We start from the raw sequence: 111,399 nt of genomic DNA, 5'->3' as shown, positions 1-111,399 counted from the left end.
TCGCGGTGGACAAGGGCGCCGGGACGCCGTGCCGGAACCTGCGGGACGACCACCGGTGCGGCATCCACGCCCGCCTGAGGCAGGAGGGCTTCACCGGCTGCACGGTCTACGACTGCTTCGGCGCGGGGCAGAAGGTCTCGCAGGTCACCTTCGGAGGGCGGGACTGGCGCGCCGGTCCGCCGGAGCGGGCCCGCCGGATGTTCGAGGTGTTCCCGGTGGTGCGCCAACTGCACGAGCTGCTGTGGTACCTGACCGAGGCGCTGACCCTGCCCGCGGCCCGCCCGGTGCACGCCGCGCTGCGCCGTGCGCTGGAGGAGACCGAGCGGCTCACCCGGCAGACCCCCGGGGAACTGGCCGCACTGGATGTGGGCGCACACCGTCAGGACGTCAACGTGCTGCTGCTGAGGGCCAGCGAGCTGGCCCGGGCCGGGGTGCGCGGGCGCCGCAAGGACCGCCGGAACGCCGACCTGATGGGTGCCCGACTCAGGGGCGCAGACCTGCGCGGGATCAGTCTGCGCGGCGCCTACCTCATCGCCGCCGACCTCACCGGAGCCGATCTGCGGGGCGCCGACCTGATCGGTGCCGACCTGCGCGACGCCGATCTGACGGACGCCGACCTGACCGGGGCGTTCTTCCTCACCCAGCCCCAGGTCCACGCGGCCCGGGGGAGCGCCGGCACGAGACTGCCGGGGTCACTCGCCCGTCCCGCGCACTGGACGGCCGGAGCCTGACACGGTGCCACCGGCCGTCCGGCGGGCCCGGGGCACGGCGGGCGCCGTCCGCCGCTGCGGGCGCAGCCGCAGTCCTTCCGGCATCAGCGTGAGCCGCTCGGTCACGCGCAGCCGGTAGCCGGGGTCGGGGCTCAGCTCGTAGCGGCGCAGCAGCAGCCCGAGCACCAGCGTCGCCTCGTGCAGGGCGAACTGCCGCCCGATGCACGCCCGCGCCCCCGTCCCGAACGGCTTGAAGGTGTGCGGCGGGCGGGCCCGCACCGCCTGCGCGTCGAAGCGGTCCGGGTCGAACCGCTCGGCGTCCGCGCCCCACACCTCGGGGTCCCGGTGCAGCATCGGCGTCAGCACCAGCGTCCACGCGCCGCGCCGCATCGGATGCTCCCCGGCCAGCACGGTGTCCCGTGCGGCCTCCCGGGCGAAGGCGGGCGCCGTCGGCCACAGCCGCAGCGACTCGTCCAGCACCCGGCGGACGTGGCGGAGCCTGGCCACCTGCGCGTAGTCCGGTGCGGCCGTGCCGCCCCAGACGCGGTCCACCTCGGCACGGGCGCGGGCCGCGACGTCGGGATGCCGCGAGAGGTAGTACAGGGCGAAGGAGAGCGCGCCCGAGGTCGTCTCGTGGCCGGCGACCAGGAAGGTGATGACCTGGCGGCGGACGTTCTCGGACGAGAGCCGCTCGCCGGTCTCCGGGTGGGCGGTGTCCAGCATCCGGTCCAGGAGGTCCCCGTCCCCGCCGCCGTCGGCGCGCCGGGCACGGACCACCTCGTCGACGATGCGGTGGAGACGGGCGATGTCGGCCGCGTTGCGGCGGCCCGCGCGCCGCAGCAGCAGCGGAGCCAGCGGCGCGGGCACGTTGTTCAGCCGCTGCGCGTACGACAGGGTGCCCACCATCGCGGTCACGAAGGGGTGCGGACGGGACCGTTCGAACGATCCGAAGTCGTGCCCGAACCCGGTGCGCGCGATCGTCTCCAGGGTCAGCTTGGTCATGTCGCCGGGCACGTCCACCGTCCGGCCCGCGGCCGCCGCGCGGTCCCAGTGGTCCGTCAGCCGCTCGGCGACGGCCAGCATCATCGTGTGGTAGCCCGCCATGGCCTCGCGGTGGAAGCCGGGGGCCAGCACGTCGTGCGCCAGCTGCCAGTTGGGCTCGTGGTTGTACGCGGTGAACAGTCCGTCGCCCGCGACCGGCCGCAGATTGGCGACGCCCAGCCCGACGTGCTTGGCGAACCGGGTCTCGTCGGCGAGATCGGCCACCAGGGAGGCACCCCACGTGAACACGAACTCCTTGCCGAAGGCGTTCCGCCGGAAGATCGGCCCCAGTCGGCGGGCGTACTTCAGCGAGTCCTGGAGGGGCGTGCGCCGGCTCGCGCCGATGAGGTCGCCGAGCAGCGGAAGACGGTACGGCGGGTGCGGGATGCGGTGCAGCTCCGGCCAGCCCAGCTCGGCGCTGCGGAACCCCTTCGGCAGCCCGGCGGGTGTCGTCGTCTCCGCCATGGCGAGATCCCCTTCGATCCGGCGAGCGATCACGGCCTGTTGTATGTGAGTTCAATAACGCGGTTCAGTCTGGTCCGGCTGTCGAACCGGCGTCAAGTACAGTGCGGGAGTGGCAGCGAACCGGGACGGGCGCACGCGCCGTCGGCTCAGCACCCAGGAGCGCAGGGAGCAGCTGCTGTCGGTCGGGGCGCGACTGTTCTCGGAGAGCCCCTACGACGACGTGTGGATCGAGCAGGTCGCCGAGATCGCCGGGGTCTCGCGGGGGCTGCTCTACCACTACTTCCCGACCAAACGGGACTTCTTCGCGGCGGTCGTGGAGCGCGAGAGCGAGCGGATGCTGCGCATGACGGCGGCCGTCCCCGGCGTTCCGGTGCGCGAGCAGCTCGCGGCGGGCCTGGACGCCTACCTGTCGTACGTCGAGGCCCACGCGCACGGCTACCGCGCCTTCCACCGCGCCGACGCGGCGGGGGACCGGGCGGTGCGCCGGGTCTACCGGCGGGCGCTCGCCGCGCAGGAGCGGCAGATCCTGGCGGCGCTGGCCGCGGATCCCGAGTTCGGCCCGGTCCTCGAGGAGCGGCCGGACACCCGCCTCGCCGTGCGCGGCTGGCTGGCCTTCACCACCGCCGTCTGCCTGGAGTGGCTGCGGGGCCCGGAGCTGGGCCGGGAGCAGGTGCGCGACCTGTGCGCCCGCGCCCTGCTGGGCGTTCTCGCGGACCGGGCGGACTGAAAGGTCCCGCAAAGACCACGCCGGCTGGTTGGCGTGCACCCCGATCTTCGATAGGTTAGGCAAGGCTTACCTAAGAGGAGGTTCGGGATGGGTGACGACAGGCAGAGCTGGACGGCCGCGCCCGGTGCGGCGGAACGGGCCCGCTCGGTGCTCGCCGCCGCGTGGTCCTGCGTGGTGACCGCCGAGGGCACCCGGGAGGAGCTCGTCGGCGCGCACACCGTGACCGACGGCGGACGCGTGCTGCTGCACGTGCCCGAGGACAGCGTCCTGCCCGCCGCCGCGATCTGCGCGCCCCGCGGCGAACCCTCCGCCGTGCTGGAGTTCGCCGACGTCGCGCCCGTCCCGGTCCGCAACAGGATCCGCGCCCGGCTGTGGCTCGCCGGCTGGTTCTCCGTCCAGGACGGCCACCTCGCCTTCCAGCCCACGCGGGTGGTGCTGCGCCGGCCGTCCGGCGCGGTGGTCGTCGACCTCGACGAGTTCGCCGCGGCCGCTCCCGATCCCCTCGCCACCGCCGAGGCCCGGCTGCTGACCCATCTCGCCGACTGCCACGCCGACGCGGTCGAGCGGCTGACCCGCCTGGTCGACACCGGCAGCCTGCACGGTGCGGTCCGCGTCCAGCCGCTCGCCGTCGACCGGCACGGACTGACGCTGCGCGTCGAACGCGTCCGCGCCGACGGCGACGTACGGCTGCCGTTCCACGCGCCCGCCGACGACGTCGCCGAACTCACCGAACGCATGCACGCGCTGCTCTCCCAGGCGAGTGCCGCGTCCTGCCCCCGCGCCCTACAGCGGCAGCGCGCAGACCGCGACGGGTGAGGCGAACGGCTCGCCTGCGGAGCGCAGCCCACCGCTGTCCTCGTCCACGTGGAACACGCTGACGGTGCCCGACCTCTGGTTCGCCGCGAACAGCAGCGCACCGTCGGGGGAGAAGGCGATCTGGCGCGGGAAGTCACCGCCCACCGGCACGGTGTCCAGCAGTCTCAGCCGGGCACCGCCCGCCTCGACGGCGTAGCGGGTGATGCTGTCGTGGCCGCGGTTGGCGAGGTAGGCGTACCGGCCGTTCCCGGTCACCAGGACCTGCGCCGGGTAGCTGGTGCCGGCACCCGTGCCCGTGGACTGCGCCTCGCCGATCCTCAGGCGCCCCGTGCCGGGATCGTACGCGCACACCGCGACGGTGTTGTCGACCTCGTTGGCGAGGTAGGCGTACCGGCCCTCGGGGTGGAAGGTGAGGTGGCGCGGACCGGCTCCGGGCCGGGTGCGCGCCCGCGCCGTCTCGGTGAGCGTGCCGGCCCCGGCGTCGAGCCGGTAGCTGTAGACCGTGTCCGTGCCCAGGTCGACGGCGAGGACGTGACCGCCGTCGGGGCTGGTGACGAACTGATGGGCGTGCGGGCCCTTCTGGCCCGGTCCGGGCGGCGGGCTGGAGTGCGTGACCAGCTCGGTGCGCTCGCCGAGCGCCCCCGAGGCGTCGACGGGGTGCACCGCGACGCTGCCGGAGCCGTAGTTGGCGCTCAGCAGCCAGCGCCCCTCCGGATGCACCGACAGGTGACAGGGGCCCGCGCCGCCGGTGCTCCGGCTGCCGAGGACCTTCCGGTCGGACAGCCGGACGGCGGTCACCGCGCCGTCCTCGCGCTCGTTCACCGCGTACAGCGTCCGGCCGTCGGGGTGCGCCGCGAGATACGACGGGTCGCCGACACCGGTGAGGGTGCCGGTGCCGCTGATCCGGCCCGTCGCGCTGTCGTACGCGGCCGTTCCGATGCCCCTGCCGCCGCCGTCGACCGAGGTGTAGGTGCCGAGGTAGAGCGGTCGCGGCCCGGAGAGAGGACCGCTCCCGCGCCGCGGGCCGGTGCTCGCCCGGGGGTCCCCCGGGGACGGCGGCGCGTCCGCCGGCGCGTCGTCGTCGCACGCCGGGAGTGCCACCGCGGCGGCCGTCCCCGCCAGGGTGCCGACGAAACGGCGCCTGCTCCAGTCAGCCCTGCTCATCCACCCGCACCTCGAGGTCGCCGTACGCCCGGCCGTCACGGCCACCCTGGCGGCGATCACCCCTCGGGCGCAAGCAGGGGCGGGTGCCCGCGTGTGCTGCCGGCCGGCGTCCCCGAGCCGGTCGCCGGCCGGTCCCACCGTCCGGAGCCTGTCGGGCGGGTCCGGATCCCGTGCGTCCCGGTCGTGGGAGCCGGACCGGGGCGGACCGGTCCGGGCGCGGGTGGCCCGGTCCGCCGGCGGCCGGTCGCCGCGGTACGCCTCCTGCCGCATGGACCCTCCGGCGCCGAGCCCCACGGCCGCGGGCGGGGCGCCCGGCCCCGGGCGCCCCGGCCTCCTCGCCGACGGCCCGGTCCCCGACGTGCGCACCCGGACCCGGCGGCACGGTCGCGAGCCGGCGGACCGTGCCCGTGCCGGGGCCGATGCCGTCCAGCCGGGACCGGCGGGGGGACGCCGTCTGGTTCCGCGGGTTCCGGGCCAGCCGGTCGTTCCGGGGTCCGTCCGGGACCGCGCGCACCTCGCCGACCCCGACCGGAAGGGCGTCGGGCACGGTGTCGGCGTGGCCGGCGACCCGGCGGACCGGGGACCCGCAGGTCCGGCCGGTCGCGCCGGTCCTCCGCAGGCCCCTCGTCCCGTTCCGCTGTCCGTCACGGGGAACGGTGCCCGGCCGCGGTCCGGTCCCGGTCACGGCGCGGCCCGACCCGGCCCAGCCAGCCCAGCAAGCGGTTCTGCAGCCGGGTCAGCCGCGGCCGGCGCTCCCGCTGCTCGCTCGTGTAGCGGTCCAGCTCCTCCAGCAGCCGGCGCGAGCGGTGCTCGGTGTCCATCTCGTCGATGATGCGGTTCACCTCGGTGAGCACCGCACCGTACAGCTGCCACTGGCGGGTGTCCTGCCGGACCTCCTCCAGGAGGAGCTGGGCGAGCTTGTCGCGGGTGGCGGCGGCCTGCCGCAGCTCGGAGGTGAGCCGCTCCTCCGCCGATTCGGCGCTCGCGCTCACGCTGGTGGTCACCAGCACCGCGAAACTGACCACGGCGTCGGCGATCTCGGACAGCAGCTGCTCGACGGTGGCACCCGTCTCCCGGGAGAACAGGGACTCGGGTTCGCGTTCCTTGGCGAGGTCGGTGAGGGTCCGCGCGAGCACCCGGAGGACGACGGTGCAGATCTCCAGGGTGTCCAGGCCGGTGCGCAGCACGATCCGGTGCAGCAGTCCCTCGCGGACCCGTGGGTTGAGCCGCAGGCTGTCCTCGGCCTGCCGGAGGTCCTCGTCCACCTCGGCGATGTCGTGGTCGAGCCGCCGGGCCTCGTGCAGGCGGGCCGCCGCCTCGTGGTACGGGGTGCGGCCGGCGGCCTCCTCGCCCATGCGCAGCATCAGCTGGCGCAGCCGCCGGGCCAGCCCCTCGATCGACTCGCCGGCCTGTTCCACCCACACCGGCGGGGCGAAGAGCAGGTTGAAGGCCAGCCCCACGACCGCCCCGATCAGCGTCTCCACCACACGGGCCCAGGCCAGGGCCCCGTGCGCGGTCACCCCGAGCACCAGCATCGCGCTGATCGCCACCTCGGCCACGAACTCGTGCGCCCGCACCAGGTGCCCGACGCCCAGCGCCGCCAGGATCACCAGGGCCAGGCTCCACCAGCTCAGCCCCACCACCACGCTGAAGGCGATGGCGACCAGGACACCGGCCACCACGGAGTTCACCCGGCGGATGCTCATCTTGAGCGTGGCGTACAGGGTGACCTGGACGACCAGCAGCGCGGTGAGGGGCGCGGTGAGCGGTGGGGCGTCGTCGGGGCTCAGCCGCACCGCGATCACGTAGGCGATCGACGCCGCGGCGGCCGAGCGCACCGCCTGCACGGCCATGGGATCCCGGTACCACTTCACCAGGCGCGCGGCGGACGCCGCGGTCTCACGTACATCCAGCATCCTGGGGCTGTTCCCCTTCCCCAGGTACATCGAACGTATCCGGCCAGGACGGTAACCGGACGCAGGCGGCCGGATCCGTCCTCACGCGCCGTGCACCGCCGGACGTGTCGCGGCCGGCCGGGCACGGAGCGGAGCGGGCACTGCGGAAAACCCCAGGGGAGCCCGGTGGTTTTCCGCACCCCAGGTCGGAGACCCACCGCATGGTGCCGGGCCTCGGCCGCGCGGCAGCCTTGGATCATGAGACGACATCGGATCGCGACAGGCGTGACCCTGTTCGTCACCCTCGGCGCGGTCACGGCCGGCACCCCGGCGGTGGCGGAGCAGGCCCCGGACCCGCCCGCCCGGGTGGCCGAATCGGCCACCCCGGTCGTCGCGGCCCTGGACCGGGCCGCGCACCCCCTGCGCACCGTGGAACCGGGCGGTGACACCCGCGACCTGCGCCCTCTCGACCGCATGGTCGGCGACGCGCGCGTGGTCGGCCTGGGCGAGGCCACCCACGGCTCGCACGACTTCTTCGCCCTCAAGGGCAGGATCTTCCGCCGGCTCGTCGAGGAGAAGGGGTTCCGCACCTTCGCCCTGGAGGCGCCCTGGAGCACCGGCCTGCGCCTCGACGCGTACGTCGTGCACGGGAAGGGGGACCCCCGGCGCATCATGCGCGAGGAGTTCCAGCGGGACTACCTGTGGTGGGACAACGCGGACTACCTGCGGCTCGTCGAGTGGATGCGCGCGTACAACGTGCGCCACCCCGACGACCCCGTGCGGTTCATGGGCGACGACACCGCCTGGACCGGACCGGAACTGTACGACCGGGTCACCGCGCACGTGGCCGAGCACCATCCCGGACTCTCGGCCCGCTTCGCCGAGCCGTACCGGGGACTGCGGCCGACCGTGGCCACCGGGGAGTACATCGAGCGGTACCTGGACAAGCCGTACGCCGAGCGCCGCGCGATGGCGGAGCGCACGGGTGAGGCGCTGCGGCTGCTCCGGGAGCGGGAGCCGGGGGAGGACCCGGAAGCGCACGCCTGGGCGGTGCAGCACGCGCGGGCGATCGACCACACCGCCCGCCAGTACGCCTTCGACTTCACCTCGCCCGAACAGGTCGCCGCGTCCATGCGCTACCGCGACGAGGCGATGGCCGACAACGTCGTCCGGTGGCAGCGGCACACCGGCACCAGGATCGCCGTGTCCGCGCACAACGACCATCTCGGCTACGTGTCGGCCGACCCCGTCCACTACCCGAGGGTGCAGGGCGCGTATCTGCGCGACCGCCTGGGCCCGGGCTATGTCAGCGTCGGCCTGTCCTTCGACCGGGGCTCGTTCAACGCCACGGGCCCGGACGGCACCGTCCGGCGATGGACCCTGGGGCCCGCGGGTCCGGGGAGCAACGAGCACACCCTCGACCGGGTCCGCCATCGCGACTACGTGGTCGACCTGCGGACCGTCGGCGCCCCGGCCGACGCGTGGCTGAGCCGGGCCCGGCCGACCCGGCGCATAGGCACCGCCTGTCCGGACGGCCCCTACGAGGTCGCCCTGGCCCGCAGCCACGACGTCCTGATCCACCTCCACGAGGTGCGGGCCGCCCGGCTGTCGGCCCGGTAGCCGCGGCCCGAGGACGGGTGGGCCTACAGCTTGTCGAGGAAGGCGAACAGGTTGTCCCGCGTGCGGGCGATCTGCTCCTCCAGGGTGAGGCTCTCCTCGAAGCGGGCACCGGTCTCCGGGACCTTCTTGCCGCGCAGGTAGAGGGAGCAGGCGAGATCGGTGCACATGTAGGCGCCGACCGAGTTGCCCTCGCGGCCGGCCGGGCCCGCCTTGCGCGCGGTCATCAGCGAGACGCCGCCGCGCGGATGGGTCGTCAGGCACAGCGAGCACATGCTGCGGTGCAGGAAGCCGCGCCGGGCGGGCTGGAACCGCATGGCCACCCCGACGAGGCGGTCCCCGCGCTCGGTGACGAGATAGCTCCGGTCGGGCGCGCCCGGGTCGCGCCAGCCCAGGAAGTCCAGGTCGTCCCAGGGGAGCTCACCCAGATCCCGGGGCACGGCCAGACGCCTGGCCTCGCCCTTCGAACAGTTGACGAACGAGGCGCGGATGTTCTGCTCGGTCAGCGGTTTCACGGGTGTCTCCAGCACGGTCCTTCAAAACCTAGGGGCCCTAGGTTTCTGGTCAGGGTAAGTTTCCCGCGGAAGGGGAGGCCAGTGGTTTTTGCCCGGGGGGCGGGGACGGCCCGCTCCTTCCGTACCCTGGAGCGCGGTGACCGAGGGGGAGGGGGCATCGGTGAGGGGGGACTCCTGGGAGCGGGCCCGGAGCGTGCTGGCGGTGGCCGGACTGCCGCCCGGCGCCCTGGCCCGGGTGCGCCCGCTGAGCGGGGGCACCTACAACACCGTCGAGGAACTCGTCCTCGCCGACGGCAGCCGCTACGTGCTGAAGATCCCGCCCGCGCCCGCCACCCCCGGCCTCCGGTACGAGCGGCGCCTCCTCGTCTCCGAGGCCGCGTTCTGCGCCGGCGCCGCCGAGGCCGGTGTGCCCGCGCCGCGAGCCGTGTCCCTCGGCGACGACGGCGTGCACCTGCTGATGACCGCCTGCCCGGGCGCACCCTGGACGGAGGCGGCGCCGGCCGACGGGGAACGGACGGGGCTGCGGAGGGAGCTGGGCCGCCAGGTGGCCCGTCTGCACCGCGTGACGGGGCCCGGGTTCGGCTACCCGTCCGGTGCCCTCGGCCCGCTCGTCGCCGACTGGCGGACCGCCTTCACCGCGATGACCGACGCCGTCCTCGCCGACGCCCGCCGCTACGGCGCCCGGCTTCCCCGCCCCGTCGACGAGGTGGCCGGCGCGGTCCGTGCCGCCGGGGCGGCGCTCGACGGGGTCACCGTGCCGGCCCTCGTGCACTTCGACCTGTGGCCGGGCAACATCCTGGTGGACCGCTCGGCGACGGGGGAGGCCCGTATCGGCGGACTCGTCGACGGGGAGCGCATGTTCTGGGGCGATCCGCTCGCCGACTTCGTCTCCCTGGCGCTGCTCGACGACATCGGGAAGGACGAGGCGTTCCTGGCCGGGTACCGGGAGGCCGGGGGCCGGGCCGGGTTCGACGCGGAGGCCCGCGTACGGCTCGCCCTCTATCGGGCCTACCTCTACCTGATCATGATCGTCGAGACGGTACCGCGGGCGCCCGGGGGCGATCATGAGCGCTGGGTCCGGGACGCCGTCGGCCCGGAACTCGAGGCGGCGTTGGACGAGATGGCCGAGCTCTGTTAGTTCACATCGTGAAGTAAGGGGAGAGGGAAGTCGCGCCCGGTCGGTCCGCGGCGGTATGTTGCAGGTCGGGCAGGGTTTCGGAAGGAGCCACATGGCGGGGCGGAACGGGCGCACGGTACGCGACCTCAGACGGGCCAACCGTACGGCCGTGCTGCAACGGCTCTACTTCGACGGCCCGCTCAGCCGCTTCGAGCTCGGCCCGGCGACCGGGCTCAGCTCCGGATCCGTGAGCAACGTCGTCGCCGACCTCGTCGCCGACGGCCTGCTCGAGGAGGCCGGCAGCGTCGGCTCCGACGGCGGACGTCCGCGCACCCTGCTGCGGGTCGCGCCGGAGAGCGGCCACATGATCGGTGTCGACGTGGGCGAGACGCGGGTGCGCGTCGAACTGTTCGACCTGACCCTCACCGAGCTCGCCCGCGCCGAGCTCCCGCTGGAGCAGCAGGGCTACGAGGTCGAGGTCATCGTCGACCACATCCGCTCCGGCACCGCCGAGGTGCTCGCCGCCGCAGGTCTCGCACCCGAGCGGCTCCTCGGCGTCGGCATCGGCGTCCCCGGCATCGTCGAGCGCACCCCCGACCGGGGCGCCGTCGTGCACGGGCAGACCGTCGGCTGGGACGCGATCGAGCTGGAGTCCCTGCTGCGCGACGGGTCCCCGCTGCCCGACACGGTGCCCTACTTCATCGACAACGGCGCCAGGACCCTCGGCCAGGCCGAGATGTGGTTCGGCGCCGGACGCGGCGCCCGCAACGCCCTCGTGGTGCTCTTCGGCTCCGGCGTCGGCGCCTGTCTCGTCACCCCCGAGGTGGAACACGGCCGGGCGGTCGAATGGGGGCACCTGACCGTGCGCGTGCGCGGGCGCCGCTGCCGCTGCGGTGCGCTCGGCTGCCTGGAGGCGTACGCCGGTGCCGCGTCGCTGCTCGCCCGGTGGCGCGAGGAGGGCGGCAGCGTGCCCGAGGCCGCGGACGAGGAGACGGCGCTGACCGCGATGCTCGCCGCCGCCTACCCGCCCGACGGCACCGCCGCCGATCCGGTCGCCCTCGCCGTGCTGGAGGAGACCGCCGAGTACCTGGGCGCGGGCCTGTCCGACCTGATCAACCTCTTCCAGCCGGAGCGCATCCTCATGGGCGGCTGGGCCGGCCTCCAGCTCGGCTCCCGCTTCCTGCCCGCCGTGCGCAGGCACGCCCTGTCGTACGCGTTGCGCCACCCGGCGGAGAAGGTGACGATCGAGCTGGGCCGCCTGGGGCCCGACGCGGTGACCGTCGGCGCCGCGATCCTGCCGCTCGCCGACTTCTTCGCCCGCGGCGGACGGCGCCCCGACCCGGACCCCGAGTCCCCGCCGCCGGCCTGGCGCACGGCACTCCAGGAGCGGGTACCGCGCTGAGGTTTCGCCGGTCCCGGCGGAGGTATCCGAAAGGGTCCCGTTCGTGCGACCCGTACGGACGGCCCGTACGAACGAAGGGAGACGCCGTGACCGACCACCGCCTCGAAGGACCGGGCGAGAACGGCGCGGGCATCCCCCGCGACCTGCCCGACCAGCAGGCCGGCGCCGGCGAGGACCCCTGGGAGGTCGAGCCCGCCGCCGCGGAGCGGGAGAGCGCGGAGGCGACCGGGCCCACCGGGCCGGACGGCCCGCCGGAATCCGGCGGGACCGAACCCGACGTCCCGGACACCGACGAGGCCGGTACGGGCCGGCAGGGCGCCCCGCACTCGGCCTCCGACAACCCGGAGCAGCCCGTACCGGACGAGTCGTCGGCGTGACCCGGCCGGACGGGCCGACGGCGTGACCCGGGCAGCGGAGCAGCGCGGGCGGGAGCCGGACGAGGGCCCGGCCGGCCGGGGCGTCAGCCCACCTTGCGTCCCCGCATCGGCTCCGTGGGCGCCCCCGCGCCCTGCCGCATGCCCTGCAGGAACTCCTCCACCACCTCGGTCGCCGTACGCGTCGGCCGCCAGCCCAGTTCCGTCCGCGCACGCGTGCAGTCCATCAGCGGCAGCCTCAGCACGGCGTCGAACAGGTGCGGGGAGGCGGGCAGCAGGTGCAGTCCCCAGGCGGCGGCGACCGCCGAGCGGGCCGCGGTGCGCGGCAGCCTGACGCGGCGGGTGCCGAGCATCTCGCCGAGCAGTTCCGCGTCGACCGGCGGCTCGGCGGCGAGGTTGTAGGCGTCCCGGGCGTCGGGGGACAGCACCGCCAGCCGGTAGGCGCCGGCCGCGTCGTCGGTGTGCAGCGCCTGCATCCGCAGCCCGGGGACGTCGGGGAGGAAGGGCAGCAGGTCGGGACGCGCCAGCGGACCCGGCAGGAAACGCCCGCCGAAGATACGGCGCTGCTCGCTCGCCGACTCCCGCTTGAAGAGGAACGCGGGCCGCATCCGCACCACCCGCGTGTCCGGGTGATCGCGTTCGAAGGTGTCCAGGGCCCGCTCCAGATAGGCCTTCTCCCGGCAGTACGCGGCGTCCGGCCAGCCGTGCGTCGGCCACGACTCGGTCACCGCGTGGTCCTTCGGGCCCGGTGAGTACGCCCCGACCGACGAGGCGTGCACCAGCGTCGGCACCCGTGCCTCCGCCACCGCGTCGAACACCCGGATGCTGCCGAGCACATTGGTGCGCCAGGTGGTCGCCGGGTCGTGCGTCGGCTGGAACGCCCAGGCCAGGTGGATCACCGCGTCGGCGCCCGCGAACTCCTCCACGAGATCGAACCGCCGCGAGGCCAGGTCCACCGCCGACCACTCGGTCCTCGGTGGCGACCACTCGGGGATCCGCCGGGCCAGTCCCCGTACGGACCCGATCTCCGGATCCTCCGAGAGCACGCGCACCACGCTGGTCCCGACGTTGCCGGTGGCGCCCGTGACGACGACCCTCATGCCCGTTCCGCTGCTCACCTTCCGCTCCTCTCGGCCGCACGCTCCCGCGGAGCGGACCGGGTACCCCTCCGGTCGCGGGGGAAAGAAAAAAGGAAGCCCCGACCGCGACGGGGGAATCACGGTCGGGGCGGTCACGAGGTGGGCGCGGACGGCGGTCGCCTCTCGGCGAAAGGCTCCACAGGGCTTCAGCCGAACGATCGTCCCTGTGGGCGGAAGGTGAGGCCCGGGGACACTGTCCCATCCGCACCCACGGCTTGTTCAACGGGAGACCACCCTCGGGTGTTCCGCGGTTCGGCCCCATTTGGGGTGATCCGCGTCACCACTCCCGGGGCCGCACGGCCGGGCGGTCTCACCGGCCCCGCACATCGGGGTCGAGCTCGGCCCAGAGGTTCTCCGCCTGGAGCAGCAGGGTGCCCAGGACGGCCGTCCGTGCGGCGCCCCGTCCGGCCTGTTCCCGCAGCCCCTCCTGAAGCCTCTCGTGGAGCTCGCGCATCACCGCCTCGGTCCGCCCGTCCAGACCCGGGTCCGGCGTCCCGTCGCCGTCCAGCAGGCGGTCGGCCTCCGCGTGGCAGGCGTCGCCGAGCAGTTCCAGCAGCTCGGCGTAGCAGCGCAGGACCGCCGCGTCGGGCGGGGCGGGGGTGCGGTCCTCGTCGGCGGCCACCGCCAGTGTGCGGGTGAGCGCCGTGACGTGCCCGGTGACGCGGCCGAACCGCTCGTCCTCGTCCTCCGGCGGCAGGGCCTCGGTCGGTGCCCGGTGCAGGGCGCGCAGCGCACCCGAGGTCAGCCGCAGGCTCTCCTTGCTCCAGCCGCGCGCCGAACGCAGCGCCTCCACCCGGTACTGCAGGCGCGTCGAGGCGCCGAGCCGGGCGGCGGCGGTCTGCGCGTCCCACTCGTTCCCCCGCAGATCCCCGGCGACGTCCCGCAGCACGTCCCCCGACTCCCGGGCGAGCCCCGCCAGGTTCTCCCGCACGTCCCGCAGGTGGATCGGCGGCAGGACGAGCGCGTTGACGGCCACGCCGATGCAGGCGCCGAGCGCCGCCTGCCCCAGCCGGTGTCCCACGGCGGCCGCGCTCACCGTTCCCGAGGCGATCGTGAACACCGCCGTGGTGGCGGCGTAGATGCCCTGGTCGCCGAAGCGGGGCCAGTTCGACAGCAGCATCAGCACCGGTACGGACAGGACGAGGGCGCCCGTCGTGTCGCCGGTGACGGCCTGGGCCCCCGAGGCGACCAGGGCCCCGATGCAGATGGCGGCGAACTGCCGCGTCGCCTGCACCAGCGAGCTGTACACGGTGGCCTGCACCAGGACCAGTGCCACCCAGGGCGCCATCAGGGCCATCGGGTCGCCGAGCCAGACCCGTGCCACCAGCCAGGCGAGCAGCGCCGCCGCGGCGGCCTTCAGCGACTGGACGACCAGGTCCCGCTCCCGCCCGGGCCCCTCCCAGGCGGCGCGCGCCGCCCGGCCGACGGCCAGCGCGTCCCGCCGTACGGCGTCCGCCGCCCGCGACACCAAGGCCGCCCGCCCGGCGGTGCCCCCCGGCCGTGCCTCTTCCCTCACACACGTCATGGGCTGCGGGTATCCCGGTCGTGCGGGGGCTCATGCCCCCTGGCTCCCCGCAGCGCGTCCCACTGTCCCCGGGAACTCATGCCAGGGGGCTGTCCGACAGGGACGCCAGGAGGTGGGCCGGGTCGGCGTAGACCGCGTCCGCGCCGGCCTCCTCCAGATCGGCGCGCGGAATGCCGCCGCACAGCACGCCCACGCAGCGCACCCCGGCGCGGCTGCCCGCCCGCATGTCCCACACGGTGTCGCCGACGAACACCGCCCGCTCCGCCGGCACCCCGGCCAGCTCCAGGGCGTGCTCCACGGGCTCCGGCGCGGGCTTGCCCTCGGCGACGTCGTCGGCGCTGGCCGTGGCCGTGATCGCCTCGTCCGCCCCGAGCGCCCTGCGCAGCGCGCTCAGCTCGGCGCCGCCCGCCGAGGTGGCGAGCACGACCTTCCAGCCGTCCCCGTGCAGCCGCTTCAGCAGCCGCCCGGCGTCCGGCAGTGCGGGCAGCCGGTCGAAGTACTGTCCGTACAGCGCCTTGTGCGCGGCGCTCAGCTCCCCGTCCCGGTCCTCGCCCAGCAGATGGGCGACCAGGTCGGAGGAGGACAGGCCCACGGCCCGGTGGACGGCGTGCATCGGCACCCGGTGGCCCGCCTGCCGCAGCGCCTCCCACCACGCCGTCACGTGCAGGTGGTTGGTGTCGACCAGAGTGCCGTCGACGTCGAACACGGCAGCCCGTTCCATACGCGGTCCTTTCGTCTCCTCGGGGCCGTACGGGTACCACCCCAGCCGCCGGCCACGCCGGAGGGCGGCCTCCGCTCCCGGGCCGGGCCGGCGGCTCGTCCGGGGACCAGGTGGTGACCACCCGTCCGGGCGGCGGTGCGGAAGGCCCGGACGCGGTACGTCGGCGCCGGCGACCGCTCCAGCGGGAACGCGATCCGCTCCGACGCCTCGACGGGCTCCGTCGGCACCTCCTGGTTCCAGGGTTCCCGGATCCCCCGGGGTGCGTACGGCCGTACGGCGGAAGCGCGGTTTGTCCGGTGCGCACCCGGGTACTGCGTGCCCCGATCCGCCCCGTGCCGTTCAGGAGGCCCGCATGTCCGCTCCCCGCACCAAAGTCGCCGTGATCACCGGTGCCGACTCCGGCATCGGCCGGGCCACCGCCGTACGCCTGGCCGCCGCGGGCATGGACGTCGGCATCACCTGGCACAGCGACCAGGAGGGCGCCGAGCGGACGGCCGAGGAGGTCCGGGCGAACGGGCGGCGGGCGGAGACGGCGCCGATGGACCTCACCCGGCTGCCCGCCGCCGCGGACACCGTCGACGAGCTGTGCGAGCGCCTGGGCCGTGTCGACGTGCTGGTCAACAACGCCGGTACGGGCACGATGACGCCCTTCCTCGAACTGGAGCCGGCGACGGTCCGCGAGGTGCTCGACGTCGACCTGGTGGGCCCGTTCCTGTGCGGGCAGAAGGCGGCACGGCACATGATCCGGCAGGGCGACGGGGGCCGCATCGTCAACGTCACCTCCGTCCACGAGCACCAGCCCCGGGTGGGCGCCGCGCCGTACTGCGCGGCCAAGGGCGGTCTGGGGCTGCTCACCCAGGTGATGGCGCTGGAGCTCGCCGAGCACGGCATCACCGTCAACGCGGTCGCGCCGGGCGAGATCGCCACGCCCATGACCGGCCAGGAGGACACCGACCCGCACACCGAGAGCCGTCCCGGCGTCCCGCTCGGGCGGCCCGGTGACGCGCGCGAGGTCGCGGCCGTCATCGCCTTCCTCGCCGGACCGGACTCCTCGTACGTCACCGGCGCCTCCTGGACCGTGGACGGCGGCATGCTCAGGATGGGCCCGCAGGCCGGCTCGCACCTGACGAGCGACGACTGGCGGCGGCCCTGAGGGGGGCGGGGCCGCGGTCCGGCCGGGGCGTGGACCCCGCGTCCGCGCGGTTCCCGCTCTACCCTCGAGGCATGACCGAAAGCGCGAGCCCGTACATGTCGCACCCGCGGATCATGGTGCTCGGGGTACAGCCCGGGACGCCGCCGTTCCGGATCGTGGAGATCGACGGACAGGTGGTCGGCGAGGCCAAGGCTGTCACCGACGTGCTGCAGGCCGCCGCCGCGTTCGGGATCACGGTCCACGACCTGGACGATCCGGACGTGGTCCGCTGGGTGGGCGGGGACAAGTTCACCTGGACCGTGCACTAGGCCGCCGGACGCGGCCCCGGTGCCACGGGGCGCGGTCGGCACCGCGGAGCGCGGTCCCCGGTTCTCCAGGGCACGGTCCCCGGGCGGCCGTCCGCGGTTCCGCACCGCGTGTGCGGCGCCCGGGCGCGGCGACGTGCGCCGGCCCGCGGTCACTCACCCCTTCGGTCTCCGCGCGTGCACGGCCCGGCTCAGCCGCCGTCCCGCGAACAGGTAACCGATCAGCGCCCCGCAGGTGTTCAGGATGACGTCGTCGATGTCGAAGGCACGCCCCGTCACCAGGGTGCCCTGCGCGGACTCCACCAGCAGCATCACCGCGGCGGTCAGCGCGAGGACCCGCAGGAACCCGCGCGTCCGCGGTGCGACGACCGGCGCGAGGACGCCGAAGGGCACACCGAGCAGGATGTTGCCGCCGACCTGGCGCACGGCGTCGCGCAGCGCGGGCTGGTCGAGATAGGCCCGCAGCGAGCGGCCCGGACGCAGATTGGTGTGGGTCAGCGCCTCCGAGGCGGGGGAGGGCTGCAGCGTGAGCCGGGCCAGGACCACCGCGAAGGCGACCATGAACACGAAGGCGCACAGCATCGCCAGCAGCCTCAGGGGCAGCGGGAGCGGACGCCGGTCGCTCCCCTCCCCGGACCCGCGCCCGGGTGGGCCGGGACGCCGGCGTGCCAGGGAGCGCGGACGTGGGGCGGCACGGGCCATTCTCTCCTCCAGTCGTCGACTTCCTTGCGGCTTCCCCGTGCGATGCGCAGGTCACCCGTTCAGTCGCCGTAGGTGACCCGCACCTGCTCGAACCCCAGGGAACGCAGCAGGCCTTCGAGCATCTCCGTGGTGTTGGCCTCGGCCCGCGCGGTCAGTCCGCTCTCCTTCGCCGCGTCGCCGATGTGCCGCACCGCGAGCTTCTGCACGGCCTGTTCGCCGCCCGGGTTGTCCGAGAAGAAGTCACCGAGGCGGTCGAGCAGCCCGCGCTGCTTGGAGACGGCGTAGGAACGCTCGGGGTCCAGTGCCGGAGTGCCCAGACGGGCGTGGGGCAACCGCAGCGTGGCGGACGTACGGTCGTCGTCGACCCGTACGTCGTCCTCGTCCAGCCCGCCGAGGTCGACGTAGGCGTCCACGGTGCCCGCGCCCACGTACAGCGTGCGGCTGCCGCGGATCGCGTCGGGCAGGAACCTGGTGTCCTTCTCCAGGTCCACCACGACCTGGAAGTTCCCCGAGGCCGCGTCGTAACGGCTGATGTCCCGGACGGACTCCAGCAGTGCGGGGCCGGAACGGTCGTGGGTCCGAGTGCCGAAGAGGTCCTTCAGTCCCGGCAGCACGCTCAGCCGGATCCCGGCGAACAGCACGGCGAGCAGCAGCACCAGCGCGATCAGCGCCTTCGTCCAGCCCGGTGTGCGGGAGGGGAGGCTCTTGAGAGGGGTCGTCATGACGGCGGCTCTCCTTCCTCCTGTCCGCTTGCCCCCCGACCGCCGGACCAGACAGGGCGGTTGAGGGGTATTCGACGCCGCGGGAAGCACGAGGGGCGCACGCCCGCGCCCACCGAGCGGAGTTCCCGTCGTCACACCGGGCCGGACGTGGCCCCGGGCCGTTCCAGGGCCGCGTCCAGCGTGGGGTGCGGGGGCAGCAGGCGGGTCAGGCCGGTGATCCGCAGCATGCGCAGGGTCAGCGGGTGGGCGCAGACGAGGTGCAGCCGGCCGTGCTCGGCCGGGACCCGGTGCCGGGCCCGGAACAGCAGGCGCAGACCGGAGCAGTCGAAGAACTCGACCCGGGTCAGGTCGATCACGACCCGGGCGTCCGAAGCAGCCGTCGCCGCGTCCAGATGCGGGACGATCTCCTCGGCCGCGGCGATGTCGATCTCACCGCGGAACTCCAGCACCGTGTGTCCCCGGTCCTGGTGGACGCGCAGATGCCGGGTCAGCGGCGCAGGTCCGTACCGCACGACGCCATCGCCTCCAGCCTGCTCCGTGCACAGGGCGGGGATCGACTCCAACACCCTTGTCTGTTCTGCAAGTTACCCTTGGACGACTGAATTTGAGCACGTTCGATTGACATATGTCTTCGAATTGCGACCGAGTTCTTCCAGGGTTCTCGCGGGGCGCGTGCACGGCGCGGGCACGGGCACGGGCGGTCCGGCCCCGCCCGTGCCCGCTCTCGGGCGGCGGTCAGTCGACCACCAGGACCAGCTTCCCGGTGGTCCGGCCGGTCCCGCCCCGACGGTGCGCCTCGGCGGCGTCGGCGAGCGGGAACGTGCCGGCGATCGTGGCGCGCAGGCCGCCCGACTCCACCAGCCCGGCGATCTCCTTCATGCCGGTGTGGTCGGCGTCCACCAGCATCCGCACCGCCCGGACCCCGAGCCGTTCGGCCTCCTCGTGGAACTCCGGGGACCCCACCGGCAGGATCGACACCACGATCCCGCCCGGCCGCAGTACGCGCAGGGAACGCAGCGCGTAGTCGCCGCCGATCGTGTCCAGCACGACGTCGACGTCCTTCACCGTCTCGGCGAAGTCCGTCTCCCGGTAGTCGACCGGCTCGTCCACGCCGATGCCGCGCAGGAAGTCGTGCTTGCCCGCGCTCGCCGTGCCGATCACGTACGCGCCGCGCGCCTTGGCGATCTGCACGGCCACGTGCCCGACCCCACCGGCCGCCGCGTGGATCAGCACCCGCTGTCCCGCCCGCAGGCCGGCCCGTTCCACCAGGGCCTGCCAGGCGGTGAGCGAGACCAGCGGGAGCGCGCCCGCCTGGACGTGGTCGACCCCGGCCGGCTTGCGGGCGAAGGCGCGGGCCGGGGCGGTCACGTACTCGGCGTGCGAGCCGTGGCCGAACGGGTAGGGCAGCATGCCGAAGACCTCGTCGCCGGGCTCGAACAGGGCCACGCCGATGCCCACCTCCTCCACCACTCCGGAGACGTCCCAGCCGAGCACGAACGGCGGTTCGCCGAGGAAGCCGCCCGTCTCGCGGTGCTTCCAGTCGGTGGGGTTGACCCCGGCGGCCCGTACCCGGACCAGTACCTCGTTCGGGCGCGGCGCCGGGCGCGGGAGGCGTACTTCCTTCAGGACCTCGGGCCCGCCGAGGACGTCCTGGCCGATGGCTCGCATCGTGTCGTCGTTGCTCATGCCGTTCAGCCTGCCGGGCCGCCCGCCGATCGGGTAGTGGCAAGATTGTCACTCTTCGATAGGATCGTGCCATGCGGCAGACGAAGCGCGCGACGCGGCGCACCGAACGGGTCGTGGTCCTCGCCCTCGACGGGGTCTACCCCTTCGAGCTGGGCATCCCCGCCCGGATCCTCGGCGCCGCCGACGGCCGGTACGAGGTGCTGACTTGCACCGTCGACGGGCGGCCGGTGCGCAGCAACGCCGACTTCGGCATCACGGTCGACCACGGTCCCGAGGTGCTGGCCACGGCGGACACGGTCGTGATCGCACCGGTTTCACCCGACCGGGTGACCGGTGGACTGCCGGACGAGGTGGAGGCGGCCCTCGCGTCCATCCGCCCCGAGTCGCGCATCGTCTCCATCTGCACCGGTGCCTTCGTGCTCGCCGCGGCCGGTCTCCTCGACGGGAGGCGGGCGACCACGCACTGGCAGCTCGCCGGGCTGTTCCGGCGCATGTACCCGCACGTCGAGCTCGACCCGGACGTGCTCTTCGTCGACGACGGCCGGATCCTGACCTCCGCCGGAGCCGCGTCCGGGGTGGACGCCTGCCTCCACCTCGTCCGCGAGGACCACGGCAGCCGGCTGGCCAACACGGTCGCCCGGCGCTGCGTCGTCCCGCCGTTCCGGGACGGCGGGCAGGCCCAGTACATCGAACAGCCCGTGCCCGAGCAGGGGGCCGCGAGCACGGCGGCCACCCGCGCCTGGGCGCTGGAACGCCTCGGCGAACCGCTGGTGCTGGCCGACCTCGCCGCCCACGCCCGGATGAGCCTGCGCACCTTCGCCCGCCGCTTCCACGACGAGGTGGGCCTCAGTCCCGGCCGCTGGCTGATCCAGCAGCGCGTCGCCCGGGCCCGGCACCTGCTGGAGTCCAGCGACCTGACGGTGGATCAGGTCGCGGACCGGGTCGGCTTCGCCACCGGCGCCTCGCTGCGCCAGCACCTGCACGCCGCCATCGGGGTGTCACCGCAGGCCTACCGCCGCACGTTCCGGACGGCGCGCTGAACGAGGCGGACGCCGTTCCCGCGCAGGGCACTCGAACGGCACGCGCGCACTCCTCCCGGAAGCCACCGGGCACGGAACCCGACTGAATCCCGCGAGCGGGGACAGTCGTCACCTACCGGGCGGGGCAGGAGCGCCCCGCTCCTCGGACCCTGCGGAGGAGACATGGCACTGGTGGCTGCGGGCGTCGTGGTGCTCGACTGCGCCGAACCCGAGAAACTCGCCGGTTTCTACAAGGAGTTGCTGGAGGCGGAGGAGGTCGACGCCCATGCCAACCGGGTGGAGGTCCAGGCCGCCGACGGCTTCCGCCTCGCCCTGCGCCGTGACGTCAACGCGACCCCGCCGAGCTGGCCCCGGCCGGAGAACTCCCTCCAGGTGCACCTGGAGTTCGTGGTGGACGACCTGGACGCGGTGGAACGCCGGATCGTGGGCCTCGGCGGCCGCCCGGTGGAAACGGGCGACGCGTCCGGCCACACGGAGGAGCGCGGCTACGCCGACCCGGCCGGCCACTCCTTCACGGTCCGCCGAGGAGTGCCGACGGCACCCAAGCAGGGGTGACCCCCGTCACGCGGCGCGGTGGCGCGGCGGCACCGCGCCCGCCCGGCCCCCGGGCCGGTCCCGCGGGACCGGCCCGGGGCGGGTCAGTCGCGGCCGCCCTTGTCCGGGGCCGGCCAGGTGCCGGTGGAGCGCTCGATGAGCTTGGCGCCCGCACGGTCCACGGCGCTGCGCGCCACCGCGAAGATGGCGCCCTGGATCGCCGCCGCCAGCAGGATCTCGCCCCAGCGGCGGTCCCGGTCCAGCGCGTCGGGCGCGTTGTCCTCGTGCCGGATCACCTTCCAGGTCTTCTGGAAGGCGAGCCCCGCCACGGTACCGCTCGCCCAGCCCAGGGCGAACCCGATGGGCTTGTACGCCAGGGGGAGTTTCTTCTTCCTGCTCTTCTTCGCCACGTGGATCTCCTTGGTCCGCTTCCGTCGGTGGATGAGTGGGGGTCGGGGCGGTCAGGGACGGCCCCGGGCCGGGATCTCCTCGCCGGCCGGCACCGGCCCGGGCGGTGTCCCGTCCCCGAACGGCCGGCCGCCCAGCTCCTCGCGGTGATGGGGCGTCAGCCAGCCGGACGGGTCCGGACCGAGCGGCACGATGCCGGACGGGTTGATCCCGGTGTGCACTTGGTAGTAGTGCCGTTTGATGTGGTCGAAGTCGACGGTGTCGCCGAAGCCGGGCGTCTGGTACAGATCACGGGCGTACGCCCACAGCACCCGGTTCTCCGTCAGCTTCCACCGGTTGCACTTGAAGTGGCCGTGATACACGGCGTCGAACCGCACCAGCGTGGTGAACAGGCGGATGTCCGCCTCGGTGATCGTGTCGCCGACCAGGTACCGCTGCCCCTCCAGCCGTCGCGCCAGCAGCTCCAGCCGCCGGAACACGCCCGCGCACGCGGCTTCGTACTCCTCCTGGCCGGTCGCGAAGCCCGCACGGTACACCCCGTTGTTGACGTCCTCGAAGACGTCCGCCGCCACCGCGTCGATCTCGTCGCGCCGCGCCCGCGGATACAGGTCGGGCGCCCCCTCGCGGTGCAGGGCCGTCCACTCGGTGGCGAGGTCGAGGGTGATCTGCTGGTAGTCGTTGGTGACGAGCCTGCCGCTGGGCACGTCCACGACCGCCGGCACGCTCACCCCGCCCGGGTAGTCCGTCTCCCGCCGGTCGTACGCCTCGCTCAGGTACCGGATGCCGAGGACCGGGTCGCGGCCGTCCGGGTCCAGGGTGAAGCGCCAGCTGCGGTCGTCCTGGACGGGGTCGGCGACGGCCAGGGACAGGGCGTCCTCGAGTCCGAGCAGCCGCCGGGACACCAGCGCCCGACTCGCCCACGGGCAGGCGCGGCTGACGACGAGCCGGTAGCGCCCGGCCTCCACCGGCCACCCGTCCCTGCCGTCGGCGGTGATCCGGTCCGCGAAGTGCGCCTTCGACCGCTTGAACGCCTTCCTGCCGTAGGAGCTGTTGCCGCCGCCCCCGTCGTCGCGGGCCATGGTGCTCTCCTTCGCCGTACGGATGTTCCTGTCACCACGTTCCCCGTTTTCCGCGATCGGCACGGTGTGCCCCGGTCCGACCGGGGCAATCGGCCGACGTGAGTACACGATCGGATCGCAGAACCCGGGTCACCGTGCTGGTGGCCCTCGCAGCCAACCTGGTGATCGCGGCCGCCAAGGCCGTCGGCGGCCTGGCCGCGGCCTCCCCGGCCCTGCTGTCGGAGGCGGCGCACTCGGTGGCCGACAGCCTGAACGAGGTGTTCCTGCTGGCCGCGCTGCGGCGCAGCCGGCGCCCGGCCGACCGGCGCCACCCCTTCGGATACGGCAAGGAACGGTTCTTCTGGTCGCTGCTCGCCGCCGTCGGGATCTTCGTGATGGGCGGCTGCTTCTCCTTCTTCCAGGGCGTCGAGGCCCTCAGGGGCGGCGGCGAGGAGGATCTGAACGGCTACGTGGCCGGACTGATCGTGCTCGGCGTGGCCCTCCTCGCCGAGGGCGGCTCGCTGCTGCGAGCGCTGTACCAGGTGCGCAAGCAGGGGGACCGGGGCCGGGGACTGCGCGATCCGGCGCTGCGCACGGTGATCGCCGAGGACGGCACCGCGGTCCTGGGCGTCACCCTGGCCGCCGCGGGCATGGTGCTGCACATGACCACCGGGCAGGTGGTGTGGGAGGCGGCCGCCTCGCTCGCCATCGGCACGCTGCTGGTCTACGTGGCCTACCGGCTGGGGCGTGAGGCCCGCGACCAGCTGATCGGCCAGGCCGCGGACCCGGAGGCGAGCGGGCGGATCCGGGCGCTGCTCCGGGCGCAGCCGGAGATAGACAGCGTGGAGGCGCTGTTCACGATGAAGACGGGCCTCGACACCACGCTGGTGGCGGCCCGCGTCGACCTGGTGCCCGGCCTGGACAGCGAGCGGGTGGAGGAGGTCGCCGTGCGCATCAAACGGTCCATCACCGGTCTGGTCCCCGAGGCGGAACAGGTCTTCCTCGACGTCACCGACCGGCGTGCCTTCGACGCGCGGGAGGCGTGGGAAGACCCCGCCGCGACGGGGGAACGCGGCGGGGCCTGACTCACCGGTGCCCGGCGGGCGGCGCTTCATGCGCGCCGGATCGCGGAATATTCCCCCGCCGCGCGGGGCGCCCCGGGCGTCTTCCTCCCGGCGTCAGTCCTCGTCGGCCGGCTCCAGCACGAAGACCGGGATCTCCCGGTCCGTCTTCTCCTGGTAGTCGGCGTACGGCGGATAGGCCGCGACGGCACGCTTCCACCACTCGGCCTTCTCGTCCCCCGAGACCTCCCGGGCCGTCATGTCCCGCTTCACCGGGCCGTCCTGGAGCTCGACGCGCGGGTCGGCCTTGAGGTTGTGGTACCAGACCGGGTGCCTGGGCGCTCCGCCCAGCGACGCCACGGCCGCGTAGCGCCCCTCGTGCTCGACCCGCATCAGCGGCGTCTTGCGCAGCTTGCCGCTCCTCGCGCCCCGGCTGGTCAGCAGGACGACGGGCCTGTCCGTGCCCTGCAGGGTGGTCCCCTCCGTGCCACCGGAACTCTCGTACAACTCCACCTGCTCGCGCACCCACCGTGTCGGACTGGGTTCGTACTCGCCCTCGAGAGGCATGGCAACCGTCCTGTCGTCGTGTCCTGCGGCTGAGTCGATCACAGGTACAAGACCCCCGCAGCCGGGATTCATCCGTACCGGTCCCCGCCCGCTCCGCCGGACGGGCCTCAGGCCGGGGCGACGGCCATCCGTGCCGCGAGCGCCGTCATCACCCCGCTCGCCACCAGCGCGGTCACCAGCCGCCCCCGGCGACCGGTCAGGGCCCGGCCCAGCAGGGCGCCGCCCCCGGCCAGCAGCACCTGCCAGCTCGCGGACGCGGCGAACGCCGCCGTCACGAACACGGTCTGCTCCACGGCCCCGGCCGCCCGCCCGCCCTGGGAGCCGAGCACCAGCGCCGTGAAGTAGATCACGGTGGCGGGGTTGAGCAGGGTGATCCCGAGCAGCGCCAGGTACGCCCGCGCGGGGCTCGGGGGAGCGGGGCCGGAGCGGGTGGCGAGCCGACCGCCGCGGTACCGCCGTACGGCGTCGGCCGCGCCCCACGCCGCCAGCGCGAGCAGCACCAGCACGCAGACCCAGCGCAGCGGCCCCAGCGCGGGCCGCAGCGCCGACGCCAGGGCGGAACCACCGGCCACGGCCGCGAGGGCGTACAGGCCGTCGGCCGTGGCGACGCCGAGGGCCGCGCAGACCCCGGTGCGCAGGGAGGTGCGGGCGGTGAGGGAGACGAGGTAGGTCCCGACGGCACCGACGGGGACGGCGATGCCGTACCCGGCGAGCAGCCCCGCGACGAGGGCGGCCGTCATGAGCGCGGTGGCGTCGGCCCTCCCGGCGGGCCGGACCTCTGCTGTCGGCCCGCGGGGGTGGTGTCGGGCAGCGGCGCAGGAACGCGGGATGCAGGCATGGCTGGATCCTGGGGCCGGACGCCCGGGACGGACAACCGGTTTTCCGGAAGGGCGCGTCACCCCCGTGGAGCCGCCGCCGTGCGGTCCCACACCGCTCACTGTCCGGCTCCACGCCGTCCGCCGTCCCGTCTCACGCCGCCCGCAGCAGCACGCCCGCCGCCTCGCGGGCCCGGGCCGCGGGCTCCGTGGTACGCGTGATGCCCGCGGTGACCATCGCCCCCTCGGCCAGCAGGTACAGCTGCCCGGCCACCGCGTCGGGCAGTCCGGCGGCGGCGACGAGCCGGGCGAGGTACGCGCGGAACGCCCGCTTGTGCGCCCGGACCTGGGCGGCCACACGGGGAGAGGTGGCGCCGAGCTCTCCGTGGGCGTTGATCCAGGCGCAGCCGCGGAAGTCCGGTTCGGCGAACCACTCCTCGAGCCGGTCGAAGACGGCCAGGACGCGCCGCTCCGGGTCCTCGTACCGGTCGACGTGGGCGGCGAGCCGCTCGCGCCAGCGTGTGTCCCGCCGCTCCAGATACGCCTCCACCAGCAGGTCCTTCGAGGGGAAGAGCTGGTAGAGCCGCTTGAGGGAGACCCCGGACGTGCCGCGCACCTCGTCCATGCCGACGGACTGCACCCCGCGCCCGTAGAACAGCTCCTCCGCGGCGTCCAGGGCCCGCTCGCGGGCGGCTGCGCTGTCCATGGACCGACCACTCCTTGACGTGAGAACGAACGTTCTCCTACGGTAGCAGGGCTCGGGAGAACGGCCGTTCTCCCGAGCCCCGCCGCCCCTTCCCAGGGAGACACCGTGACCGATCGCCCGCCCCTGCCCCCGTTCACCCGTGAGACCGCCGCGCAGAAGGTCCAGGCGGCCGAGGACGCCTGGAACACCCGCGATCCGCACAAGGTCGCCCTCGCCTACGCGCCGGACTCGGTGTGGCGCAACCGCGACACCTTCGTCACCGGCCGCGCCGCGATCGTCGGACTGCTGACCGCCAAGTGGGAGCGCGAGCGGGAGTACGCCCTGCGCAAGGACCTCTGGGCCTTCGACGGCAACCGCATCGCGGTGCGCTTCCAGTACGAGTGCCGGGACGCCGAGGGCCAGTGGTGGCGTTCGTACGGCAACGAACTGTGGGAGTTCGACGAGCACGGCCTGATGACCCGGCGCGAGGCGAGCATCAACGACGTGCCGATCGCGGAGCGGGACCGCCGCATCCTCGGGCCCCGCCCCGAGTCGGAGCGGGGCCGCGGCCTCCCGGTCCGGTGATCCGGTGCGGGGAGGGGGCCTTCGCGGACACCGGGGGAGTGGTTAGGGTTCCCGGATGACCGAACCCGCCGAGCAGCACGGGAAACCCTTCCTCTGCGCCGTGGTCTGCGCCGCCGGTGTCGCCGCGGACGTCAGCAAGCTGATCACTGCCGCGCAGGAGCGGAACTGGGAGGTCGGGGTCATCGCGACACCGGTCGCCCTGAACGGCTTCTTCGACACCGCAGCCGTCGAGGCGCAGACCGGCCGCCCGATCCGGTCCGCCTGGCGTACACCGGGCGAGCCGCGCCCCTTCCCGGCGCCCGACGCCGTGGTGGTCGCGCCCGCCACCTTCAACACCCTCAACAAGTGGGCGGCCGGCATCGCGGACACCCTCGCCCTCGCCACCCTGTGCGAGACCGCCGGTCTCGGCGTGCCGATCGCCGTCCTGCCGTGCGTGGCCGACGCGCTGGCGGCCCACCCCGCCTACCGGGAGAGTCTGAGGCGGCTGCGCGGCATGGGCGTGCGCTTCGGCGATCCGTACACCGGGGAGACGGAACCGGGCGGCGCACGGCCGGAGTTCGGCTGGGAGCGGGCCCTGGACCTCGTACGGCCGGGCTGACGCGGGGCCGGGGCGCCCCGGCCGCGTCAGGGCCCGTCGCCCGGCTCCAGCACCGTGAGGAACACCGTGGACGCGTTGCCGGCGACCGGGACGGGGCCGGCCCGCCACGGCACCTTCAGGGGCTCCCGTTCGTCCGGCGGGGTCACCAGGAGCGCCGCCGGGGTGGCCGTGCGGGCGCCGCTCGCCCCGGGACTCGCGTACCGCAGTCCCGCCCAGGCGCTCTCGCCGGGCGCCAGCGCGACGGTGGCCGCGCCGCCGGGGGAGCGCTCGGGGTCCGGACCCAGCTGCGCGCCGGACGCGTCCACGAAGGCGGCGCCCGGATAGCCGTACAGCGTGCAGGTGCGGGAGGAGACGTTCGTCAGCACGACGGGGAAGTTGCGCTGTCCCGCTCCCGGGTCCATCCGGCCGACGGCGGCCCTCAGCTCGGAGGTGCGGCACCGGGTCCCCGAGCGGCCCGCGTCCCCGGTGGCCGTCGGGACCGCGTCGCTCGGGGAAGCGGCGGCCCGGCCCGGGACGGCGCCGGGGGGAGAGTCACCGCCCGTCCGGCCGGTGAGCACCGCGGGCCGCGGGGAGGCGCCCGCCGTGCCGCCCTCGGTGCCGCAGGAGGCCAGTGCGCCCAGCACGGCCAGCGCGCCCGCGAGCGAGACGACCGAGGCGGCGGACGCTGCCGAGCGCCGTGACCTGCGTGACCTGTTCACCATGCTCCACCCCGTCCGTAGAGGTTCCTCACGTACGGTCGTCGGCGCCCGGCCGGGCGGCCGGAGGGCGCCCTCACATCTCGTCCACCAGGGCCATCTCCGCCCAGATGGTCTTGCCGTCGGCCGTGTGCCTGGTGCCCCAGCGCTGGGTGAGCTGCGCGACCAGCAGCAGTCCCCGGCCGCCCTCGTCCCAGGTCTTGGCCCGGCGCAGGTGCGGGGCCGTGTGGTTGGTGTCGGACACCTCGCAGATCAGCGTCGAGGCATCGTGGATCAGCCGCAGCCGGATCGGCGGGGCCCCGTACCGGATGGCGTTGGTGACCAGCTCGCTCACCACCAGCTCGGCGGTGAACGACGCCTCGGTCAGCGCCCAGTCGGCCAGCTGGTCGAGGACCTGCTTGCGGATGGGGGCGACCAGCGCCGGGTCCGCGGGGATGTCCCAGGTGGCGACCTGCGACGACGGCAGCCCGTGCGTACGGGTCAGCAGCAGGGCCACGTCGTCGTGCGTGCCGCCCGGTGAGAGCAGGGTGTGCAGGACGCGGTCGCAGGTCTCGTCGAGCGAGCCGGAGGCGTTCGACAGCGCCTCGCGGAGCAGTGCCTGACCGACCTCCATGTCCCGCGCGGGAGGCGTGATCAGCCCGTCGGTGTAGAACGCCAGCACCGTGTTCTCGGGCAGCTCGAACTCGGCCGACTCGAAGGGCAGTCCGCCCGTGCCCAGTGGCGGACCGGAGGGCAGGTCGAGCTGCCGGGCCGGACCGCCCGGCGGGATCAGCACCGGCGGGAGGTGCCCCGCCCGCGCCAGGGTGCAGCGCCGCGACACCGGGTCGTACACCGCGTACACGCAGGTCGCGCCGACCTCGCCGGGGCCGGTGTCGCTGCCCCACTCGTGCGACAGGTGCTGGACCAGGTCGTCGAGGTGGGTGAGCAGTTCGTCGGGGGCCAGGTCGATGTCGGCGAGGGTGCGGACGGCGGTGCGCAGCCGGCCCATGGTCGCGGAGGCCTGGATGCCGTGGCCGACGACGTCCCCGACCACCATGGCCACCCGCATCCCGGACAGCGGGATCACGTCGAACCAGTCGCCGCCCACACCGGAGCGCGCGGCCGGCAGGTAGCGGGTGGCCGCCTCCACGGCGGCCGTGCGCGGCAGGGTGCGGGGGAGCAGGCTGCGCTGGAGCGCGAGGGTGGTCTCGCGTTCGCGGGAGTAGCGGCGGGCGTTGTCGATGCAGACGGCGGCGCGCGCGGTGACCTCCTCGGCCAGCAGCACGTCGTCGTGGTCGAAGGCGTCGGGGCGCCGGAAGCGGGTGAAGGCGGCGACGCCGAGGGTGGTGCCGCGTGCCTGGAGCGGGACGGACAGCATCGAGTGGACGTCGAACCGCCGCACCTGCCGGGCGCGCGTCTCGTCCACCGCGAGCCACGGGTCGAGATCACCGGACTCCACCGAGGCCACGACGCTGTGGCCCGCGATCAGCGAGTCGGCCTGGGGCGCGGCGGCCGGGTAGACGACCACCTCGCCGACGTCGGCGACCGACTCGGGGTTGCCCGGGGTGAGGGAGTGGTGGGCGACCCGGCGCAGCGAGACCGGCAGGGTCAGCGGGCCGACGGGCTCACCGCCGGGTTCCTCGGGCTCGAGCAGGTCCACGCTGACGAAGTCGGCGAGCGCCGGCACGCAGACCTCCGCCAGCTCCTGTGCCGTACGGGTGACGTCGAGGGTGGTGCCGATGCGGATGCTGGCCTCGTTGACCAGTTGCAGCCGCTCCCGCGCCCGGAACTGCTCGGTGAAGTCGTGGGCCGTCACGCACACGCCCCGCACCCGGCCGGAGCCGTCGGTGAGCGGTGCGAGCCGGGCCAGCCAGGCGTGCGGGCGCTCCTCGCCGGTGGCCTTCATGTACGTCTGCATGTCGTGCGGCCGGCCGGTGCGCAGCACCCGGTCCAGGTGCTGTTCCAGCTCGGAGTGCTGGGGCCGGCCGCCGATGTCGGTGGGCTTCAGCCCCCGCAGGTGGTCGGCCGGGAGCCCCAGGAGGTCCGCCATGGCGTCGTTGATCCCGCGCAGCCGCAGCCGCCTGTCGAAGACCATGGTGGCGCAGGGCGACTGGAACACGGCCAGCCTGACCAGCGGATCGTCGGGCAGTGCGTGCTCCTCGACCTCCAGCGGGGTGACGGCGAGCCAGTCACCGGGACCGCCGTCCGCCGGCTGTCTGTGGTGGGCGAGCACCCAGACGGTGACGGTGCCGCCGCCGCGGTGCCGCAGCACGAGCGAGCCGCTCCAGCGCGTGTTCATCGGGGGCCGGGGCATGTCGGCGCGGTCGGCCAGCAGCTCGGCGGCCGGGCGGCCGACGACCTCCTCGGCCGTGTGCCCCAGCAGCAGTCGCGCGCCCTCGCTCCACCGCGCGAGCGTGCCGTCGGCGGCGATGACGGCCCGGGCCGTCACGGCATCGTCGAACGGGTCGTCCGGCCTCATCGTCGCCACTCCATCGCGCACACTCACCGTGAACCGGTGTATCGCCTGAGTTCCAGCCTAGTGCGTCACGGCCCGACGCGGAGCGGAACCCCGTTCCGTCCGTCACGCGGGACAGTCCTGTCCCAACCGTTGACGCAGCGTCACCCCTGTCACAACATGGTCTGCGCACGGATCATGGGAGCGCTCCCATAGCGTGTGTCCCTTCCTCGCGCCACCCGCACCTCCGCAGAGGAGCCCAGACGTGAACAGACGCAGAACCGCCCTGCTGTCCCTGACCGGCCTGCTGGCGACCGCGCTCACCGCGCTGCCCACCGCACCCGCCGGGGCCGACGAGGTCGAGCAGGTCAAGAACGGCACCTTCGACAACGGCACCGACTCCTGGTGGACGACGAGCAACCTCACGGCCGGCGTCACCGACGGCCGGCTGTGCGCCGACGTCCCCGGCGGCACCGCCAACCGCTGGGACGCGACGATCGGCCAGAACGACATCGCCCTCGTCGCCGGGGAGTCGTACCGCTTCTCCTTCACCGCCACCGGCACCCCCGCCGACCACGTGGTGCGCGCGGTCGTCGGCCTGTCGGCGGCCCCCTACGACACCTACTACGAGGTCAGCCCGCAGCTCAGCGTCTCCGGCAACACCTACTCGTACACCTTCACCGCACCCGCCGACACCGCCCAGGGCCAGGTCGCCTTCCAGATCGGCGGCAGCGCCGAGCCGTGGCGGTTCTGCACGGACGACGTCTCCCTGCTGGGCGGCGTGGCGCCCGAGCCGTACGAGCCCGACACCGGCCCGCGGGTCCGCGTCAACCAGGTCGCCTACCTGCCGTCCGGCCCCAAGAACGCCACCCTGGTCACCGACGCCGCCGAGAAGCTGCGCTGGCGGCTGGAGAACCGCGACGGCCGGGTGGTCGCCCACGGCTGGACCGTGCCGCGCGGCACGGACGTCTCCTCCGGGCAGAACGTCCACTCGATCGACTTCGGCCGCTACAAGAAGCGCGGCGAGGGCTACACCCTGGTCGCCGACGGGGAGACCAGCCGCCCCTTCGACATCGGCGCCCGCGCCTACGAGACGCTGCTGACCGACGCCGCGAAGTTCTACTACCCCCAGCGCAGCGGCCTCGCGATACGCGACGACCTGCGCCCGGGCTACGCCCGCCCCGCCGGGCACCTGGGCGTGGCGCCCAACCAGGGCGACACCGACGTGCCGTGCCAGCCGGGAGTGTGCGACTACCGCCTCGACGTCTCCGGCGGCTGGTACGACGCCGGCGACCACGGCAAGTACGTCGTCAACGGCGGCATCTCCGTCTGGGAGCTGCTGAGCACCTACGAGCGCGCGCTGCACGCCCGCACCGGTGACCCGTCGGCCTTCCGGGACGGCACGCTCGACATCCCCGAGAGCGGCAACAAGGTGCCCGACCTGCTCGACGAGGTCCGCTGGGAGCTGGAGTTCCTGCTGAAGATGCAGGTGCCCCAGGGCGAGCCGCTGGCCGGCATGGCGCACCACAAGATCCACGACGAGGCGTGGACCGGCCTGCCGCTGCTGCCCAGCGACGACCCGCAGAAGCGGGAGCTGCACCCGCCGACCACCGCCGCGACCCTCAACCTGGCGGCCGCCGCCGCGCAGGCGGCCCGCCTCTACAAGCCCCATGACCGCGAGTTCGCGGCCCGGGCGCTCGAGGCCGCGCGCACGGCCTGGGCGGCGGCGCTCGCCCACCCGGACGTGTACGCCGACGAGAACGACGGCATCGGCGGCGGGGCCTACCCCGACCGGAACGTCGAGGACGAGTTCTACTGGGCGGCGGCCGAGCTGTACCTCACCACGGGCGAGAGGGACTTCCGCGACTTCGTGCTCGACTCCCCGGTGCACACCGCCGACATCTTCGGCCCGCTCGGCTTCGACTGGGCCCGCACCGCGGCGGCGGCCCGCCTCGACCTGGCGACGGTACCGAACCGGCTCCCCGGCCGGGACAAGGTGCGCCGCTCCGTCGTCGAGGGCGCCGACCGCTACCTGGCCACGCTGAAGGCCCACCCGTACGGCATCCCGTACGCCCCGGAGGACAACAAGTACGACTGGGGATCCACCCACCAGGTCCTCAACAACGCGGTCGTCCTGGCCACCGCCTACGACATCACCGGGGCCGCCAAGTACCGTGACGGGGCCGTCCAGACCATGGACTACGTCCTGGGCCGCAACGCGCTGAACATCTCGTACGTCACCGGCTACGGCGAGGCCGCCGCGCACAACCAGCACAGCCGCTGGTACGCCCGGCAGCTCGACCCGGCGCTGCCCCAGCCGCCGGACGGATCGCTCTCCGGCGGCCCGAACTCCAGCATCCAGGACCCCGTGGCCCAGGCCAAGCTCCAGGGGTGCGTCGCCCAGTTCTGCTACATCGACGACATCCAGTCCTGGTCGACCAACGAGATCACCATCAACTGGAACGCCGCGCTGACCCGTGTGGCGGCCTTCGTGGCCGACCAGGGCTAGCCGCCGTCCCGCCGGGCCGGCGGCCGTTCGGACGCCGGCCCGTGCTCCACGGGCCGTTCGCGGGCGGTCAGGGTGTGCAGACGGGCCCGGTCGAGCGGCTCGTGGACCTCCACGTACTCCCCGTGCGGACAGCCGAAGACCTCGCCCAGCACGAACACCGCGCGCTCCGGCGGCGTCAGCGTCTCCGGCACCACCGGCATCGCCAGTGACACCGGCCCGGCGCGCAGCGCCGGGTCGCCCGCGTCCTCGTCCGTCACCAGTGGCTCGGGCAGCCGGGGACCGACGCAGGTCTGCCGGCTGCGGCCGACCGCGGCGCGGCGCTCCAGCGCGTGGTTCACCGCGACCCGCACGAGGCAGGCGCGGGGGTGGGCGACGCCGTCCGGGGGCGCGCCGCCACCGCGGGCCGTCCAGCACAGCCAGGTCTCCCGCAGGACGTCGTCCGTGCCGGCGACGCTGCCCAGCATGTCGTGGACGATGCCGGACAGCAGCTCGCGACGGCCGAGGAAGACCACGGTCGCGTCGTCGGGCCGGGCGTCGGTGCCGGGAACGGTGGTTCGGGACACGGCTGGCCTCCCCGGTGCGCGCTCACCACTGCGAGGGGGGGAAGCGGGCCGGAACGTGACATCGCGGGACGCGCATGTGACGCACCTCTCTGCCCGGAACCCGTCCTCACCCCGGCGGGTACCGCTCGACGTGCCGCTTGACGTGGGGTTATTTACGTGCCAGTACCCGAGCGGTACCGTAGGGGCATGCCTGCTCTCAACGTGGAGTTCAGCGACCGCGAGCTGGAGGACCTGCGGCAGATCGCCAAGGAACGCGGTACGTCCATGAAGGCGCTCGTGCGGGAGGCGGCCGCGGCCGACATAGCCCGTCACCGGGCGCTGCAGGAGGGCGCGGAGGAGTTCCGCCGGTTCTTCGCGTCCCACGCGGACGAATTCGCCGCCGCGTTCCCGGACGACGAATCCCCTGCCAAGGGCGAGGGACGGGCCGCCTGACCGATGGCCCCCGTCCTGCACATCGACGTGCCCTGGCTGCTCCAGCGGCACGAGGAGGTCCTTCCGGACCAGCCCACCATCAACGACTTCTCCGCGCTGGTCGCCGCCGTCGCCCGGCACCGCGTCGACCCGCCCCGCCTCGGCGTGGACTCCGACCCGGCCTGGCGGGCCGCGGCCCTGCTGCACACCCTCGCCGTGCTCCGGCCGCTGCCGGCGGCCAACGCCCGCTTCGCCTGTGCCACGGCGGTGGCGTACATGTTCGTCAGCGGCGTCGGCATCGACCCGCCCTACGGCGCCCTCGTCGACCTCGCCCGCGACCTCATGTCCGGTACGACGGACGTCTACGGCGCGGCGGACCGGCTGCGGTCCTGGCAGATCTGAGGGTGTGCGGGTCCGAGGGCGCGCGGCTCCGCGGAGCCGAGGCCGCGCGGACCCTCCCGGGGCCGCCGGCCGAGGGCGGGAGGAACGGGGCCGGCGGCCGTGCGCGCAGGAGAGCCGCCGTCCTGCGCGGTGACCCCCGAGAAGGGCCGTGACCAGTTGACCACGCTCCCGGCGCGCGCCGGGAGCGTGCGCGGCGCACCCGGCCGGTGCACAGGCTTCACACGGGGTGCGGAACGCTCCCGGCGTCCCCCGGCCCGCGCTCCGGCGCCCCTTTTCGCCACCCGGGTGCGAACCACGGGAAAACCCAGGTCGAAAGCCGGTGCGAGGGGTGTGGGCCGCCTCCTCTTTCTGACTTTCTGTCAACGCGCAGATCTTGCTCAACCGCCTTGTTGGTCCTGCGCGGGTTGTGCGAGAGTGAGCCACCCGTGCGGGGGGTAAAGGCCGGGATCGCACACCAGTTGGGGAACCGGGTCAGATTCGCCGTCGGTGAATTCGCCCCCCGCGCCGCGCCAAAGAGGTATACACCATTCGGGGCTCCCTTTTCGGCGTCGGAACTTCTGAGTCACTGCGCGTGGGAAAGGAACCATCTCAGTGCCCACCCCCCACCCCCCTCGACCTCCGTATCCCCCGCCCGGCGGGGATCCCGGGGAATCCGACGAGTTCCTCGCCGCCCGGTTGCGAGGCCGTCCGGAGGGCGAGGCCACCCGTGCCGTCGCGCTGCTGACGGCGCGGCACTGGCAGGCCATGCACGACTACGCGGCCGTCTGCCTCGCCTCGTCCGGGCAGACCGCGGCGATGGTCACCGGAGCCGCCCTGCACCGGGTCCTCGACCGGGTCGCCCTCGGCGAATCGGCCGTCGCGCTGCGCCCGGCGCTGCTGGTGGCCGTGCGCGACACCGTCCGGGAGTGGGCCGCCGACGATCGAATAACCGGTGTTCTGCCCGCGTTGCAGAAACCGGCCGGCGGACGTGGTATGCGCGCGGCGTCGACCATGACGCCGGAAAATCGCACACTCGCCCAGCGGGCATTCCGGTCCCTGCCCGCACTCGCGCGCTGTTTGCTGTGGCACGTCGAGGTCGAGGCGGAACCCATTTCCGTCCCGGCCGGTCTGCTCGGCATGGATCCCGACATCGCGTCGGGCGCACTCGAACGGGCACGTGACACATTCCGTCGAGGTTGTGTCCACGCCCATCGGGAACTGTCACCGACGAAGGACTGCCGCTTCTACAACCGCCTCCTCGACGTCCCCATCCGCCGGGGCGGCGCCCTGCTGCCGGACGTCCGGCAGCATCTGGCGGAGTGCCGCTACTGCCGGAACGCGGCGGAACAACTCAGCCACTTCGAGGGCGGGCTGGGCACGCTGCTGGCCGAGGCGGTCCTCGGCTGGGGCGCCCGGCGCTATCTCGACTCACGTCCCGGCCGCGCGACGTCGGGCCCGCGCGCCGCCCGCCGCGGACGCCGCCGCGGCGGAGGGCGGCCCGGCAGCGGCCGCCACCGCCTGCTGTCCCGGATCCCCGTGGCCGACCGTCTCACGGGCATCGCGCTCCCGGACCCGGTGCGCTCCACCCGGACGCTCCTCACCGGCATCGGCGCCGTCTCCGCCGGGGTGCTGGTGAGCGTGCTCATCGCCGGGTCCTCCACGCCGGACGGCGGCGCCGCCGACCCGACCGGAGCCACCGGGGCGGCGGGCGGCAGGGCCTCCCTGCCGTCCGTGTCCCCGCCCGGCGCCGCCGGGCTCCCCACGGCGCCGGGGCGCACCCGGCTGCGCAACGTCGCCTCCGGCCTGTGCCTCGACACCCGGGGCGAGCCCCAGGACGGCGTGGGCGCCCGGCTGGCGGAGTGCTCCGACCGGTGGACCCAGCAGTGGACGTACGAGGACGACGGGCTGCTGCGCAACGTGGCCGACCCCGGTCTGTGCCTGGACTCGCACAAGGACGCCGGTGTCGTCGTCCTCGGCACCTGTGCCGACCAGGGCGACCGGCGGGGCGACGACGTGCGCTACGACCTCACCACACAGGGCGAGTTGCTGCCCCGCTGGGACGGACAGCTGGCCCTCACCCCGGCCGCCCCTGACGCGAACGCCGACATCGTCGTCAAGGCGCGCGCCCGGACCGCGGACCAGCGCTGGGCGGCCGAGCCGGTGCGGACCGCCGAGGGCTCCCTGTCGATCAGCGGCACCGGGACACCGGCCGCGCGACACGCGGAGCTGGCCCGTCCGGTGATGTGAACCGCCCGCCGGGGCGGGGGCGGCGAACGCTCCGCCCCGGCGCTCCGGCCCGACGTGTCAGGCGGTCCCCTCCACGAGGTCGGCGGGCCCGACCGTGCCCGGTGCGGCATGCCCCGACAGGGCGAGGGTGAGGTCCAGCTCGGCGAGCAGGCAGCGGATCACGTGTTCCACGCCCGCCTGCCCGTCGAGGCCCAGCCCGTACACGTAGGGCCGGCCCAGCAGCACCGCCCGCGCGCCGAGGGCGAGGGCCTTGAAGACGTCGTCGCCGGTGCGTACGCCGCTGTCGAACAGCACGGTGAGCCGGTCGCCGACGGCCCGGACCACGCGGGGCAGCGCGTCCGCCGCCGCGATCGCCCCGGCCACCTGACGGCCGCCGTGGTTGGACACCACCACGCCGTCCATCCCGGCGTCGGCGGCGAGCCGGGCGTCGTCCGGGTGCAGCACGCCCTTGAGGACGATCGGGCCGTCCCAGTTCTCCCGCAGGAACGCCAGGTCCGGCCAGGTCTTGGCGGGGTCGGCGAACATGCCGACGAAGTGCATCACCGCCGCGTTCGGGTCCTCGTGCACCGGCTTGGCCAGCCCCGCCAGGAAGGCCGGGTCCGAGAAGTAGTTGGCGGTGCCCACCCCGTGCAGGAACGGCAGATACGCCTGGTCCAGATCGCGCGGTCGCCAGGACAGCAGGGGGGTGTCCAGGGTGACGACGAGCACCGTGAACCCGGCGGCCTTCGCCCGGCCCAGGAAGCTCCGGGCCACCTCCGGGTCCTTCGGCCAGTACAGCTGGAACCAGCGCTCCGCGTCTCCCATCGCCTCGGCGACCTGCTCCATGGGCGTGCTGGAGGCGGAGGACAGGACGAAGGGCACGCCCTGCGCGGCGGCGGCCCGGGCGGCGGCGGACTCGGCGTCCGGGTGCATGATCGACAGCACTCCGACCGGTGCCAGCGCCAGCGGTGCCGGCAGCGCGCGGCCCAGCACCTCCACCGACAGATCGCGTGCGTGCACGTCCCGCAGCATGCGCGGCACGATCCGGTGGCGGTCGAGCGCGGTCCGGTTGGCGCGGGCGGTGCTGCCGTCGCCCGCGCTGCCCGCCACGTAGCCGACCGGGCCCGGCCCGAGCCGCTGCTCGGTCAGCTCCTCCAGCCGGGTCAGGTCCGTGGGCAGCCGGGGCACGGCACCCGTCATCCCGTTCAGGTAGATCTCGTACTGGAAGTCCGCCCAGTGCTTCGCCATCCGTTCCGCCTCTCCTCGCCGGGCCGCGCCGTCCCGACGCATACTGGCGAGTAAGCGCCGGGACGTCCAGCGCCGGGCGACCGGGAGGTCAGCGGCCGGCGGCCGCCTCGTGCAGGATCCGGGCCAGTTCGCGCGGCCGGGAGAACATCGGCCAGTGGCCGGTGTCCATCGTCACCAGTTCCCAGTTCCCGCCCTTCAGCAGCTCCGCCACGGCGGGCATGGGCTCGTCGCCGTTCAGCAGGCACTTGACGTACGTCGCCGGCAGCTCGCCGAGGGACCGCTTCAGGACGGCCGGTTCGGTGAGCGCGGCGCCCGGGTGCGGTGTCGATCCGCCGACGATGCGGGCGACCTGGTCGTCCGTCAGGTCCTGACCGGCGTAACCGTCCGCACCCAGGGGCGGCAGGACGCCGTCGTGCTCGGCGATCGCGCGCCGTACATGGTCGCTGGGCCAGCCCGACAGGAACGACTCCCCGTCCGCCGGGACGTTGGAGTCGACGAACACCACGCGCTTCAGCCGGCCGCCGATCCGCTCGGCGGCCTGGCCGACCGGTATGCCGGAGTAGCTGTGCCCGACGAGGACGACGTCGCGCGCACCGAGCCGCTCCACCTCGTCCACGACGTCCTGGACATGGGTCTGCTGCCCCGCCGGCAGGCCCCGCTTCTCCGCGAGCCCGGACAGCGTCAGCGGATGCGCCCCGTGCCCGGCCGCGCGCAGTTCGGCCGCCACCTCGTCCCACGCCCACGCCCCGAGCCAGGCGCCGGCCACCATCACGAAATCAGTCATGCCAGGCACGGTAACGCGCGCCACGGACAACGCCGTTCACTTCTCGTCGGCGGCGGGCGCCCCCTCCTCCGGTCCGGCGTCCGGGCCCTGGGCCCGGACCCGCCGGACGTGTTCGAGCGATTCGCGCAGTTCGGTGAGCCAGTCGTCGGTGTGCCGCTGGACCAGGCGGACGCACCAGGCCAGCGCCTCGCTGCGGCTGCGGGCCACCCCGCCCGCGATGAGGGTGTCGAGCACCTGGCGCTCCGGCTGGCGCAGCCGGGTCATGACGGGCGCGGCCACATGGGTGAACAGGGCGCGGCGGCCGTCGCACTCCACGCCCCAGGAGACCTTCCGGCCGAAGCGGTGCTCGGCGTCCCGGGCGACCGACATCCGGGCCTCCCGGGTGCGTTCCCGGAACTCCTGGATCCGCCCCTCGACCGCCGCCTCCCGTTCGGCGTGCGAGGCGTCCCCGGCCGGCCGGGGCCCGGGAATGCGGCCGATCACCGTGATCTCCTCGCGGTCGACCGTGACCTCGGTCAGCTCCTCGAAGAGATCGTCGGGGAGCCGGCCCGCGAACCAGCCCCGCAGTCGTTCTCGCTGCTCGCCGGTAATCATGTAATGACCATTACTCACGCATTCCATGAACACAAGAGGGCGTGGAACTGTCTGCCGACGGCAGAATCGGAATGTTTCAGGCCGTTTAAGGAGCAGCGGATTTTCGGCCATCTGGCCACTTCGCACGCTCGGCGGCCGTGCGGTTACAGGGGGGACGTCCGCGCCTTCCGTGACTTCCCGCCACTGATTCAACACGCAATGTTACTGAAATCCGCACGGTCGAGATGAGTTTCCGTCGCGGACTCGGCAGACTCCCGCTCGCCGGTTCGGCACCGACCGAGCACGGGCCGGCGACTCCTCGACACGAGCGGAAGGATGCACACAATGCGGAACACCGCGCGCTGGGCCACCACCCTCGGCCTCACGGCCGCCGCCGTCTGCGCACCCCTGGCAGGGGTCGCGTCGGCCGCCCCGGGAAGTGCCCCCTCCGCGCTCTACGCCCCGTCGGCCCTGGTGCTCACCCTGGGCCACGGCGAGAGCGCGGCCACCGTCACGCCGGAACGCGCGGCCACCCTGAACTGCGCCCCCGGCCCCTCGGGCACCCACCCGGCCGCCGCGTCGGCCTGCGCGGAGCTGAACGGCGTCAGCGGTGACCTCGACGCCCTGACGATGCGGGAGGGCGTCTTCTGCACCAAGGAGTACGACCCGGTGGTCGTCACCGTGGACGGGGTGTGGCAGGGACAGCGCGTCTCCTACGAGCGGACCTTCCCCAACGCGTGCGTGATGAACGCTCACAGTTCGAGCGTCTTCGCGTTCTGAGACCGGGATCGCACGGTTCCCGTGACCGCGCGGCGGCTCGTGGACTGGGGAGTGCGAGCCCCCTCGCGGAGCGTGCGATCCCGCGCAAGGAGGCCGGCGGGCGGAGTGGGGCCGCCCGCCGGCCCTCCGGGGTTCCACGGCCTCAGGACTCCCCGGACTCCCGGGCGCGGTCCCGGTGGCTGGTGTCGCACCAGGGGTAGCGCCGACTGCGGCGACAGGTGCACAGCGCCACGCGGAAGCGGTCGGAGGACACGACCGTGCCGTCCTCCAGCTCCACCTCCACCGGCCCCTCGACCAGCAGCGGGCCCTTGCGCCGGACGGTGACGCGACGCGGCGTGTCAGACGGGGAGTTCGGCACGGACCACCACCAGCTCTTCCTTGTCTCCGGTCGGCGGCAGCAGCCCCCGCTCCCGCAACCAGCGCTCCCGGGCCCGCAGCACCGGACCGAACGCGATGTGCCGGCGCCGCGTCACCGCGGCCTTCAGTCCCGCCTCCCGCAGGTGGCCGAGCGTCAGCTCGGGACCGCTGAGCGCGGACTGCACCAGCAGCAGCACACCGCCGGGCCGCAGCAGCGCCGGAGCCTCCCGGCAGATCCGGTCCAGCACGAGCCGCCCGTCGGCACCCGCGTCCCAGGCCCGGGCCGCACCGCGCGGCGGCCTCCCGTCACCGGGCGCCGGAACGTACGGGGGATTGGCGAGGATCAGATCGAACGACCGGTCTCGCACCGGATCGAACAGGTTCCCGCGCCGCACCCGCACCGGAACCCCCGCAACCAGCGCGTTCAGCCGCGTGGCGCACACCGCCCGCCACGAGACGTCGACCGCGGTCACGCGCATGCCGCGCCGGGCGGCCTCCAGTGCCAGGGCGCCGGATCCGGTCCCCACGTCGAGAACGTCCGCGCCCGGCGGGACCGGTTCGTCGGACAGGGCGCCGGCCAGTAGTTCGGTGTCCTCCTGAGGGGCGTACACGCCCGGAGGTGCCAGTGGATTCACAGACGCCCGGGTACCCCCGTGTTCAGGAGACATGAGCGAGCTCCTGATCCAGGGGGGTGCGGAGTGACGAGCGACCCGCGCGCCAGTCGGCGAGCAGCCGGTCGCCGAGCCGGTCCTCCACGAACACCGTGGCGTCGACACCGAAGGCGACGTCCGGGGCGAGATGCGGCTCGTCCTGGAGCAGGCCGCCGATGACGTCGTGGCGGACCACCTGCTCGTGCACCGCGTCCGCCTCCACGTGCTCGTCGTAGAAGTGCTCGGCGGCGGGGCCCGCGCCCGTGCGGCGCATCGCCTCGGCGAGCCGCCGGGAACCCGGTGAGGAGGTGATCTCGACCGTCGCGAAGTGGCCCACCAGGGCGCCCCTGAGGGAGCGGCGCAGCCCGAACAGCGACATGAGGTTCACCGTGACCAGGAGCTCGGCGCACGCGGCGTCCAGGTAGCGGCCGTACGCCGGGTCCAGGCCCAGGTCCGCCATCAGGTCGGCGAACAGGCGGGCGTGCACCCGGTCGGGACGGCCGCCGCCGTACTCGTCGAACTCCACCGCCGCCATCGCCGCCTTGGCGCGTCCCCGCAGTCGGGGCAGGACCCAGGCGTGCGGGTCGGCCTCCTTGAGGTGGTACAGCGACCGCTGTGCGGCGTACTCGCGCACGTGCCACAGTTCGCCCTCGTCCCGCAGGAAGTGGCTGACGCCGGTGCCGTCCACCGGCTCCACCAGGATCCCGGCGAGCGCGTCGTCGACGCCGTCGTGCCGGGGGGCGTCCGCGCGCAGGGCGGCGAGGAAGCGGTCCTCCAGGGCGACGCGGGTCCGCAGCAGCTCCGGATCCCATTCGAGGTCGGGCGCCACGCCGGCGAAGCCGCGGTAGTGCAGTTCGTAGCACAGGTAGAGGGCGAGCTGGAGATCGTCGCCGTACACGGGGGCGGCGGCCGCCTGCCCGGGCGCGGGCAGCGGGCCGGTGCCCCGGAGGTAGTCCTCGACGGCGGCGCTGAGGGGGCCGCGCGGTGCGGGCAGCCGGGGTTCTTCGCTCAGGTGTTCCATGTGCTCCGGGTACCCGGGCCGCGCCGGGGCACCCCGCCTGCCCGCTCCGGGGTACTTTGTGCCGGTATGAAGGCACTCGTGATCAACTGCACCCTGAAGAAGTCGCCGGAGACCTCCAACACCGAGGCGCTCTTCCGCACCGTCACCGAGCAACTGGAGGAGGAGGGCGTGGAGGTCGACGTCGTCCGCGCGGTGGACCTGGACATCGCCCCGGGCGTGGTCAGCGAGCCCGTGCACGAGGGCGACGCCTGGCCGGACGTCCACGCGAAGATCCTCGCCTCCGAGATCCTCGTGATCGCCTCGCCGACCTGGCTCGGCCAGCCGTCGTCGGTCGCCAAACGGGTCCTGGAGCGGATGGACGCCATGCTCTCCGAGACGGACGACGAGGGCCGGCCGGTCGCCTACAACCGGGTCGCGGGCGTCGTCGTCACCGGCAACGAGGACGGCGCCCACCACGTGATCGGCGAGATCACCGGCGCCCTGCAGGACATCGGCTACACGATCCCCGGCCAGGCGTGGACCTACTGGAACCAGGGACCCGGTCCCGGGCCCAGCTTCCTCGAGGGCGGCAGCGGCCACGACTGGTCGCGGAAGACCGGCCGAGCCATGGCCGCCAACCTGCTGGGTGTGGCGAGGGCCCTGGCGGCGCGGCCGCTCGGGCCGCCGCCGCAGTAGCAGGGACCTCCGTCAGTCTCCCCGGGACTCCTCCTGCGCCTCGGTGTTGGGCGTGACGGCCTCCCCGGCCTCACCCCGGTGGCGGCGGCGCCCGGCGGGGTCCTCCCCGGCGCGGCGCTCGGCCTCCTCCACCTCGCGCAGCACCTCCTCGACGGCCGTGCGGGGCTCCTTGCGGTCGTCGTGCTCGGACACGGGTGTCTCCCTTCGTCGGTAACCGGTCCCGTCGGTACCGGTCGGTCCGCCCGCCGTGCGTCCACGGCCGGCTCCCGTCACGCGTTCACGGCCGACTCCGGCCGCGCGCCGGCGACGTGCAGCGGTACGGGCTCGGCGGGGGCGGTCTCCTTCTCGTTGAGGCGGGTGATCTCCGCCCACCAGGACGGGCCGTCCTCGATGTGGCGCAGCAGCACCCCCTCGCGCAGCGCCCAGGGGCAGATGGTCACCGCCCGGAGCCCGGTCAGCTTCATCGCCGTGTGCGCCACGACCGCGCCGGCCAGGCTCTGCGCGGCGCGCGGGGCGGAGATGCCGGGCAGCCGGGCGCGTTCGGCGGCGGGCAGCGCGGCCAGCCGGTCGATCGCCCCCCGCAGGTCGGCACAGGACAACTCCCGCTCCACGAAGGGCCCGTGCCGCCCGGGCGCGGCCCCGCACAGCCGCCCCAGCTGCTGGAAGGTGCGGGAGGTGGCGACCGCCGTGCGCGGCCCCTCCCAGCGGATCCGCGCCGCCGCGTCCCGCAGCTGGTGGCGGATCCTGCGGCGCAGCGCCCGCACCTGCTCCGGGGAGGGCGGGTCCCGGTCCTCGAAGTACTCGTGGGTCAGCCGGCCCGCGCCCAGCGGCAGCGAGGCCACGAAGTCGGGCAGCCGGCCGCGTCCGAAGGCGACCTCCAGCGAACCCCCGCCGATGTCCAGCAGCGCGAGCGGCCCGGAGCGCCAGCCCATCCAGCGGCGCGCCCCGAGGAAGGTGAGCTCGGCCTCGACCTCGCCCGGCAGGGTGCACAGCTCGACGCCGGTCCGGGCCCGGACCGTGCGCAGCACCTCCTGCCGGTTCGGTGCGCCGCGCACCACGGCCGTCGCGAACGCCAGGGGACCGGACGCGCCCCACCGCGCGGCGGTGCGGTTCGCCGCCGCCACGGCGTCCACCAGCCGCTCCACGGCCTGCTCCGGCACCGGGGCCCCCGGCGTGACCTGCTCGGACAGCCGGATCGGCCACTTGGCCGTGTGCACCGGCAGCGGCACCCCGCCCTCCGCGTCCGCCACGACGAGTCTGACGGTCTTCGATCCGACATCCACCACGCTGGTTCGCATGGCCCGTGGGTACCCACTTACCGCGCGGACCAACGGACGGGGAGCGGCGGACGGCGGATACATGTCCCATGTGTGACCGGACGGTGACGTCCCGTTGATCCTTCCCGTGCGGAAGCCGGGCGCGCCACCCTTCCGCGGCGGGCGCGCGGTCATGGCGGCCCGCCTCGTCCACCATGTTCCATGGATTTATGGAGGAAGCCGTGGCGGAGAACGGGACCCCGCATTCGAGGGCTCGGCTGTACGACGCGTTCGCGGCCAGCGGCAAGGCGCTGGCCAGCGGGAAGCGCCTCGATCTGCTGGACCTGCTCGCCCAGGGCGAGCGGACCGTCGACGCCCTGGCCAAGGCGGCCGGGCTGAACCTGACGACCGCGTCGGCACACCTGCAGACCCTCAAGCGGGCCGGATTCGTCGCCACGCGCCGCGAGGGCGTGCGCATCCACTACCGGCTCGCCGGGGACGACGTCGCCGAGCTGTTCGCGCTGCTGCGCAAGGTCGCCGAGAACCACCGCCCCGCCGTCCTCGCCGCCCGCGACGCCCACCTCGGCGAGGACGGCGGGGCGGAAGTCACCCGCGAGGAACTGCGGGCCCGGATCGCGGCCGGTGACGTCGTCGTGCTCGACGTGCGGCCGGTGGAGGAGTACCTCGCCGGTCACATCCCCGGCGCGCTCTCCCTGCCGGTCGACGAACTGGCCGACCGGATCGACGAGCTGCCCGGGGACACCGAGATCGTCGTGTACTGCCGCGGCGAGTACTGCGTCCTGGCCCATGACGCGGTGCGGCTGCTGACCGCCCGCGGTCGCCGCGCGATCCGGCTGAACGACGGCATGCTCGAGTGGCGTCTGTCGCGGCTGCCCGTCGACGCGGCGGAGCCGGCGTGACCGGACCGGCCGGTGCCCTCCCGCCGCGCCCCGGTCCGGCCCGCGGCCCGGTCCGCCCGGACCACGGGCCGCCGGAGCGGACCCGCTCACCCCGCCGGCCTCCGGGTGCGCCCGGCCGCACGTGCCGCCGCCCTCATCGGGGGAACCGCTGCCGAGGCCCACCGTCAGAAGCACGCCCCGGCCGTCCGGCCCCCTCGATCGAAAGCGCACACCGTGACGAGCACCGCCCCGGCCGAGACCGCCGGCACGGTCCCCCGGCCCGAGGCCCGGCGCCGTGTCCTGCGCGTTCTGGTCGCCTCCCAGGTCCTCAGCGGCGCCGGGCTCGCCGCCGGCATCACCGTCGGGGCGCTGCTCGCGCAGGACATGCTCGGCTCGACCGACCTCGCGGGGCTGCCCAGCGCCCTGTTCACCGCCGGTTCCGCGCTCGCCGCCGTCGCCGTCGGCCGGATGTCCCAGGCGCGGGGCCGACGTCCGGGCCTGGCCGCCGGCTACCTCACCGGTGCCGTCGGCAGCGCCGGCGTCATCGCCGCCGCCGTCGCCGACACCCCCGTGCTCCTCTTCGTCGCCCTGTTCGTCTACGGGGCGGGCACCGCCACCAACCTCCAGGCCCGCTACGCCGGAGCCGACCTCGCCGCCCCCCGCCCACCGCGCCCGCGCCGTCTCCACCGTCCTGGTCACCACCACCCTCGGCGGCGTCGTCGGTCCCAACCTCGCCGCTCCCACCGGGGACCTCGCGGAAACCCTCCGCATACCCGCCTGGCCGGGCCGTTCCTCCTCGCCGGGGCCGCCTACGCGCTCGCCGCCCTCGTCCTGGTCGTCTGGCTGCGCCCCGACCCGCTGCTGCTCGCCCGCGGTCTCGACCACCGGCAGCAGGCGGCGGCCGCCGCGGCGGAGGGCGCGGGCGACGCCGCCCCGGGCCCGGACCCGGAGCGTGGTCCCGGGCCGATACCGGGCGCACTCACCATGATCCTCACCCAGCTCGTCATGGTCGCCGTCATGACGATGACCCCGGTCCACATGCAGGACCACGGCCACGGCACCGCCGCCTCCGGGCTCGTCATCGCCATCCACGTCGGCGCCATGTACCTGCCCTCGCCCCTGACGGGCTGGCTCGTCGACTCCTGCGGCCGCACCGCCGTCGCCGCCTCCGGCCTCACCCTCCTGGCCGCCGGGATCGTCGCCGCCGTCGCGCCCGGCGACTCCGTCGCCCTGCTCGCCCTCGCGCTCGCCCTGCTCGGTCTGGGCTGGAACTTCGGCCTGGTGTCCGGCACCGTGATGATCACGGACGCCGTGCCGCTCGCCACCCGGGCCAAGCCCCAGGGCATGGTCGACGTCTCCGTCGCCGTCGCCGTCGCCACCGGCGGCCTGACGTCCGGCCTCGTCGTCTCCGCCGCCGGCTGCCCCGTCCTGGCCCTGGCGGGCGGCGTCCTCTCCCCGGCGGTCCTCCCCGCGATCGCCGCCACCGCGAGCGGCCGGTGAGCCGCGCGGGTCACACGCCGGTGGTCCAGGTCTCCTCCCCCCGGCGCCGGGCGGTTCGGGGTGGGGAGGCGTGAGCGCCACGGTGCGACCGAGGGGGCGGAAGGCGTCGTAGCGCCCACCGAGGCGGGCGGGCACGTGGTTGCCCCGGCGCTCCCGGGACGGACGGTGGACCACGCCGACGGCCCGGCCCGGAACCCGTGGGGCGCCGCCCTCCCGCCCGTGGGCACGGGCGCCGTCCCGCCCCTCTCCCACGGCCCGGTGGAGTGCGGTGTGCGGGCGCCCGCGGCGGCGGGCCCCGCCCGTGCCCGGGTGTTTGCCGCGGTCGCGCGAGGGCACCCCGCACGTACGGATCGACCGCCCCCGCGGACCGCGCGGACTGCGCGCGGCGGTGACGCCCCGACCGACATCCGGTACCCACCGACTCCGACGCGACGGGAGTGCACGGATGACCAGAGCCGCCCAGCAACCGCGTCCGTTCCCCGCCCCGTCGGGCCTGCGCATCGGCGTCCTCGGCTCCTACGGCGGTTTCAACATCGGCGACGAGTCCGTCCTCGCCTGTGTGCTGGGCTGTCTGCGGTCGCACCGTCCGGACGCCCGGCTCGTGGTCTTCAGCCGGAACGCCGAACACACCCGCGGCCACCACGCCGACGCCGACGAGGTGGTGGACTGGGAGGGCGTCGCCCGCAGCCCCGTACTCGAGGTGCTGGCCGATCTGGACCTGCTGGTGCTGGGCGGCGGCGGCATCCTCTACGACGGTGAGGCGCGCCGCTATCTGCGGCTGGTCCGCGCGGCGCAGGACCGCGGCGTCCGCACGTTCGCCTACGCCGTCGGCGCGGGCCCGCTGCGGGAGGCCGACGACCGGGAGGCGGTGCGCACCGTGCTGCCGGACATGGACGACGTGGTGGTGCGCGACGAGGAGTCCCGGCTGGTGCTCGAGGAGGTGGGGGTGGAGCGCGAGGTCGAGGTCACCGCGGACCCGGCGCTGCGGCTGTGCCCGGAGCCGTTCACCGGCCGGATGATGAGGGACGAGGGCCTGCCCACCGGCACCCGGCTCGTGGGGATGTCGGTGCGGGAACCGGGGCGGGCGGCCGAGAAGCTCGACGAGAGCGGCTACCACGCGCTGCTCGCCGAGGTGGCGGACTTCCTGGTCCGGCGCCTGGACGCGCACGTGGTGTTCCTGCCGATGGAACGCCACGACGTGCGGCACGCGCACGCCGTGCTGTCCCACATGTCGGCGCCCGACCGGGGACGGATCCTCAACGGTTCCTACAGCCCGGGCCAGGTGCTCGGCTTCATGCGCCGGCTGGACCTGGCCGTCGGCATGCGACTGCACTTCGTGATCTTCGCGGCGCTCTCCGGCCTGCCGGTCCTCCCGCTTCCCTACTCGGGCAAGGTCTTCGACTTCGCGCGCCGCATCGGCGCACCCGCCCTGGTCGGAGTGGCGCGGGAGCAGGCCGGCCTCCTCCTGGCGGAGGTGGACCGGCTCTGGGACGAGTACCCGCAGCGGCGCGCGGAGCTGCGTTCCCGGGTGCGGGAGCTGCACGTCCTGGCCCAGGAGACCTGTGTGCGCTGCGGCGACCTGCTCGACCGCGTCGACGGGACCGGCCGGACCGCCCGCCCCGACGACACGGACGCGGCGGACGGCGCCGAGGGCACGAGCAGTCCACACGTCACCGAGCCGCGGCTCGGCGACGTCCGTGAGCCGCAGGAGTCACGGGCGGAGCCGTCCCGGACGGAGTCGCACGACGCGGCCTGAGGAGAGCCGACGGGAGACACCCGATGCCCATCCTGGAACCGCCCGACCGGGTCCGTACCGTCACGCTGCCGTCGCGGCCCGCCCTGCACGGGGGCCACACCGACGTCCTGGTGGTCGGCGGCGGCCCCGCCGGGTGCGGCGCCGCGCTCGCAGCGGCCGACGCCGGGGCCGAGGTGGTGCTGGTGGAGCGCTACGGGTTCCTCGGCGGCAACGCGACCGCGGCACTGGTCATGCCGCTGATGTCGTTTCACAACGAGCACAGGCAGGCCGTGTTCGACGGGACCGGCGATACCAGCCGGCTGCTGCCCACCGACCACGGCGAGGGCGAGCCGGTGGTCGCGGGAGTCCTGTGGCGGCTGCTGGACCGGCTCGCGGAGCGCGGCGGCTGCGTCCCGCCCTCCCTCGGGACCGGCTACACCGTGCCGTTCGACCCGGAGATCTTCAAACTGGTCCTGCTGGACCTGCTCGACGAGGCCGGGGTGCGGATGCTGTTCCACTCCTTCGCCTCCACCGTGCTGCCGCTGGACGGCGGCCGGCGCGTGGTGTTCGAGACCAAGTCCGGACCGGTGGTGATCGACGCCGGTGTGGTGGTGGACGCCACCGGTGACGGCGACGTCGCGGCCGCCGGCGGAGCGCCGTACGAGATCGGCCGGCCCGAGGACGGGCTGGTGCAGCCGATGACGCTCATGTTCCGCGTCGTGGACTTCCTGCAGCCGCGCTTCGCCGAGTACGTGCGCGAGCACCCGGACCAGTGGCGCGGGGTGCACGGTCTGTGGGACCTCGTCGAGGCGGCCACGGCGGACGGCGAACTCCGGCTGCCCCGCGAGGACATCCTGTTCTTCGGCACCCCGCACCCCGGCGAGGTCAGCGTCAACAGCACCCGCGTCACCCGGGCGTTCGGCACCGACGTGTGGGACCTCAGCCGCGCCGAGCACACCGCCCGCCGCCAGCTCGAGCAGATCGACCGCTTCCTGCGCCACCACGTGCCCGGCTTCGAGGACTCCTACGTCGTGCAGAGCGGCACCCACATCGGTGTCCGCGAGACCCGCCGCGTCCTGGGCGAGTACCAGCTGACCGGCCATGACATCCTGGCCGCGCAGTCCTTCCCGGACGTCGTCGCGCACGGCGCCTACCCGGTCGACATCCACAACCCCAGGGGCAGCGGCACCGTCCTCAAGCGCGTGCCCCCCGGCCGCTTCTACGACATCCCGCTGCGCTGCCTGCTGCCCCGGGAGACGGACCGGCTGCTGGTGGCCGGGCGCTGCATCTCCGGCACGCACGTGGCGCACTCCTCGTACCGGGTCATGCCGATCGCGATGGCCACCGGCCAGGCGGCCGGCGTCTGCGCGGCACTGGCCACCCGCCTCGGGCGCGCCCCACGGGACCTGCCGTACCCGCTCGTCCAGCGGGAACTGCTGCGTCAGGGCGCCCGCCTGCGGATCGGCGACGCCGACGCCGGCCACCCGCCCGCGCACGGCTGACGGGCGGCCCGCCCTCCGCCGCGCCCGTCCGCCCCGGACCCGGACGGGCCCGGGACGCCGTCACGCCATCTGACGCCGCACCAGCTCGTGCAGCCGGCCGTGAGGGTCGGCGAGCAGCAGGTCGGGCGGACCCTGCTGCACCACCTTGCCGTCCTCCATCACCACGACCCGGTCCGCGTCCAGCACGGTCGACAGCCGGTGCGCGATGACGATCCGCGTCGCCCGCAGGGCCTTGGTGCTCTCGATCACCGTGCGCTGCGTCTCGTTGTCCAGGGCGCTGGTGGCCTCGTCGAAGAACAGGATCCGCGGCCGGCGGATCAGCGCCTGGGCGATCATCAGCCGCTGCCGCTGGCCCCCGGAGACCGAGCCGCTGCCCGAGACGATGGTGTGCAGCCCCATCGGCATCCGCCTGATGTCCTCGGCGAGCCCCGCCATCTCCGCCGCCGCCATCGCCTCCTCCGGCGTGTACGCCTCGGTGCCGCAGATGACGTCCAGGACGGAGCCGGTGAACGGCTGGGCGTGCTGGAGCACCACACCGCACTGGCGGCGCACCGCCGACCGGTCGAGGGCGGCCAGGTCCTGCCCGTCGTACAGCACACTGCCGGACAGGGGCCTGTCGAAGCCGATGAGCAGCCGCAGCAGCGTGGACTTGCCGCAGCCGCTCGGGCCGACGATCGCCACGAACTCGCCGGGCCGCACCTCGAGGGACACGTCGTCGAGGACCAGCGGACCGTCGTCGGAGTAGCGGAAGGACAGCCGCCGTGCCTCGATCGCCCCGGACAGCGGGCCCGGCCGGGTGCTCGCCGCGCGCACCTCGGGCGTGGCGTCCAGCACCGGCTTGATCTGCTCGAACAGCGGCAGCGCGGCCACCCCGGAGACGAACGCGCCGGTCAGCTGGGTGACCGAGGTCAGCACCATCGTCACCGACGTGTGGAAGGTGAGGAACTCGGCCGCCGTCATCGAGCCGCGCGCCGGGCCCGCGAGCAGCATGAACGTCACCAGCGTGCACAGCGGCAGGTAGACCGCGCCCAGCACCGCCGTCAGGTTCTTGATCCGGCCGGCCTTCTGCTGCAGCTCCCGGCTGCGGGCGAACTCGGACGCCCAGGCGGCGTAGGCGTAGTTCTCCGCCGCCGCGACCCGCAGCTTCGGCAGGCCGCGCAGGGTCTGGAAGGCCTGGTTGTTCAGCTTGTTGGTGAGCACCACCAGCCGTCGCTGCCAGCGCACCTGCCACAGCCCGAGGCCCAGGAACACACCCGCGACGACGACCAGCATCCCGATCGCGGCCAGTGCCATCGGCACGCTGAACCACAGCAGCAGCCCCAGGTTCACGGCGCCCACGGTGACCGACTGGGCCACCGTGGGACCGACCCCGGCCAGCAGCCGGCGGATCGCGCTGATGCCCATGGCCGCGCTGGCCAGTTCACCGGTGGACCGCTCGGTGAAGAACTTCGTCGGCAGCCTCAGCAGCCTGTCCCACACCGCCGGCTGGAGCGTCGCCTCCACCCGGCCCTCCAGCCGCAGCAGGGTGAGGTTCTGCAGCAGCATGAAGGCGGCTGCCACCACGCTGCCGATCATCACCGCGAGACACATCTGCACGATCGGTTCGGTCCGCGCCTCGGGCACGAACTCGCCGAGCACCTTGCCGGTCGCGAGAGGCACGAGGGCCCCGATCACCACCGTGACCAGACCGCTGAGCAGCAGTCCGGCCAGATCGCCGCGGGTGCCGGCCATGCAGAACCGCAGCAGCCCGAGCGGGCTCAGCCGCCGCTCCGGCAGCGGGCGGTAGAACATCACCGCGCGCGGCTCGAACTCGTCGGCGTTGGCCTTCTCGACCGGTGTCTCCCGGCCGGTCGCGGGATGCACCGCCACGTAGCCGCCGCGCCGCCACAGCAGCGCCACCGGCGCGCCCGACAGGGCCCGGCGTCCCACCAGCGGACCGACGTCGTCCCGCCACCAGCGGCCGTCCAGCCGTACCGCCCGGGTGCGGACGCGGGAGGCCAGGGCGATCTGCTCGACCGGGTCGAGACGGTCCGAGCCGGTGCCCGACCGGGCCGGCTCGGCGAGCGTGATCCCGGCCGCCCGCGCGACCAGCTCGCAGGCCGCGTAGGTGGCGTCCGCGTCGGCCGCCGTGGTCCGCCGCCCGGACCGCTTGCCGATGGAGGCGAGCAGGGTCCGGTCGGCCTGGGCGCGGACCGCCTCACCGGCCTTGATGCCTTCGGCGGTGCGCGTCTCGTGGGTCTGCTCCAGCTGCTCGATCCACCGGTCCAGCGTGGTCATCAGCCGGTACTGCTGGTCGACCATGCTCTGCCACAGCGCCGGGTCCATCAGCAGATCGGCCGCCGCCTCGGCGCCGTACAGCGAGCCGTACTGCACGCTGCCCGGCGGGACCTGCATCCAGAAGACGTCGTCGTCGGTGGGCGCCGACGCCCGGTCGGCGGCCATCGGCGCCTGGAACAGCACCGACAGGCCGCGGCCCACGCCGAGGGCGAGGGCGTACTCCAGCGGGCTCGTCGTCGGCGGGACGTACTGCGGGTTGCCGTACTCGTCGTACGACCAGGTCTGGGTGCCCGCGGGCTGGTACAGCTCGCGCAGGCCGATGCGGTGCACCACGCAGTCCCGCAGCGGGCGTGCCACCAGCGTGTGCCGCGGCCCGGCCACCGGGCCCAGCACCAGCGAACCCGCCTCCAGCCGGCCCAGGTGGTGCCAGTGGCCCCGCTGTTCCGCGTCGACCGCGAACAGGTCCACCGCGCCGGACACGATCAGCCACAGCACCTGCGGCCCTTCCAGGTCCAGGCGGCCGTGACCGGCGCAGTCGACCGGCGTGCCCAGCGAGCCGAGCGCGCCCAGCACGAGGTCGCCCCCGTGTCCTTCGTGAACGGCCGTCATCTCACCGCTCCCTGACCAGGGCGGCGTACGCGCCGCCGCGCGCCACCAGTTCCTCGTGCCGTCCGCGCTCCACGACCGTGCCGTGATCGAGGACGACGATCTCGTCGCTGTCGCGGACCGTGCTCAGCCGGTGCGCGATCACCACGCAGGCGCAGCCCCGCCGGCGCAGGTTGTCCATCACGACCAGCTCGGTCTCGGCGTCCAGCGCGCTCGTCACCTCGTCGAGCACCAGGATGCTCGGCCGGCGCACCAGCGCCCGCGCGATCTCCAGGCGCTGTCGCTGACCGCCGGAGAAGTTGCGGCCGTCCTGCTCGACCCGGCTGTGGATGCCGCCCGGCCTGCGCACGATCACGTCGTACAGGGCCGCGTCCCTCAGCGCCTCCACCACGGCCTCGTCCGGCACCGACGGGTCCCACAGCGCCACGTTGTCGCGGACCGTGCCCTCGAAGAGGAACACGTCCTGGTCGACGAAGGAGACGGAGGCGGCCAGCGCCCCGCGCGGGATGTCCTCGATGCGCCGCCCGTCGATCCGGATCACCCCCTCCCACGGCGTGTACAGGCCCGAGATCAGCCGGGACACCGTGGACTTGCCGCTGCCGGAACCACCGACCAGCGCCACCTGCTGCCCGGGACCCACGGTCAGGTCGAAGCCGGTCAGCAGGGGCTTGTCCAGCGGGTTGTAGCCGAAGCCGATGTTCTGCAGCTCGACATGACCGTGCAGGCGGCGCGTCGAGCCGCCTGCGCCGGGCCGGCCGTAGAGCGGGTCGGCCCGGAAGTTCTCCACGTCCTTCAGCCGCGCCACGTCCGCCGCGAAGTCCTGGATGCGGCCCGCGACGCCGTTCAGCCGGGTGAGGGGAGCGGTGAACCGGGTGACCAGCGCCTGGAAGGCCACCAGCAGACCGACCGAGATGTGCCCCTCGATCGCCCGCATCCCGCCGATCCACAGGATCAGCGCGCTGTTGAGGGTGGCGAGCGTCGGCGCGACGATGCCGAGCCAGGCACTCGGCACTCCGAGCCGCTGCTGCTCCTCCAGCGTGGTGGCGTGCTGCCCCGCCCACTTGCGGAAGTAACCGTCCTCACCGCCGGTCGCCTTCATCGTCTCGATCAACTGCAGACCGGTGTACGCCGTGTTGGTCAGCCGCGCGGTGTCGGCGCGCAGCTTCGCCGTACGGGTCGCGCGCAGCCGGACGACCACCCGCATCGCCACGATGTTCAGCAGTGCCACACCGATGCCGACGAAGGTGAGCTGGGGGTCGTAGGTGTACAGCAGCACCGCGTACAGCACGACCACCACCGCGTCCACGCCCGCCGCCGACAGGTCGCGGGCCAGCGTCTCGGCCACGGCGTCGTTGGACTGCAGCCGCTGCACCAGGTCGGCGGGGCTGCGCTGGGCGAAGAACGTCACCGGCAGCCGCAGCAGATGGCGCAGGAAGCGGGCGCTGGACAGGGTGGAGGAGATGATCCGGCCGCGCAGCAGATTGGCCTGCTGCAACCAGGTCAGCACCAGCGTCAGCAGCACGCAGGCGCCCATCGACGTGAACAGCACGCCGAGCATGGAGGTCCGGTCGCCGATCAGGAACTCGTCGATGAAGGCGCGGCTGAGCCCGGGCACCGCCGCGCCCACCGCGACCAGCAGCAGGCTGGCGAGCACCACCGCGGGCATCGTGCCCGCCGTGCCGCGCAGCCGGGCCGGCATCGCACCGAGCACACCCGGTCTGCGGCCGCCCCGCTCGAAGTCCTCGCCGGGCTCCATCACCAGCACGACACCGGTGAAGCTGCCGTCGAAGTCCTCCAGCGGCACGAAGCGCCGCCCCTTGCCGGGGTCGTTGACGAACACCCCGCGCCGGCCGAACCGGCGGCCCATGCCGTCGTAGACGACGTAGTGGTTGAACTCCCAGAACAGGATGGCCGGAGCCGTCACCTCGGCGAGGGCGGCCAGGTCCATCTGCATGCCCTTGGCGGTCAGACCGTAACCGCGCGCCGCCTTCAGCAGGTTGCTGGCGCGCGAGCCGTCGCGGGAGACGCCGCAGGCGATGCGCAGCTCCTCCAGCGGGACATGGCGGCCGTAGTGGCCGAGCACCATCGCCAGGGAGGCGGCGCCGCACTCCACGGCCTCCATCTGGAGGACGGTGGGCGTACGGACGGTCTTCGCGCGGGGCGTGGGCACCTTGCGCCGGGGCGGGGCGGCGCGGCGCCTGCCGCGGGTCTCCTGGGCGGTGGTCACGGCAGCAGCCAATCGACGGGACGCCGGTCGGCCAGCCGGACGGAGGCCGTGGCCAGGGTCATCGAGGTCAGCCGGAACGGCGGACCGTCCGCGGAGGACCACGCGTAACCGCTCTTGGTGGCGGACGACTTCTCCAGCTCGACCGTGACGGCCACCGGTCTGCCCTCTTTCGTGAACTGCTCGCCCAGCTGGCTGTCGCCGAGGAACGCGGCGATCTGCTGGGCGGACTGCGCCGAGCGGCCCACCGACTTCACCTCGCCGTGCAGCACGCCGTACTCCTGGCGGGGCACCGACTGCACCGTGAGGTCCACGGAGGCGTGGGCGGGGACGGCGGCGGCGCTCTCGGCGGGGACGTACACCGTCGCGTACAGCGGGTCCCCGGCGTCGGCCACCTTCTCCACGGCGGCGACGTCCGCGCCGGTCCGGATGATCTGCCCGACGCCGGCGGCGAGTGCGGTGACCCGGCCCGCGTCGAGGGTGCGGACGACCGTGTCGCCCTGCTCGGTGCGGACCTTCAGCACGGGGGAGTCGGCGGGGAGCCGCTCGCCCTGTCGCGCGAGGACCGCGGTGACCTGGCCGGAGACGGGGCTCTGGAGCACGTAACTGCCCTGCCCGTGGGTGAGGACGGCGGGCGCGCCGACCGTGGACGGCACCGATCCGGTCACCGCCCACACCGAGGCCGCCGCCATGGCGACCACCGTCACGGACAGCACCAGCCAGCCCTGCGGCCGGGCGAAGCGCACCGGCAGGTCGAGCTCCTCCGGGGACTGGAGTCTGGCGAGGGCCTGTTGGCGGAACTGCACGGGTCTTCCCTCACCTGCGTGGACTGAGCGACGTACTGCGGGGGCCGGCTCGCACGAGCCGGCGCGCCGGCCGGCGGGGTGGCCGGCGGGGCGGCGACACCGCGGAGTCCCGGAGCCGGGGGGCGGCTCCGGGACTCACCGGCACGAGGGCGCGGTCAGAGACCGGCGACCAGGTTCGTGACCGGGGCGGTGTTCAGGCCGGTGACACCCTCGACGGTGCCGACGGCCGTGTCGACCAGGCCGGAGACCGGGGCGATGCTGTCCACCGCGCCCGTGAGGGTGTTCACGGCGTTCACGGACAGACCGCCGGAGACGGCGTCGAGAGCGGCGTCGGAGATCTCGGCGGTCTCGACCTGGGGGGTGGAGTTCATGATGGAACTTCCCTTCGTATGGATATTTCACAAGGGGGAGCGGCCCCTCTGGGGACAGACGAAGGCCGCGACCGCGGGCGCCGGGCGCCCGTCGCCGGGAGCCCGGAACGGCCTTGCGGTGCGATGGATCAAAGCACGCCGCGGGCGCGGGACTCCAATCAACCAACCGCCTCACCAGGCAACTTGCGCCTCACCGGGGCCCAGGCGTGCAGACGGCGGCACGGCTCGATGGCGACTTCTTCACATGCCTCACCGCATCGGCTCGTCCGATCACTTGCGCCCCTCGGGACGGAATCCGGCACACCGGTCCCAAAGGCGCGCCCGCCTCTTCGGCATGTGGAGGGATCCGGACTCCGGTGACCGGCTCGGGTAGTCGCTGTGCAGATTCACTGAAGCCGGGATTCCGCTCCCGGGCCGCCACCCTCCGCTCCCGGCCGGTCGCGGAGCGTGTCAGCCCAGGAGCGCGTAGACCGTGCTCGCGCGAGCGGCGATCAGCCCCGACTCCTCGACGGTCATCGTGATGTCGGCGAACGCCATCCGGCGGCCGAGTTTGGTGAGCGCCGCCTCGACCAGGATGTCCGAACCGGTCACCGCCCGCTGGAACGACGTCGACTGCTGAACCGTCGTCATGGGTCCGTAGGCGCCCCGGGCGGCCGACACGGCGATCACGGTCGCCGTGTCGGCGGCGGCCATCAGCGCCTGCCCCGACAGGGCACCGCCCTCCCGGGCCAGCCGCTGCGACCAGGGCAGCCGCAGGACCGCGCGGTCGTCTCCCACGGCCTCCACGGACAGGCCGAGTCCGAGGACCCAGGGGGCGAAGTTGGCGGAGAGGATCTTGTCGGCCTCCGCGGTGCTCATCGTCATACGGGGGACTGTTCCCGCCGCACGCGCGCCGGATGCGGCGGCCGGCGATTTCCCGCCGTCGGCGGAGCGTCCCCGCGACGGGATTGAACGCCCCACGCGGCCCGTGCGTACCAACAGCCGTCCAGGCGCCCGACGACTGCCGAACGGCGGCACGGCTCCGGTCCCCCCCCAGGAGGTCGAGAAGGTTGAGTCACAAGCGAATTCCGAAGCGCAAGGCCGCGATAGTGGCGGGCAGCGTGGTGGCCCTCGGCGCCGCCGCGATCCTGCTCCCGAACGCCAACGCGTCGCAGGACGGCGCGTCGGACGACGCCGCGGCCGCGCCGAAGACCCTGAAGGCGACGGACGCCTCGGACCTCGCCTCGCGGCTCGCCGGGCTCCTCGGCGACGCCTTCGCCGGCTCCTACTACGACGGCGACAAGCAGCAGCTCGTCGTCAACGTCGTACCGGGCGACGACAACAACGTGATCGTGCAGGCCGAGAAGGCGGGCGCGGCCGTCCGCGAGGTCGACAACAGCATGACCGAGCTGGCGGCGGGGGCGCAGACGCTCAAGGCGAAGGCGACCATCCCCGGCACCTCGTGGGCCGTCGACCCGCGCACCAACCGGATCCTGGTCACCGCCGACTCCACGGTGACCGGCGACAAGTGGGAGCGGCTGGAGTCCACCGTACGGAGCCTCGGCTCCGGCATGGCGACCATCAGGAAGTCCGCGGGCACGTTCAAGACGTTCGCCTCGGGCGGCGACGCCGTCTTCGCCGGCGGCTCCCGCTGCTCCCTCGGCTTCAACGTCACCGCGGGCGACGGCTCGCCCGCCTTCCTGACCGCCGGTCACTGCGCCCTCGCGGGCGACCAGTGGTCGGACAGCCAGGGCGGGCAGCCGGTCGCCACCGTCGACCAGGCCGTCTTCCCCGGCGCGGGCGACTTCGCGCTCGTCAGGTACGACGACCCGGCGACCCGGGCGCCGAGCGAGGTGAACCTCGGCGACCGGACCGTGGCGATCGCCCGGGCCGCGGAGGCCACCGTCGGCCAGGAGGTGTTCCGGATGGGCAGCACCACCGGTCTCGCCGACGGTCAGGTGCTCGGCCTGAACGCCACGGTGAACTACCCGGAGGGCACGGTCACCGGCCTCATCCAGACCGACGTCTGCGCCGAGCCCGGCGACAGCGGCGGCTCGATGTTCACCCGGGACGGCCTCGCCGTCGGCCTGACCTCGGGCGGCAGCGGCGACTGCACCTCGGGCGGCGAGACGTTCTTCCAGCCGGTCACCACGGCCCTGGAGGCGGTCGGCGCGACCCTCGGAGCCGGCGGCGCGGGCGCGGGTGACGCGGGCGCCGGTGACCAGGCGGGCGGCGAGGAGGCCGGAGCGGGCGCGGAGGCCGGCGGTCAGGGGACCGGCGGCGACCAGGCCGGCGGCGAGGAAGCCGGTGCGGGAGCCGGCCAGGACGCCGAGGAAGGCTCCGGTCTGACACACACCCGCTGACGGCCCCTCAGCGGCACGGTCCCCGTCCGGCCCCGCCGCCCGGTCGTCGCGGGGCCGGACCGGCGCTCGGGGGGTCAGGCCTCCGGCAGCGCCCGCAGCAGCAGCAGCGCGATGTCGTCCCGGCGGCCCTCCGCGTCCGCGCCGTGCCGGACCAGGGCGTCGGCGAGGTCGTCCAGGGGACGGTCGCCGAGGTCGGTGAGACGGCGGCCCAGGTCGGCGAGGGCCTCCTCGAAGTCGGTGCCGGGGGATTCGACCAGGCCGTCGGTGTAGAGGACGAGCAGCGAACCGGGGGGGAGGGCGACCTCGGTCGACGGATAGGCCGCCGAGCCGTCGATGCCCAGCAGCGGCCCGCCCGCGAGGTCCAGCACCCGCACCCGCCCGTCCGGCCTGCGCAGCAGGGGCGGCGGATGACCCGCGCGGGACATCACGGCCCGCCCGTGCGCGGGATCGAGCCGCAGGTACAGACAGCTCGCGAACAGCTCGGAACCCAGGTCGAACAGCAGCCGGTTGGTGCTGCGCATGACCTCCTCGGGCGGCTGCCCGACGGCCGTGTACGCGCGTACGGCCGTGCGGACCTGCCCCATCAGCCCGGCCGCCGTCACGTTGTGCCCCTGGACGTCCCCGATCACCGCCGCGGCCATCCCCTGGGCCGGTACCAGGTCGTAGAAGTCGCCCCCGATCTCCATGCCCTGTGTGGCCGGCAGGTAGCGGGCGGCCGCCTCGATCCCGGCCAGCGGCGGCAGCGTGTGCGGCAGCAGCGCCTCCTGCAGCCCGTGCGCCAGCCGGTGCTTGGCGTCGTAGAGCAGGGCCCGCTCCAGCGCCTGGGCGATCAGCCCGGCCAGCGAGGTCAGCACCGACCGCTCCTCCGTCGCGAAGTGGTGCGGCGCCGCGTACGACAGCACGCACGTCCCCACCGGGCGCCCCGAGGCGATCAACGGCAGGTACGCCCAGGCCGCGAACCCGGAGGGGTTCAGGAGCAGCGCCGGGTACAGGCGCTCCATCTCCTCACGGGTCTCGAAGAACGCGGGCACCCCGGTGCGCAGCACCTGGCCGCCCGGGGTCGGCTCCGACAGCGGCATCCCGTCGTACCGCTCCACGACCCGTGGATCCGGGTACCCGCGGTGCCCCAGCACCTGCAGCCGGCCCGCCCGCGAACCGAGGACCACCAGCCCCTGGCTCCCCACCGCCGGCGCGATCTCGTCCGCGACCAGCTGCACCACGTCCTGCACCCCGACCGCCTCGGTCAGCGCACCGGCCAGGCTCAGCACCTGGGAGATGGTGACCAGACGCGTCGGGGTCTCCCCGGACCGCGGCGCGGTGCGGTTCATCTCCGCCACCGCGCGCGCCCGGCTGATGCGGACGCTGAGTCCGGTCGTGCTCGGGTACAGCCGGAAGGACAGCCACTCGCCGGGCGGACGCAGCGCCACGAAGGAGGTGACGTGCTGGCTGAACAGCGCGGCCCGGTACCGGTCCTCGTACACGGGATCGTTCAGCCACGGCACCGACGCCCACAGCTGGGCGCCGAGCAGCCGGGTGACCGGGACGCCCAGCAGTTCGGCCGCGGCGGCGTTGGCGAAGCCGACCCGCCCGTGCACGTCGAGCGAGCACAGGCCGTACGGCAGCCGCGACACCATCCGCGCCGCCTCCACCGTGCCGAGCGTGCCGGCCATGCCCCCCACCAGCGGCGCGGCCACCAGGTCCGGTTCGGACGGCAGGGGCAGACTCCGCTCGGCGGCCCGCTCCAGCCGTACCGCCAGCCGGTCGCAGGCGGCGGTCAGATGATCGCGTTCCCAGTCGGACAGCTCCTGCGGATGGGTACCGGGCCAGGTCACGAAGACCGCGCCGTACGCCTTGGTCGCGGTCGCCACCGGCAGCGCCGCCAGCGAGAAGGGATACGGCAGCACCATCGCGATCCGGGGATAGCGGCGCGCCATCTCCTCCTCGCCGCCGACCCAGACCAGCCGCCGTTCGCGCACCGCGTCGGACACCGGGATCGGGGCGCTCAGGCCGACCCGTTCCCACGGGGCCGCGAAAGCGCGGGGGAGCCCGGCCATCACCGCCATCTCCAGCACGGGCTGGCCCGGCGAGAGGAGGTACACCGCCCCCGAGTGGGCGTGCACCTCGTCCATCATCGAGGCCAGTGTCAGGGACAGCATCGGACGGCCGACCGGAGCCCGCGCACCCGCCGGCGCCTGCGCGGACGACTGCCCCTCGGACACACCGACCACCTCCTCGCACGGCCGTGCCACCGCCCTCGGGACCCAATCTCCTCCCTGCCGGGCCGTCGCGCACCGCGAGCGGCGGAGGAGACGGTCGTCCGGCCGGGCCGCGGACGTGCCGCCGCCCGCTCCCGGAACGGCCCCGGAACGTTCACAGGGGCTGCGCAGGGGTCCCATAAGCGCTGTAATGGCCAACGTGGTCGGTGAGGGCGCTGCGGGACGCAGCACGAGAACGCTGCGTGCGGAAGGCGCCCTGAGGACGATCGCGGCCGATCAGGAGTCCCCCGAACGCGTGCGCAGGGTCCTGGAGCAGGCCCTCGTCTTCGCCGGCGCCGCGTTCGCCGCCGTGTACGCGCCCGGCGCGGACGGTGAGCTGCTGTGTCTCGTGGAGTCCGTCGGAGTGCCGAGGACCCTGTGCGGGGTGCGCGACAGCTACCCCGTCGCCGGGCGTTCCCCGGCGGCCGAGGCCCACCGGGGCGGGCGACCGGTGTGGCTCGGCCCGAGGGACCTCGCCGCGCAGGCCCAGTCGCGACGCGTGCCGAGCCGTGACTTCTTCCTGGCGGCCCTGCCCCTGCGCGGCGACGGCGGCTGTCTGCTCGCGGTGAGCGACCACCCCGGCGGGTTCGACGCCGACGACCGGGCCTGCCTCGACCTCGTCGCCGACGGGATCGCCTTCCCCGCGGCGCCCGCGGCCCCCGACGGCGGTGACCTGCCGCCGGGCTCCTTCAGCCTGGCCATGGACACCGGCCGGCTCCGGGTGGGCGAGGACATCCTGGACCTGTTCGGCCTCGACCCGGACGACTTCGACGGACGGGTGGAGACGCTGATGGGCCTGACCGTGCCGGAGGACCTGCCCTCGCTGATGTCCGTGGTCGAGGCCGACCACATGACGATCGGCGAGCGGGAGCTGGAGTTCCGGGTGCTGCAGCCCGCCGGCCCGCCCAAGTGGCTGCGGCTGCGCGGCCGGCTGGTGCCCGGCGGCGAGGGACGCCCGGCCCGTCTCGTGGGCTCCGTCGCCGACGCCTCCACGCTGCGTTCCGACATCACGGACGTCGCCCGCGTCCAGCGGCTCGCCGCCGCACTGGCCACCGCGGTCACCGTCCACGACGTCGGCAAGGCCGTGGTCGCCGCGCTGCGCCGGCCGCTGCGGGCCGACCGGATCGCGATCGCCGAGCTGGAGAACGACCGGCTCGTCGTCACCGTCCTCGACCCGCCGGAACCGGAGGCGTGGCCGGAGCTGTGGCGCGCGGAGTGGCGCACCGAGTGGCCCGACGCGCCCGTGCGCACCATGCCCACCCTCGCCGCCGCGCTGCGCGAGGGCCGCACCGGCATCTGGCCCGCGGGGTCCCCGCTGGAGACCGCCCTCGCCGAGGTCGGCCCGGGCGGTCTGGCCGTGCTGCCGCTGCCCGCCGGGAACCGCATGGCCGGCGCCTGCCTCATCGGCTGGGACACCCCGCACGACTTCGGCGCCGACGAACGCGCCCTGCTCACCGCCGCCGCCGGGCTCGCCGGACAGGCACTGATGCGGGCCCGCGCCTTCGACGCCGAGCACGAGCTGGTCGGCATGCTCCAGCGCCAGCTGCTGCCGCGCCGCCTGCCCCGGCTGCCGGGCGCGGTCGCGGTCGCCCGCTACCTGCCCAGTACGGCCGGCCTGGAGCTGGGCGGCGACTGGTACGACGTGATCCCGCTGCCGGACAACCACGTCGCCCTCGTCATCGGCGACGTCCAGGGCCACAGCGCCGGCGCCGCCACCCTCATGGGCCAGATGCGCACCGCGCTGCGCGCCTACGCCGTCGAGGGCCATCCCCCGGACGTGGTGGTGTCCCACGCCAACCGGCTGCTCGTGGACATGGAGACCGACCTCTTCGCCACCTGCTGCTACGTCGACATCGACATGGAGGAGGGCTTCGCCTGGTGCGTACGCGCCGGACACCTGCCGCCGGTGGTGCGCCATCCGGACGGCTCCACCGAGATCGCGGAGACCGAGGGCGGCCCGCCGCTCGGGGTGATGACCCAGGCCGACTTCCCCATGAGCCCGCTCCGGCTCCAGCCCGGCACGCTGGTCGCCCTCACCACGGACGGCCTGGTCGAGTCCGCCGAGGCCGACATCGACGAGGGCATGGACCGCCTCGCCCGGCACCTGTCCGCCGCCGACCCCGCCCACCTCGGACTCGTCGCGGACGCCCTGCTCGGCAACGCCCCGCGCAGTGACGACGTGGCCTTGCTGCTGGTGCGCTACGACGGCATGGCCACCCGCCCGCTGCGGGAGAGCTGGACCGTGTGGCGGGTGCCCCAGGCGGTCGGGCACGCCCGCCGCTTCACCCGGCGCACCCTGCGCTCCTGGGGGGTCACCGAGGACCTCGACACCGCGCTGCTCGTCGTGTCCGAACTGGTCACGAACGCCCTCGTGCACACCGACGGCCAGGTCCGCCTCGACATCGCCCTCGTCAACGACCGCCTCCGCCTCGCGGTCGCCGACGCTTCGCCCCGCACCCCCGTCAAGCCGACCAGCATCGGCTGGGAGGCCACGGGCGGCCGGGGCATCCTCCTCGTCGAGGCCGTGTCGGCGGCCTGGGGGACCCTTCCGGTCAGCGGGGGAAAGCAGGTGTGGGCGGAGTTCGTCCTGCAGCGGTGACGCCCCGCCGGCCCCTCAGAGCCGCTTCAGCAGTTCCTCGGCGAGCGGCGCGGAGGACGCCGGGTTCTGCCCGGTGACCAGGTTGCGGTCGGTCACCACGTTCGGCGCCCACGGCGCTCCGGCCCGCACCCGCACACCGGCCTCGGTGAGCCGGTCCTGGAGCAGCCACTTCACCTTGTCGGCGAGACCGCCCTGCGTCTCCTCCTCGTTGGTGAACGCCGCCACCTCGTAGCCGGCGAAGGCGTTCGTCCCGTCGGCCCGCACGGCGGCGAGCAGCGCGGCCGGGCCGTGGCAGACCACGGCGAGCGGCTTGCCCGACTCCAGCGCCCCGGTCAGCAGCCGACCGGATCCGGGGTCCACGGCCAGGTCCTCCATGGGTCCGTGGCCACCGGGGTAGAAGACGGCCGCGTACTCGTCCAGGCGGACGTCCTCCAGCCGGACGGGCCGCCGGAGCTCGGTGAACGACCGCAGCGCCTTCGCGATCCGGTCGGCGTTCTCCCGGCCGCCGTTCGCCTCGGGCGCGAGGGACGCCCGGTCGACGGGAGGCACCACCCCTCCGGGCGTGGCGACGACGACCTCGTGGCCCGCGGCCCGGAACGCCTCGTGGGGAGCGACGGCCTCCTCGGCCCAGAAACCGGTGGGGTGCGTGGTGCCGTCGGCCAGCGTCAGACGGTCGGCGCCGGTGACGACGAACAGGATCTTCGACATGTGCTCACTTCCCGATGCACGGATGACTTCGACACCCCGACGGTAGGGTGCCGGACTCCCGTGAATCCAATGCCCGATTCCATGACACCCATAGGAAAACCCATGGCTGGGCGGAGAGGCGCCGCGGCCCGGCAGGCATAGGCCTCCCCTAGGCTCCTCCCCGTGAGGCATAGCGATCCCCATGACTCCACCGAGGCCGGCGCGGCCCCGCCCGCGCAGCCCGACCTGAACCTGCTGCGGACCTTCCTGACGGTGTACCGGTCCGGGTCCTTCACGGCCGCCGCCCGGATCCTGGGCCTGTCCCAGCCCACCGTCACCACCCAGATCCGCTCGCTGGAACGGCACACCGGCCGCGAGCTGTTCGAACGGCTGCCCCGCGGAGTCGCGCCCACCGCCGTGGCCGACGAACTGGCCGCCCGGATCGCCGCCCCGCTCGACGCGCTCGCCGAGGCCGCCGGACACGGCCCGCCCGGCCGCGTCCGCCCCCGCCCGGTCCACCTCGCCGGACCCGCCGAACTGCTCTCCACCCGGGCGCTACCCGCGCTCGCTCCGCTGGTGGCGGGGGGAACACGGCTGCGCGTCACCATGGGCCTGACCGATCAGCTGCTCGACGAACTGCGCACCGGTCGCCACGACTTGGTCATCGCCACGGCCCGGCCGCGCGGCCGCGCCCTGTCCGCGGTGCCGCTGACCGACGAGGAGTTCGTCCTGGTCGCCGCCCCCGCCCTGGCCGACGGGATCCGCGGACGCCTCGCCGCCGACGGCCCCGGCGCACTGCACGGCGTCCCCCTGCTCGCCTACGCCGAGGACCTGCCCATCGTCCGCCGCTACTGGCGGCACGTCTTCGGCCGTCGCCTGAACTGCCACGCCGCCGTTTCCGCCCCGGACCTGCGGGCGGTGCTGGCCCTGGCGGTGGCCGGGGCGGGCTTCAGCGTGCTGCCGCGGTACCTGTGCGCCGGGGAACTGGCCCGCGGCGCCCTGGTCCTCCTCGACGAGCCGGAGGACGCCCCGATCAACACCAGTTTCCTGGTGCAGCGGCCAGGCGCCTCGGACAACCCCCACGTCGCACTCGTCCGCGACCGGCTGCTGGAGGCCGCCCGAGCCTGGTGACCGAGCCGCTCCGCCGGGTACCCGGCGGGCGACAGAGACGACGTGGAGAGGAGCATGCCATGACACAGCACGTCCGCGACATCATGACCGGCACACCGGTGAGCGTCGGGGCGAACACCTCCGTCGCCGAGGTCGCCCGCATCATGCGCGACCGCGACCTCGGGGCCGTCCTGGTGACGGACGGCGACCGGCTGCGCGGGCTGGTCACCGACCGCGACCTGGTGGTGCGGTCGGTCTCCACGGGCGGTGACCCGGAGGAGACCACCGTGGCCGGGGCGTGCAGCGAGGACCTGGTGACCGTGGGCCCCGACGACGAGCTGGACCTCGCGGTGCGGCTGATGCGCGAGCACGCCGTGCGCCGCGTCCCGGTCGTCGAAGGCGGGCACCCCGTCGGCATCGTCTCGCTGGGTGACGCGGCCATGGAGCGCGACCCGGAGTCGGCCCTCGGCGACATCAGCGTGGCCCGGCCCAACACCTGAGTGCGGCCCCCGCCCGCGGACCGGGAACTCCCGGATCCGATGGGGGTGTCGGGGTCGCGACGCCCCGCCGGGCAGCCGCGTGTTTGTCCGGCGGGGCGCGGGGGACCCGGAGGGCAGGATCCAGAAGGAAGATGATGCGGCGTGACCTCGGAGACCAGTGACGAACCCCGCCCCCGCCGAGCGGAGACCGGTTGGGCGAGGGCCCGGCGACTGCGGAGCGAGAAGCCCCTGCGGACCTGCCTGCCGGCCGTGGACCGCGGTACCGCCGGCACCCCGGACAAGGGCCTGGAGGGAAACATCGTGAGAGGTGAGGACTAGCGGGGATCCCAGCGGCTCCCCGGCCCTTTCCCGGGATTTCCTGATGAACGAGTAAAACAAGTGACGTCCGTGCCGCCGGAATCACGACTATGGTGAGTCAGATGAAGGCTCTCGTGCTGTCCGGCGGCGCCGGAACCCGGCCGGGGCCGATCACCCACACCTCGGCGGAACGACCGGTGCCCTCCCACGGGTGGGAGTCCCTCGCGGACGCGGTCGGCGCGGGGCCGAAGTCCGGTCCGCAGGTCACCCGCGTTCTCCAGGGAGATCCTCCGGGACCGGCCCGCGCACTGCTGACCGTCCGGATCGTCCGGCACCCGGTCGACTCCCGCGCCGACGCGCGCCGCACGGTCATCCGGGGCCACGGGAAGGACACCGGCGACGTCGTCGATCCGCCGGAGGCCGACCGCTCCGTCCGTACGCCGTGCGCGTCCGACGCACCGGGGGACACCACGCCGGACGAGCTCATCCGCGCCGGCACCCTCGACGACCTCGAACTCGGCCACCCCCGGCCGGAGCCGGCGCACGGCGAGGGCCGCGACGCCGACCTGCCCGCCCCGGCCCACCACCGCTCCCAGGGCCGGCCCGACGAGGTCCGCGACATCGGCGGCACCGAACTCACCGGCCCGTTCCCCGAGGCCTGCGGCGCCGGCCGGGGCCGCGTGGAGCACGTCGAGGACCGCGAGGGCCACGTCCCGCACTGCTCCGCCGACCGGACCGAGGCCGGCGACGAGCTCGGCCACCGCCCGCGCCACCGCTTCACCGCCGGCCTCACCGAGGCCGTCGCCCGGCACCGGGACCACCGCGCCCGGCGGGAACCGCTCGAGCGGCGCGGGGCGGGGGAGCGGGCATGACCCGACCGGTCACCGGCGCCGACGGCACGCCCGGCCGGGACGTCGCCGACGAACCGCCCCGGCGCGGCGAGCGGGCCACCGGCCTCGACCGGGCCACCGGCCTCGACCGGGCCGCCCCCGACGTCACCCGGGCCGGCGCCGTCGACCGGGCGCTCGCCGGGCACCGCCCCCGCCCCGTGGCCGACCGCGCCGCGTACACGGCCGTCGACGACGCCGGGACCGACGGGGAACGCGCCACCCCGATCAACGGCGACGGGCCGCGCCTGCTCGCCCGCGCCCCCCACGGCGCCCGGCCGATCCACGTCTCCTCCGGCGACGCCCGCGCCACCCCCTCCCCGGAGGACCACCCCACCGCCCCGCGCACCGCCCGCGGCCACTTCGGGCTCGCCGGCGAGCCGGCCGTGCCGGAGGAACCGCCCGGTGCGAGCGCGGTGGTGCGTACCGCTTGGCTCTCCGGGGGCCACGGCACTAACTTCGTGCGGAAGATGATCGGTCCCGAATCCCGCCGCCCCACCGTCGACGTCGTCGACGACCGGCGCGGGCGGCCCCCCTGGAGCGCGGACGTCGCCGAGCGCACGGCCGACCCCGGGGCCCGCGCCGCGCCCCGCTTACAGCGCGCTCGCGCACGGCCGCCGGCAGGAGATCGGCCTGCCGGCGCCACGCGACCGGCGCGCCGCCCTGCACGAAGCACTGCCCGGAATCCGCAAGGAGAGTCCCCTTCGTGAAACGCCATGAGTTCCTGCGGGAACTGCACAAGGTCAGCGCCAACCGCAACTACCTGGAGATCGGTGTCAACGACGGCCGCAGCCTGCGCCTGTCCCGCGTCCCCAGCATCGCGGTCGACCCCGCCTTCAAGGTGGTCTCGGAGCTGAAGTGCGACGTCCACCTGGTGAAGGCCACCAGCGACGACTTCTTCGCCCGCGACAACCCGCTGGCCCACCTCAAGGGCGGCCGGCACCCGCTGCGCAATCTGCGCCGGGGACGCAGCCCCTTCGGCCACTGGCGCCGCACCACACTCGACCTGTCGTTCATCGACGGCATGCACCTGTTCGAGTACGCCCTGCGCGACTTCATGAACGTCGAGAAGCACTCGGACTGGTCCAGCGTGATCGTCCTCGACGACATGCTGCCGCGCAGCGTGGACGAGGCCGCCCGCGACCGGCACACCACCGCCTGGACCGGTGACGTCTACAAGATCACCGAGGTGCTGGCACGCTACCGCCCCGACCTGGTGACCGTGCTGGTCGACACCCAGCCCACCGGTCAGCTCGTGGTCTTCGGCGCCGACCCGGACAACACGGTGCTGCACGACAAGTACGACGAGATCATGGCCGAGTACAAGGTGCCCGACCCGCAGAAGGTGCCCGAGGCGATCCTGGAGCGGGCCGGGGCGGTGCCGCCCGAGGCGCTGCTCGAGGCCGGGTTCTGGCGCGCGCTCGCCCAGGCCCGCAACCGCGGGCTGTCGCGGCGCGTGGGCTGGGAGCCCCTGCGCCGCGCCTTGGAACAGGTCGGCGTCAGCCGCTGAGTCCCCGGCCGCGCGGCTCCTCGTGGCGTGCGCGGCAGGCCTCGTACGAGGCGGCCGGCCGAGGCGCTCCGCCTCGGCCGGCGCGGGCGCCTGCTCGTCCTCGGGACGGCACCGGTCGGTGTCCTCCGGCCAGGCGAACCCGGACGCCGGGGCCGGCGGGTGCACGCCGTGCCCGCGCTCGGGCGCGCAGCCGGACGAGCCCGCCCGCAGGTCGGCCACCGCGTCGAGGACCGCCCCGCGCGCACAGGTCGCGTACGTGGCCCGGCGGCACGTCCGCGACGTGCACCCCGCGCAGCGCCCCCGGCGGGACACCGGGCAGTCGGTCTGCGCCGGTGACGGGTCGTGCCCCGCCGCCTCGCGGAACTCCTCGCCCCGGTACCACCCGTGGAAACCGCCCCGGTCGTCCGGGAAGACCCCGGGCTCCAGGCCCAGGCCCCTCCGGCCTCCGGCTCCCGCACGCCGTCACCGCCTCCCGCTGATCACGGGTGCCACCTTCGTACGGGCGGCGCCGAGCACGCGCCGCACCCCGCGCGCCAGTTTCCGCACCGTCCCGGGGCGCGGCACGGGCACCACCAGCATCCGGCCGCCGCCGGCGCGCAGCGCGAACGGCAGCCCCGCGTACCGCGGTTCCGCCGCATCGGGGTCCGGGGCGAGGGCCACCCGCCAGATCCCCCGGGGGAGCCCGGAGGGCAGCGCGGCCTCCAGCCGCGACCCCGGTCCCTCCGGTTCGCCGGTCAGGGTGCCGGAGGCGTGCAGCGTCCGGCCGGAGGAGGTGAACCTGAGCCGCACCGCGGCGCCGTCCGGCGCGTGCAGCGGGAGGCGGGCGCGCAGCCGGAGTCCGCAGACGGTGACGTCCGGCCGCCGCACACCGCCCAGACCGAGCCGCCTGCCCTCGACGGCCGCGTCCAGCGAGAGGTTCCCGTGCGGCTCGGTCCAGTACGGCAGGACCACACGGCCGCCGACGACGCCCGCGCACGGTTCGGGGCGGGTGGCCCGCGGGGCCGGGCCCAGCCGGCACTCCTTGGTCCAGCCGCCCAGCTTCACCCGCACGACGGCGTCCCACACGGCGTCACCCGGCAGGGCGGCGGGATCGACGGTCGCGGTCGCCCGCAGCACCAGCCGCACCCGCTCGCCGTCCTCGACGGAAACCGTCTCCCGGGCGAACTCCACGGGCTGGAAGTACGGGGCGGCGCCGGCGCGTTCGCGCAGCAGCAGATCCACGGTGGCCTGGCCGAAACGGGCCGTGGTCTCCGCACCGACCCACGCCACCGCCTCCTCGACGTCCTTCGGCGGGTCGTCGAGCGGGGTGCGGCCGGCGTCGGCGGGGAACGTCATCGGCTCCCGGGCGGAGGCGTACTCGGCGGTGAAACCGATGTGCAGCGAGCCGCCCCGCCACTCCACGTCCGTCGGAGCGGCCGTCGCCGCGACCGACGCCTCCCACTCGGCGAAGGCCACCACGTCGTCGTACCGGTCGGCGGCGGCGAACGCGGCGACGACCTGCTGCGTCGGCTGCAACCCGGCCGCGACGCCCGGGCCGAACCGCTCGACGACGACCTTGTGGATCTCCGCGAACAGTTCCCGGCGGTAGTCGTCCGGCAGCGCCAGCAGCCGCCGGGCGCGCAGCCGTTCCACCATCTCCACCCGCAGCCAGCGGCGGAACAGCCGGTCGCGCACCGGCCCCGGCTCGGTGTACCGCTCGACGACGTCGAGCGCCTCCCGCAGGTTCTGGAAGTACCCCACCGGGTCGAAGCGCTGGAAGCCGGCGTTCGAGGCGTCGTCGCGTCTGATGTGGTAGTAGCAGACGTAGTCGCCGAGCACGGAGACGTTGTCCGCGCGCAGGTAGGCCTCGGTGACGAAGACGTGGTCCTCCAGCCGCCGCCCCTCCGGGAAGCGCAGCCCGATGCGGTCGAGGAACTCCCGGCGGAACATCTTGTGCGGGGTGAGGCTGTCGATCAGCGGGGCGTTCTCGACCGTGGCCCGCGGGTGGTTGCGGCGGAACAACTCCACCGGCACCCCGCGGTTCTTGCCGGCCATCTTGCCCACGACCACGTCCGCGCCGTTGGCCACGCCGTAGTCGTACATCCGCTCCAGGGCCTCGTCGCCCAGGTGGTCGTCGTTGTCGACGAACATCACGAACTCGCCCCGGGCGGCGGCGATCCCGACGTTGCGGGGCTTGCCGGGCCAGCCGGAGTTCTCCTGGTGGATCACCCGCATCCGGGGGTCCTCGGCGGCGAGCCGGTCGAGCCGGGCCGGTGTCCCGTCGGTCGAGCCGTCGTCGACGAAGATCGCCTCGTACTCGTCGGGGGGCAGCGACTGCCGCTGCAGCGAGGAGATGCAGTCCTCGATGTAGGTCCCCGGGTTGTGGACGGGAACGATGACGCTGACCTTGACCGGCATCGAGATCGAGGGCCTTTCGGGTCACTTGTCGCCGAACGTGACGGCTTGGCACGTGTTGCCCGATCGTAACCCCGCGGCCACCGTGGTCCCGTCCTTCGGCCACGGCCGGGACCGTGCCGTGACCCTCGTCGGACGCTCCCCCCGATCGGCTTGCGCGAACGGCCGCCCGGGGCGTGGCGGGACGCGGGACGGCCGGCGCCGCCTAGGCTGTGTGTCCGTGCGACTGCTCCTGACGTCCGACACCCACCTGCCCAGGCGCGCCAAGCGGCTCCCCGAGCCGCTGCTCGACGAACTCCCGCGCGCGGACGTCGTCTTCCACGCCGGGGACTGGGTCGACACGGCCACCCTCGACCTGCTGGAGAGCCGCAGCCGCCGCCTCGTCGGCGTGTACGGCAACAACGACGGACCGGAGCTGCGCGCCCGGTTGCCGGAGGTCGCGTACGTCGAACTCGACGGGCTGCGCTTCGGCGTGATCCACGAGACGGGTCCGGCCCGAGGGCGCGAGGCCCGGTGCGCCGCGCGGTTCCCCGACCTGGACGTGCTGGTCTTCGGACACAGTCACATCCCGTGGGACACCACCGCCGCCACGGGGCTCCGTCTGCTCAACCCGGGTTCGCCGACGGACCGCCGCCGGCAGCCGCAGTGCACCTACATGACCGCCGCGATCACCGACGGCCGGCTCGACGAGGTGGAGCTCCACGGGCTGCCGCCGCGGAGGTGAGCGTGTGCCGACGGGCCGGGCCGCTTCGTTTCGGTGGAAGCGGCCCGGGCGCTGCGAGTAGATGCGCTCTCACGGACCTCCTTCCCACGATCGGAGGTGGTACCGGGCGACTACCCCTCCTCGCCACGCTCACACACCTTTCTTCCAGGTTCGCCGCCGCCTGCGTGTCCGCACGGCCAGCACGGCCACCACGACGGCGGCCGCGAGGGCCGCGGCGGCGCGCTCGGCGACCGGCAGCCCGGCGGTGCGCAGCAGGTCGAGGGGCTCCTCCCGCGGGGTGGACTCGCCACGTCCGTCGTGTCCGCCACGTCCGAGGCACCGCCCGGGTCGGCCGTACCGCCCGCGACCGCGTCCGCCGGCGGCTCCGACAGCCGCTCCGAGAGGCACGCGGCGAACCGGCCGACGATCCGCTCGCCCACCTCCGCCGGCACCCCGCGCCCGGACCGCGCGGCGCGCTGCGGCTGACCTCGACGACGGTGGCCAGGCCGAACGGCGCCCGGGCCGCGTACCAGCGGCCGAGCACCGGGAGGACGTCACGCACGATCCGCTCCTTCCACGGGCACCCCGTTCACCGGGCGGTCTCCCCGCACCACCGCCGCCGGCCGCTCCAGCGCGGCCAGACTGTGCCCCTCGACGAACGGGTCCACGCTCGGCAGCGCCGCCGTCCCGGCCGCCAGGGGCGCGTAACCGGGCCGCGCCTTGAGCGGGTTGGCCCAGATCACGTTGGCCCGGATCACCCGGTGCGCCAGCCGGTGCAAGCGTCGCATCCGGTCCGAGAGCAGCTCCGGATCGCCACGCTCGCACCCGTCCGACAGCAGCACCACGACCGCGCCCCGCGCCATACCGCGCTGCCCCCAGCGGCCCAGGAACGCGTGCAGCAGCTCGCCGAGCCGGGTACCCCCGCGCCAGTCGGGCACGGCCGCCGCGACCGCCGCCGTCGCCCTCTCCGGGTTCCGGTGGGACAGCTCCCGGGTGAGCCGGGTGCCGACGGCGAACACCTCGGTGCGCGGGCCGCGCGCGGCGGCGTGCGCGAACCGCAGCAGCGCGTCCGCGTACGGCGCCGTGGACCCGCTGACGTCCACGAGGAGCACGACCCGGCGGGGCCGCTCGGCCCGCACCCGGTGCCGCAGCCGCGCGGGCTCACCGCCACGCCGCAGCAGTTCCCGCACCGTCCGCCGCGGACCGACCTCCCCGCGCCGGGCCGCCCGCCGCCGCGCGGTACGCCGCACCTGCTCGCGCTCGGCGGGGCTCAGCCCGGCCACGTCCCGGTGGCGCAGGACCTCGGTGGCGGCGGCGAGGGCGGGCACGGGCGGAGTCCGGTCGCCGGACCCGGCGGGGGACAGGGGGCCGGTCCGCGCCTCCCGCACGGCCGGCCGCGGCCGGAGCGGGGGAGCGGGCGCGGGGCGGGGGTCCGGTCCTCCACCGGGGCCGAAGTACGCGGCGAACGCCCGCTCGTACCGCTCCAGGTCGTCCCGGCTCCCGCAGGCGGCGGCCAGCACGGCCCGCACGGTGTTCTGGTAGCCCGTGCAGCGGCACAGGTTCCCCCCCCAGGGCCTGCCGCACCTCGTCCGCGGTGGGGTCCGGGGTCTCCCGGAGCAGGTCGCGGGCCGCCATCAGCATCCCCGGTGTGCAGTAACCGCACTGCAGCGCGTGCCGTTCGTGGACCGCCCGCTGCAGGCCGGTCCACTCCCCGTCCCGGGCGAGGCCCTGCACGGTGGTCACCGCGCAGCCGTCCGCCTGCACGGCGAGCACCGAGCAGCTCTTGGCGCTCTCGCCGTCCAGGTCGACCGTGCAGGCCCCGCAGTCGGAGGTGTCGCAGCCCACGGGGGTACCGGTCGGTCGCCGAACGTGATGCGCGTCGCTCCAGGGCGGCTTCCGGGGGCGGGGCGAGAGCCGCGACAGGCTTCTGTTGAGCGTTAATCCGTTGTGCCGTCCGTGCCTGTCTGCTGCACTGCCGGGGAGAACGCCGTCGAGGTTCCGAGGAGCAGCAATGCGAGCACCGTTCATGTCCCCCCAGGAAGGAACGCCCCGCTCTCCGAAGGACATGACGCTTCGTGCACGTGATCAATCTGGGAATCCTCGCCCATGTCGACGCCGGTAAGACCAGCCTGACCGAGCGGCTGCTGCACTCGGCCGGCGTGATCGACGAGATCGGCAGCGTCGACGACGGCAGCACCCGTACCGACACCCTCGCGCTGGAGCGCCGGCGCGGCATCACCATCAAGTCCGCCGTCGTCTCGTTCCCGCTCGACGACGTGACGGTCGACCTCCTCGACACGCCCGGTCACCCGGACTTCATCGCCGAGGTGGAGCGGGTGCTCGGCGTGCTGGACGGCGCCGTGCTCGTCGTCTCCGCCGTCGAAGGGGTGCAGGCGCAGACGCGGGTGCTCATGCGCACCCTGCAGCGGCTGCGCATCCCGACCCTGCTCTTCGTCAACAAGATCGACCGGCGCGGGGCCCGGGAGGCGGACCTGCTCCGGGCGGTCTCGGCGCGCCTCACCCCGGCGATCGTGCCCATGGGCACCACCGACCGGCTCGGCACGCCCGAGGCCCGTTTCGTCCCCGGTCTCCCCCCGGCCGCCCTCGACGTCCTCGCCGGCCACGACGACGGGCTGCTCGCCGCGTACCTGGACGGCACGGTGACGGACCGGCGCCTGCGCGCGGCCCTGGTCGAGCAGAGCCGGCGGGCGCTCGTGCACCCCGTCTACTTCGGCTCCGCCGTCACGGGCGCCGGCGTGGACGCACTGCTGGACGGCGTCAAGGAGCTGCTGCCACCGGCCGGCGGCGACCCCGACGGGCCGGTCTCCGGCACGGTGTTCAAGGTGGAGCGGGGACCGGCGGGGGAGAAGATCGCCTACGCGCGGATGTTCTCCGGCACGCTGCGCACCCGCGACCGGGTCCCGTTCGGCCGTGACGGCGGGGCGGCGGGCCGGGTGACCGGGATCAGTGTCTTCGGCCACGGCACGGACACGCGCGCGGACGCGGTGCCGGCCGGCCGGATCGCCCGGCTGCGGGGCCTGGCGGACGTCCGCGTCGGCGACGTGATCGGCGAACCCCGCAAGGCGTACGGGCACCTCTTCGCACCGCCCACCCTGGAGACCGTCGTCGTCCCCGGGCCCGGCGTGGACCAGGGCGCGCTGCACCTCGCGCTCACCCGGCTGGCCGAACAGGACCCGCTGATCGGTCTGCGCCACGACGAGGTGCGGCGGGAGACCTCCGTGTCGCTCTACGGCGAGGTGCAGAAGGAGGTCGTCCAGGCCACCCTCGCCGAGGAGTACGGGCTGGACGTCACCTTCCGGGAGACGACGCCGCTGTGCGTCGAGCGGCCGGCCGGATCCGGGGCGGCCGTCGAGTTCATCGGCGAGGACCCGAACCCGTTCCTCGCGACGGTCGGTCTGCGCGTCGATCCCGCACCGGCCGGCGCGGGGGTGGACTTCCGGCTGGAGGTGGAGCTGGGCTCGATGCCGTACGCCTTCTTCAAGGCGGTCGAGGACACCGTGCGGGAGACGCTCGCACAGGGCCTGCACGGCTGGCGGGTCACCGACTGCACGGTCACCATGACCCACTCCGGTTACTGGCCCCGTCAGAGCCACGCGCACCAGGGCTTCGACAAGAGCATGTCGAGCACCGGCGCCGACTTCCGGGGCGTCACCCCGCTGGTCCTGGCCGAGGCCCTGCGGCGGGCGGGAACCGTGGTGCACGAACCGGTGCACCGCTTCCGGATCGACGCCCCGGCGGACACCCTCGGCGCACTGCTGCCGGTGCTGGCCGGACTGGGCGCCGTGCCGCGGACCACGGAGACGCGCGGTGGTCTGTGCGTGCTGGAGGGCACGGTGCCGGCCGCCCGGGTGCACGCGCTGGGGCGGCGGCTGCCGGGGCTGACCCGGGGCGAGGGCGAGCTGGAGAGCGCCTTCGGGCACTACGCGCCCGTCACCCACGGCACGGTGCCCCGGCGCCCGCGCACGGACCACAACCCGCTGAACCGGAAGGAGTACCTGCTGAACGTGACACGGAGGGTGGGCGGCTGAACCTCACCGCGCCGCCCTCCGCCGGTCCGCTCGGCTCAACCGCCGGACGGGGCGGGCCGGCCGCCCGCCACCCGACCGAGGCGCACCCGCTGCGGGTGGTCGCCGACGGGTACGGACACGGTCTTCTCGCCGGTCGCGAAGTCGATCGCCGTGACCCGGTCGGCGCCGCTCTCGGAGACCACGCAGGACCTCCCGTCGCCGCTGACCGTCGCCCAGTACGGCTTCGACACGGTGACCAGCGGGCCCTCCGCCAGGGTCGTGCGGTCGACGACGGTCGCGTAGTCGTCCATGGTGCCCGCCACGCAGATCTTGCTGCCGTCCGGCTTCAGCGTGATGCCGTGGTGGCGCGAGTCGTTGACCCAGGTGGTGCGGTCGTCGCTGGTGGCCGGGTTCTTCGGCAGGGTCTTGGTGCGGGTGATCCGGTCGGTGACGACGTCGTACTCGAGGAAGCCGTTGAAGAACGACACCTGGAAGTACAGCTTCGACCCGTCCGGGGAGAACGCGGCCGGACGGACCGCGTCCGAGTGGTCCTTCAGCCCGGCGGCGTCGAGCCGGTCGCGCATGTCGATCACCTCGACCCGCTCGAAGGTGGCCGCGTCCACGACGGTGATGCGCCGGTCGCCCTTCGTCCAGTCCAGCCAGGTGGCGTCGAGCGCGGTGTTCACCTCGCCGATCGACATGTTCCAGATGTGCCTGCCGTCGGCGCTGAAGACGTTCTCGTGCGGCTTGTCGCCGGTCCTGAACGAGCCGAGCTCCTCGCCGGTCCCGATGTCCAGGACGTGCACCGTGTTGGAGGTGGAGGCCGAGACGGCGACGCGCCCGCCGTCGGGGGAGACGGCCATGTGGTCGGAGCGGTAACCCGAGACGGGGAAGCGCCAGTTGATGCGTCCGGTGGCGAGGTCCAGGGAGACGACGTCGGCGAAGCTGGGCCGGGAGACGACCACGGACCTGCCGTCGGGTGTGGAGTACATGTCGTCCACGAACTGGTCGTGGCCCTCACCGACGCTGTTGCGGATGGCCATGAAGTGGATCCAGCGGATCGGGTCGGCGTTGATCTCGGCCATCCGCTCGTCCTTGTCGGGGATCACGTCGATCCTCCCGATCCTCGCGAAGTCGCCGGTGGACTCGAGGACATCGGCGGTGCCGTCCCAGTTGTTGCCCACGAACAGCACCTCGCGCAGGGCGGCGGCGGAGCCCGGGGCGGATGCGGCCGCGGTGGCGACGGCGGTGGGGGCGGTGACGGTCAGGGCCAGGGCGGCGACGACGGAGCACAGGCGCCCGGTTCTGCGGACCGGCATGACTGCTCCCTCCTCTGGGGTGGGGGGTGGGCCGTACTTCATGACGAGAACATGCCAAGCAGGAGCAGGGGTCCGGGCGGGGATGCTCCCGGAATCAACTTACTGAAAAGTAAGGAGGGTTCGCCCGCACCACAAGACTGCGTACACGACAAAACAGGGCGCGCGGTGGGGAGGGCGGGGACTTCCGGCGATCAGACGGAGGGCTTGATGTCCCCGGCGAAGACGATCATCTGGTCGATCAGTCCCCGCCGCAGGTGCACGACATCGGTGCCCGCCAACCGCGGGCCACCGCCAGGCGTCGTGAAGACCCACCGGTACCGCGCCCACTCGTCCGGCGCGTCCACCCCCGAACAGCGGACCATGGTGCCGGGCCCGGCCGGGTGGCGCCGGATGTCCAGGACGAACCGCTCGACCGCCTCGATCCCCTCGCTCCTCCCGAGAGGCCCCCAGAGGACGACGTCCGGGGTGAGCGCCTGCGCGAGCAGGGCGGTCACGTAGGTGTCGTCCGAGGCGTTGAACGCCGAGATGAAGGTGTCGATCGCCGACTGCGCCGTGTCTTCGTGCATCCCCCAGTCATACCAGCCGGAACCCGTCCGGGGACGGCTCCCGGGCGAAGAGCCCCCGTACCGCCGTCCCCCGGTTCCTCCTCGTCCGTTCCTACTCGTCCCAGGCCTGGATCATCGTCTGCTCGGTGATCCTGCCGTCCCGCAGCGAGAGCATCGACTCGGAGAGCACCCGCACCCCGTCCGGGTACACGCAGCTCTCGCTGTAGGCGGCGCGATCGCCCTGCACGACGCACTGCTCCAGCTTGTGCGTCATGTCACGGCTGTAGACGTCGTCGAGCATGGCGGCGATCTCGTCCCTGCCGTGCAGGACCTTGGGGTGGCTGGGCTGGGTGTTGCGGTCCACGATGCGCAGTTCCGCGTCGTCCGCGTACAGCGACACCAGGGTCGCCGACGTGTCGGCCTCGATGCCCCGGCGCAGTGTGCCGGTGTCGAAGGCGGGGTGTGCCGCGGTTGTCATGACGACCTCCTCCGAGGCCCGCGGCCCGGTTCTCCGGCGGGCCGTGAAGGCCTCTCCTACGAGCCTCCTCCGGCCCGGCGGGCACGGCAAGCCCGGCCCGGACGCCCGCCGGGGCACGGCCGCGCTCACTCCCCCGTGGCCAGGAACTGCGTCGCCGCCAGCTCCGCGTACAGCGGATCGGCGGTCACCAGCTCCCGGTGCGTGCCGACCGCGCGGACCCGGCCCGCGTCCATCACCACGATCCGGTCGGCCATCGTCACCGTGGACAGCCGGTGCGCGACGACCAGCACCGTCGTCGTACGGGCCACGTCGGCGACGGTGTCGCGCAGCGCCGCCTCGTTCACCGCGTCGAGCTGCGAGGTGGCCTCGTCGAGCAGCAGCAGCCGGGGCCTGCGCAGCAGGGCGCGGGCGATGGCGACGCGCTGGCGTTCGCCGCCGGACAGCTTGGTGCCGCGATGACCGACCAGGGTGTCGAGCCCGTCCGGCAGCCTGGACACCAGACCGTCCAGCCGGGTCGTCTTCAGCACCCGGGTCAGGGTCCCGTCGTCCGCCCCGGGATTGCCGAGCAGCAGGTTGTCCCGCAGGGAGCCCGACAGCACCGGCGCGTCCTGCTCCACGTAGCCGATCGCGGCCCGCAGCCGCGGCAGCTCCCAGTCGGCCAGATCGCGGCCGTCGAGCCTGATCACGCCGGAGTCGGGGTCGTAGAACCGCTCGATGAGGGAGAACACGGTGGTCTTGCCCGCGCCGGAGGGGCCGACGAACGCGGTCATCCCCCGGGCCGGCACGGTGAACGTCACCCCGTGGTGGACGTACGGCAGGTCGTCGGCGTACCGGAAGCGGACGTCCTCGAAGGCGAGCGCGGCGGGCTCGGTGCCCGGGGAGGGCAACGGCGCGGGCTCGGCGGCCGGTTCGGCCGGCAGCCGCAGCGCCTCCTGGATCCGGGCGAGGGCGGCACTGCCCGTCTGGTACTGCGTGATCGCGCCGACGACCTCCTGGATCGGCGCCATGAGGTAGAAGACGAACAGCAGGAACGCCACCAGCGTCCCGATGTCGACGGCGCCCGTCGCCACCCGCGCGCCGCCCACCGCGAGCACCGTGATGAACGCGATCTGCATCGCCAGCCCGGCCGTGTTGCCCGCCGCGGCCGACCACTTGGCGGCGCGCACGCTCTGCCGCCACGACTCGTGCGCGGCCTCGTGCAGCGTGCGCTCCTCCCGGGGCTCGGCGCCGGACGCCTTCACCGTGCGCAGCGCGCCGAGCACCCGCTCCAGCGAGGCCCCCATCACGCCGACCGCGTCCTGCGCCTGCCGGCTGGCCCGGTTGATGCGCGGCACGATCACACCGAGCACCGTGCCCGCGCCCGCGATCACGGCCAGGGTGACGCCCAGCAGCACCGGATCCACGAAACCCATCAGCACCACGGTCGCGATCAGCGTGAGCCCGCCCGTGCCGAGACCGACCAGCGAGTCCGTGGTGACCTCCCGCAACAGGGTGGTGTCGGAGGTGATGCGGGCCATCAGGTCACCCGGCTCACTGCGGTCCACGGCCGTGATCCGCAGCCGCAGCAGGTACGACGACAGCGTGCGCCGTGCCCCGAGGACCACCGACTCGGCGGTGCGCCGCAGCACGTACGAGCCGAGCGCGCCCAGCACGGCGTTGGCGACGACGAGCGCCGACATCGTCAGCAGCGCGCCGGTGATGGCCCGGTCGGCGGCGAGGTCGTCGATCAGCTCACGGGCCACCAGTGGCAGCATCAGCCCCGTGGCGCCGGTCATCAGCGACAGCACCGCGCCGCCCAGCAGGGCCCACCGGTGCGGCCGGACGTATCCGAGGAGCAGCCGCCACGCGGGCGGACCGGACTCCTGTGCTGTGATGGTCACATCATCCTTTCGTCAGTGAGGCGTTCAGGCTACGTCGTGGCGCGGGGCCCGCGGCGCGGCGGGCGGCAGGCGCGCGCCACGACCTGCCGCGGGGCCGGTCACCCCCTTACCGATCAGTCACGCGTAGGGTCGGGGGGACGAACAGCGATCGACGAAGGAGTCGGCACCATGGCGCAGGAAGTACGCGGTGTGATCGCCCCGGGCAAGGACGAGCCGGTACGGATCGAGACGGTCCTCGTACCCGACCCGGGGCCGGGAGAGGCGGTCGTCCGCGTCCAGGCCTGCGGGGTGTGCCACACGGACCTGCACTACAAGCAGGGCGGCATCAGCGACGACTTCCCCTTCCTGCTCGGCCACGAGGCCGCGGGCGTCGTCGAGTCGGTGGGCGACGGCGTCACCGACGTCGCGCCCGGCGACTTCGTGATCCTCAACTGGCGCGCGGTGTGCGGCAAGTGCCGCGCCTGTCTGCGTGGACGCCCCTGGTACTGCTTCGACACCCACAACGCGAAGCAGAGGATGACCCTCACCGACGGCACCGAACTCTCCCCGGCCCTCGGCATCGGCGCCTTCGCCGAGAAGACGCTGGTCGCCGCCGGGCAGTGCACCAAGGTCGACCCCGCCGTCTCCGCGCAGGTCGCCGGGCTGCTCGGCTGCGGGGTGATGGCCGGCATCGGCGCCGCCATCAACACCGGGAACGTCGGCCGGGGCGACTCCGTCGCGGTCATCGGCTGCGGCGGCGTCGGGGACGCGGCCGTCGCCGGGTCGCGCCTGGCCGGAGCGGCGAAGATCATCGCCGTCGACATCGACGACCGCAAACTCGAGACCGCGCGCTCCATGGGCGCCACCCACACCGTCAACTCCCGCGAGACCGATCCGGTCGAGGCGATCCGCGAGCTCACCGGCGGCTTCGGCGCCGACGTCGTCATCGAGGCCGTCGGCCGCCCCGAGACGTACGAACAGGCCTTCTACGCCCGCGACCTGGCCGGCACGGTCGTCCTGGTCGGCGTCCCCACCCCCGAGATGAAGATCGAACTGCCGCTCCTCGACGTCTTCGGTCGCGGCGGCTCCCTGAAGTCCTCCTGGTACGGCGACTGCCTGCCCTCCCGCGACTTCCCGATGCTGATCGACCTCCACCTCCAAGGCCGCCTGGACCTGGCGGCGTTCGTCACCGAGACCATCCAGCTGGACGAGATGGAGAAGGCGTTCGAGCGGATGCACCGCGGCGACGTGCTGCGCTCGGTGGTGGTGCTGTGATGACCGCCCGCATCGAGCGACTCGTCACCTCCGGCCAGTTCCGCCTCGACGGCGGCACCTGGGACGTCGACAACAACGTGTGGATCGTCGGCGACGACCACGAGGCGATCGTCATCGACGCCGCCCACGACGCCGACGCCATCGCCGAGGCCGTCGGCGACCGCCGGCTGACGGCCATCGTGTGCACCCACGCCCACAACGACCACATCGACGCCGCGCCCGCCCTCGCCGAGCGCACCGGCGCCACCATCTGGCTGCACCACGACGACCTGCCGCTGTGGAAGCAGACCCATCCGGACCGCGACCCCGACGCCTGGCTGCTCGACGGCCAGGTGATCGAGGCGGCCGGCGCCGACCTGACGGTGCTGCACACCCCGGGGCACGCGCCGGGGGCGGTCTGCCTGTACGACCCCGGACTGGCGACCGTGTTCACCGGCGACACCCTCTTCCAGGGCGGTCCCGGCGCCACCGGCCGCTCGTACTCCCACTTCCCGACGATCATCGACTCGATCCGGGACCGGCTGCTGACCCTCCCGCCCGACACGGAGGTCCTCACCGGCCACGGCGAGGGCACCACCATCGGCGCGGAGGCCCCGCACCTGCAGGAGTGGATCGCACGGGGCCACTGAGGACCTCCCGGACGACCGGCTCGAAAAGGCGACAGGAGATGTCCGGCTTACCCGTCATCCTCGAGGGGACAGCGAAACGCGGGTGACGGGAGGCCGGACATGTCGGAGCCGTTGGAGGGCAGGGTCGCGCTGGTGGCCGGGGCGACCCGGGGGGCCGGACGCGGCATCGCCGTGGAACTGGGGGCGGCGGGCGCGACCGTGTACGTCACGGGCCGCACCACCCCCGCCCGCCGCTCCGAGTACGACCGCCCCGAGACCGTCCAGGAAACCGCCGACCTGGTCACCGAGGCCGGCGGCACGGGGATCGCGGTGCCGACCGACCACCTCGAGCCGCAGCAGGTGAAGGCGCTGGTCGACCGCATCGCGGACGAACAGGACCGTCTCGACGTCCTCGTCAACAACATCTGGGGCGGCGAGACGCTCTTCGAGTGGGACGTCCCCGTCTGGGAGCACGATCTCGACAAGGGGCTCCGTCTGCTGCGCCTCGCGGTCGAGACCCACGCGATCACCAGCCACCACGCCCTGCCGCTGCTGCTGCGCCACCCCGGCGGGCTGGTCGTCGAGGTCACCGACGGCACCGCCGACTACAACCGCGACACCTACCGCAACTCCTTCTTCTACGACCTGGCCAAGTCCTCCGTCCTGCGCATGGGCTTCTCCCTCGGCCACGAACTCGGCCCCCGGGGCGCCACGGCCGTCGCCCTCACCCCGGGCTGGCTGCGTTCGGAGATGATGCTCGACCACTTCGGGGTGCGCGAGGACAACTGGCGCGACGCCCTCGACCGCGTCCCCCACTTCGCCATCTCGGAGACCCCGCGCTACGTCGGCCGGGCCGTCGCCGCGCTCGCCGCCGACCCGGACGTGGCCCGGTTCAACGGCACGTCCCTCTCCAGCGGCGGACTCGCCCGGGAGTACGGCTTCACCGACCTCGACGGCAGCCGCCCGGACGCCTGGCGCTACCTCGTCGAGGTCCAGGACGCGGGCAGGCCGGCGGACGTGACCGGCTACCGCTGATCCGGCCCGGTTCCTGTCGCGGTGATCGTCCCGGCAGTACCTTCATCCCATGACGACGGACACGAGGCGCTTCGAGGGGTACGGGGTTCTCATCACCGGGGCGGCCCGCGGCATCGGCGCGGCCACCGCCCGGCGGTTCGCCGAGGAGGGGGCGCGGGTCCTGGTGGCCGACGTGGACCCGGCCGAGGCGGAGCGGACGGCGTCGGCCCTGCGGGACCGGGGCCCCGGCGCCGAGGCCGTCGCCTGCGACGTGGCCGACCGGGCGTCGGTCGAGGCGGCCGTCGCCCACGCCGTGGACGCCTTCGGCTCGCTCGACGTGCTGGTCAACAACGCCGCCCACTGCACACCCGACGCGCCCCGCTTCGAGGACGAGCCGGACGGGGAGTGGGCCCGCGACCTCGACGTCACCCTCACCGGCGCGTACCGCTGCTGCCGTGCGGCACTCCCGCACCTCGCCGCCTCCGGCCGGGGCGCGATCGTCGGCATCGGCTCCGTCAACGGGCTCCAGGACTTCGGCAACCACGCCTACAGCGCGGCCAAGGCGGGCCTGGTCTCCCTCACCCGCACCCTCGCCGGGCACGCCGGGCCCCGGGGCGTGCGCGTCAACCTCGTGGCGCCGGGGACCGTCCGCACCCGCGCCTGGGAGGGCCGGGACGACGACCTCGAGGCGGCCCGGCGGCTCTACCCCCTCGGCCGGGTCGGCGAACCGGAGGACATCGCGGCCGCCGTCGCCTTCCTCGCCTCCCGCGACGCGTCCTGGATCACCGGAACCACCCTCGTCGTCGACGGCGGCATCACGGCGGTCAATTCGGGGTTCCGGCAGGCGCTGCGACGGCCCGGGGAGGGGCGGTGAGTCCTGGGGCCCGGTCGAATGTCACCGTTCTGTCGCGGCCCGGCCACCCGTACAACCGATTCTCCCGGCCGCCCGTCTACCTGGCAGAGTGCGCGGGTCACGCGCCCACTTCCGCGGGAAAGGCAGGTCGGACCATGGGCTACACAGGGAGACGGGGTGCCGTCGTCCTCGGGATCACCTCGCTGGTGACCCCGCTCACGCTCGCGCTCGGCGCCGCACCGGCGCAGGCCGCGAGCTGCACCACCAAGGCGGGCCCGTACCAGAAGCAGGTGGAGAAGTTCCTCGGCCGCCCGGTCGACGGCAAGCAGTCCTCCGCCGACTGCAAGGCGACCCGCGCCTTCCAGACCAAGCACGGCATCACGCCGAACATCGGGTACGCCGGTCCCGTCACCTGGGGCGTGATGGACCTGATGAACAAGCAGAAGGCCGTCGGGAAGAACCCGAACAAGTCGGGCAAGTGTCCGGTGAACAAGGGCCGCATCGCCTGCGTGAACCTGACGCTGCAGCTCAGCTGGATCCAGGACGGCAAGAAGCTCGTGTACGGGCCGGTACCGGTCCGCACCGGCCGCGACGGCTACGAGACCCGCACCGGCCTGAAGAAGGTCTACTGGCGCAACATCGACCACGTCTCCACCATCTACGACGTGCCGATGCCCTACAGCCAGTTCTTCGACGGCGGGCAGGCCTTCCACTCGGTCGGCGTCAGCATGTGGAACCCGCCCGGCTCGCACGGCTGCGTCAACATGACGAAGACCGACGCCAAGAAGTACTGGTCGCTGCTGAAGAAGGGCGACGACGTGTACGTCTACGGCCGCAAGCCCGGCACCTGATCCGTTCCGGCGGCCCGGGATGTGAACTCCCCCACCTTCCTTGGCAGATGGACGTGATCAGCAACACTGTCCGCAATGTCCGATGTGCGTGCGATTACTCACGGCGTCTTCACCTCGGCCGCCGTATGCTTCACACCATGTCCACCACTGTTGAACCCTCCTCCGAGCGATCGGCTGCCGAGGTCAACGAGGAGATCCGGGCGCTGTGGCTCCGGTCGGGCGGGACACTGAGCGTCGAGCAGCGCGAGGAGTACCAGCGCCTCGTCCAGGAGTGGGCCTCGGCCCTCCCGCAGTCGGCGAAGGCGGCCTGAGCGCCGCGTAGGCCGCCTCGGCATCGCAGTCCCGTCGACGGGGCACCCGTGAGCGAATGGGTGCCCTTCTCGCACTGGCCTCGGCCCTCTGCTACGGCGTCGTCGACTTCGCCGGCGGACTCCTCTCCCGGCGGGTCCCGCACGTCGCCGTCACCTTCCTGGGCCAGATCGGCGGGCTGCTGCTCGCCGCCGGTGCCGCCCTCCTCGTGCCCGCCGACGCCGTGCACCCCGCCGACCTGCTGTGGGGTGCGCTGTCCGGCGTCGGCAGCGCCACCGCGATGCGCTTCCTCAACCGTGGCCTGAGTCACGGCGCGATGAGCGTGGTCGTGCCGGTGAGCGCCGTCACGGGCGTCGCGCTGTCCGTCCTGTGCGGGGTCCTCCTCCTCGGTGACCGCCCGGGAGCACTCGCCTGGGCGGGGATCGTCGTCACCGGGCCCGCCCTGTGGTGGGTGTCCGGAGGCGGCGGCCGCACGGGCGGGGAAGCGGCGGACGGGCTCCTCGCCAGCGCGGGGGTCGCCGTGCAGTACGTCGCCCTGGGGCAGGCCGATCCCGTGAGCGGGCTGTGGCCCGTCGTCGCGGGCCGGGCCGCCGCGGTCCTCGTCCTGCTCCCGGACGCCGCACGTCACCCCCGGCTCCTGAGGCTGCCGGGGCGGCGGTGCGCCCAGGCGCTGATGATCGGGGCGGGCGCGGCCCTCGGCCTCGTCCTGTACCTGCTCGCCGCCCAGCGGCAGATGCTCGCCGTCGCCGTGGTCCTCGCCTCCCTCTACCCCGCCCTCCCGGTCCTCCTCGGCCTCGCCGTCCTGCACGAACGCGTCTCCCGGCGGCAGGCGGCCGGGCTGATCGGGGCCGCCGCCGCGACGGTGCTGCTCACCGTCGGGTGAGCGGACCGCTCCCACCGCGCCGCTCAGCCCCAGGTCGCCGAGTAGCGGCGCCGGTACGCCTTGCGGTCCTGTTCCGCGCGGAGCCAGCGCGTCGCCACCAGGGCGACCAGGCTGCCCCCGACGACCAGCAGACCGGGACCGGCGTTCCGCGGATCGGCGAGCCGGGACAGCAGCGTCGACGCGTCCGGGACGCCCGCCGCCGGGGCCGACGAGCCCGGCGAGGCGGTGCCCGGGGCCGCCGCGCCCTGGGGTGCCGTCGGCGCCGGGGAGGCCGCCCCGTCACCGGCCCGGGGGGACACGAGGAGCCGTACCCCCAGCTGCGCCAGTGCCTTCGTCACCGGCTGGAAGTACGTCGTACCGCCCGCCGTGCAGTCGCCGCTGCCGCCCGAGGTCACGCCCAGCGCGATGCCCTCGGAGAACATCGGGCCGCCGCTGTCGCCCGGTTCCGCGCACACATCCGTCTCGATGAGGCCGCTGACCGTGCCCTCGGGATAGTTCACCGTCGCGTCGAGCGCGGTCACCTCCCCGTCCCGCAGGCCGGTGGTGCTGCCGCTGCGGAAGACCCGTTGGCCGACCGCGGGATCCCCCACCCCGGTGATCCGTACGCCCTTGCCGTCGCCGATCGCCACCACGCCGGCGCCCTCGCCCGCCCGGCCGCCGTCGTACTCGATCAGGGAGTAGTCGTCGCCGGGGAAGCTGCCGCCGACCGTCGTGCCGATCTGCTTCCCGGCCCGGTCGTCGGCGAACCACACGGAACCGTCGGGCCCGCAGTGTCCGGCCGTGAGGATGAAGTCGCGCCTGCCGTCGGTCACGTTGAAGCCCGCCGAGCAGCGTCCGGCCGTCGACAGGATGGGCCGCGCCCCGTTGAGACGGGTGGTGAAGGTGCCCCCGGTGCGCTCCATGCGGACGAAGTCGCCGATGCCGTCCGCCACTCGGGTCAGCTCGGACCAGTCGCCGGCGGAGACCGTGCGGTCGCCCCGGACCACCACCTCGTTGGACCGGTAGTCCATCACCCAGGCCGTCCCCGGGACGCGCGGTGCCGAACGCAGCGTCCGCGTGGCGGACTCGAGGTCCCGCATGCTGTGCCGCACCATCTTCGGCTCGGCGCCCGCCCGCCGCACCTCGCCCGCCGCCTCCTCGTCGGTGACCGCGACGACCGTCCGTCCGTCGGAGCCGATCCAGCTGCCCGCCGTACGGGAGGTGCCGAGCCGGGACACCAGGCCGGCGCCGGGGCCGGACGACTGCTCGGCCGCCGCGTACGGCACCGCGCGCGGAGCAGCGTCCGGAGCGGCGGGCTCGCTCGCGACGGCGCGGGTGACCATCGTGGCCCCCAGGAGGAGTCCGCCGACGGCCGCCAGCCGTGTCACTCGCCGGACGACCCGTCGTCGTGCGTGCCTCATGCATGACTCCCGAACCTCGGCGGCGCGGCGCGAACACCGCGGGGCCTCCCCTCGCGTCGAGTGCCCTCCCTCCATACGCGCCGGGGAGCCGACGCGTTCAACGAGGGCGTGATCCGGTGCCCGGTGGCGGGGCCGCCCCGGCCACGCCCGCGGCCGGGTCGCTGCCGGCGCCCGCGCCGAGCGCGGCCCGGCTGCGGGCGTCGCCCCACACGGACGCCGGGTCCACGTAGGCGCGCAGCAGCGCGGTGAGCACCGGATCCCCCCGCCCGTTCAGCTCGTCGGAGGCGACCTTCCGGGCGATCCCGGCGAGGAAGTCCGCCAGCTGCACCCGCGGATCCGCCCGTGCGGCGACCAGCCGCACCTCCTCGAGGGCGATCCCGTCCCGCCGGGCCGTCCGCTCGATCCACGCGATGCGCTCCGGCGTCAGGACGTTCTGCCGGTCGTGCACCAGGCGCACAGGCCGCCCGCCCGCGCTCCAGTACGCAGCCGTGGAGATGATCGCCGGAAGCAGCGGATTGAGCACCGGGATCCGCACGGCCGTCCCGTCGAGCAGTCCCGCCCGGTAGGCCTCGGCCCTCTCCCGCCGCGCCGCGAGCCGCTGAAGGATCCGCGCCGCGGGCGTCCCGGCACGGTCGCGGCGCAGGGCGTCGACCGTGTCGAAGAAGAACGGGACGGACGACCCCGGCTCCGCGCCGTTGCGCATGCGCAGCAGCCGGTTGGCCGCCAGGAGGAAGTCCCTCCACCCGTCCGGGCCGAGGTCCCGGTGCCCCGCACGGAACAGGGCGACCGCCTCGGCCGGATCGTCGAGCAGCAGGACGACGACCCGGTCCACCACGAAGAACGCCTTCTCCGTCAGGTGCACGCGGGCCCGTCCGTGGAGCGGCCCGCCGGGGGCCAGCAACCACTCCAGCACCGCGCGGTGCTTCTCCCGCAGCAGGTGGTTCGCCTTGTACTCCTCGGCCGGTGAGCGGATGCGGTCCCGGACCTCCCGTACGGCGGCGGCCCCGGCGGCCATGGACAGGTGCACGCCGGCGTGTGCGAACACGTCGGTGTTCCCGCCGGTGAGGTTCTCGCCGTCCGACCCGGACTCGTCGCAGGCGATCTCCAGCGGCGGGCCGGCCCCGGCCGCCCGTGCCCCGTCGTCGGGATTCCCGCTCACCCCACGTCCCCCTATCGTGTGCTCATGACCAGGATCCCGCACGAGACGTCCGGTGAACCGAACCCGCTGAACGCCCTCACCCTCGACAGCCTGCGGCGCCGTACCAGCATGAAGTGGCGCACCTACCCCGAGGACGTGCTGCCCCTGTGGGTGGCCGAGATGGACGTACCGCTCGCCGAACCGGTCGTGCGCGCCCTGACCGAGGCGCTCGAGGCGGGCGACACCGGCTATCCGGTGGGCACCGCCTACGCCGAGGCGCTGGCCGCCTTCGCGGAGAAGCGGTGGGGCTGGGGCGGGCTCGCGGTGGAGCGCACCGCGGTGGTGCCCGACGTGATGCTGGGCGTGGTGGAGATGCTCAAGCTGGTCACCGGACCCGGGGACCCGGTGGTGGTGAACCCGCCGGTGTACCCGCCCTTCTACGACTTCGTCCGGCACATGGACCGCGAGGTGGTCGAGGCGCCGCTCGGCGCGGACGGGCGCCTCGACCCCGGCGTCCTGGAGGACGCCTTCCGGCAGGCGGTGGCGGGCGGCCGGCGGGCCGCCCACCTGCTGTGCAGCCCGCACAACCCCACCGGGACCGTGCACACCGCCGAGGAGCTGTCCGCCGTCGCCGCCCTCGCCGAGCGGTACGGCGTACGGGTCGTCGCCGACGAGATCCACGCGCCGCTGGTCGTCGGCGAGGCGGACTTCGTGCCCTACCTGAGCGTGCCGGGCGGCGAGCGCGGCCTGTCCCTGATGTCGGCCTCGAAGGCCTGGAACCTGGCCGGCCTCAAGGCCGCGCTCGCCGTCGCCGGGCCCGCGGCCGCCGACGACCTGGCCCGGATGCCCGAGGAGGTCGGCCACGGCCCCAGCCACCTCGGCGTCCTCGCCCACACCGTCGCCCTGCGCGACGGCACCGCCTGGCTGGACGCCCTGCTCACCGGCCTGGACGCCAACCGCCGACTGCTCACCGACCTGTTGGCCGAGCACCTGCCGGCGATCCGCTACCGCCCGGGCGACGCCACCTACCTGGCCTGGCTCGACTGCCGCGCCCTCGGTCTCGGCGACGACCCGGCGCGGGTCTTCCTCGAGCACGGCCGCGTGGCCCTCAACTCCGGCCTCCCCTTCGGCACGGGCGGCGCCGGCCACGCCCGGCTGAACCTCGCCGCCTCACCCGAGGTGCTCGAGGAGGCGGTGCGGAGGATGACGGCGGCCGTGGAGCGGACGGGACGTGACTAGGGCGACGCGCGGCACCGGCCCCGGACACGGGTGGGCCCGTGGCTGACGAGTGCTACGCGCATCCGCGGCTCGCCGCGCTCTACGACCCGCTCGACCCCGATCGCGGCGACCTCGACGCGTACGTGCGCATGGCGCGGGAGTTCGGGGCCCGGCGGGTCCTCGACATCGGTTGCGGGACGGGGGTGTTCGCCCTCCTCCTGGCCGACCGCGGGATCGAGGTCGTCGGCGTCGACCCCGCCGGGGCGTCCCTCGAGGTGGCCCGGGCCAAGCCGGGCGGTGACCGGGTGCGCTGGATCCACGGCGACGCGACGGCGCTCCCGCCGCTGCGGACCGATCTGGTGACCATGACGGCGAACGTCGCCCAGCAGATCACCGGGCCGGACGCGTGGCGGGGCACGCTGCGCGGAGCCCACGCGGCCCTGAGGCCCGGAGGGCGCCTGGTGTTCGAGACCCGGGACCCGGCCCGGCGGGCCTGGGAGGGGTGGACCCGGGAGGAGACGTACGGCAGCACGGACGTGCCCGGCGTCGGCACGGTCGAGAGCTGGCACCAGGTGACCGAGGTGGACGGCCCGCTGGTGACGTTCCGCACGACCTACGTGTTCCCCGCGGACGGAACGGTGCTGACCTCGGACTCGACGCTGCGCTTCCGCGAACGTCAGGAGGTCGAGGCGGATCTGGTCGGTTCGGGCTTCGTGGTGGACGAGGTGCGCGACGCCCCCGACCGGCCGGGTCGGGAGTTCGTCTTCGTCGCACGGCGTCCGCACATCGGCACGGAACCAGCGTGATCGCCCGGACCGGCCCGGGCGGCGGCCGACGGGGACGGCGCCCCTAGACTTCCCCGCATGGACGACGCACTGCTCGACCGGCTCGGGGCGGGGAAGTACCTGCTGGTCACCAGTTACCGCAGGAACGGCACGCCGGTCGCCACGCCGGTGTGGGTCGTGCGGGACGGGGACGCGCTCGGGGTGTGGACCGCCGCCGACTCCTGGAAGGTGAAGCGGATCCGGGCCCGCGGCGATGTCCTCGTCGGCCCCTGCGACCTGCGCGGCAACCCGACCGGCGAGCAGGTCCCGGCCACCGCGGAGATCTGCGGTCCGGCCACCACCGCCCGCTACCGCGGACTGATCGCCCGCAAGTACGGCCTGCTGGGCCGGCTCACCCTCCTCGGCAGCCGTCTGCGCCGGGGCCTGGACGGTACGGTCGGCATCCGCGTCACCCTCTGAGGCGCCGCGCCGTGCGGGCCGGCGCGGGCCGGCGGTGCGTCAGGTCCAGGCCCGGTACGGCTCGTCGACGAGCTGGAAGACGGGTTCGCCCCGCACCGGGTCCTTGGCCGTCGACAGCCGTACCCGGTCGCCGCTGTGGATGCCGATGGGCGGCCCCATGACCCGGCCGCGCACCACGAAGCCCTCGGCCATCTCGATCAGGGACACGTTGCGGGCCGCCGGGGTGTTGCGGTGGACCACCGTGGAGTGACGGACCGTCCCGACGCCCTCGCTGCGCTCCGTCCGCAGGTCGCTGCCCTGGCAGACCGGACACAGCAACCGGTGGTACATGGCGGTGCCGCACCAGGTGCAGCGCTGGTAGAGCATGGCCTCCGCGCGGTCCGGGCCCTGGGGATCGAGCACGCCCGTCGAGGAGCCGGCTGTCTGCTGAGCGACGCTTCCTGAGTGGTGGTACACGCTGGTCAACTCCCTGCACTCGGCCGGAAACCCGCGTGCGCGGTGACCCGGGCACGCGCGTGCGCGGTTCGCCGTGCCACCGTGCACAGCGACAGAGTATGGCACTGAGTGTCACTCGTAAAGGCACTGCGTACCCTGAATCGTGCGACGCGGCCGTACTCCGCCGGGCGACCCGTCAGCCGCGTCCCAGGGTGGACTCGAGTTCCTGCACCACCCGCCACAGCGGCGCCCCGCGCCGCGCGACGACCACCACCACGTCCTCGGACCCCTCGCCGCCCGCCGGGGGGACCGGCGTGGCGCCGAAGGTGCTCTGCACGTGCCCCAGGGCGTGGTCCACCGCGGCCTCCGCGTCGTCCCGCCCGTCCGAACGCAGCCAGGAGCGCAGCGCGTTGTTGTGCGCCGCGACCACGGCCGCCGCGATCACGTCGGCCCGCAGGATCCCGTCACGGAGGCCGGTGAACCGGCCGCGCAGATACTCGGCCAGCGCCCGCTCGTAGCGCCAGACCACGGACAACTCGTACGCGCGCAGGCCCGGCACCCGCTTGGTGAGGCGGTAGCGCTGCACGGAGAACGTCGGGTTCTCGGCGTACATCCGCAGCACCAGCCGGGCCGCGTCGCAGACCCTGCGCACCGGTTCGTCGTCGTCCGTGCCGGCCGCCAGGAAGCCCGTCATGTCGGCGAGGCACCGTTCGTGGTCGGGGAAGACCACGTCCTCCTTGGACGGGAAGTAGCGGAAGAAGGACCGCCGTCCGACCCCGGCGAGCGCCACGATGTCGTCGACCGTCGTCTGTTCGTAGCCCCGTTCCAGGAAGAGCCGGAAGGCCGCCGCGACCAGGGCGTCCCGCATCGTGGTCTTCTCGGCCTTGTCGCCGCGGCCGGGAGCCGCGCTGCTGGAGCTCATGAACGGGAACGTAGCATTCGGCCGCCCTTCATGGCACTCAGTGCACACCGGTGCGGAACTGAGTGCTGTCGTGGGCTCCGATGCAGGTCGTCCATATGATCGGGTCACCGTCGTTCCCGAGGAGCCCGTATGTCGCCCGCCCGCCCCCGTCTCCTGTACGTCACCGACCTGGCCTACCCGGCCCGCGGACGCCGCTACTGCGACGAGGACATCTTCCTGACCTCCCGGCTGCGCGAGGACTTCGACCTGGCGCTGTGCCATCCGCGCGACGCCGCCGCCCTGATGGACGGCTTCGACGCCGTCGTGGTCCGCAACAGCGGCCCGGTGCTGGCGTACCAGGACGCCTACGAGGCCTTCCGGACGCGCGCCTCGGCGACCGGCAAGCCGGTCTACAACCCGCTCACCGGCAGGGGAGACATGGCCGGCAAGCAGTACCTGCTCGACCTGAGCGCCGCCGGTCACCCGGTGATCCCCACCGTCGACCGCCCGCACGACCTGCACCTGCTGCCCGAGGCACGGCGGTACGTGGTCAAGCCCCGGCTCGGCGCCGACTCGATAGGACTGCGCGTCGTCCCCGCCGCCGGGGTGCGCGACCTCGTCGACGGAAGCGTCCTGGTGCAGCCGCACGTCGACTTCGCCTACGAGGTCTCCTTCTACTTCGTCGACCACGACTTCCAGTACGCCCTCCACGCCCCGGACCCCGACCGGCGCTGGCAGCTGCAGCCGTACGAACCCACGCCCGGGGACCTGGAGTTCGCCCGGCACTTCATCGACTGGAACACCCTCGACCACGGCATCCAGCGCGTCGACGCCTGCCGCGCGCCGGACGGCGAACTGCTGCTGGTCGAACTGGAGGATCTCAATCCCTACCTGTCCCTCGACGCCCTCGACGAGGCGGGCCGGGAGGCGTTCACGGCCGCCATGGCGGCGTCCCTGCGCCGCTTCCTGCGCGACGCCGGTGCGACGGGGAGCTGAACCCCGCGGCCCCTCGCCGCGTATCCCTTCCCGTGGGCGGTTCCGCCCGCCGTGCGGCACGGAAGGAGAGCGGCGTGTCGACACCGCCCGAGCCCGGGCAGCCGCACGGCGGCCCGCCCCTCGAACCCGTCCACGTGCTGCGCCCGCGCCGTACCGACGCGCTCGCGGAGCTGTTCCGGGAGTTCGAGCAGGAGAGGGCCGGCGGCCGCGAGTCCGTGCCGCCGCCCCGGCCCCCGGTGGACGGGCGCCGCTTCGACGAGCGCCGACCGGGGGTGCGTCGCACCGCCCCGGTGCTCGCGGTGGCCGCCGCGGCGGTGATCGGCCTCGGCGCCGCGCTCCTGCTCACGGAACGCGGCGCCGACGACCGCACGGCACCCGCCCCGCGGCCGTCCACGACCGCCCCCGCCCCGCCTGCGCCGTCCCCGCCCCCGTCGGCCCCGGTGCCCCCGGGGTTCCTCCGCGAGGGCGACTCCGGCCCCGAGGTGACCGAACTCCAGGAGCGGCTGCTGCGCATCCCGGACGTCTACCGGGAGGGACGCACCGACGGGCGTTACGACGCCGCCCTGTCCGCGGCCGTCGCCCGCTTCCAGCTCTGGTACGGGATCCGCGGCGACGAGACCGGCGTCTACGGCGACGACACCCGGCGCGCGCTGGAGTCCCGCACGGCCGGGGTGAGCCGCGCCGAAGACGCCGTGCAGCCGGGGGACTGATGCCGACGGCACCGTGGCGAAGCCCGGACGAAGCGGGCGCCCGCCCGCGCCGTGCCCTACGGTTCGGGGCGTCCCCGCCACTTCCCGGGGAAGCGGATGTCCAGGACGCACACGTCGTCGCGGCGTTCCCCCTCCAGCATCGTGTCCAGCAGCGCTCCCAGGGAGCCGGACCCGCCATCCGGGTGGGCCGCCACGGCCTCGGCGAGACGGTCCAGCCCCGCGTCGATGTTCTCCGGGGGCCGTTCCACCAGGCCGTCCGTGTACAGCAGGAGCCGGTCGCCCGGCCGCAGACGGCACTCGGCCTCCTCGAAGCGCGGCGCGGCGGACGCGCCGAGCAGCATGCCGTCGGGGCGCCGCAGATAGGTCACCTCGCCGTCGCGCAGCAGCAGGGGCGGGGTGTGTCCCGCCTGCGCCCAGACCAGACGCCGTTCCCCGGGCTGGTAGCGGGCCAGGACCATGGTCGCGGTGCGGTGGGTGTCCCGGGAGTGCAGCAGCAGGGTGTTGAGCCGGGCGAGCGCGCCGGTCAGCGAGGAGCCGGTGATGACCATGCCCTTGGCGGTGAAGCGCAGTTGGGCCATGGTGGCCACGGCGCCGATCCCGTGCCCGGCGACGTCGCCGACGACGAACAGGGCGTCACCGTCGGGCAGTTCGATGGCGCTGAACCAGTCACCGCCGACGTGTATGCCCGCCTGGGAGGGAAGGTAGGCGACCTCGACGCGCAGTCCGGCCAGGTTCACCGGCCGCCGGGGCAGGGGCAGCAGGGCGTTCTGCAGGCGGGCGACCAGGGTCCGCTCGGCCTGGAGCACGTCGTTCTGGGTGAGGATCGCCCGCTCGCTCTCCACCAGGGCCAGTTCGGCCCGGCGCCGCGCGGTCAGGTCCTGCACGAAGCCGTGCACCTCGACGGGCGTGCCGTGCAGGTCCGCCAAGGCCTCGGCGACGAGACGCAGGTGCCGTACGCCGCGCGGGGTGCGGACCCGGAACGGGACGTCGAACGACGACCCCTCGTGGACCAGGCCGCCGACGGCGCGGCCCAGGACGGGCCGGTCGTCGGGCACCGCGAGTCCGGGAAGGTCGACGAGCCGGACCGGCCCGTCCGCGGGGTCCCGGTCGAGGATCGCGAAGACCTGCGACGACCAGGACGCCTCGAGCGTGGCCAGGTTCCAGTTCGCCCAGCCGAGGTTGCCCAGCCGCTGCAGGTCGGCGAGCCGCTGCTCCTGCCGGTCGGAGGAGGCGTGCCGGGCCCATGTGACGACCAGCGAGTCCTCCAGCCGTGCGACCCGTACGGAGTACGTGGACAGCGCCGCGACGCCGCCCACCACCTCCTGGTGGGCGAACGGTTCGCCCTCGTACGGCTCCCCGGTGGCGAGGGTGGTGAGGCAGCCCTGCCACAGCGGTTCGTCCGCCAGGCCGGGCCGGTACTCGAGCAGCCGCCGGCCGGCCGGGTCGACTCCGGGGCCGCCCAGCACGGTGGCCGCCTGTGCCGTCGCGGCGTCGATGCGGAAGTCCGTGGTCTCGCCGGAGGGGCCGCGCAGCGGGGTCAGCAGCACCGCTGCGACGGGCAGCGCCTCGAACAGCGGCCGCACGGCGTCCGGGGGAGCGTCGGCCGTCGGCGCGGGCGGGGTGACGAGCGTGCGCAGCCGGCCGGCACACAGCCGGGCGACTTCCCGCAGATGGGTACGGTCGCGCGGGGTGAACGGCCCGGAGCGTTCGCGCAGCACACCGACGCAGGCCTCGACGCCGTCCCCGGCGGGCACGGGCAGCCAGGCCCGCGACCGCCACCGCTCGGGCGGTTCGCCGATCAGCAGGTACCGCTTGCTGTCCTCGGCGAAGTCCTCCAGCCAGAGGGGTGCGCCGGACCGGAGGGCGTCCAGGAGCGCGACCCCGCTGAAGGGGGGCACCTGACGCCACCGGGTGGCGAGCCGTCCGCCGATTCCGGCGTGGCCGACCAGAGCGAGCCCTCCGCCGGGACGACGGGCGTAGATCATGACCGAGTCCGCGCCCAGGTCCGGTGCGAGGTGTTCCAGCAGGCACCGGGCCAGTTCCTGGGCCGTGTCCGCGTGGACGAGGGCGCGGCCGAGGCGGCCCAGTGCGGCCGCGACGTCGTCCGGAGGGGACGGGGCCGCCGGCGGGTCGGCCCCGGGGAGGCCGGAGGCCGCGTCACGGACGGCCGTTTTGGAAGGTGCCGGGGGCTCGCCGGTGCCGGACCGGGCGAGTGTCGCCCGGCCCAGGGTGATCCAGCACTCCTCCAGCAGGGTGCGGCGGGCCGCCTTGGCCCGCTGGAGCAGCGTCTCGCCCGCGGCGTCGGCGGAGCAGCCGGTCAGAGCCATCACGACGCCCTTGGCACGTTCCACGACGGCCGACGACGCAGCCTGCTCGCGCAGCCGGTCCATCTCGGCGCGTTGCCGGGCGACGACCCTGGCCAGTTCGGCCAGATCGGGTGCGGCACCGGAATCCGCCGGGGTAGCGGGCTCGCTCATCACGCGACGAGCATGGCACATCAATCCGTGTCGGATGACCGGTTCGCCGGCCGGGAACTCACCGGTGAACAGGTCAGGGCCTTCCCGTGAGCGTTGCGTCGCCCGGCGCCTCCGGAACGCCACCGGCGGCTCGGCGCGCGCCTGCGCGTCCCGGTGCCGGCGTACGGGCCCCGCCCCGCCGGGCCGGACGGGGCCCGCGGTCAGCGGCCGGCGCCGGCCAGTGCCTGGGCGACCGCCCGCACGCTGCGCGCGAGGTGCTGCAGCTGCGTGACCTCCGCCGCGTACAGCTTGATCGTGTGCTCGATGACGCCTTCGTGCAGTCCCAGCCGGGGCAGGTCGGCCCGCGCGGTCTGCAGGGCGGTGCGCGCCACCCGGATCTCGTGCTCGACCTGGATCTGGGCGTGCCGGGCCAGCAGGACGGGGTGCCGGACGAGCGCCGGGTAGCTCGCGTAGCGCGCCGGCACCAGCTCGCGCAGCCACTTGGCCGCCGAGCGTTCCCAGTCGTAGCTGCCGGGCGTCTTGACCTGGCAGGGCCAGTCCGGACCGAGGCGCGTGGACGTCAGGGGCATGTTCATCGCTTCCGGGTGTACGGCGTCGCCTGGGGTGGACGACGGGACGGGGCGGCCCCGGCCTAGGGGATGACCGGGGCCGCCGCGGGCGGCCGGGCAGGGGATGCCCGGCCCGGCACCCGGACCACCGGAGCGGGCAGGAGCCGGCGGCTGCGGGTGCGTGCGCGGGAGCCCGGTCCGGAAGGGCCGGGCCGCGATCCGTGAGCAGTATTTATATATGCCATCTGGTTTGCAAGACGTATGAAAACATTCATGCGTGCTTTGACGGGGCGGTCCGTCCGGTGGTCCGTCGCGCTCCGCGGAGGGGAACCCGGCGGGACCGGGCGCGGCTCAGTCCCTGAGGAAGAACTGGTGCTGGTCGGCCACCTGCTCGTACTCGTCGAGCCGGGCCTGCGTCCGCTCCGGATCCGCGTCCGTCATGGCCTGGAGCAGGGCCGCGCACATCACGCCCGGAGCGGCGTAGGAGTCGAAGACCAGCCGCGATCCGGTGCCGGTGGCGAAGGTGACGTCGGCCTCGTCCGCGATCGGACCCAGCGCCAGGTCGGTGATCAGCGCGACCTTCAGCCCGGCGTCCCGCGCGACCCGCACCGCCGTCAGGGTCTCCTGGGCGTGCCGCGGCATCGAGAACGCCAGCACCCAGGTGCCGCCCGCCTCCCGTGACTGCAGCAGCGCGTCGTAGGCGACGCTGCCGCCCAGGGTCACGAGCCGTACGTCCGGGTGGATGCGGCGGGCGGCGTAGGCGAAGTACTCGGCGAGGGAGACGGAGATGCGCAGGCCGAGGACCGTGAGCGGCGCGGACGCGGACAGGTGGCGGCCGACCTCGATGACCCGGTCGGCGTCGGCGAAGTCCCGCCGCAGGTTCTCCAGGTTCTCGATCTCGGCGTCGACCGCCGCCTGGAGCTCGTTGCCCCGGTTCTCCTCGGCGGGGCCGCCGGCGAGGGTCCGGAGGGCGATCGACTGGAGCCTCTCCCGCAGCGCGGGGTAACCGCTGAAGCCGACCGCCGAGGCGAACCGGGTCACCGAGGGCTGACTCACCCCGACCCGGTCCGCGAGGTCCGTGATCGACAGGAACGCCGCCTCGGTGATGTGCTCGATCAGGTACTGGGCGATGCGCCGCTGGCCGGGGGAGAGCCGGGGCCGGTCGAACAGCGTGCGGAGCTGGGACGTCGGGGACACCTCCGTGTCCTTGTCCGCCTTCCCCGAGGTGATCGCGGACGCCTGTGCGCGTGCCTGCTGCGGCGATGGCACCGGTGCGCCTCCTTCGTCTCCCACGGAGGTTCAACATAGCTCACGCACCGTGGCGACCAGGCCTCTCACCGGAACGCATCGGCCCGCTCCCTCCGGGGGATATCCCCGCGCCCCGGGGGAACCCGGCGCCCACAGCGGGGCAGACGGAAGCCCACAAGACACACGAGGAGTCATCGGACATGACCGTCCCCGAGGAGAACCGGCCGAAGACCCGGGACACCGACGACACCATCGAACAGCGGGAGGAGAACGAGACGCGCGACCGTGGCGCCACCGGCCGCACGATGCGCGAGGCGCTGGAGGAGGCCGAGGTGCGGCCCGACGACTTCGAAGAACGCTGACCCCTCCCGCCCCGGCGCGCGCACGTCCGCGGGTCCGGGGACGTGCCGGGCGGTGGTGACCCGGACCTACCGCCGGTAGATCGTGATCGAGTGACCCACGTCGTCGACCGGGCGGCTGCCGTCGATCAGCTCGGCCAGCCGCCCGGTCGCCTTGGCCGCCGCGGAGTCCGACACCACCAGCACCCCCCGCACCTCGTCGGGTGGCACCCGGCGGGGATCGGCGGCGTCGATGCCGTAGTACGAGGGGACCCCGCTGCCCTTGTACACCAGCCAGATCCGCTCCCCCCGGTACCGCTCGCGCAGCCGTTCGGCGAGTCGGCCGAGGTCCTGGCCCCAGTCCACGTTGGAGTCGTGCAGCCTCAGCCGGGTCTTTGCCGGACCGCCGAACGCCTCGTTGGAGTACGGCAGGTAGTGGGGGAAGGCCCGCAGCGCGCTCACCGCGACGAGCGCCACCAGCACCGCCGTCGCCGCCGGCACCCACCGGCGGCGCACTGCGAGCGCGCACCCCGCCGCCACCGCCAGGAACATCGGCAGGAAGACCGCGTACCGCGTGCCGAGGTCCCGTAACCCGTGCACGGCCGCGGCCAGGAGCACCGCGGGAGCCGCGAGCACGTACGGCGCCGCGGGCCGCAGCCGCCGCACCGCCACCACCGCGACGGCACCGGCGGCCCACAGGACGAGCGTGCCGAGCGGCGTCTTCACCAGCAGCGCGGCCGGCAGGTAGTACCAGAGCGAGCCGGTGTACCGCCGGCCGAACAGGAAGCCCTCCCACGGGCGGTTCTCGAGGCCGAACTGGACGCGCACGCCGTCCCGGTACGGCTCGGGGAACGGCAGCAGCTCCACGAACAGCCCCCGCAGCCCGTGCACCACGGGCACGTGCTGCTGCGCGGCCCAGCGCAGCCGCGGATCGACGGCCAGATACGCGGCCCACATCACGACCACCGCGAACAGCGCGACGACACCGGCGCCCGCGACCGCCCGGACCAGCCTGCGCCGCCGTCCGCCCGTGGTCGCGCACCACACCGACAGGGCGGCCGTCACCAGCAGCACCGGCAGCGCGGGCAGGGTGCTCATCTTCGTGGCCAGCGCCGCGCCCAGGGCCGCGCCCGCGAGCGGCAGACCGAGCCGGGGCCGGCGGCGCGCCCGCCACAGCAGCCACGCCGAGGTCAGCACGAACCCGGCGGCCGGCACGTCGAGCGTCGCCAGCGAACCGTGGGCGATCACGTCGGGGGAGAGGCAGTACAGCGCGAGCGCGGCCAGGGCGCCCGCCGTACCGGCCAGCTCACGGGCGAAGGCGAACACGACGAGGCCGAACAGCAGCGTGAGCGCGATCACCGGGAGCCGGGCCCAGAGCATCAGCCGCCACGGGTCGTTACCCGACTCGTACAGCAGGCGCCGCCCCAACGCGCCCTGGTCACCGCCGGATCCGGCGTCGAGGTGCGGATCCGCGACCGCCACGCCGGCGGCGATCACCAGCTTCCCGAGCGGCGGATGCTCGGGGTTGTACCGCAGGCTGTGCTCCTCCAGGTACACGGCGGCCGTACCGACGTACACGGGCTCGTCGATGGTCGGCGTCTGCCGCACGGCGGCGGTCACCATCGCGACGGCCGCTCCACCGAGCAGCAGCGCCACCAGGACGGGCACCAGCCACCGCCGGGCCGGGCCGGGGGAGCGGGACACGGCCGCCACCTCCGGCGAGGGGCCCCGCCCACCGGCCCCGATGAGCCGCTCCCGTGTCCGCGCCGTCGCAGGACGCCTCATGGGCCCTACTCTGGCACCGACGCACGCGGGGCGGGCGTCACCGCGCCCGGTGCGCCACGGGCGGGGCCTGTGCGGCGAGTTCCTCGAGCGGCCCGCCGGTCAGCCGGCACACCGTCCACTCCTCCAGGAGCTCCGCGCCCAGCGACTTGTAGAAGGCGATCGTCGGCTCGTTCCAGTCCAGCACCACCCACTCGAAGCGCTCGAAGCCGTTCTCCCGGCAGATCGCCGCCAGGGCCGCGAGCAGCGCCCTGCCGTGCCCGGCACCCCGGGTGTGCGGGCGTACGTAGAGGTCCTCCAGATGCATGCCGCGCGTGCCGGTCCAGGTCGAGAAGCGCGGGAACCACAGCGCGAACCCCGCGACGGCGCCGGTGGCGTCGTCCTCGGCGATCAGGACGGAGGCGGCGGGGTGTTCGCCGAACAGCGCCGCACGGAGCTGTTCCTCGGTGGCGCGGGCCTGCTCGGCGGCCTTCTCGTAGGCGGCGAGTTCGCGGATCATCGCGCGGATCTCGGCGACGTCGTGCACGGTGGCTGTTCTGATCATGGACGAGAGCCTGCTGCACCGGGCCGGCCCGCGTCCAGCCGGTTCCGGTGGCCGGACGCGCCCGGACGCACGGTCCCCCTTCCGCGCGCCGGACCCCCTACGCCCCGGTGTCCGCGCACGGCAGAGCCGACGGGGGCACCACCAGGTCGGCCCGGTCCCGCGTCGCGGTCACCAGCTCGGCGTTGGGCCCGTCCGAGCGCAGGACCCACGCCACCGCCTCCTCGTGGCTCTTGCCGAACTCCTCGTGCCGGGCCACCAGCCGCCGTACCCGCTCCCGCTCGTCCGGGGCGCAGAACCACACCTCGTCCAGTTGCGGCCGGACCCGTGCCCAGGCGCCGGTGTCCAGCAGCAGGTAGTTGCCCTCCGTCACCACCAGCCGGGCGGCCGGCGGTACCGGGACCACTCCCGCGACCGGCTGCTCCAGCACCCGTTCGAAGCCGGGGGCGTACACGACGTCGTCGTACGCCTCCTCGCGCAGCCGCCGCAGCAGCGCCGCGTACCCGGCCGCGTCGAAGGTGTCCGGGGCGCCCTTGCGGTCGCGGAGGCCGAGGCGGTCGAGTTCGGCGTCGGCGAGGTGGAAGCCGTCCATGGGGACGTGCGCGACCCACGGCTCCCCGGGGCCGTTCAGCTCCCGCACCAGGTGTTCGGCGAGCGTGGACTTGCCCGCCCCCGGGCTGCCGGCGATCCCGAGGATCGCGCGCCGGCCGTCCCGCACCAGGGAGCGGGCGCGGAGGAGAAGGTCGTCGAAGGTCAGCACCACACGGAAGAGTGTGTCATCCGGGAAGCCGGTCTCCTGCCGCCATGTGGCCCGCGCCACTCACTGTCCGGCGCCGCACGGGGAACGGTGTCCCGTATGACGGATCTGGGTCTGCCCGACGACATCCTCGCCTGCCTCTTCGACCTCGACGGCGTCGTCACGAGGACGGCCGTCGTCCACGCGGCCGCCTGGAAGGAGATGTTCGACGCCTTCCTGCGCGAGCGGGACGGCGAGGACTTCCGGCCCTTCGACGACACCGACTACGACGCGTACGTCGACGGCCGCCCGCGCGCCGACGGCGTCCGCACCTTCCTCGCCTCCCGCGGCATCGAGCTGCCCGAGGGAACCCCCGACGACCCGCCCGGCGCCGTGACCGTGCACGGCCTCGGCAACCGCAAGAACGCACTGCTCCTGGAGAAGATCCGCACCGACGGCGTGGAGGCCTACGACGGCACCCTGCGCTACCTCGAGGCGGTGCGCGCCCGCGGACTGCGCACCGCGATCGTCTCCTCCAGCGCCAACTGCCGTGACGTCCTGCGCTCGATCGGCGCCGAGCACCTCTTCGACGTCCGGATCGACGGGGTGGTCGCCGCCGAACGCGGCCTGCCCGGAAAGCCCAGGCCCGACACCTTCCTCGCCGCCGCCCGGGACCTCGGCGTCGAACCGTCCCGGGCGGCCGTGTTCGAGGACGCGCAGGCCGGCATGGACGCGGGCCGCGCCGGGAACTTCGGATACGTCGTCGGCGTGGACCGGGTGGGGCAGAGCGACGCGCTGTACGCGCACGGAGCCGACCGGGTCGTGACGGACCTCGCCGAACTCGGGGGTGGGAAGTGATCACACAGCGGGCGTACGCCGTCGAGCCGTGGACCGTGCGCGAGCGGACCCTGGACCTCGGCCTCCTGGCGCAGAGCGAGTCCGTGTTCGCGCTGTCCAACGGCCACGTCGGCTGGCGCGGCAACCTCGACGAGGGCGAACCGCACGGACTGCCCGGCTCCTACCTCAACGGCGTCCACGAACTGCACCCGCTGCCCTACGCCGAGGCCGGCTACGGCTACCCGGAGTCGGGTCAGACGGTCATCGACGTCACCAACGGCAAGGTGCTCCGGCTGCTGGTCGACGACGAGCCGTTCGACCTGCGCTACGGGCGGCTCGTCGGTCACGAGCGGACCCTGGACCTGCGCCGGGGCGTGCTGGAGCGGGTCTGCGAGTGGACCTCCCCGGCCGGGTCCACGGTCCGGGTGCGCTCCACCCGCCTGGTCTCCCTCACCCAGCGGGCGATCGCCGCCGTCGCCTACGAGGTGGAACCCGTCGACCGCCGGACCCGGGTGGTGGTGCAGTCCGAACTGGTCGCCAACGAGAGCCTGCCCGGACCGGACGGCGACCCGCGCGCCGCCCGCACGTTGAAGTCCCCGCTGGAGCCGGAGGAGGACCTCGCCAAGGGCCGCCGGCTGCGCCTGGTGCACCGCACCCGGCGCAGCGGCCTGAGGGTCGCGGTGGCCGCCGACCACGTCGTCGACGGCCCCGAACGGACCACGACCTCCTGCGAGAGCAACGAGGACGTGGCCCGGCTGACCGTCACCTCGGTCCTGGAGCCCGGGCAGCGGCTGCGGGTGGAGAAGCTCGTCGCCCACGGCTGGTCCGGCGCCCGCTCCCGCCCCGCCATGAGCGACCAGGTGGAGGCCGCGCTGGCGGCCGCCGCGCACAGCGGCTGGCAGGGGCTCCTCGACGAACAGCGGGCGTACCTGGACGACTTCTGGTCCCGGGCCGACGTCGAGGTCGACGGTGACGAGGAGATCCAGCAGGCCGTCCGCTTCGCCCTCTTCCACGTCCTGCAGGCCGGGGCCCGCGCCGAAGGGCGCGCGATACCCGCCAAGGGGCTGACCGGCTCCGGCTACGACGGGCACGCCTTCTGGGACACCGAGGTCTTCGTGCTGCCCCTGCTGATCTGCACCGTGCCGGACGCCGCCGCCGAGGCGCTGCGCTGGCGGCACTCCACCCTGCCCGTCGCACGCGAGCGCGCCGCCCAACTCGGCCTGCGCGGCGCGGCGTTCCCCTGGCGCACCATCGAGGGCTCGGAGGGCTCCGCGTACTGGCCGGCCGGCACCGCCGCCTTCCACGTCAACGCCGACATCGCCGACGCCGTCGTCCGCCACGTCCAGGCCACCGGCGACGAGCGCTTCGAGCACGACACCGGTGTGGAGCTGCTGGTGGAGACCGCCCGGCTGTGGCGCTCCCTCGGCCACCACGACGACCGGGGCGCCTTCCACCTCGACGGCGTCACCGGGCCGGACGAGTACAGCGCCGTCGCCGACGACAACACGTACACCAACCTCATGGCCCGCGCGAACCTGCTGGCCGCCGCCGACGCCTGCAAGCGCCATCCCGACCGGGCGGCGGAGCTCGGCGTCGACGAGGAGGAGAGCGCCGGCTGGCGCGACGCGGCCGAGGCGGTGCACATCCCCTGCAACGACGAACTGGGCGTCCACGAACAGCACGCCGGGTTCACCCGCTACCAGCGCTGGGACTTCGCCGGCACCCGCCCCGACCAGTACCCGTTGATGCTGCACTTCCCCTACTTCGACCTCTACCGCAAACAGGTGGTCAAGCAGGCGGACCTGGTGCTGGCGATGCACACCCGCGCGGACTGGTTCGAGGAGTTCTCCGACGAGGAGCAGATCGCCCGGAACTTCGCCTACTACGAGCCGCTGACCGTACGCGACTCCTCGCTGTCGGCCTGTGTCCAGGCCGTCCTCGCCGCCCGCACCGGCCACCTGGAACTGGCCCACGCCTACACGGCCGAGGCCGCCCTGATGGACCTCGCCGACCTGGAGCACAACACCCGCGACGGACTGCACATCGCCTCCCTGGCCGGCACCTGGACGGCGCTGGTCGCCGGGTTCGGCGGCATGCGCTGGGACGACGGCGGTCTCCGGTTCACCCCGCGGCTGCCGCCGAGGCTGCGCCGGCTGGCCTTCACCGTGCGGTTCCTCGGCCGGTCCCTGCGGGTGGAGATCACCGCGGACCGGGCCGCGTACACGCTGCGCTCCGGCCCGCCGCTGACCGTCCGTCACCACGGGGCCGAGCTGACCGTGCGCGAGGGCGCCCCCGTCGAGCGCCCCCTGCCCCCGTCCGAGCCGCGCCCGGCCCCCGGGCAGCCCCCGCACCGCGCCCCGCACCCCCGCTGACCGGCGCCGGGGCGGGCGGCCCGGGGCGGGTCAGGCGGTTGGCCGTATTCCGCCCTGCCCGACCGTCCCGTTCGGGTTAATTTGTCCTTGCCTTCCGGGATCGCTCTCCGGAGAACCGGGTTCCCTCCCGCCGGGCCCTTGGGCCCGGCGGTCCGTGGCACCCGGGACACATGACGCGCGGGAACAAGGGACGGACGATGACCGACGGCACCGGTGCCCTCCTCGTCGGTACGCGGCGACGCGGGCAGCAGTCCGCGTCGGACGCGGCCCGGCGGGCGCGCGGCACCCGACCGCTCGCGGCGGTGGCCGCCGCCTTCACCCTCGCCCAGCTCGTCCTGGTCCGCCCGGTGCTGGGCCTGGGCTGGGACGAGATCGTCTACGTCAGCCAGGTCACCTCCCACCATCCGGCCGCCTTCTTCAGCGCCCCCCGCTCCCGGGGCGTCTCCCTGCTGGTGGCGCCCGTCGCGTCCTGGTCCTCCTCCACGGTGCTGCTGCGCGTCTACCTGGCCCTGCTGTCAGGTCTCGCCCTCTACCTGGCCCTGCGCGCCTGGCGAGGCCTGTTCCCGACCCGGGTCCTGGTCACCGCGGGAGCCTTCTTCGCCTCCCTGTGGGTGACCCTCTTCTACGGCCCCCAGGCCATGCCCAACTACTGGGTCGCCGTCGGCGCCCTGATCACCGTCGGCTGCTTCCTGCGGCACCGCGCGGCCCGCGCGGCGCGCGGCGCGCTGTGGGGCGTGGCGGCGGGGGCCGCGCTCATGGCGTGGATGCGGCCCACCGACGCCGTCTGGGTGACGGTCCCGCTGCTCCTCCTCGCCCTGGCGCACCGGCACGGGCGGCTGCTGCTCGCCCTCGTGGGCGGTCTCGCGGCGGGAGGGGCCGAGTGGGTGATCGAGGCCTACGCCGGATTCGGCGGCCTGGCGGAGCGGCTGGCCGAGGCCTCCCGCATCCAGGGCGGGCTCGGCTGGCAGATCGCCGTCGACGACCAGCTGCGCAGCCTGGGCGGACGCGCCCTGTGCCGGCCGTGCACCGGTGAGATGCCGCACCCCGTGATCACCCTGTGGTGGTTCGTCCTGCCGCTGCTCGCCGTGCTCGGCCTGATCGTCGCGGTACGGGCCGGGCGCGCCCTGCCCACCCTCCTGCCGCTGGCCTGCGCCACCACCGCGGCCCTCCCGTACCTGTTCATGATCGGCTACGCGGCGCCCCGCTTCCTCCAGCCCGCCTACGCCCTGCTCGCCCTGCCGGTCGCCGACGCGCTGCGGCACCTGGTCCGCACGCCGCGGGGGAGGTGGCGGCCGGTCGTCGCGGCCGTGGTCGCGCTCGGACTGGCCGGCCATCTGGCGGTGCAGCTGACGGTCCTCGTGCACACCGTGGAGCGCAACGTCGACAGCCGCCGCGACTGGGCCCGCACCGCCGACGCGCTGCACCGGCTCGGCGTCCGCCCGCCCTGTCTGATCACCGGGCACGAGGCCATCCCGATCGGCTACTACACCGGCTGCTCCTCCGGCGCCACCGCCGGGAACAACGAGAACACCACGGTGGGGGAGATCCTGGACACCGCGGACCGCATACCGGTCGCCACGCTCACCGGCCCGGACGGCACACCGCCCCGCTACGCCCGCTCCTGGCCCGTCCACCGGATCAGCGACCTCGAGGTCCGCGTCGCCCCGCCACCCCGGCCGGACGGCTCCCGGTGACGCACGCGGGCGGCACCGGGGTTTCCCGGGGGCCCGGTCCAGGCAGGAGTCGGTTGGCGGTGCGCGGACGGGCGGCGAGGGGGGAACGGCATGGCGGCGGGCGATCACGAAGGGCGGCTGGGGGAGGAGTTCCTCACGCCGGGGACCTCGTCGTTCACCGAGTTCCTGGCGGCCCACCGCCCCGAGCTGCTGGGCCCGCGCGCCCTGCCCGGGGACGCCCCCGTCGCCGGGGTCCCGCACGGCACCACGATCCTCGCCCTCACCTACCGCGACGGCGTCCTCGTCGCCGGCGACCGCAGGGCCACGACGGGCAACCTGATCGCCCAGCGCGACCTGGAGAAGGTGCTGCCCGCGGACGACCACACCGCGATCGCGATCGCCGGGTCCGTGGGCCTCGCCCTGGACATGGTCAAGCTCTACCAGGTCGAACTCGCGCACTTCGAGAAGATCGAGGGCATCCCCATGACCCTCGCCGCCAAGGCGACCCGGCTGGCCATGATGATCCGCCAGAACCTCGGCCTGGCCATGCAGGGCCTCGCCGTCGTGCCGCTCCTCGCCGGCTACGACGGCACCGCCCCCGAGGGGAGACGGGGCCGCATCTTCTCCTTCGACGCCGCCGGAGGCCGCTACGAGAAGTCCGGCTTCCACACGGAGGGCTCCGGCTCCCCGTACGCCAGGGGTGCGCTGAAGAAGCTGTACCGGCCGGACATGTCCCGCGACGAGGCGGCCCTGGCCGCCCTGCAGGCGCTCTACGACGCGGCCGAGGACGACTCCGCGACCGGCGGCCCGGACCTGCCCCGCCGCGTCTTCCCGGTCGTGTCGGTCATCGACGAGGACGGTTACGCACGGCTCGCCGAGGCCGGGACCCGGAGGCTGAGCCACGCGGTGGTCGAACGGCGGCGGGCCCGGCCGGACGGGCCGAACGCGCGCGTGTGACACCGGCACCCGGCGGGGCGTTCCCCGTCACCCGGCGGGTCCGCGGAGGTTAGAGATCGCGTAACGGGAAACGCGGATCTGACACCCGGGAAGAACGAGTCGACGCAGCGCGACAGGGAGGAAGCCATGGGCACCGAACCGATGGGGGACGACGCCTACCAGCCCACCGGGAGCAACGAGGAGCAGGAGGACGCCGCGCCGCTCGACATGCAGGACGCCGTCGACGAACGGACCTACGACGACACCCTCGACGAGGGGTACTCCCCGCCCGAGAAGCCGCTCGGCGTGACCAAGCACGGCATCACGGCCGCCGAGCAGCACGACGGGGAGACCCTGGACCAGCGGCTGTCCCAGGAGGTGCCCGACGTGTCCGCCGCGGAGGGCGACGACGTGGGCGACCTCCCCGGGGGAGAGGGCGAGCCGGTCGACCCGGAGGCGGGCACCGACCGTGCCGGACGGCTGGTCGCCCCGGACGAGGGCGCCCGCACCGACACCACGAAGGAGGCCGTCGCCGAGGACGTGGGCATCGACGCGGGCGCCGCGGGCGCGGAGGAGGCCGCGATGCACGTCGTCGAGGACGAGACGGCGCTGCCCGAGGACCGGGACGGAGCCTGACGACCTGCCGCGGGCCCCGCCCGCTCCCGCAGCGGCGCCGCCGCCGGTCCGGCGCACACGCGCACCGGACCGGCGGCGGCGCCGTCACGCAGGGCTCAGGGAAGGATCTTGTCCACGGCGGCGGGCCCCTCCTCGGCCAGCTTCCGCCTGGCCCATTCGAGGTTCCGCGGGGTGAGGTCCTTGCCCGAGGCAAGAACCAGGTCCTCCGGCGACACGTCGGTGCCGGTACGGGCGTGCAGGAGATCGTCCGGGGTGGTGCCCCCCTCGGGCTGCCGGGACGCGTCGGGCTGGGACGTCGACATCTTCTGGCTCCTCGGGTCCGGATCGCTGTTGCGGCCCCGGTGCTGTCATCGGGTCCGATATCACCATTCAACGCGGGAGCCCGCCGTGCATCCTGAGCACGCGGGACACCGCGGTGAGGGGCCGCTTCCCATGCCTGCCGGGGTACCTTCCCGGGCCCGTGGGAAACCTGGCCCCGGGCGCCCGTGGAGCCCGCCGCGGGAACGGGTCCGCCCGCACGACGGCCGCCGGGCGCGGATCCGCCGGGGCGGGCCGTCGGGGCGCCGGGGCGCTTCGGCACGTGGAACGGCGGCCGCGCCGGGGCCGACGAGGACGCGCTCGGCAGTCCTCGACGAATGGCTGTGACCCGCCCGCTCCCCTCCCCGCGGCCCAGCATGCGCAGCGCGTCGACGGCGGCCGGCGACAGCGTGGAGACGTCCAGGTCCGCCACGGGGAGCCAGACCGACGCGTCGGTGGAACCGCCGGTCTCGGTCACCGTCGGCGCCCCGGCTCCGAGGTCGACGGCGTAGAACAGCGCGGCGAGGTGCCAGCGGACTCCGCGCCGCCGGACACCGTACGTCCGCGCGTCGAGCGGGCGGGCCCCGGTGAGCTCGAGCCCCGTCTCCTCCCGCAGCTCACGGCCCAGGGCCTCCACGGGCTGCTCGCCGGGGTCGATTCCGCCGCCCGGCAGGTGTCACGACCCCGGTGTGAAGACCGGCGACGCGTCGGACAGGCGGGCCAACAGCAGCCGGTACTCCTCCACCGCGACGGCGTAAGCCGACACCCGGGGCCGCGCGCACGCGTCCACAGTCCCGCCCCTTCCCCTCGTCGAAGCCGACAGGCGGGAACTCTGGCCCCAGCCGGGACCCGGCCTCTCGCGAGAGGTCCGCAGCACGCTCTAGAAGGGCGTCAGCGTCAGCCGCAGGCCCGTGGGAGCCGTGTCCTGGATGTACGAGGCGAAGTCGGCCACGTCGTCGAAGGCGAAGCCGTACGCCTTGCCGTCCTCGGTGACGGCGTGCACGGCCTTGGAGTAGTGGTTGGTGAGCTCCGTCCGGTAGAAGACCGAGGCGTCGGCCGTCGGCTGGGCGGGATGGCTGAGCAGCGTCGAACGGTTGAAGCCGGCGCCGAGCACGGCGGCGACCGGCCCGGTCGTGCCGTCGTTGGGGGCGGCGAGGGCTCCGTCGCAGAAGAGGACGTCCCGGGTGGACGGCTTGCCGAAGGAGACCTGGGCGGGGCCGTCGAAGGTGAACCGGTCGCCGCGCACCCGGCCGGTGAAGGTGCCGGCGTTGGTGGTGATCTTCAGGTCCCGGCCGGTGTAGGTGCTCCACACCTCGTCGATGTACGGGGCGAGGTAGTCCCCGGCGAACAGACCGGCGTCCAGCCCGTGCCCGGGTGCGATGATCCGGGTGTCGTCCACGACGAGCCGCGAGAACGCCTCCACCTCCCTGACGGCGGCGAACGCGGCCGCGCGGCCCCCGTCGCGCACCGTGCCCGTCGTCCGGTCGTCGGACCCGGTGAGCCGGATGCTCAGCGGCACGCTGAACATGTCGACCATCGTCGTGTTGCAGAACATGCCGGAGGGGTTGTACGTGAACTCCGCACAGTCGTGCAGCACGCCGTAGTTGGGGTCCGAGGAGACCCAGCCGGCCGGGTACTGCAGCGCGGGGGCGCCGTTGCCGTCCGCGACGACCTTGAACTTGAGCTTCGCGCCGAGGGACACGTAGATCCGGCCGGACATGTACGGGAGCGACAGCCGGGTCTCGCCGCTGCCGGCCAGATCGATCGCGTAGTCGGTGAAGCCGTCGGGACCGTTGTCCGACAGGGCGACCGGGACGAGGGTGCCCTCGGGGGTGACCCGGACCTGTCGGCCGTCCTGGTTGCCCACGATGTAGACGTGCACGCTCGCGTTGTCGAAGGAACCGCTGTTGTTGACGATCGTCAGCGGCAGCGAACCCGCCGCTGCAGGGGCGTCCTTCGCGTCCGCGGACGTCCCCGCGAGCGCGTGCGGAGCGAGCACGGCCGCCGCGGGCGCGGCCACGGCGGCTCCGCCGAGGGCGAAGAGGACCTTGCGACGGCCGACGGTGCGCTGGTGACGAGGAGTCATGTGGGGGGTCTCCTGAAGCACTTGTACGGATTCCTGTCCGCGCCGCCGACGTGGGGAGGGACCTGGTGACGCGTCTCCCGCACGAGCGGGTGAGAGCGCTCTCAGGCCGTACGTCGGAACCGGCGCGCGGCTTGATGGTACGGACCGGCACGCTCCCCGCCAACGGGTCCGACTTGTCCCCAACCCGCTTTGACCTGCGTGTACTTGAGGAACCGGGGAGAGCCCCACGATCACTTAACCGCCTCTTAAGGACCCTTTAAGCCACCGCCGGGCCGCAGCGAGCCGCCACCACTCGGAGAGCGCTCCATGGCCCCGGGGCGGTCGTACTCGCCGAGCGTGGGTGCGGTCACGGCCTGCCGTGTCGCATCGGGGGTCCCGTCCCGTACGGATCGTCGATCGCCGCCGCCCCGCACGGCTGTCGCCCCGCCCCGCACGGCGCGGCTAGCGCGTACCGCCGCGCAGCAGTGTCTCCGCCGTGGCCAGGACGTCCGTGATCCGGAGCGCGAACGCCGCGTCGCAGGAGTGGGGGGTGCCCGTGTCGGCCGCGCCGAGGAGGGCGTCCGCGGCCCGGGCGAGGGCCGGGACCGCCCCCTCGGAGGCCTCCGGGAGGAGCGTGACGCCGGACGCGCCGCGCAGTTCCACCGCGGCGCCGGCCGCGGCCGGGGGTGCGGTCAGGCTCAGGGCCAGGGTGCTCGACGCGCCGCTCACGTGGTCGAGGACGAGATGGACGGTGTCCCCCGGACCGTACGCCGCCGCCGTCACCCGCCGGACGTCGCCGAGCACCGGCAGTAGGACGGACAGGGCGTGCGGGCCGACGTCCCACAGGGCGCCCTTCTCCCGTCGCCACGGCGAGGCCGCGAAGGGATTGCCGTCGTCGGTGAACACCGCCCCCAGCCACTGGGCACGCCCGGTGAACCAGCCGCCCAGGGCCGCCTGTTCGGCGATCCACGCCTCCGGCTCGGGCTGGAAGCGGGTGGTGAGGAAGACCACCGAGGCGACCTGGGCCTCCTCGGCCGCCTCGACCACCGCGCGCCCCTGCGGGACCGTCGGGGCGAGCGGCTTGTCCAACAGCAGATGGCATCCGGCCCGCGCCGCGCGCACCGCGAGCTCCGCCTGCACGTCCGGCGGCAGCGCGACGGCGACGGCGTCCACGTCGGCGAACAGCGCGTCGACGTCGTCGTACGCCCGGGTGCCGTACAGATCGGCCAGTTCCCCGGCCGCCTCGGGACGGCGGCCCCACACGCCGGCGAAGTCGAGGTCCCGGTGCCCGCTCAACGCGGGGGCGTGTGCCACCCGAGCCCATGGCCCGGTGCCGAGCAGTCCGATCCGCATGCCGCCGTCCTCCCGCTGCCGAGTCCGCCCTGACGCGCTCCACCGGAGCGATCCGGCCCAGCACGATGAACCCTGTTCGGATGCCGTGTCAACAGCCGGTCGCCGGGGGACGCGGTACCCCCGCCCGGTGGGCGCGCCTCGGAGGGCGGTCCACGGGAGGACGCACCGGGCGGGCGGCGGCCCACGACGGAGGACGCCGCGGGGGAGACGGGCGTCGCCGACGGGATCGGCCGGGGCCGATTCAGCGTCGGGCCTGCTGAATGTGTTCGCTTTCTTCTATTGGATTTCCGGCTCCGCGGAGACCAGGCTGGAACCGTTTTCCCGGACAGCCGGACGACGGTCGAACGACAGCCGGAAGAGGTCACGCGTACATGCACACCCGCCGCATCGGTGAGGTAGAGGTCAGCGCGATCGGACTGGGCGCCATGCCCATGTCGATCGAGGGGAGGCCGGACGAGGCCCGTTCCCTCGCCACCCTCCGCGCCGCGCTGGACGCCGGCGTCACGCTGATCGACACCGCGGACGCCTACCACCGGGACGCCGACGAGGTCGGCCACAACGAGACCCTGATCGCCAAGGCGC

General features: G+C 74.2%; 103 protein-coding genes and 6 pseudogenes (2 of these 109 only partly in view). 52 read left to right on the top strand and 57 right to left on the bottom strand.

The window, feature by feature from the left end; genetic code table 11:
* On the top strand, positions 1-731 hold the 3' portion of the coding sequence (locus FHS37_RS27335) for a pentapeptide repeat-containing protein (RefSeq protein WP_184825960.1). The gene continues 112 nt to the left of window position 1, outside the view; only the last 731 of its 843 coding nucleotides appear in the window; the start codon falls outside the window, past its left edge; it ends in the stop codon at positions 729-731.
* On the opposite strand, the gene FHS37_RS27330 is transcribed toward FHS37_RS27335, so the two are convergent.
* Positions 693-2,216, bottom strand: coding sequence for a cytochrome P450 (locus tag FHS37_RS27330; RefSeq protein WP_184825958.1), 1,524 nt, complete (start codon positions 2,214-2,216; stop codon positions 693-695). The two genes, FHS37_RS27335 and FHS37_RS27330, sit on opposite strands and share 39 nt — an antisense overlap.
* Before the next feature lie 109 nt (positions 2,217-2,325).
* On the opposite strand from FHS37_RS27330, the gene FHS37_RS27325 reads away from it, so the two are divergent.
* Both FHS37_RS27325 and FHS37_RS27320 read left to right on the top strand, forming a co-directional pair.
* On the top strand, positions 2,326-2,943 hold the full coding sequence (locus FHS37_RS27325; protein WP_184825949.1) for a TetR/AcrR family transcriptional regulator: 618 nt from the start codon (positions 2,326-2,328) through the stop codon (positions 2,941-2,943).
* An 87-nt stretch (positions 2,944-3,030) separates the two neighbouring features.
* A complete protein-coding gene (locus FHS37_RS27320) occupies positions 3,031-3,759 on the top strand; it encodes a DUF2470 domain-containing protein (protein WP_184825947.1) in 729 nt (242 codons plus the stop codon).
* Here the strand turns inward: FHS37_RS27320 and FHS37_RS27315 are convergent.
* The gene (locus FHS37_RS27315) at positions 3,727-4,923 is read right to left on the bottom strand and encodes a lactonase family protein (protein WP_184825945.1); all 1,197 of its coding nucleotides are present in this window, start codon (positions 4,921-4,923) and stop codon (positions 3,727-3,729) included. The two genes, FHS37_RS27320 and FHS37_RS27315, sit on opposite strands and share 33 nt — an antisense overlap.
* A gap of 644 nt (positions 4,924-5,567) precedes the next feature.
* Complete coding sequence (locus FHS37_RS27310; protein WP_184825943.1) at positions 5,568-6,839, bottom strand: FUSC family protein; 1,272 nt, start codon at positions 6,837-6,839, stop codon at positions 5,568-5,570.
* 237 nt (positions 6,840-7,076) lie between these two features.
* Between FHS37_RS27310 and FHS37_RS27305 the strand changes: the two genes are divergently transcribed.
* On the top strand, positions 7,077-8,438 hold the full coding sequence (locus FHS37_RS27305) for an erythromycin esterase family protein (protein ID WP_184825941.1): 1,362 nt from the start codon (positions 7,077-7,079) through the stop codon (positions 8,436-8,438).
* Positions 8,439-8,461: 23 nt separating this feature from the next.
* On the opposite strand, the gene FHS37_RS27300 is transcribed toward FHS37_RS27305, so the two are convergent.
* Positions 8,462-8,950 (bottom strand): FBP domain-containing protein, encoded by a 489-nt coding sequence (locus FHS37_RS27300; RefSeq protein ID WP_184826082.1) that lies wholly within the window; start codon positions 8,948-8,950, stop codon positions 8,462-8,464.
* A gap of 136 nt (positions 8,951-9,086) precedes the next feature.
* On the opposite strand from FHS37_RS27300, the gene FHS37_RS27295 reads away from it, so the two are divergent.
* The 3 genes from FHS37_RS27295 to FHS37_RS27285 all read left to right on the top strand — a co-directional run bounded on the left by FHS37_RS27295 (position 9,087) and on the right by FHS37_RS27285 (position 11,846).
* Entirely contained in the window at positions 9,087-10,088 is a 1,002-nt protein-coding gene (locus FHS37_RS27295; protein ID WP_229889901.1) for a phosphotransferase family protein, read from the top strand.
* Between the two features lie 91 nt (positions 10,089-10,179).
* Complete coding sequence (locus FHS37_RS27290) at positions 10,180-11,469, top strand: ROK family transcriptional regulator (protein WP_184825939.1); 1,290 nt, start codon at positions 10,180-10,182, stop codon at positions 11,467-11,469.
* A gap of 86 nt (positions 11,470-11,555) precedes the next feature.
* Complete coding sequence (locus tag FHS37_RS27285) at positions 11,556-11,846, top strand: hypothetical protein (protein WP_184825937.1); 291 nt, start codon at positions 11,556-11,558, stop codon at positions 11,844-11,846.
* Positions 11,847-11,929: 83 nt separating this feature from the next.
* Here the strand turns inward: FHS37_RS27285 and FHS37_RS27280 are convergent, their stop codons facing one another.
* The 3 genes from FHS37_RS27280 to FHS37_RS27270 all read right to left on the bottom strand — a co-directional run bounded on the left by FHS37_RS27280 (position 11,930) and on the right by FHS37_RS27270 (position 15,228).
* The gene (locus FHS37_RS27280) at positions 11,930-12,961 is read right to left on the bottom strand and encodes an SDR family oxidoreductase (RefSeq protein ID WP_184825935.1); all 1,032 of its coding nucleotides are present in this window, start codon (positions 12,959-12,961) and stop codon (positions 11,930-11,932) included.
* Between the two features lie 331 nt (positions 12,962-13,292).
* Complete coding sequence (locus tag FHS37_RS27275; RefSeq protein ID WP_229889900.1) at positions 13,293-14,507, bottom strand: FUSC family protein; 1,215 nt, start codon at positions 14,505-14,507, stop codon at positions 13,293-13,295.
* Between the two features lie 76 nt (positions 14,508-14,583).
* The gene (locus FHS37_RS27270; protein WP_184825934.1) at positions 14,584-15,228 is read right to left on the bottom strand and encodes an HAD family hydrolase; all 645 of its coding nucleotides are present in this window, start codon (positions 15,226-15,228) and stop codon (positions 14,584-14,586) included.
* A 352-nt stretch (positions 15,229-15,580) separates the two neighbouring features.
* On the opposite strand from FHS37_RS27270, the gene FHS37_RS27265 reads away from it, so the two are divergent.
* Positions 15,581-16,381, top strand: coding sequence for an SDR family oxidoreductase (locus tag FHS37_RS27265; RefSeq protein ID WP_184825932.1), 801 nt, complete (start codon positions 15,581-15,583; stop codon positions 16,379-16,381).
* Positions 16,382-16,452: 71 nt separating this feature from the next.
* Positions 16,453-16,689 carry a hypothetical protein gene (locus FHS37_RS27260; protein WP_159537473.1) on the top strand — a complete coding sequence of 79 codons (237 nt, stop codon included), beginning with the start codon at positions 16,453-16,455 and terminating at the stop codon, positions 16,687-16,689.
* Between the two features lie 153 nt (positions 16,690-16,842).
* On the opposite strand, the gene FHS37_RS27255 is transcribed toward FHS37_RS27260, so the two are convergent.
* The 4 genes from FHS37_RS27255 to FHS37_RS27240 all read right to left on the bottom strand — a co-directional run bounded on the left by FHS37_RS27255 (position 16,843) and on the right by FHS37_RS27240 (position 19,796).
* Positions 16,843-17,388, bottom strand: a complete 546-nt coding sequence (locus FHS37_RS27255) for a VanZ family protein (protein ID WP_184825930.1) — start codon at positions 17,386-17,388, stop codon at positions 16,843-16,845.
* A 59-nt stretch (positions 17,389-17,447) separates the two neighbouring features.
* Positions 17,448-18,110, bottom strand: a complete 663-nt coding sequence (locus FHS37_RS27250) for a DUF4230 domain-containing protein (RefSeq protein WP_184825927.1) — start codon at positions 18,108-18,110, stop codon at positions 17,448-17,450.
* Positions 18,111-18,241: 131 nt separating this feature from the next.
* Positions 18,242-18,622, bottom strand: a complete 381-nt coding sequence (locus FHS37_RS27245; protein WP_184825925.1) for an anti-sigma factor antagonist — start codon at positions 18,620-18,622, stop codon at positions 18,242-18,244.
* 223 nt (positions 18,623-18,845) lie between these two features.
* Positions 18,846-19,796, bottom strand: a complete 951-nt coding sequence (locus tag FHS37_RS27240; protein ID WP_184825923.1) for an NADP-dependent oxidoreductase — start codon at positions 19,794-19,796, stop codon at positions 18,846-18,848.
* A 71-nt stretch (positions 19,797-19,867) separates the two neighbouring features.
* Between FHS37_RS27240 and FHS37_RS27235 the strand changes: the two genes are divergently transcribed.
* Both FHS37_RS27235 and FHS37_RS27230 read left to right on the top strand, forming a co-directional pair.
* Entirely contained in the window at positions 19,868-20,836 is a 969-nt protein-coding gene (locus FHS37_RS27235; protein ID WP_184825921.1) for a GlxA family transcriptional regulator, read from the top strand.
* A 162-nt stretch (positions 20,837-20,998) separates the two neighbouring features.
* The gene (locus FHS37_RS27230; RefSeq protein WP_184825919.1) at positions 20,999-21,391 is read left to right on the top strand and encodes a VOC family protein; all 393 of its coding nucleotides are present in this window, start codon (positions 20,999-21,001) and stop codon (positions 21,389-21,391) included.
* 83 nt (positions 21,392-21,474) lie between these two features.
* On the opposite strand, the gene FHS37_RS27225 is transcribed toward FHS37_RS27230, so the two are convergent.
* Both FHS37_RS27225 and FHS37_RS27220 read right to left on the bottom strand, forming a co-directional pair.
* Positions 21,475-21,780, bottom strand: coding sequence for a DUF4235 domain-containing protein (locus tag FHS37_RS27225; protein ID WP_184825917.1), 306 nt, complete (start codon positions 21,778-21,780; stop codon positions 21,475-21,477).
* Between the two features lie 51 nt (positions 21,781-21,831).
* Entirely contained in the window at positions 21,832-22,857 is a 1,026-nt protein-coding gene (locus tag FHS37_RS27220) for a glutathione S-transferase family protein (protein WP_184825915.1), read from the bottom strand.
* Between the two features lie 134 nt (positions 22,858-22,991).
* Between FHS37_RS27220 and FHS37_RS27215 the strand changes: the two genes are divergently transcribed.
* Positions 22,992-23,921 (top strand): cation diffusion facilitator family transporter, encoded by a 930-nt coding sequence (locus FHS37_RS27215; protein WP_184826076.1) that lies wholly within the window; start codon positions 22,992-22,994, stop codon positions 23,919-23,921.
* Positions 23,922-24,014: 93 nt separating this feature from the next.
* Here FHS37_RS27215 and FHS37_RS27210 read toward each other — a convergent pair whose 3' ends face one another.
* The 3 genes from FHS37_RS27210 to FHS37_RS27200 all read right to left on the bottom strand — a co-directional run bounded on the left by FHS37_RS27210 (position 24,015) and on the right by FHS37_RS27200 (position 25,985).
* Complete coding sequence (locus FHS37_RS27210) at positions 24,015-24,464, bottom strand: nitroreductase family deazaflavin-dependent oxidoreductase (RefSeq protein WP_184825913.1); 450 nt, start codon at positions 24,462-24,464, stop codon at positions 24,015-24,017.
* Between the two features lie 107 nt (positions 24,465-24,571).
* The gene (locus FHS37_RS27205) at positions 24,572-25,204 is read right to left on the bottom strand and encodes a LysE family transporter (RefSeq protein ID WP_184825911.1); all 633 of its coding nucleotides are present in this window, start codon (positions 25,202-25,204) and stop codon (positions 24,572-24,574) included.
* A gap of 229 nt (positions 25,205-25,433) precedes the next feature.
* A complete protein-coding gene (locus FHS37_RS27200) occupies positions 25,434-25,985 on the bottom strand; it encodes a TetR/AcrR family transcriptional regulator (RefSeq protein ID WP_184825909.1) in 552 nt (183 codons plus the stop codon).
* A gap of 105 nt (positions 25,986-26,090) precedes the next feature.
* On the opposite strand from FHS37_RS27200, the gene FHS37_RS27195 reads away from it, so the two are divergent.
* Together FHS37_RS27195 and FHS37_RS27190 are read left to right on the top strand one after the other, a co-directional pair.
* Positions 26,091-26,549 (top strand): nuclear transport factor 2 family protein, encoded by a 459-nt coding sequence (locus FHS37_RS27195; RefSeq protein WP_184825907.1) that lies wholly within the window; start codon positions 26,091-26,093, stop codon positions 26,547-26,549.
* Positions 26,550-26,604: 55 nt separating this feature from the next.
* Positions 26,605-27,147: a flavoprotein gene (locus FHS37_RS27190; RefSeq protein ID WP_184825905.1), complete on the top strand. Its 543-nt coding sequence runs from the start codon at positions 26,605-26,607 to the stop codon at positions 27,145-27,147.
* A 26-nt stretch (positions 27,148-27,173) separates the two neighbouring features.
* Here FHS37_RS27190 and FHS37_RS27185 read toward each other — a convergent pair whose 3' ends face one another.
* Together FHS37_RS27185 and FHS37_RS27180 are read right to left on the bottom strand one after the other, a co-directional pair.
* Positions 27,174-27,848 (bottom strand): DUF4232 domain-containing protein, encoded by a 675-nt coding sequence (locus FHS37_RS27185; protein WP_184825904.1) that lies wholly within the window; start codon positions 27,846-27,848, stop codon positions 27,174-27,176.
* A gap of 70 nt (positions 27,849-27,918) precedes the next feature.
* A complete protein-coding gene (locus tag FHS37_RS27180; protein ID WP_184825902.1) occupies positions 27,919-30,300 on the bottom strand; it encodes a SpoIIE family protein phosphatase in 2,382 nt (793 codons plus the stop codon).
* A gap of 241 nt (positions 30,301-30,541) precedes the next feature.
* On the opposite strand from FHS37_RS27180, the gene FHS37_RS27175 reads away from it, so the two are divergent.
* On the top strand, positions 30,542-32,785 hold the full coding sequence (locus FHS37_RS27175) for a glycoside hydrolase family 9 protein (RefSeq protein ID WP_184825900.1): 2,244 nt from the start codon (positions 30,542-30,544) through the stop codon (positions 32,783-32,785).
* Here the strand turns inward: FHS37_RS27175 and FHS37_RS40860 are convergent.
* A complete protein-coding gene (locus FHS37_RS40860; protein WP_184825898.1) occupies positions 32,782-33,348 on the bottom strand; it encodes a sigma-70 family RNA polymerase sigma factor family protein in 567 nt (188 codons plus the stop codon). The two genes, FHS37_RS27175 and FHS37_RS40860, sit on opposite strands and share 4 nt — an antisense overlap.
* Positions 33,349-33,534: 186 nt before the next feature.
* On the opposite strand from FHS37_RS40860, the gene FHS37_RS27165 reads away from it, so the two are divergent.
* The 3 genes from FHS37_RS27165 to FHS37_RS27155 all read left to right on the top strand — a co-directional run bounded on the left by FHS37_RS27165 (position 33,535) and on the right by FHS37_RS27155 (position 36,387).
* On the top strand, positions 33,535-33,780 hold the full coding sequence (locus FHS37_RS27165) for a hypothetical protein (RefSeq protein ID WP_184825896.1): 246 nt from the start codon (positions 33,535-33,537) through the stop codon (positions 33,778-33,780).
* Positions 33,781-33,783: 3 nt separating this feature from the next.
* On the top strand, positions 33,784-34,161 hold the full coding sequence (locus FHS37_RS27160; RefSeq protein ID WP_184825894.1) for a toxin Doc: 378 nt from the start codon (positions 33,784-33,786) through the stop codon (positions 34,159-34,161).
* 591 nt (positions 34,162-34,752) lie between these two features.
* Positions 34,753-36,387, top strand: coding sequence for an RICIN domain-containing protein (locus tag FHS37_RS27155; RefSeq protein WP_184825892.1), 1,635 nt, complete (start codon positions 34,753-34,755; stop codon positions 36,385-36,387).
* Positions 36,388-36,444: 57 nt separating this feature from the next.
* Here FHS37_RS27155 and FHS37_RS27150 read toward each other — a convergent pair whose 3' ends face one another.
* The 3 genes from FHS37_RS27150 to abmR all read right to left on the bottom strand — a co-directional run bounded on the left by FHS37_RS27150 (position 36,445) and on the right by abmR (position 38,992).
* Positions 36,445-37,614: a lactate 2-monooxygenase gene (locus tag FHS37_RS27150; RefSeq protein WP_184825890.1), complete on the bottom strand. Its 1,170-nt coding sequence runs from the start codon at positions 37,612-37,614 to the stop codon at positions 36,445-36,447.
* Positions 37,615-37,702: 88 nt separating this feature from the next.
* Complete coding sequence (locus FHS37_RS27145; RefSeq protein ID WP_184825888.1) at positions 37,703-38,398, bottom strand: alpha/beta fold hydrolase; 696 nt, start codon at positions 38,396-38,398, stop codon at positions 37,703-37,705.
* 36 nt (positions 38,399-38,434) lie between these two features.
* Positions 38,435-38,992, bottom strand: coding sequence for an ATP-binding transcription factor AbmR (abmR, locus tag FHS37_RS27140; RefSeq protein ID WP_184825887.1), 558 nt, complete (start codon positions 38,990-38,992; stop codon positions 38,435-38,437).
* A gap of 324 nt (positions 38,993-39,316) precedes the next feature.
* Between abmR and FHS37_RS27135 the strand changes: the two genes are divergently transcribed.
* Positions 39,317-39,751 carry a subtilase-type protease inhibitor gene (locus FHS37_RS27135; protein WP_184825885.1) on the top strand — a complete coding sequence of 145 codons (435 nt, stop codon included), beginning with the start codon at positions 39,317-39,319 and terminating at the stop codon, positions 39,749-39,751.
* A gap of 142 nt (positions 39,752-39,893) precedes the next feature.
* Here the strand turns inward: FHS37_RS27135 and FHS37_RS27130 are convergent, their stop codons facing one another.
* From FHS37_RS27130 to FHS37_RS27120, 3 genes are read right to left on the bottom strand one after another with little or no spacing between them, the layout of a single operon-like run.
* Positions 39,894-40,109, bottom strand: a complete 216-nt coding sequence (locus FHS37_RS27130) for a CDGSH iron-sulfur domain-containing protein (protein ID WP_184825883.1) — start codon at positions 40,107-40,109, stop codon at positions 39,894-39,896.
* Positions 40,090-40,776, bottom strand: coding sequence for a HemK2/MTQ2 family protein methyltransferase (locus FHS37_RS27125; protein ID WP_184825881.1), 687 nt, complete (start codon positions 40,774-40,776; stop codon positions 40,090-40,092). Before FHS37_RS27125 ends, FHS37_RS27130 begins: the two co-directional genes overlap by 20 nt.
* Entirely contained in the window at positions 40,766-41,779 is a 1,014-nt protein-coding gene (locus FHS37_RS27120) for an iron-containing redox enzyme family protein (protein ID WP_184825879.1), read from the bottom strand. The genes FHS37_RS27125 and FHS37_RS27120 overlap by 11 nt, the downstream gene beginning before the upstream one ends.
* Positions 41,780-41,845: 66 nt before the next feature.
* Between FHS37_RS27120 and FHS37_RS27115 the strand changes: the two genes are divergently transcribed.
* Positions 41,846-42,454, top strand: a complete 609-nt coding sequence (locus tag FHS37_RS27115; protein ID WP_184825877.1) for a flavodoxin family protein — start codon at positions 41,846-41,848, stop codon at positions 42,452-42,454.
* 12 nt (positions 42,455-42,466) lie between these two features.
* On the opposite strand, the gene FHS37_RS27110 is transcribed toward FHS37_RS27115, so the two are convergent.
* Together FHS37_RS27110 and FHS37_RS27105 are read right to left on the bottom strand one after the other, a co-directional pair.
* On the bottom strand, positions 42,467-42,646 hold the full coding sequence (locus FHS37_RS27110; protein WP_184825875.1) for a hypothetical protein: 180 nt from the start codon (positions 42,644-42,646) through the stop codon (positions 42,467-42,469).
* A 77-nt stretch (positions 42,647-42,723) separates the two neighbouring features.
* Entirely contained in the window at positions 42,724-43,752 is a 1,029-nt protein-coding gene (locus FHS37_RS27105; RefSeq protein ID WP_184825873.1) for a Ppx/GppA family phosphatase, read from the bottom strand.
* A gap of 200 nt (positions 43,753-43,952) precedes the next feature.
* Here FHS37_RS27105 and FHS37_RS27100 point away from each other — a divergent pair, with 200 nt between their 5' ends.
* The 4 genes and pseudogenes from FHS37_RS27100 to FHS37_RS27085 all read left to right on the top strand — a co-directional run bounded on the left by FHS37_RS27100 (position 43,953) and on the right by FHS37_RS27085 (position 49,346).
* A complete protein-coding gene (locus tag FHS37_RS27100; protein WP_229889898.1) occupies positions 43,953-44,630 on the top strand; it encodes an ArsR/SmtB family transcription factor in 678 nt (225 codons plus the stop codon).
* 213 nt (positions 44,631-44,843) lie between these two features.
* Positions 44,844-46,109, top strand: a pseudogene (locus FHS37_RS27095) (MFS transporter).
* A 445-nt stretch (positions 46,110-46,554) separates the two neighbouring features.
* On the top strand, positions 46,555-47,865 hold the full coding sequence (locus tag FHS37_RS27090) for a polysaccharide pyruvyl transferase family protein (protein ID WP_184825869.1): 1,311 nt from the start codon (positions 46,555-46,557) through the stop codon (positions 47,863-47,865).
* 23 nt (positions 47,866-47,888) lie between these two features.
* Positions 47,889-49,346 (top strand): FAD-dependent oxidoreductase, encoded by a 1,458-nt coding sequence (locus FHS37_RS27085; RefSeq protein ID WP_184825867.1) that lies wholly within the window; start codon positions 47,889-47,891, stop codon positions 49,344-49,346.
* Positions 49,347-49,406: 60 nt separating this feature from the next.
* On the opposite strand, the gene FHS37_RS27080 is transcribed toward FHS37_RS27085, so the two are convergent.
* From FHS37_RS27080 to FHS37_RS27060, 5 genes are all read right to left on the bottom strand, one after another.
* A complete protein-coding gene (locus FHS37_RS27080; RefSeq protein WP_184825866.1) occupies positions 49,407-52,232 on the bottom strand; it encodes an NHLP bacteriocin export ABC transporter permease/ATPase subunit in 2,826 nt (941 codons plus the stop codon).
* Position 52,233: 1 nt separating this feature from the next.
* Positions 52,234-54,456, bottom strand: a complete 2,223-nt coding sequence (locus tag FHS37_RS27075; RefSeq protein ID WP_184825864.1) for an NHLP family bacteriocin export ABC transporter peptidase/permease/ATPase subunit — start codon at positions 54,454-54,456, stop codon at positions 52,234-52,236.
* Positions 54,453-55,259, bottom strand: a complete 807-nt coding sequence (locus tag FHS37_RS27070) for an HlyD family efflux transporter periplasmic adaptor subunit (protein ID WP_184825862.1) — start codon at positions 55,257-55,259, stop codon at positions 54,453-54,455. The genes FHS37_RS27075 and FHS37_RS27070 overlap by 4 nt, the downstream gene beginning before the upstream one ends.
* Positions 55,260-55,414: 155 nt before the next feature.
* Positions 55,415-55,630, bottom strand: a complete 216-nt coding sequence (locus tag FHS37_RS27065; protein ID WP_184825860.1) for a type A2 lantipeptide — start codon at positions 55,628-55,630, stop codon at positions 55,415-55,417.
* A 450-nt stretch (positions 55,631-56,080) separates the two neighbouring features.
* Complete coding sequence (locus tag FHS37_RS27060; protein ID WP_184825858.1) at positions 56,081-56,494, bottom strand: PaaI family thioesterase; 414 nt, start codon at positions 56,492-56,494, stop codon at positions 56,081-56,083.
* 185 nt (positions 56,495-56,679) lie between these two features.
* Here FHS37_RS27060 and FHS37_RS27055 point away from each other — a divergent pair, with 185 nt between their 5' ends.
* Positions 56,680-57,972 carry a S1 family peptidase gene (locus FHS37_RS27055; RefSeq protein WP_184825856.1) on the top strand — a complete coding sequence of 431 codons (1,293 nt, stop codon included), beginning with the start codon at positions 56,680-56,682 and terminating at the stop codon, positions 57,970-57,972.
* A gap of 74 nt (positions 57,973-58,046) precedes the next feature.
* Here FHS37_RS27055 and FHS37_RS27050 read toward each other — a convergent pair whose 3' ends face one another.
* Entirely contained in the window at positions 58,047-60,200 is a 2,154-nt protein-coding gene (locus tag FHS37_RS27050) for a SpoIIE family protein phosphatase (RefSeq protein ID WP_373304266.1), read from the bottom strand.
* Between the two features lie 178 nt (positions 60,201-60,378).
* Here FHS37_RS27050 and FHS37_RS27045 point away from each other — a divergent pair, with 178 nt between their 5' ends.
* Positions 60,379-62,826: a SpoIIE family protein phosphatase gene (locus tag FHS37_RS27045; protein ID WP_184825852.1), complete on the top strand. Its 2,448-nt coding sequence runs from the start codon at positions 60,379-60,381 to the stop codon at positions 62,824-62,826.
* Between the two features lie 15 nt (positions 62,827-62,841).
* Here FHS37_RS27045 and FHS37_RS27040 read toward each other — a convergent pair whose 3' ends face one another.
* A complete protein-coding gene (locus FHS37_RS27040; protein WP_184825850.1) occupies positions 62,842-63,534 on the bottom strand; it encodes a type 1 glutamine amidotransferase domain-containing protein in 693 nt (230 codons plus the stop codon).
* Positions 63,535-63,696: 162 nt separating this feature from the next.
* Between FHS37_RS27040 and FHS37_RS27035 the strand changes: the two genes are divergently transcribed.
* The 5 genes and pseudogenes from FHS37_RS27035 (at position 63,697) to FHS37_RS27015 (ending at position 67,817) form a co-directional block, all read left to right on the top strand.
* Positions 63,697-64,644 (top strand): LysR family transcriptional regulator, encoded by a 948-nt coding sequence (locus FHS37_RS27035; protein WP_184825848.1) that lies wholly within the window; start codon positions 63,697-63,699, stop codon positions 64,642-64,644.
* A gap of 59 nt (positions 64,645-64,703) precedes the next feature.
* Positions 64,704-65,123, top strand: a complete 420-nt coding sequence (locus FHS37_RS27030; protein WP_184825846.1) for a CBS domain-containing protein — start codon at positions 64,704-64,706, stop codon at positions 65,121-65,123.
* Between the two features lie 419 nt (positions 65,124-65,542).
* Positions 65,543-66,292 (top strand): hypothetical protein, encoded by a 750-nt coding sequence (locus tag FHS37_RS27025; RefSeq protein ID WP_184825844.1) that lies wholly within the window; start codon positions 65,543-65,545, stop codon positions 66,290-66,292.
* Positions 66,289-67,027, top strand: a pseudogene (locus tag FHS37_RS27020) (SDR family oxidoreductase). The gene FHS37_RS27025 and the pseudogene FHS37_RS27020 overlap by 4 nt, the downstream one beginning before the upstream one ends.
* Entirely contained in the window at positions 67,014-67,817 is an 804-nt protein-coding gene (locus FHS37_RS27015) for a class I SAM-dependent methyltransferase (RefSeq protein ID WP_184825842.1), read from the top strand. The pseudogene FHS37_RS27020 and the gene FHS37_RS27015 overlap by 14 nt, the downstream one beginning before the upstream one ends.
* A gap of 252 nt (positions 67,818-68,069) precedes the next feature.
* Here the strand turns inward: FHS37_RS27015 and FHS37_RS41155 are convergent.
* Both FHS37_RS41155 and FHS37_RS27005 read right to left on the bottom strand, forming a co-directional pair.
* Positions 68,070-68,243 (bottom strand): annotated as a pseudogene (locus FHS37_RS41155) (hypothetical protein); the annotation flags it as partial.
* Positions 68,244-68,279: 36 nt separating this feature from the next.
* Complete coding sequence (locus tag FHS37_RS27005) at positions 68,280-70,214, bottom strand: glycosyltransferase family 2 protein (protein ID WP_184825840.1); 1,935 nt, start codon at positions 70,212-70,214, stop codon at positions 68,280-68,282.
* A gap of 217 nt (positions 70,215-70,431) precedes the next feature.
* On the opposite strand from FHS37_RS27005, the gene FHS37_RS27000 reads away from it, so the two are divergent.
* Positions 70,432-70,935, top strand: coding sequence for a metallophosphoesterase family protein (locus FHS37_RS27000; RefSeq protein ID WP_184825838.1), 504 nt, complete (start codon positions 70,432-70,434; stop codon positions 70,933-70,935).
* Positions 70,936-71,368: 433 nt separating this feature from the next.
* Here the strand turns inward: FHS37_RS27000 and FHS37_RS39895 are convergent.
* The 3 genes and pseudogenes from FHS37_RS39895 to FHS37_RS26990 all read right to left on the bottom strand — a co-directional run.
* A pseudogene (locus FHS37_RS39895) lies at positions 71,369-71,476 on the bottom strand (XdhC family protein); the annotation flags it as partial.
* Positions 71,469-72,434, bottom strand: a complete 966-nt coding sequence (locus tag FHS37_RS26995; RefSeq protein ID WP_184826094.1) for a vWA domain-containing protein — start codon at positions 72,432-72,434, stop codon at positions 71,469-71,471. The pseudogene FHS37_RS39895 and the gene FHS37_RS26995, both read right to left, overlap by 8 nt.
* Positions 72,420-72,771, bottom strand: a pseudogene (locus tag FHS37_RS26990) ((2Fe-2S)-binding protein); the annotation flags it as partial. The pseudogene FHS37_RS26990 and the gene FHS37_RS26995, both read right to left, overlap by 15 nt.
* A gap of 218 nt (positions 72,772-72,989) precedes the next feature.
* Between FHS37_RS26990 and FHS37_RS26985 the strand changes: the two are divergent.
* On the top strand, positions 72,990-74,963 hold the full coding sequence (locus tag FHS37_RS26985; protein ID WP_184825836.1) for an elongation factor G: 1,974 nt from the start codon (positions 72,990-72,992) through the stop codon (positions 74,961-74,963).
* 35 nt (positions 74,964-74,998) lie between these two features.
* On the opposite strand, the gene FHS37_RS26980 is transcribed toward FHS37_RS26985, so the two are convergent.
* The 4 genes from FHS37_RS26980 to FHS37_RS26965 all read right to left on the bottom strand — a co-directional run bounded on the left by FHS37_RS26980 (position 74,999) and on the right by FHS37_RS26965 (position 79,164).
* Positions 74,999-76,261 carry a YncE family protein gene (locus tag FHS37_RS26980; protein WP_184825834.1) on the bottom strand — a complete coding sequence of 421 codons (1,263 nt, stop codon included), beginning with the start codon at positions 76,259-76,261 and terminating at the stop codon, positions 74,999-75,001.
* A 191-nt stretch (positions 76,262-76,452) separates the two neighbouring features.
* The gene (locus FHS37_RS26975) at positions 76,453-76,827 is read right to left on the bottom strand and encodes a nuclear transport factor 2 family protein (RefSeq protein WP_184825832.1); all 375 of its coding nucleotides are present in this window, start codon (positions 76,825-76,827) and stop codon (positions 76,453-76,455) included.
* Between the two features lie 91 nt (positions 76,828-76,918).
* Complete coding sequence (locus FHS37_RS26970; RefSeq protein WP_184825830.1) at positions 76,919-77,284, bottom strand: nuclear transport factor 2 family protein; 366 nt, start codon at positions 77,282-77,284, stop codon at positions 76,919-76,921.
* A 125-nt stretch (positions 77,285-77,409) separates the two neighbouring features.
* On the bottom strand, positions 77,410-79,164 hold the full coding sequence (locus tag FHS37_RS26965; protein ID WP_184825828.1) for an ABC transporter ATP-binding protein: 1,755 nt from the start codon (positions 79,162-79,164) through the stop codon (positions 77,410-77,412).
* A 168-nt stretch (positions 79,165-79,332) separates the two neighbouring features.
* On the opposite strand from FHS37_RS26965, the gene FHS37_RS26960 reads away from it, so the two are divergent.
* The 7 genes from FHS37_RS26960 (at position 79,333) to FHS37_RS26930 (ending at position 84,936) form a co-directional block, all read left to right on the top strand.
* Positions 79,333-80,418, top strand: coding sequence for an S-(hydroxymethyl)mycothiol dehydrogenase (locus tag FHS37_RS26960; RefSeq protein WP_184825826.1), 1,086 nt, complete (start codon positions 79,333-79,335; stop codon positions 80,416-80,418).
* Complete coding sequence (locus tag FHS37_RS26955) at positions 80,418-81,047, top strand: MBL fold metallo-hydrolase (RefSeq protein ID WP_184825824.1); 630 nt, start codon at positions 80,418-80,420, stop codon at positions 81,045-81,047. Before FHS37_RS26960 ends, FHS37_RS26955 begins: the two co-directional genes overlap by 1 nt.
* A 99-nt stretch (positions 81,048-81,146) precedes the next feature.
* The gene (locus tag FHS37_RS26950) at positions 81,147-82,061 is read left to right on the top strand and encodes an SDR family oxidoreductase (protein WP_184825822.1); all 915 of its coding nucleotides are present in this window, start codon (positions 81,147-81,149) and stop codon (positions 82,059-82,061) included.
* Positions 82,062-82,110: 49 nt separating this feature from the next.
* Positions 82,111-82,914: an SDR family NAD(P)-dependent oxidoreductase gene (locus FHS37_RS26945; RefSeq protein WP_184825820.1), complete on the top strand. Its 804-nt coding sequence runs from the start codon at positions 82,111-82,113 to the stop codon at positions 82,912-82,914.
* A gap of 134 nt (positions 82,915-83,048) precedes the next feature.
* A complete protein-coding gene (locus FHS37_RS26940; RefSeq protein ID WP_184825818.1) occupies positions 83,049-83,744 on the top strand; it encodes a L,D-transpeptidase family protein in 696 nt (231 codons plus the stop codon).
* 125 nt (positions 83,745-83,869) lie between these two features.
* Positions 83,870-84,055 carry a hypothetical protein gene (locus FHS37_RS26935; protein ID WP_184825816.1) on the top strand — a complete coding sequence of 62 codons (186 nt, stop codon included), beginning with the start codon at positions 83,870-83,872 and terminating at the stop codon, positions 84,053-84,055.
* A gap of 56 nt (positions 84,056-84,111) precedes the next feature.
* Positions 84,112-84,936 carry an EamA family transporter gene (locus tag FHS37_RS26930; RefSeq protein WP_184825814.1) on the top strand — a complete coding sequence of 275 codons (825 nt, stop codon included), beginning with the start codon at positions 84,112-84,114 and terminating at the stop codon, positions 84,934-84,936.
* A 23-nt stretch (positions 84,937-84,959) separates the two neighbouring features.
* Here the strand turns inward: FHS37_RS26930 and FHS37_RS26925 are convergent, their stop codons facing one another.
* On the bottom strand, positions 84,960-86,336 hold the full coding sequence (locus FHS37_RS26925; protein ID WP_184825812.1) for a S1 family peptidase: 1,377 nt from the start codon (positions 86,334-86,336) through the stop codon (positions 84,960-84,962).
* A gap of 97 nt (positions 86,337-86,433) precedes the next feature.
* A complete protein-coding gene (locus tag FHS37_RS26920) occupies positions 86,434-87,495 on the bottom strand; it encodes a DUF3800 domain-containing protein (RefSeq protein ID WP_184825810.1) in 1,062 nt (353 codons plus the stop codon).
* 24 nt (positions 87,496-87,519) lie between these two features.
* On the opposite strand from FHS37_RS26920, the gene FHS37_RS26915 reads away from it, so the two are divergent.
* From FHS37_RS26915 to FHS37_RS26905, 3 genes are read left to right on the top strand one after another with little or no spacing between them, the layout of a single operon-like run.
* A complete protein-coding gene (locus FHS37_RS26915) occupies positions 87,520-88,713 on the top strand; it encodes a MalY/PatB family protein (RefSeq protein ID WP_184825808.1) in 1,194 nt (397 codons plus the stop codon).
* A 38-nt stretch (positions 88,714-88,751) separates the two neighbouring features.
* Positions 88,752-89,498: a class I SAM-dependent methyltransferase gene (locus FHS37_RS26910; RefSeq protein WP_184825806.1), complete on the top strand. Its 747-nt coding sequence runs from the start codon at positions 88,752-88,754 to the stop codon at positions 89,496-89,498.
* A 57-nt stretch (positions 89,499-89,555) separates the two neighbouring features.
* Entirely contained in the window at positions 89,556-89,936 is a 381-nt protein-coding gene (locus FHS37_RS26905) for a PPOX class F420-dependent oxidoreductase (RefSeq protein WP_184825803.1), read from the top strand.
* A 39-nt stretch (positions 89,937-89,975) separates the two neighbouring features.
* Here FHS37_RS26905 and FHS37_RS26900 read toward each other — a convergent pair whose 3' ends face one another.
* Both FHS37_RS26900 and FHS37_RS26895 read right to left on the bottom strand, forming a co-directional pair.
* Positions 89,976-90,392 carry a Zn-ribbon domain-containing OB-fold protein gene (locus tag FHS37_RS26900; protein ID WP_184825801.1) on the bottom strand — a complete coding sequence of 139 codons (417 nt, stop codon included), beginning with the start codon at positions 90,390-90,392 and terminating at the stop codon, positions 89,976-89,978.
* A 175-nt stretch (positions 90,393-90,567) separates the two neighbouring features.
* On the bottom strand, positions 90,568-91,293 hold the full coding sequence (locus FHS37_RS26895; RefSeq protein WP_184825799.1) for a TetR family transcriptional regulator: 726 nt from the start codon (positions 91,291-91,293) through the stop codon (positions 90,568-90,570).
* A gap of 129 nt (positions 91,294-91,422) precedes the next feature.
* On the opposite strand from FHS37_RS26895, the gene FHS37_RS26890 reads away from it, so the two are divergent.
* Complete coding sequence (locus FHS37_RS26890; protein WP_184825797.1) at positions 91,423-92,268, top strand: ATP-grasp domain-containing protein; 846 nt, start codon at positions 91,423-91,425, stop codon at positions 92,266-92,268.
* A 74-nt stretch (positions 92,269-92,342) separates the two neighbouring features.
* The gene (locus FHS37_RS26885) at positions 92,343-92,978 is read left to right on the top strand and encodes a peptidoglycan-binding domain-containing protein (protein ID WP_184825795.1); all 636 of its coding nucleotides are present in this window, start codon (positions 92,343-92,345) and stop codon (positions 92,976-92,978) included.
* 56 nt (positions 92,979-93,034) lie between these two features.
* Here the strand turns inward: FHS37_RS26885 and FHS37_RS26880 are convergent, their stop codons facing one another.
* The 3 genes from FHS37_RS26880 to FHS37_RS26870 form a co-directional block, all read right to left on the bottom strand.
* Positions 93,035-95,455 carry a SpoIIE family protein phosphatase gene (locus FHS37_RS26880; RefSeq protein WP_229889897.1) on the bottom strand — a complete coding sequence of 807 codons (2,421 nt, stop codon included), beginning with the start codon at positions 95,453-95,455 and terminating at the stop codon, positions 93,035-93,037.
* Positions 95,456-95,655: 200 nt separating this feature from the next.
* The gene (locus tag FHS37_RS26875; protein WP_184825791.1) at positions 95,656-96,030 is read right to left on the bottom strand and encodes a hypothetical protein; all 375 of its coding nucleotides are present in this window, start codon (positions 96,028-96,030) and stop codon (positions 95,656-95,658) included.
* A 324-nt stretch (positions 96,031-96,354) separates the two neighbouring features.
* On the bottom strand, positions 96,355-97,272 hold the full coding sequence (locus FHS37_RS26870) for a MurR/RpiR family transcriptional regulator (protein WP_184825789.1): 918 nt from the start codon (positions 97,270-97,272) through the stop codon (positions 96,355-96,357).
* A gap of 179 nt (positions 97,273-97,451) precedes the next feature.
* On the opposite strand from FHS37_RS26870, the gene FHS37_RS26865 reads away from it, so the two are divergent.
* Positions 97,452-97,613: a hypothetical protein gene (locus FHS37_RS26865; RefSeq protein WP_184825787.1), complete on the top strand. Its 162-nt coding sequence runs from the start codon at positions 97,452-97,454 to the stop codon at positions 97,611-97,613.
* Between the two features lie 66 nt (positions 97,614-97,679).
* On the opposite strand, the gene FHS37_RS26860 is transcribed toward FHS37_RS26865, so the two are convergent.
* The 3 genes from FHS37_RS26860 to FHS37_RS26850 all read right to left on the bottom strand — a co-directional run bounded on the left by FHS37_RS26860 (position 97,680) and on the right by FHS37_RS26850 (position 100,675).
* Positions 97,680-99,212 (bottom strand): phospholipid carrier-dependent glycosyltransferase, encoded by a 1,533-nt coding sequence (locus tag FHS37_RS26860; RefSeq protein WP_308439467.1) that lies wholly within the window; start codon positions 99,210-99,212, stop codon positions 97,680-97,682.
* A 199-nt stretch (positions 99,213-99,411) separates the two neighbouring features.
* The gene (locus tag FHS37_RS26855; protein WP_184825777.1) at positions 99,412-99,915 is read right to left on the bottom strand and encodes a GNAT family N-acetyltransferase; all 504 of its coding nucleotides are present in this window, start codon (positions 99,913-99,915) and stop codon (positions 99,412-99,414) included.
* Positions 99,916-100,012: 97 nt separating this feature from the next.
* Positions 100,013-100,675, bottom strand: a complete 663-nt coding sequence (locus FHS37_RS26850; RefSeq protein WP_184825774.1) for a nucleoside/nucleotide kinase family protein — start codon at positions 100,673-100,675, stop codon at positions 100,013-100,015.
* Positions 100,676-100,768: 93 nt separating this feature from the next.
* Here FHS37_RS26850 and FHS37_RS26845 point away from each other — a divergent pair, with 93 nt between their 5' ends.
* The 5 genes from FHS37_RS26845 to FHS37_RS26825 all read left to right on the top strand — a co-directional run bounded on the left by FHS37_RS26845 (position 100,769) and on the right by FHS37_RS26825 (position 107,102).
* Positions 100,769-101,506 carry an HAD family hydrolase gene (locus FHS37_RS26845; RefSeq protein ID WP_184825772.1) on the top strand — a complete coding sequence of 246 codons (738 nt, stop codon included), beginning with the start codon at positions 100,769-100,771 and terminating at the stop codon, positions 101,504-101,506.
* Entirely contained in the window at positions 101,503-103,857 is a 2,355-nt protein-coding gene (locus FHS37_RS26840) for a glycoside hydrolase family 65 protein (protein ID WP_184825770.1), read from the top strand. The genes FHS37_RS26845 and FHS37_RS26840 overlap by 4 nt, the downstream gene beginning before the upstream one ends.
* A 197-nt stretch (positions 103,858-104,054) precedes the next feature.
* On the top strand, positions 104,055-105,551 hold the full coding sequence (locus FHS37_RS26835) for a hypothetical protein (RefSeq protein WP_184825768.1): 1,497 nt from the start codon (positions 104,055-104,057) through the stop codon (positions 105,549-105,551).
* A 90-nt stretch (positions 105,552-105,641) separates the two neighbouring features.
* The gene (prcB, locus tag FHS37_RS26830) at positions 105,642-106,487 is read left to right on the top strand and encodes a proteasome subunit beta (protein ID WP_184825766.1); all 846 of its coding nucleotides are present in this window, start codon (positions 105,642-105,644) and stop codon (positions 106,485-106,487) included.
* Between the two features lie 126 nt (positions 106,488-106,613).
* Complete coding sequence (locus FHS37_RS26825; RefSeq protein ID WP_184825764.1) at positions 106,614-107,102, top strand: DUF5709 domain-containing protein; 489 nt, start codon at positions 106,614-106,616, stop codon at positions 107,100-107,102.
* 95 nt (positions 107,103-107,197) lie between these two features.
* Here FHS37_RS26825 and FHS37_RS26820 read toward each other — a convergent pair whose 3' ends face one another.
* The 4 genes and pseudogenes from FHS37_RS26820 to FHS37_RS26805 form a co-directional block, all read right to left on the bottom strand.
* Entirely contained in the window at positions 107,198-107,404 is a 207-nt protein-coding gene (locus tag FHS37_RS26820) for a hypothetical protein (RefSeq protein WP_184825762.1), read from the bottom strand.
* Between the two features lie 419 nt (positions 107,405-107,823).
* Positions 107,824-108,072: pseudogene (locus FHS37_RS40595) on the bottom strand (NUDIX hydrolase); the annotation flags it as partial.
* A 207-nt stretch (positions 108,073-108,279) separates the two neighbouring features.
* Positions 108,280-109,485, bottom strand: coding sequence for a glycoside hydrolase family 64 protein (locus tag FHS37_RS26810; RefSeq protein WP_184825761.1), 1,206 nt, complete (start codon positions 109,483-109,485; stop codon positions 108,280-108,282).
* 441 nt (positions 109,486-109,926) lie between these two features.
* Complete coding sequence (locus FHS37_RS26805; RefSeq protein ID WP_184825759.1) at positions 109,927-110,817, bottom strand: Gfo/Idh/MocA family protein; 891 nt, start codon at positions 110,815-110,817, stop codon at positions 109,927-109,929.
* Positions 110,818-111,188: 371 nt separating this feature from the next.
* On the opposite strand from FHS37_RS26805, the gene FHS37_RS26800 reads away from it, so the two are divergent.
* Positions 111,189-111,399, top strand: the start of a protein-coding gene (locus FHS37_RS26800; protein ID WP_184825757.1) for an aldo/keto reductase. It continues 647 nt past the right edge of the window; only the first 211 of its 858 coding nucleotides appear in the window; it begins with the start codon at positions 111,189-111,191; its stop codon lies off the right edge, out of view.

It is taken from the genome of Streptomyces griseomycini (genome assembly GCF_014203535.1).
Classification (GTDB): domain Bacteria; phylum Actinomycetota; class Actinomycetes; order Streptomycetales; family Streptomycetaceae; genus Streptomyces; species Streptomyces griseomycini.
This window is presented reverse-complemented; position numbering and strand designations above follow the sequence as displayed.

What these genes read in the sequence shown, in the direction of transcription:
- FHS37_RS27330 (WP_184825958.1), bottom strand. Translation starts at nt 2,216, where the DNA reads ATGGCGGAGACGACGACACCCGCCGGGCTGCCGAAGGGGTTCCGCAGC.
- FHS37_RS27320 (WP_184825947.1), top strand. Translation starts at nt 3,031, where the DNA reads ATGGGTGACGACAGGCAGAGCTGGACGGCCGCGCCCGGTGCGGCGGAA.
- FHS37_RS27315 (WP_184825945.1), bottom strand. Translation starts at nt 4,923, where the DNA reads ATGAGCAGGGCTGACTGGAGCAGGCGCCGTTTCGTCGGCACCCTGGCG.
- FHS37_RS27310 (WP_184825943.1), bottom strand. Translation starts at nt 6,839, where the DNA reads ATGCTGGATGTACGTGAGACCGCGGCGTCCGCCGCGCGCCTGGTGAAG.
- FHS37_RS27305 (WP_184825941.1), top strand. Translation starts at nt 7,077, where the DNA reads ATGAGACGACATCGGATCGCGACAGGCGTGACCCTGTTCGTCACCCTC.
- FHS37_RS27290 (WP_184825939.1), top strand. Translation starts at nt 10,180, where the DNA reads ATGGCGGGGCGGAACGGGCGCACGGTACGCGACCTCAGACGGGCCAAC.
- FHS37_RS27275 (WP_229889900.1), bottom strand. Translation starts at nt 14,507, where the DNA reads ATGACGTGTGTGAGGGAAGAGGCACGGCCGGGGGGCACCGCCGGGCGG.
- FHS37_RS27270 (WP_184825934.1), bottom strand. Translation starts at nt 15,228, where the DNA reads ATGGAACGGGCTGCCGTGTTCGACGTCGACGGCACTCTGGTCGACACC.
- FHS37_RS27265 (WP_184825932.1), top strand. Translation starts at nt 15,581, where the DNA reads ATGTCCGCTCCCCGCACCAAAGTCGCCGTGATCACCGGTGCCGACTCC.
- FHS37_RS27260 (WP_159537473.1), top strand. Translation starts at nt 16,453, where the DNA reads ATGACCGAAAGCGCGAGCCCGTACATGTCGCACCCGCGGATCATGGTG.
- FHS37_RS27255 (WP_184825930.1), bottom strand. Translation starts at nt 17,388, where the DNA reads ATGGCCCGTGCCGCCCCACGTCCGCGCTCCCTGGCACGCCGGCGTCCC.
- FHS37_RS27250 (WP_184825927.1), bottom strand. Translation starts at nt 18,110, where the DNA reads ATGACGACCCCTCTCAAGAGCCTCCCCTCCCGCACACCGGGCTGGACG.
- FHS37_RS27240 (WP_184825923.1), bottom strand. Translation starts at nt 19,796, where the DNA reads ATGAGCAACGACGACACGATGCGAGCCATCGGCCAGGACGTCCTCGGC.
- FHS37_RS27235 (WP_184825921.1), top strand. Translation starts at nt 19,868, where the DNA reads ATGCGGCAGACGAAGCGCGCGACGCGGCGCACCGAACGGGTCGTGGTC.
- FHS37_RS27230 (WP_184825919.1), top strand. Translation starts at nt 20,999, where the DNA reads ATGGCACTGGTGGCTGCGGGCGTCGTGGTGCTCGACTGCGCCGAACCC.
- FHS37_RS27220 (WP_184825915.1), bottom strand. Translation starts at nt 22,857, where the DNA reads ATGGCCCGCGACGACGGGGGCGGCGGCAACAGCTCCTACGGCAGGAAG.
- FHS37_RS27210 (WP_184825913.1), bottom strand. Translation starts at nt 24,464, where the DNA reads ATGCCTCTCGAGGGCGAGTACGAACCCAGTCCGACACGGTGGGTGCGC.
- FHS37_RS27205 (WP_184825911.1), bottom strand. Translation starts at nt 25,204, where the DNA reads ATGACGGCCGCCCTCGTCGCGGGGCTGCTCGCCGGGTACGGCATCGCC.
- FHS37_RS27200 (WP_184825909.1), bottom strand. Translation starts at nt 25,985, where the DNA reads ATGGACAGCGCAGCCGCCCGCGAGCGGGCCCTGGACGCCGCGGAGGAG.
- FHS37_RS27190 (WP_184825905.1), top strand. Translation starts at nt 26,605, where the DNA reads ATGACCGAACCCGCCGAGCAGCACGGGAAACCCTTCCTCTGCGCCGTG.
- FHS37_RS27185 (WP_184825904.1), bottom strand. Translation starts at nt 27,848, where the DNA reads ATGGTGAACAGGTCACGCAGGTCACGGCGCTCGGCAGCGTCCGCCGCC.
- FHS37_RS27180 (WP_184825902.1), bottom strand. Translation starts at nt 30,300, where the DNA reads ATGAGGCCGGACGACCCGTTCGACGATGCCGTGACGGCCCGGGCCGTC.
- FHS37_RS27165 (WP_184825896.1), top strand. Translation starts at nt 33,535, where the DNA reads ATGCCTGCTCTCAACGTGGAGTTCAGCGACCGCGAGCTGGAGGACCTG.
- FHS37_RS27160 (WP_184825894.1), top strand. Translation starts at nt 33,784, where the DNA reads ATGGCCCCCGTCCTGCACATCGACGTGCCCTGGCTGCTCCAGCGGCAC.
- FHS37_RS27150 (WP_184825890.1), bottom strand. Translation starts at nt 37,614, where the DNA reads ATGGCGAAGCACTGGGCGGACTTCCAGTACGAGATCTACCTGAACGGG.
- FHS37_RS27145 (WP_184825888.1), bottom strand. Translation starts at nt 38,398, where the DNA reads ATGACTGATTTCGTGATGGTGGCCGGCGCCTGGCTCGGGGCGTGGGCG.
- abmR (WP_184825887.1), bottom strand. Translation starts at nt 38,992, where the DNA reads ATGATTACCGGCGAGCAGCGAGAACGACTGCGGGGCTGGTTCGCGGGC.
- FHS37_RS27135 (WP_184825885.1), top strand. Translation starts at nt 39,317, where the DNA reads ATGCGGAACACCGCGCGCTGGGCCACCACCCTCGGCCTCACGGCCGCC.
- FHS37_RS27125 (WP_184825881.1), bottom strand. Translation starts at nt 40,776, where the DNA reads ATGTCTCCTGAACACGGGGGTACCCGGGCGTCTGTGAATCCACTGGCA.
- FHS37_RS27120 (WP_184825879.1), bottom strand. Translation starts at nt 41,779, where the DNA reads ATGGAACACCTGAGCGAAGAACCCCGGCTGCCCGCACCGCGCGGCCCC.
- FHS37_RS27115 (WP_184825877.1), top strand. Translation starts at nt 41,846, where the DNA reads ATGAAGGCACTCGTGATCAACTGCACCCTGAAGAAGTCGCCGGAGACC.
- FHS37_RS27105 (WP_184825873.1), bottom strand. Translation starts at nt 43,752, where the DNA reads ATGCGAACCAGCGTGGTGGATGTCGGATCGAAGACCGTCAGACTCGTC.
- FHS37_RS27090 (WP_184825869.1), top strand. Translation starts at nt 46,555, where the DNA reads ATGACCAGAGCCGCCCAGCAACCGCGTCCGTTCCCCGCCCCGTCGGGC.
- FHS37_RS27085 (WP_184825867.1), top strand. Translation starts at nt 47,889, where the DNA reads ATGCCCATCCTGGAACCGCCCGACCGGGTCCGTACCGTCACGCTGCCG.
- FHS37_RS27080 (WP_184825866.1), bottom strand. Translation starts at nt 52,232, where the DNA reads ATGACGGCCGTTCACGAAGGACACGGGGGCGACCTCGTGCTGGGCGCG.
- FHS37_RS27065 (WP_184825860.1), bottom strand. Translation starts at nt 55,630, where the DNA reads ATGAACTCCACCCCCCAGGTCGAGACCGCCGAGATCTCCGACGCCGCT.
- FHS37_RS27060 (WP_184825858.1), bottom strand. Translation starts at nt 56,494, where the DNA reads ATGACGATGAGCACCGCGGAGGCCGACAAGATCCTCTCCGCCAACTTC.
- FHS37_RS27045 (WP_184825852.1), top strand. Translation starts at nt 60,379, where the DNA reads ATGGCCAACGTGGTCGGTGAGGGCGCTGCGGGACGCAGCACGAGAACG.
- FHS37_RS27040 (WP_184825850.1), bottom strand. Translation starts at nt 63,534, where the DNA reads ATGTCGAAGATCCTGTTCGTCGTCACCGGCGCCGACCGTCTGACGCTG.
- FHS37_RS27030 (WP_184825846.1), top strand. Translation starts at nt 64,704, where the DNA reads ATGACACAGCACGTCCGCGACATCATGACCGGCACACCGGTGAGCGTC.
- FHS37_RS27025 (WP_184825844.1), top strand. Translation starts at nt 65,543, where the DNA reads ATGAAGGCTCTCGTGCTGTCCGGCGGCGCCGGAACCCGGCCGGGGCCG.
- FHS37_RS27005 (WP_184825840.1), bottom strand. Translation starts at nt 70,214, where the DNA reads ATGCCGGTCAAGGTCAGCGTCATCGTTCCCGTCCACAACCCGGGGACC.
- FHS37_RS26980 (WP_184825834.1), bottom strand. Translation starts at nt 76,261, where the DNA reads ATGCCGGTCCGCAGAACCGGGCGCCTGTGCTCCGTCGTCGCCGCCCTG.
- FHS37_RS26975 (WP_184825832.1), bottom strand. Translation starts at nt 76,827, where the DNA reads ATGCACGAAGACACGGCGCAGTCGGCGATCGACACCTTCATCTCGGCG.
- FHS37_RS26970 (WP_184825830.1), bottom strand. Translation starts at nt 77,284, where the DNA reads ATGACAACCGCGGCACACCCCGCCTTCGACACCGGCACACTGCGCCGG.
- FHS37_RS26960 (WP_184825826.1), top strand. Translation starts at nt 79,333, where the DNA reads ATGGCGCAGGAAGTACGCGGTGTGATCGCCCCGGGCAAGGACGAGCCG.
- FHS37_RS26955 (WP_184825824.1), top strand. Translation starts at nt 80,418, where the DNA reads ATGACCGCCCGCATCGAGCGACTCGTCACCTCCGGCCAGTTCCGCCTC.
- FHS37_RS26950 (WP_184825822.1), top strand. Translation starts at nt 81,147, where the DNA reads ATGTCGGAGCCGTTGGAGGGCAGGGTCGCGCTGGTGGCCGGGGCGACC.
- FHS37_RS26945 (WP_184825820.1), top strand. Translation starts at nt 82,111, where the DNA reads ATGACGACGGACACGAGGCGCTTCGAGGGGTACGGGGTTCTCATCACC.
- FHS37_RS26940 (WP_184825818.1), top strand. Translation starts at nt 83,049, where the DNA reads ATGGGCTACACAGGGAGACGGGGTGCCGTCGTCCTCGGGATCACCTCG.
- FHS37_RS26935 (WP_184825816.1), top strand. Translation starts at nt 83,870, where the DNA reads ATGCTTCACACCATGTCCACCACTGTTGAACCCTCCTCCGAGCGATCG.
- FHS37_RS26930 (WP_184825814.1), top strand. Translation starts at nt 84,112, where the DNA reads ATGGGTGCCCTTCTCGCACTGGCCTCGGCCCTCTGCTACGGCGTCGTC.
- FHS37_RS26925 (WP_184825812.1), bottom strand. Translation starts at nt 86,336, where the DNA reads ATGAGGCACGCACGACGACGGGTCGTCCGGCGAGTGACACGGCTGGCG.
- FHS37_RS26915 (WP_184825808.1), top strand. Translation starts at nt 87,520, where the DNA reads ATGACCAGGATCCCGCACGAGACGTCCGGTGAACCGAACCCGCTGAAC.
- FHS37_RS26905 (WP_184825803.1), top strand. Translation starts at nt 89,556, where the DNA reads ATGGACGACGCACTGCTCGACCGGCTCGGGGCGGGGAAGTACCTGCTG.
- FHS37_RS26895 (WP_184825799.1), bottom strand. Translation starts at nt 91,293, where the DNA reads ATGAGCTCCAGCAGCGCGGCTCCCGGCCGCGGCGACAAGGCCGAGAAG.
- FHS37_RS26890 (WP_184825797.1), top strand. Translation starts at nt 91,423, where the DNA reads ATGTCGCCCGCCCGCCCCCGTCTCCTGTACGTCACCGACCTGGCCTAC.
- FHS37_RS26880 (WP_229889897.1), bottom strand. Translation starts at nt 95,455, where the DNA reads ATGAGCGAGCCCGCTACCCCGGCGGATTCCGGTGCCGCACCCGATCTG.
- FHS37_RS26875 (WP_184825791.1), bottom strand. Translation starts at nt 96,030, where the DNA reads ATGAACATGCCCCTGACGTCCACGCGCCTCGGTCCGGACTGGCCCTGC.
- FHS37_RS26865 (WP_184825787.1), top strand. Translation starts at nt 97,452, where the DNA reads ATGACCGTCCCCGAGGAGAACCGGCCGAAGACCCGGGACACCGACGAC.
- FHS37_RS26860 (WP_308439467.1), bottom strand. Translation starts at nt 99,212, where the DNA reads ATGGTGACCGCCGCCGTGCGGCAGACGCCGACCATCGACGAGCCCGTG.
- FHS37_RS26855 (WP_184825777.1), bottom strand. Translation starts at nt 99,915, where the DNA reads ATGATCAGAACAGCCACCGTGCACGACGTCGCCGAGATCCGCGCGATG.
- FHS37_RS26845 (WP_184825772.1), top strand. Translation starts at nt 100,769, where the DNA reads ATGACGGATCTGGGTCTGCCCGACGACATCCTCGCCTGCCTCTTCGAC.
- FHS37_RS26835 (WP_184825768.1), top strand. Translation starts at nt 104,055, where the DNA reads ATGACCGACGGCACCGGTGCCCTCCTCGTCGGTACGCGGCGACGCGGG.
- prcB (WP_184825766.1), top strand. Translation starts at nt 105,642, where the DNA reads ATGGCGGCGGGCGATCACGAAGGGCGGCTGGGGGAGGAGTTCCTCACG.
- FHS37_RS26825 (WP_184825764.1), top strand. Translation starts at nt 106,614, where the DNA reads ATGGGCACCGAACCGATGGGGGACGACGCCTACCAGCCCACCGGGAGC.
- FHS37_RS26820 (WP_184825762.1), bottom strand. Translation starts at nt 107,404, where the DNA reads ATGTCGACGTCCCAGCCCGACGCGTCCCGGCAGCCCGAGGGGGGCACC.
- FHS37_RS26810 (WP_184825761.1), bottom strand. Translation starts at nt 109,485, where the DNA reads ATGACTCCTCGTCACCAGCGCACCGTCGGCCGTCGCAAGGTCCTCTTC.
- FHS37_RS26805 (WP_184825759.1), bottom strand. Translation starts at nt 110,817, where the DNA reads ATGCGGATCGGACTGCTCGGCACCGGGCCATGGGCTCGGGTGGCACAC.